Origin of the sequence: Streptomyces typhae, assembly GCF_009755605.1 — a bacterium.
GTDB lineage: Bacteria > Actinomycetota > Actinomycetes > Streptomycetales > Streptomycetaceae > Streptomyces > Streptomyces typhae.
This window is the reverse complement of the sequence record NZ_WPNZ01000017.1, coordinates 1-112,453: the sequence shown is the minus strand read 5'-3', so window position 1 is coordinate 112,453 and position 112,453 is coordinate 1. Positions and strand designations below refer to the sequence as shown.

Annotated in this window: 101 protein-coding genes, 2 tRNA genes and 3 pseudogenes (1 of these 106 cut by a window edge); 59 read left to right on the top strand and 47 right to left on the bottom strand. The window is 73.6% G+C overall.

What is annotated here, in order from left to right; genetic code table 11:
- Positions 1–245, bottom strand: partial view of a class I SAM-dependent methyltransferase gene (locus GPA10_RS28070; protein ID WP_343041400.1) — the 5' end (the start) only. The gene continues 610 nt to the left of window position 1, outside the view; only the first 245 of its 855 coding nucleotides appear in the window; it begins with the start codon at positions 243–245; its stop codon lies off the left edge, out of view.
- Between the two features lie 62 nt (positions 246–307).
- Entirely contained in the window at positions 308–1,654 is a 1,347-nt protein-coding gene (locus tag GPA10_RS28065; protein WP_157167924.1) for an arginine deiminase, read from the bottom strand.
- A gap of 791 nt (positions 1,655–2,445) precedes the next feature.
- Here GPA10_RS28065 and GPA10_RS28060 point away from each other — a divergent pair.
- From GPA10_RS28060 to GPA10_RS28020, 9 genes and pseudogenes are all read left to right on the top strand, one after another.
- A complete protein-coding gene (locus tag GPA10_RS28060) occupies positions 2,446–3,537 on the top strand; it encodes an acyl-CoA dehydrogenase family protein (RefSeq protein WP_157167923.1) in 1,092 nt (363 codons plus the stop codon).
- A gap of 1 nt (position 3,538) precedes the next feature.
- Positions 3,539–6,526 (top strand): amino acid adenylation domain-containing protein, encoded by a 2,988-nt coding sequence (locus tag GPA10_RS28055; protein ID WP_157167922.1) that lies wholly within the window; start codon positions 3,539–3,541, stop codon positions 6,524–6,526.
- Complete coding sequence (locus GPA10_RS28050) at positions 6,523–7,380, top strand: thioesterase II family protein (protein ID WP_343041399.1); 858 nt, start codon at positions 6,523–6,525, stop codon at positions 7,378–7,380. Before GPA10_RS28055 ends, GPA10_RS28050 begins: the two co-directional genes overlap by 4 nt.
- Positions 7,377–9,425 carry a primary-amine oxidase gene (locus tag GPA10_RS28045; RefSeq protein WP_157167921.1) on the top strand — a complete coding sequence of 683 codons (2,049 nt, stop codon included), beginning with the start codon at positions 7,377–7,379 and terminating at the stop codon, positions 9,423–9,425. The genes GPA10_RS28050 and GPA10_RS28045 overlap by 4 nt, the downstream gene beginning before the upstream one ends.
- A 28-nt stretch (positions 9,426–9,453) precedes the next feature.
- Positions 9,454–10,368 (top strand): ectoine hydroxylase, encoded by a 915-nt coding sequence (gene thpD / locus GPA10_RS28040; RefSeq protein WP_157167920.1) that lies wholly within the window; start codon positions 9,454–9,456, stop codon positions 10,366–10,368.
- Positions 10,369–10,436: 68 nt separating this feature from the next.
- Complete coding sequence (locus GPA10_RS28035) at positions 10,437–11,855, top strand: aminobutyraldehyde dehydrogenase (protein ID WP_157167986.1); 1,419 nt, start codon at positions 10,437–10,439, stop codon at positions 11,853–11,855.
- A 42-nt stretch (positions 11,856–11,897) separates the two neighbouring features.
- A complete protein-coding gene (locus GPA10_RS28030) occupies positions 11,898–12,662 on the top strand; it encodes a class I SAM-dependent methyltransferase (protein WP_157167919.1) in 765 nt (254 codons plus the stop codon).
- 153 nt (positions 12,663–12,815) lie between these two features.
- On the top strand, positions 12,816–13,670 hold the full coding sequence (locus GPA10_RS28025) for a GRP family sugar transporter (protein ID WP_157167985.1): 855 nt from the start codon (positions 12,816–12,818) through the stop codon (positions 13,668–13,670).
- A 91-nt stretch (positions 13,671–13,761) separates the two neighbouring features.
- Positions 13,762–14,423 (top strand): annotated as a pseudogene (locus GPA10_RS28020) (GAF and ANTAR domain-containing protein).
- 83 nt (positions 14,424–14,506) lie between these two features.
- Here the strand turns inward: GPA10_RS28020 and GPA10_RS28015 are convergent.
- Positions 14,507–15,163 carry a CatB-related O-acetyltransferase gene (locus tag GPA10_RS28015; protein WP_157167918.1) on the bottom strand — a complete coding sequence of 219 codons (657 nt, stop codon included), beginning with the start codon at positions 15,161–15,163 and terminating at the stop codon, positions 14,507–14,509.
- A gap of 199 nt (positions 15,164–15,362) precedes the next feature.
- Between GPA10_RS28015 and GPA10_RS28010 the strand changes: the two genes are divergently transcribed.
- The 6 genes and pseudogenes from GPA10_RS28010 to GPA10_RS27985 all read left to right on the top strand — a co-directional run.
- Positions 15,363–16,043: a TetR/AcrR family transcriptional regulator gene (locus tag GPA10_RS28010; RefSeq protein WP_157167917.1), complete on the top strand. Its 681-nt coding sequence runs from the start codon at positions 15,363–15,365 to the stop codon at positions 16,041–16,043.
- A 49-nt stretch (positions 16,044–16,092) separates the two neighbouring features.
- Complete coding sequence (locus tag GPA10_RS28005) at positions 16,093–16,782, top strand: HEAT repeat domain-containing protein (protein ID WP_157167984.1); 690 nt, start codon at positions 16,093–16,095, stop codon at positions 16,780–16,782.
- Between the two features lie 3 nt (positions 16,783–16,785).
- Positions 16,786–17,805 (top strand): MerR family transcriptional regulator, encoded by a 1,020-nt coding sequence (locus tag GPA10_RS28000; protein WP_343041398.1) that lies wholly within the window; start codon positions 16,786–16,788, stop codon positions 17,803–17,805.
- 227 nt (positions 17,806–18,032) lie between these two features.
- Complete coding sequence (locus GPA10_RS27995) at positions 18,033–19,334, top strand: TolB-like translocation protein (RefSeq protein ID WP_157167916.1); 1,302 nt, start codon at positions 18,033–18,035, stop codon at positions 19,332–19,334.
- A gap of 178 nt (positions 19,335–19,512) precedes the next feature.
- A pseudogene (locus GPA10_RS27990) lies at positions 19,513–19,752 on the top strand (hypothetical protein); the annotation flags it as partial.
- 211 nt (positions 19,753–19,963) lie between these two features.
- Positions 19,964–20,644: pseudogene (locus GPA10_RS27985) on the top strand (YihY/virulence factor BrkB family protein); the annotation flags it as partial.
- 133 nt (positions 20,645–20,777) lie between these two features.
- On the opposite strand, the gene GPA10_RS43475 reads toward GPA10_RS27985, so the two are convergent.
- Complete coding sequence (locus GPA10_RS43475; protein ID WP_157167914.1) at positions 20,778–21,128, bottom strand: ANTAR domain-containing protein; 351 nt, start codon at positions 21,126–21,128, stop codon at positions 20,778–20,780.
- A gap of 315 nt (positions 21,129–21,443) precedes the next feature.
- Between GPA10_RS43475 and GPA10_RS42795 the strand changes: the two genes are divergently transcribed.
- Together GPA10_RS42795 and GPA10_RS27970 are read left to right on the top strand one after the other, a co-directional pair.
- Positions 21,444–22,031: an ANTAR domain-containing protein gene (locus tag GPA10_RS42795; protein ID WP_246259881.1), complete on the top strand. Its 588-nt coding sequence runs from the start codon at positions 21,444–21,446 to the stop codon at positions 22,029–22,031.
- Between the two features lie 158 nt (positions 22,032–22,189).
- Positions 22,190–22,417 carry a DUF5133 domain-containing protein gene (locus tag GPA10_RS27970; protein ID WP_058846651.1) on the top strand — a complete coding sequence of 76 codons (228 nt, stop codon included), beginning with the start codon at positions 22,190–22,192 and terminating at the stop codon, positions 22,415–22,417.
- Between the two features lie 299 nt (positions 22,418–22,716).
- Here the strand turns inward: GPA10_RS27970 and GPA10_RS27965 are convergent, their stop codons facing one another.
- Positions 22,717–23,013 (bottom strand): hypothetical protein, encoded by a 297-nt coding sequence (locus tag GPA10_RS27965; protein WP_157167913.1) that lies wholly within the window; start codon positions 23,011–23,013, stop codon positions 22,717–22,719.
- 549 nt (positions 23,014–23,562) lie between these two features.
- Between GPA10_RS27965 and GPA10_RS27960 the strand changes: the two genes are divergently transcribed.
- Positions 23,563–24,867: a PucR family transcriptional regulator gene (locus GPA10_RS27960; RefSeq protein ID WP_157167912.1), complete on the top strand. Its 1,305-nt coding sequence runs from the start codon at positions 23,563–23,565 to the stop codon at positions 24,865–24,867.
- On the opposite strand, the gene GPA10_RS27955 is transcribed toward GPA10_RS27960, so the two are convergent.
- A complete protein-coding gene (locus tag GPA10_RS27955; protein ID WP_157167911.1) occupies positions 24,811–25,935 on the bottom strand; it encodes a helix-turn-helix domain-containing protein in 1,125 nt (374 codons plus the stop codon). The two genes, GPA10_RS27960 and GPA10_RS27955, sit on opposite strands and share 57 nt — an antisense overlap.
- Before the next feature lie 495 nt (positions 25,936–26,430).
- On the opposite strand from GPA10_RS27955, the gene GPA10_RS27950 reads away from it, so the two are divergent.
- From GPA10_RS27950 to GPA10_RS27925, 6 genes are all read left to right on the top strand, one after another.
- On the top strand, positions 26,431–27,651 hold the full coding sequence (locus GPA10_RS27950) for a lamin tail domain-containing protein (RefSeq protein WP_157167910.1): 1,221 nt from the start codon (positions 26,431–26,433) through the stop codon (positions 27,649–27,651).
- A 110-nt stretch (positions 27,652–27,761) separates the two neighbouring features.
- Entirely contained in the window at positions 27,762–29,435 is a 1,674-nt protein-coding gene (locus GPA10_RS27945; protein WP_157167909.1) for a glycosyltransferase family 39 protein, read from the top strand.
- A 213-nt stretch (positions 29,436–29,648) separates the two neighbouring features.
- Positions 29,649–30,929 (top strand): glycosyltransferase family 2 protein, encoded by a 1,281-nt coding sequence (locus tag GPA10_RS27940; protein ID WP_343041397.1) that lies wholly within the window; start codon positions 29,649–29,651, stop codon positions 30,927–30,929.
- Complete coding sequence (locus GPA10_RS27935; RefSeq protein ID WP_343041396.1) at positions 30,926–32,149, top strand: polyprenol monophosphomannose synthase; 1,224 nt, start codon at positions 30,926–30,928, stop codon at positions 32,147–32,149. The genes GPA10_RS27940 and GPA10_RS27935 overlap by 4 nt, the downstream gene beginning before the upstream one ends.
- A gap of 129 nt (positions 32,150–32,278) precedes the next feature.
- Entirely contained in the window at positions 32,279–32,683 is a 405-nt protein-coding gene (locus tag GPA10_RS27930; RefSeq protein WP_241844855.1) for a hypothetical protein, read from the top strand.
- 129 nt (positions 32,684–32,812) lie between these two features.
- Positions 32,813–33,262 (top strand): ATP-binding protein, encoded by a 450-nt coding sequence (locus GPA10_RS27925; protein ID WP_343041395.1) that lies wholly within the window; start codon positions 32,813–32,815, stop codon positions 33,260–33,262.
- 15 nt (positions 33,263–33,277) lie between these two features.
- Here the strand turns inward: GPA10_RS27925 and GPA10_RS27920 are convergent, their stop codons facing one another.
- Both GPA10_RS27920 and GPA10_RS27915 read right to left on the bottom strand, forming a co-directional pair.
- Positions 33,278–33,712, bottom strand: coding sequence for a DUF2267 domain-containing protein (locus GPA10_RS27920; protein ID WP_157167907.1), 435 nt, complete (start codon positions 33,710–33,712; stop codon positions 33,278–33,280).
- Positions 33,713–33,807: 95 nt separating this feature from the next.
- Positions 33,808–34,239 (bottom strand): Hsp20/alpha crystallin family protein, encoded by a 432-nt coding sequence (locus GPA10_RS27915; RefSeq protein ID WP_157167906.1) that lies wholly within the window; start codon positions 34,237–34,239, stop codon positions 33,808–33,810.
- 137 nt (positions 34,240–34,376) lie between these two features.
- Between GPA10_RS27915 and GPA10_RS27910 the strand changes: the two genes are divergently transcribed.
- Entirely contained in the window at positions 34,377–35,057 is a 681-nt protein-coding gene (locus tag GPA10_RS27910) for a type III effector protein (protein WP_157167905.1), read from the top strand.
- A gap of 27 nt (positions 35,058–35,084) precedes the next feature.
- Here GPA10_RS27910 and GPA10_RS27905 read toward each other — a convergent pair whose 3' ends face one another.
- The gene (locus GPA10_RS27905; RefSeq protein ID WP_157167904.1) at positions 35,085–36,242 is read right to left on the bottom strand and encodes an endonuclease/exonuclease/phosphatase family protein; all 1,158 of its coding nucleotides are present in this window, start codon (positions 36,240–36,242) and stop codon (positions 35,085–35,087) included.
- On the bottom strand, positions 36,239–36,952 hold the full coding sequence (locus tag GPA10_RS27900) for a D-alanyl-D-alanine carboxypeptidase family protein (RefSeq protein ID WP_157167903.1): 714 nt from the start codon (positions 36,950–36,952) through the stop codon (positions 36,239–36,241). Before GPA10_RS27900 ends, GPA10_RS27905 begins: the two co-directional genes overlap by 4 nt.
- An 87-nt stretch (positions 36,953–37,039) precedes the next feature.
- On the opposite strand from GPA10_RS27900, the gene GPA10_RS27895 reads away from it, so the two are divergent.
- Positions 37,040–37,735, top strand: a complete 696-nt coding sequence (locus GPA10_RS27895) for a response regulator transcription factor (RefSeq protein ID WP_058846640.1) — start codon at positions 37,040–37,042, stop codon at positions 37,733–37,735.
- Positions 37,736–37,804: 69 nt separating this feature from the next.
- Here GPA10_RS27895 and GPA10_RS27890 read toward each other — a convergent pair whose 3' ends face one another.
- On the bottom strand, positions 37,805–38,614 hold the full coding sequence (locus GPA10_RS27890) for a TSUP family transporter (RefSeq protein ID WP_343041394.1): 810 nt from the start codon (positions 38,612–38,614) through the stop codon (positions 37,805–37,807).
- Between the two features lie 208 nt (positions 38,615–38,822).
- On the opposite strand from GPA10_RS27890, the gene GPA10_RS27885 reads away from it, so the two are divergent.
- Both GPA10_RS27885 and GPA10_RS27880 read left to right on the top strand, forming a co-directional pair.
- Positions 38,823–39,662: an oxidoreductase gene (locus tag GPA10_RS27885; protein WP_157167901.1), complete on the top strand. Its 840-nt coding sequence runs from the start codon at positions 38,823–38,825 to the stop codon at positions 39,660–39,662.
- Between the two features lie 191 nt (positions 39,663–39,853).
- Positions 39,854–40,609 (top strand): SDR family NAD(P)-dependent oxidoreductase, encoded by a 756-nt coding sequence (locus tag GPA10_RS27880; RefSeq protein WP_246259879.1) that lies wholly within the window; start codon positions 39,854–39,856, stop codon positions 40,607–40,609.
- 9 nt (positions 40,610–40,618) lie between these two features.
- Here GPA10_RS27880 and GPA10_RS27875 read toward each other — a convergent pair whose 3' ends face one another.
- The 4 genes from GPA10_RS27875 to GPA10_RS27860 all read right to left on the bottom strand — a co-directional run bounded on the left by GPA10_RS27875 (position 40,619) and on the right by GPA10_RS27860 (position 44,436).
- Positions 40,619–41,551, bottom strand: coding sequence for a LysR family transcriptional regulator (locus tag GPA10_RS27875; RefSeq protein WP_157167899.1), 933 nt, complete (start codon positions 41,549–41,551; stop codon positions 40,619–40,621).
- A gap of 89 nt (positions 41,552–41,640) precedes the next feature.
- The gene (locus tag GPA10_RS27870) at positions 41,641–42,225 is read right to left on the bottom strand and encodes a hypothetical protein (protein WP_157167898.1); all 585 of its coding nucleotides are present in this window, start codon (positions 42,223–42,225) and stop codon (positions 41,641–41,643) included.
- Between the two features lie 553 nt (positions 42,226–42,778).
- On the bottom strand, positions 42,779–43,609 hold the full coding sequence (locus GPA10_RS27865) for an endonuclease I family protein (RefSeq protein WP_157167897.1): 831 nt from the start codon (positions 43,607–43,609) through the stop codon (positions 42,779–42,781).
- 311 nt (positions 43,610–43,920) lie between these two features.
- Positions 43,921–44,436 (bottom strand): lytic polysaccharide monooxygenase auxiliary activity family 9 protein, encoded by a 516-nt coding sequence (locus GPA10_RS27860; protein ID WP_058846633.1) that lies wholly within the window; start codon positions 44,434–44,436, stop codon positions 43,921–43,923.
- 241 nt (positions 44,437–44,677) lie between these two features.
- On the opposite strand from GPA10_RS27860, the gene GPA10_RS27855 reads away from it, so the two are divergent.
- Together GPA10_RS27855 and GPA10_RS27850 are read left to right on the top strand one after the other, a co-directional pair.
- On the top strand, positions 44,678–44,971 hold the full coding sequence (locus tag GPA10_RS27855; RefSeq protein ID WP_157167896.1) for an ArsR/SmtB family transcription factor: 294 nt from the start codon (positions 44,678–44,680) through the stop codon (positions 44,969–44,971).
- Positions 44,968–45,354 carry a VOC family protein gene (locus GPA10_RS27850; RefSeq protein ID WP_058846631.1) on the top strand — a complete coding sequence of 129 codons (387 nt, stop codon included), beginning with the start codon at positions 44,968–44,970 and terminating at the stop codon, positions 45,352–45,354. The genes GPA10_RS27855 and GPA10_RS27850 overlap by 4 nt, the downstream gene beginning before the upstream one ends.
- 89 nt (positions 45,355–45,443) lie before the next feature.
- Here GPA10_RS27850 and GPA10_RS27845 read toward each other — a convergent pair whose 3' ends face one another.
- From GPA10_RS27845 to GPA10_RS27835, 3 genes are all read right to left on the bottom strand, one after another.
- Positions 45,444–46,376 (bottom strand): helix-turn-helix domain-containing protein, encoded by a 933-nt coding sequence (locus tag GPA10_RS27845; protein WP_157167895.1) that lies wholly within the window; start codon positions 46,374–46,376, stop codon positions 45,444–45,446.
- A 7-nt stretch (positions 46,377–46,383) separates the two neighbouring features.
- On the bottom strand, positions 46,384–46,692 hold the full coding sequence (locus GPA10_RS27840) for a hypothetical protein (protein ID WP_157167894.1): 309 nt from the start codon (positions 46,690–46,692) through the stop codon (positions 46,384–46,386).
- A 956-nt stretch (positions 46,693–47,648) separates the two neighbouring features.
- On the bottom strand, positions 47,649–48,503 hold the full coding sequence (locus GPA10_RS27835; RefSeq protein ID WP_157167893.1) for a GNAT family N-acetyltransferase: 855 nt from the start codon (positions 48,501–48,503) through the stop codon (positions 47,649–47,651).
- A gap of 426 nt (positions 48,504–48,929) precedes the next feature.
- On the opposite strand from GPA10_RS27835, the gene GPA10_RS27830 reads away from it, so the two are divergent.
- Positions 48,930–49,784 (top strand): SecDF P1 head subdomain-containing protein, encoded by an 855-nt coding sequence (locus tag GPA10_RS27830; protein WP_343041393.1) that lies wholly within the window; start codon positions 48,930–48,932, stop codon positions 49,782–49,784.
- A gap of 51 nt (positions 49,785–49,835) precedes the next feature.
- On the opposite strand, the gene GPA10_RS27825 is transcribed toward GPA10_RS27830, so the two are convergent.
- From GPA10_RS27825 to GPA10_RS27810, 4 genes are all read right to left on the bottom strand, one after another.
- A complete protein-coding gene (locus GPA10_RS27825; RefSeq protein WP_343041392.1) occupies positions 49,836–50,495 on the bottom strand; it encodes a class I SAM-dependent methyltransferase in 660 nt (219 codons plus the stop codon).
- Positions 50,496–50,645: 150 nt separating this feature from the next.
- Positions 50,646–51,176 (bottom strand): P-loop nucleotide/nucleoside kinase family protein, encoded by a 531-nt coding sequence (locus tag GPA10_RS27820; protein ID WP_343041411.1) that lies wholly within the window; start codon positions 51,174–51,176, stop codon positions 50,646–50,648.
- A 23-nt stretch (positions 51,177–51,199) separates the two neighbouring features.
- Positions 51,200–51,427, bottom strand: coding sequence for a DUF5133 domain-containing protein (locus GPA10_RS27815; RefSeq protein WP_157167892.1), 228 nt, complete (start codon positions 51,425–51,427; stop codon positions 51,200–51,202).
- A 171-nt stretch (positions 51,428–51,598) separates the two neighbouring features.
- Positions 51,599–51,970 (bottom strand): winged helix-turn-helix transcriptional regulator, encoded by a 372-nt coding sequence (locus tag GPA10_RS27810; RefSeq protein ID WP_157167891.1) that lies wholly within the window; start codon positions 51,968–51,970, stop codon positions 51,599–51,601.
- A gap of 146 nt (positions 51,971–52,116) precedes the next feature.
- Here GPA10_RS27810 and GPA10_RS27805 point away from each other — a divergent pair, with 146 nt between their 5' ends.
- Positions 52,117–52,956 carry an SDR family oxidoreductase gene (locus GPA10_RS27805; protein ID WP_157167890.1) on the top strand — a complete coding sequence of 280 codons (840 nt, stop codon included), beginning with the start codon at positions 52,117–52,119 and terminating at the stop codon, positions 52,954–52,956.
- A 62-nt stretch (positions 52,957–53,018) separates the two neighbouring features.
- Here the strand turns inward: GPA10_RS27805 and GPA10_RS27800 are convergent, their stop codons facing one another.
- The 5 genes from GPA10_RS27800 to GPA10_RS27780 form a co-directional block, all read right to left on the bottom strand.
- Entirely contained in the window at positions 53,019–53,285 is a 267-nt protein-coding gene (locus GPA10_RS27800; RefSeq protein WP_157167889.1) for a hypothetical protein, read from the bottom strand.
- 457 nt (positions 53,286–53,742) lie between these two features.
- On the bottom strand, positions 53,743–54,090 hold the full coding sequence (locus GPA10_RS27795; protein WP_157167888.1) for a DoxX family protein: 348 nt from the start codon (positions 54,088–54,090) through the stop codon (positions 53,743–53,745).
- Between the two features lie 193 nt (positions 54,091–54,283).
- Complete coding sequence (locus tag GPA10_RS27790) at positions 54,284–54,733, bottom strand: nuclear transport factor 2 family protein (protein WP_157167887.1); 450 nt, start codon at positions 54,731–54,733, stop codon at positions 54,284–54,286.
- A gap of 387 nt (positions 54,734–55,120) precedes the next feature.
- Positions 55,121–55,405, bottom strand: a complete 285-nt coding sequence (locus tag GPA10_RS27785; protein ID WP_157167886.1) for a hypothetical protein — start codon at positions 55,403–55,405, stop codon at positions 55,121–55,123.
- Between the two features lie 317 nt (positions 55,406–55,722).
- Positions 55,723–56,421, bottom strand: coding sequence for a PepSY domain-containing protein (locus tag GPA10_RS27780; protein WP_157167885.1), 699 nt, complete (start codon positions 56,419–56,421; stop codon positions 55,723–55,725).
- A gap of 209 nt (positions 56,422–56,630) precedes the next feature.
- Here GPA10_RS27780 and GPA10_RS27775 point away from each other — a divergent pair, with 209 nt between their 5' ends.
- Positions 56,631–57,425 carry an SDR family NAD(P)-dependent oxidoreductase gene (locus GPA10_RS27775; protein WP_157167884.1) on the top strand — a complete coding sequence of 265 codons (795 nt, stop codon included), beginning with the start codon at positions 56,631–56,633 and terminating at the stop codon, positions 57,423–57,425.
- Between the two features lie 143 nt (positions 57,426–57,568).
- On the opposite strand, the gene GPA10_RS27770 is transcribed toward GPA10_RS27775, so the two are convergent.
- The gene (locus GPA10_RS27770) at positions 57,569–57,997 is read right to left on the bottom strand and encodes a DUF6299 family protein (RefSeq protein ID WP_058846619.1); all 429 of its coding nucleotides are present in this window, start codon (positions 57,995–57,997) and stop codon (positions 57,569–57,571) included.
- A 155-nt stretch (positions 57,998–58,152) separates the two neighbouring features.
- The gene (locus GPA10_RS27765) at positions 58,153–59,328 is read right to left on the bottom strand and encodes an epoxide hydrolase family protein (protein ID WP_157167883.1); all 1,176 of its coding nucleotides are present in this window, start codon (positions 59,326–59,328) and stop codon (positions 58,153–58,155) included.
- A gap of 168 nt (positions 59,329–59,496) precedes the next feature.
- Between GPA10_RS27765 and GPA10_RS27760 the strand changes: the two genes are divergently transcribed.
- A tRNA-OTHER gene (locus tag GPA10_RS27760) sits at positions 59,497–59,583 on the top strand.
- 181 nt (positions 59,584–59,764) lie between these two features.
- On the opposite strand, the gene GPA10_RS27755 is transcribed toward GPA10_RS27760, so the two are convergent.
- Positions 59,765–60,973 carry a cytochrome P450 family protein gene (locus tag GPA10_RS27755; protein ID WP_058846617.1) on the bottom strand — a complete coding sequence of 403 codons (1,209 nt, stop codon included), beginning with the start codon at positions 60,971–60,973 and terminating at the stop codon, positions 59,765–59,767.
- Between the two features lie 438 nt (positions 60,974–61,411).
- Positions 61,412–62,587 carry a cytochrome P450 gene (locus GPA10_RS27750; RefSeq protein WP_058846760.1) on the bottom strand — a complete coding sequence of 392 codons (1,176 nt, stop codon included), beginning with the start codon at positions 62,585–62,587 and terminating at the stop codon, positions 61,412–61,414.
- Positions 62,588–63,027: 440 nt separating this feature from the next.
- On the opposite strand from GPA10_RS27750, the gene GPA10_RS27745 reads away from it, so the two are divergent.
- Positions 63,028–63,399, top strand: a complete 372-nt coding sequence (locus tag GPA10_RS27745) for a nuclear transport factor 2 family protein (RefSeq protein ID WP_343041391.1) — start codon at positions 63,028–63,030, stop codon at positions 63,397–63,399.
- A gap of 210 nt (positions 63,400–63,609) precedes the next feature.
- Entirely contained in the window at positions 63,610–64,443 is an 834-nt protein-coding gene (locus GPA10_RS27740) for an alpha/beta fold hydrolase (RefSeq protein ID WP_157167882.1), read from the top strand.
- A 121-nt stretch (positions 64,444–64,564) separates the two neighbouring features.
- Here GPA10_RS27740 and GPA10_RS43470 read toward each other — a convergent pair whose 3' ends face one another.
- Both GPA10_RS43470 and GPA10_RS27735 read right to left on the bottom strand, forming a co-directional pair.
- The gene (locus GPA10_RS43470) at positions 64,565–64,699 is read right to left on the bottom strand and encodes a hypothetical protein (protein ID WP_277819643.1); all 135 of its coding nucleotides are present in this window, start codon (positions 64,697–64,699) and stop codon (positions 64,565–64,567) included.
- Between the two features lie 545 nt (positions 64,700–65,244).
- Positions 65,245–65,799 carry a flavin reductase family protein gene (locus GPA10_RS27735; protein ID WP_157167881.1) on the bottom strand — a complete coding sequence of 185 codons (555 nt, stop codon included), beginning with the start codon at positions 65,797–65,799 and terminating at the stop codon, positions 65,245–65,247.
- A gap of 205 nt (positions 65,800–66,004) precedes the next feature.
- Between GPA10_RS27735 and GPA10_RS27730 the strand changes: the two genes are divergently transcribed.
- On the top strand, positions 66,005–66,280 hold the full coding sequence (locus tag GPA10_RS27730; RefSeq protein ID WP_058846614.1) for an acyl carrier protein: 276 nt from the start codon (positions 66,005–66,007) through the stop codon (positions 66,278–66,280).
- A gap of 76 nt (positions 66,281–66,356) precedes the next feature.
- Here the strand turns inward: GPA10_RS27730 and GPA10_RS27725 are convergent, their stop codons facing one another.
- The 4 genes from GPA10_RS27725 to GPA10_RS27710 all read right to left on the bottom strand — a co-directional run bounded on the left by GPA10_RS27725 (position 66,357) and on the right by GPA10_RS27710 (position 70,779).
- Positions 66,357–67,751, bottom strand: a complete 1,395-nt coding sequence (locus tag GPA10_RS27725; protein WP_058846613.1) for an MFS transporter — start codon at positions 67,749–67,751, stop codon at positions 66,357–66,359.
- A 218-nt stretch (positions 67,752–67,969) separates the two neighbouring features.
- Positions 67,970–69,082 carry a fatty acid desaturase family protein gene (locus GPA10_RS27720; protein WP_058846612.1) on the bottom strand — a complete coding sequence of 371 codons (1,113 nt, stop codon included), beginning with the start codon at positions 69,080–69,082 and terminating at the stop codon, positions 67,970–67,972.
- Positions 69,083–69,406: 324 nt separating this feature from the next.
- Positions 69,407–69,634, bottom strand: coding sequence for a hypothetical protein (locus GPA10_RS27715; RefSeq protein ID WP_157167880.1), 228 nt, complete (start codon positions 69,632–69,634; stop codon positions 69,407–69,409).
- Between the two features lie 26 nt (positions 69,635–69,660).
- Entirely contained in the window at positions 69,661–70,779 is a 1,119-nt protein-coding gene (locus GPA10_RS27710; RefSeq protein ID WP_157167879.1) for a DUF2156 domain-containing protein, read from the bottom strand.
- Positions 70,780–71,177: 398 nt separating this feature from the next.
- Between GPA10_RS27710 and GPA10_RS27705 the strand changes: the two genes are divergently transcribed.
- From GPA10_RS27705 to serS, 12 genes are all read left to right on the top strand, one after another.
- Positions 71,178–71,274: transfer RNA gene (locus tag GPA10_RS27705), tRNA-Arg, on the top strand.
- A 41-nt stretch (positions 71,275–71,315) separates the two neighbouring features.
- Entirely contained in the window at positions 71,316–72,389 is a 1,074-nt protein-coding gene (locus GPA10_RS27700; protein WP_157167878.1) for a diacylglycerol/lipid kinase family protein, read from the top strand.
- Positions 72,340–73,809: an MmgE/PrpD family protein gene (locus GPA10_RS27695; protein ID WP_058846609.1), complete on the top strand. Its 1,470-nt coding sequence runs from the start codon at positions 72,340–72,342 to the stop codon at positions 73,807–73,809. Before GPA10_RS27700 ends, GPA10_RS27695 begins: the two co-directional genes overlap by 50 nt.
- Positions 73,810–73,912: 103 nt before the next feature.
- Entirely contained in the window at positions 73,913–75,514 is a 1,602-nt protein-coding gene (locus GPA10_RS27690; RefSeq protein WP_058846608.1) for an aldehyde dehydrogenase family protein, read from the top strand.
- Between the two features lie 137 nt (positions 75,515–75,651).
- Entirely contained in the window at positions 75,652–76,791 is a 1,140-nt protein-coding gene (locus GPA10_RS27685) for an acyl-CoA dehydrogenase family protein (protein WP_058846607.1), read from the top strand.
- A gap of 119 nt (positions 76,792–76,910) precedes the next feature.
- Positions 76,911–78,197 (top strand): aspartate aminotransferase family protein, encoded by a 1,287-nt coding sequence (locus GPA10_RS27680; protein WP_343041390.1) that lies wholly within the window; start codon positions 76,911–76,913, stop codon positions 78,195–78,197.
- Entirely contained in the window at positions 78,197–78,682 is a 486-nt protein-coding gene (locus tag GPA10_RS27675; protein WP_058846605.1) for a type II toxin-antitoxin system RatA family toxin, read from the top strand. Before GPA10_RS27680 ends, GPA10_RS27675 begins: the two co-directional genes overlap by 1 nt.
- A gap of 22 nt (positions 78,683–78,704) precedes the next feature.
- Positions 78,705–79,292, top strand: a complete 588-nt coding sequence (locus tag GPA10_RS27670; RefSeq protein WP_058846604.1) for a hypothetical protein — start codon at positions 78,705–78,707, stop codon at positions 79,290–79,292.
- 104 nt (positions 79,293–79,396) lie between these two features.
- A complete protein-coding gene (locus GPA10_RS27665; protein ID WP_157167877.1) occupies positions 79,397–80,404 on the top strand; it encodes a VlmB-like protein in 1,008 nt (335 codons plus the stop codon).
- Entirely contained in the window at positions 80,401–81,411 is a 1,011-nt protein-coding gene (locus GPA10_RS27660; protein ID WP_343041389.1) for a beta-ketoacyl-ACP synthase III, read from the top strand. The genes GPA10_RS27665 and GPA10_RS27660 overlap by 4 nt, the downstream gene beginning before the upstream one ends.
- Before the next feature lie 17 nt (positions 81,412–81,428).
- Entirely contained in the window at positions 81,429–81,659 is a 231-nt protein-coding gene (locus tag GPA10_RS27655) for an acyl carrier protein (protein WP_058846601.1), read from the top strand.
- A gap of 356 nt (positions 81,660–82,015) precedes the next feature.
- The gene (gene serS, locus GPA10_RS27650) at positions 82,016–83,284 is read left to right on the top strand and encodes a serine--tRNA ligase (RefSeq protein ID WP_058846600.1); all 1,269 of its coding nucleotides are present in this window, start codon (positions 82,016–82,018) and stop codon (positions 83,282–83,284) included.
- A gap of 88 nt (positions 83,285–83,372) precedes the next feature.
- Here the strand turns inward: serS and GPA10_RS27645 are convergent, their stop codons facing one another.
- Positions 83,373–84,170: an AfsR/SARP family transcriptional regulator gene (locus tag GPA10_RS27645; protein ID WP_343041388.1), complete on the bottom strand. Its 798-nt coding sequence runs from the start codon at positions 84,168–84,170 to the stop codon at positions 83,373–83,375.
- A 333-nt stretch (positions 84,171–84,503) separates the two neighbouring features.
- Here GPA10_RS27645 and GPA10_RS27640 point away from each other — a divergent pair, with 333 nt between their 5' ends.
- The 8 genes from GPA10_RS27640 to GPA10_RS27605 all read left to right on the top strand — a co-directional run bounded on the left by GPA10_RS27640 (position 84,504) and on the right by GPA10_RS27605 (position 97,411).
- Positions 84,504–84,875: a nuclear transport factor 2 family protein gene (locus GPA10_RS27640; protein ID WP_343041387.1), complete on the top strand. Its 372-nt coding sequence runs from the start codon at positions 84,504–84,506 to the stop codon at positions 84,873–84,875.
- 117 nt (positions 84,876–84,992) lie between these two features.
- The gene (locus GPA10_RS27635; protein ID WP_157167875.1) at positions 84,993–86,498 is read left to right on the top strand and encodes an MFS transporter; all 1,506 of its coding nucleotides are present in this window, start codon (positions 84,993–84,995) and stop codon (positions 86,496–86,498) included.
- Between the two features lie 249 nt (positions 86,499–86,747).
- Complete coding sequence (locus GPA10_RS27630) at positions 86,748–87,071, top strand: acyl carrier protein (RefSeq protein ID WP_157167874.1); 324 nt, start codon at positions 86,748–86,750, stop codon at positions 87,069–87,071.
- A gap of 31 nt (positions 87,072–87,102) precedes the next feature.
- Positions 87,103–93,114: a type I polyketide synthase gene (locus GPA10_RS27625; protein WP_157167873.1), complete on the top strand. Its 6,012-nt coding sequence runs from the start codon at positions 87,103–87,105 to the stop codon at positions 93,112–93,114.
- 133 nt (positions 93,115–93,247) lie between these two features.
- A complete protein-coding gene (locus GPA10_RS27620) occupies positions 93,248–94,924 on the top strand; it encodes a long-chain-fatty-acid--CoA ligase (RefSeq protein WP_157167872.1) in 1,677 nt (558 codons plus the stop codon).
- A 125-nt stretch (positions 94,925–95,049) separates the two neighbouring features.
- Positions 95,050–96,036: an LLM class flavin-dependent oxidoreductase gene (locus tag GPA10_RS27615; protein ID WP_058846593.1), complete on the top strand. Its 987-nt coding sequence runs from the start codon at positions 95,050–95,052 to the stop codon at positions 96,034–96,036.
- Between the two features lie 14 nt (positions 96,037–96,050).
- Entirely contained in the window at positions 96,051–96,818 is a 768-nt protein-coding gene (locus tag GPA10_RS27610) for a thioesterase II family protein (protein WP_058846758.1), read from the top strand.
- A gap of 161 nt (positions 96,819–96,979) precedes the next feature.
- Complete coding sequence (locus GPA10_RS27605; RefSeq protein WP_241844851.1) at positions 96,980–97,411, top strand: PaaI family thioesterase; 432 nt, start codon at positions 96,980–96,982, stop codon at positions 97,409–97,411.
- A gap of 143 nt (positions 97,412–97,554) precedes the next feature.
- On the opposite strand, the gene GPA10_RS27600 is transcribed toward GPA10_RS27605, so the two are convergent.
- The 3 genes from GPA10_RS27600 to GPA10_RS27590 form a co-directional block, all read right to left on the bottom strand.
- Entirely contained in the window at positions 97,555–98,475 is a 921-nt protein-coding gene (locus GPA10_RS27600; protein WP_241844850.1) for a 4'-phosphopantetheinyl transferase family protein, read from the bottom strand.
- Complete coding sequence (locus GPA10_RS27595) at positions 98,472–98,798, bottom strand: phosphopantetheine-binding protein (protein WP_063803472.1); 327 nt, start codon at positions 98,796–98,798, stop codon at positions 98,472–98,474. Before GPA10_RS27595 ends, GPA10_RS27600 begins: the two co-directional genes overlap by 4 nt.
- Before the next feature lie 81 nt (positions 98,799–98,879).
- A complete protein-coding gene (locus GPA10_RS27590; RefSeq protein ID WP_157167871.1) occupies positions 98,880–100,700 on the bottom strand; it encodes an acyl-CoA dehydrogenase family protein in 1,821 nt (606 codons plus the stop codon).
- Between the two features lie 543 nt (positions 100,701–101,243).
- Here GPA10_RS27590 and GPA10_RS27585 point away from each other — a divergent pair.
- On the top strand, positions 101,244–102,014 hold the full coding sequence (locus GPA10_RS27585) for a thioesterase II family protein (RefSeq protein WP_157167870.1): 771 nt from the start codon (positions 101,244–101,246) through the stop codon (positions 102,012–102,014).
- Between the two features lie 33 nt (positions 102,015–102,047).
- Positions 102,048–103,442 carry an AfsR/SARP family transcriptional regulator gene (locus tag GPA10_RS42790; protein WP_246259876.1) on the top strand — a complete coding sequence of 465 codons (1,395 nt, stop codon included), beginning with the start codon at positions 102,048–102,050 and terminating at the stop codon, positions 103,440–103,442.
- 474 nt (positions 103,443–103,916) lie between these two features.
- Here GPA10_RS42790 and GPA10_RS27575 read toward each other — a convergent pair whose 3' ends face one another.
- The 6 genes from GPA10_RS27575 to GPA10_RS27550 all read right to left on the bottom strand — a co-directional run.
- Complete coding sequence (locus GPA10_RS27575) at positions 103,917–106,373, bottom strand: condensation domain-containing protein (protein WP_157167869.1); 2,457 nt, start codon at positions 106,371–106,373, stop codon at positions 103,917–103,919.
- A 337-nt stretch (positions 106,374–106,710) separates the two neighbouring features.
- The gene (locus tag GPA10_RS27570; protein ID WP_343041385.1) at positions 106,711–107,688 is read right to left on the bottom strand and encodes an aromatase/cyclase; all 978 of its coding nucleotides are present in this window, start codon (positions 107,686–107,688) and stop codon (positions 106,711–106,713) included.
- 397 nt (positions 107,689–108,085) lie between these two features.
- On the bottom strand, positions 108,086–108,907 hold the full coding sequence (locus GPA10_RS27565) for an AfsR/SARP family transcriptional regulator (protein ID WP_058846589.1): 822 nt from the start codon (positions 108,905–108,907) through the stop codon (positions 108,086–108,088).
- A gap of 854 nt (positions 108,908–109,761) precedes the next feature.
- Complete coding sequence (locus GPA10_RS27560; RefSeq protein ID WP_343041384.1) at positions 109,762–110,658, bottom strand: AfsR/SARP family transcriptional regulator; 897 nt, start codon at positions 110,656–110,658, stop codon at positions 109,762–109,764.
- A 363-nt stretch (positions 110,659–111,021) separates the two neighbouring features.
- On the bottom strand, positions 111,022–111,855 hold the full coding sequence (locus GPA10_RS27555; protein ID WP_157167867.1) for a ScbR family autoregulator-binding transcription factor: 834 nt from the start codon (positions 111,853–111,855) through the stop codon (positions 111,022–111,024).
- Positions 111,856–112,271: 416 nt separating this feature from the next.
- Positions 112,272–112,453 (bottom strand): carboxyl transferase domain-containing protein (locus GPA10_RS27550; RefSeq protein ID WP_281364847.1); only part of this gene is annotated, 182 nt, incomplete at its 5' end.

The following is a 112,453-nucleotide window of genomic DNA, read 5'->3' as shown; positions in this document are numbered from 1 at the left end:
GCCATGGGGACGGTGAACCGGCCGGTGCCGCAGCCGATGTCGAGGACCTTCTCACCGGAGCTGATGCTGTCGATCAGGAAGTCGCGTTCGGACCGGGTGAAGAGGTCGTCGCTGGGGCCTGCGCCGGGGATCCGCTCGTCGTACTCCTCGGCGACCTGCCGGTAGACCGACTTGACGGTGTCCTTCTGCTCGTCGGGGCGCGGGTACCCGTTCGAGACGTTCGTGGGCTGCTGGAAAGTCGTCACGTTGCTTCCTTTTCTCTCTGCGGTCTACGAACGGACGGAGTTGCGGGGCGAACCCGTGGCGCTCAGGGGTCGCGGACCAGGGGGCAGGACAGACAGTGCGGGCCCCCTCTGCCGCGTACCAGCTCGGCGCTGGGGATGGTGAGCACGTCGATGCCGGCCTTGCTCAGCCGGTCGTTGGCCAGGGTGTTGCGGTCGTAGGCGATGACCGTTCCCGGGCGCAGGGTCAGGACGTTGGCGGCGTCGCTCCACTGTTCGCGGCGGGTGGTGAACGCGTCGTCACCGGTGTCGATCAGCCGGATGCCGCTCACCCGCAGGGCGGCGGCCAGGGCGGCGAAGGGCTTGTCCAGGGCCGAGGCGCGCACGGTGTTCCTCGTATCCAGCCGCATCGAGAACCACCGGCACTGGTCGCGGTGGACGCTGCTGATGAGGAAGCTCTCGTGGTCGACCATGGTCATGACGGTGTCGAGGTGCATGCAGGAGCGCGCCCGCGGCAGCAGGACGGCGAAGACGTGGTCGGCCGTGCCGCCGGCCAGCAGGACGCGGGCCATGTGCTCGGCGGCTGCGGGAGTGGTGCGTTCCCCGACGCCGATCACCACGCACCCCGCGCCCGGAAGGAGGATGTCCCCTCCTTCCAGACCTTCAAGGCCTTCCAGACCCTCCAGTCCTTCCAGACCTTCCGGTGCGTCGGGCTCCTGGAGGGCGCGTGCCCCCGCGGCCTGCGCCGCGGCGGCCAGGAGGCGGCCCTCGGTGCGGCGGACCCCGGTCGCCATGGGGTGGGCGCTGTACCGGTCGCGTATCCAGCTGCTGCTGTCGCGTACGAACATGGAGTTCACCAGCGGGGGCAGCACGAACCAGTCGGGCGGGCGGGCCAGGGCGCCGAGGGCGTCATCGGTGCCGCCGGGCCGGTGGGCGGACAGTTCGCGCAGGGTGAGTCCGGCCAGGAGGAGCTCGGCCCGCTGTGCGGGGGCCGCGTCGAGGAGGAGGGCCCGGGTGAGCGCGGCGACGGCGTGGCCCAGGCGCTGTGCCGGGGCCGCGCCCCGCAGGACCCGCCGGCAGGCGGCCTCCGGTTCCAGGGCCGCGGTCAGCACGGACGACAGTTCCACCACGTCGACGCCGTTGGCCCGCAGCAGGGCGGTGAAGCGGTCGTGTTCGTACTGGGCCAGCTCCGGCCAGGGGATCTCGTCGAAGAGGTAGTCGGTGTGGGTGCCGGGCAGCAGGCGCCGCAGTTCGCCTCCCGGGCGGTGGACGAGCACTCTGCGCAGCGTGCCCACCTCGCTGTCGACCCGGGTGCCGTGGAACGCGTGGCGGCCGGCGGCCGGGCGTGGCAGGCCGGTGTCCGCGGGTGCCTCTTCGCCCGGGAGCGCCGGGAGAGCGGGCGGGGAGAGGCTGGGTGTCGTCGAGCGCTTCATGGCCGCCTTCAGCGTCGGGGGTGCCGGTGGGGGGACGTCGCGCCGTTCCCGCGTATCACCGCTTCCGGGGAATGCGGTGACGGATTCGCACCATGCCGGGGACGGCGTCGAAGGGGAGAAACCGACGCCGGTCGCACACCGGGCAGGGCAGGCAGAAGAAAAGAACGGCAGGGCGGGCACGTACAGCCGTTTCGGCTGCCGGTCGGCCGGCCGTTCAGTCGAGAACCAACGTAGGAAGCGGTATATGTAGCTGTCAAGGGTCAACTGGCGTGCCGGGCCCCGGATAGGCGGCTCCATATGTGCGGTGACCTGCTGCCTTGTGAATGGGGCAGAGAAGTCGAAGCCGTTCCCCGTCCTCCGGCGGGCAGGTGGGCGAAAATTGACTCGTTTCAAATCGGCATACGGGGAAGTACGTCTGACGGGGCATCAGTAAATGCAACTTGGCCTGGTAGTACGGGACTTGACATTCGCGTGCGGCACCCCCCCACACTGGGAACAGCCGTCGTCCCGTGCCCCTCGCGCCGGCCGATGAGTGCGCCCGACCGCACGCGTGGAGCAGTACGCGGGACGGCACGCGTATGAGCCGCCCGGTCGACGAGCCGCGGCCCGTGGCCGCCGGACCCGCCGGACGCCCGGCACCGCCCGACGAACTTTCGGCAGCACCCGACGAGTTTCCCGGAACCATCCGACGAGCTTTTCCGAACAATGACGGAGTTTCTGTGCTTGCCGCCTCAGCCATCGATGATCCCGAATTACGCAGCGGAATAAGGAACCTGCTCCGGAAGCCGGAATTGCGGGCAGAACTCGAACGGGTCTGGGCGACGCCGCCCGATGCGGACTGCCCGCATCCCGAGCGCGTTTACAGAGAACTCGGGGAGCGCGGCTGGCTCGCCCCGCACTGGCCGCGCCGGTACGGAGGGCTCGCGGCGAGCGCCTATGCCACCGCGGTGACGGCCGAGGAACTCGCGCTGCACGGCGTTCCGGACAGTGTGCGCGTGAACACGATCGACAACGCCGGCGCCACGCTCCTGGCGGCCGGCAGCGAGGAGCAGCGGCAGCGGTTCTGTCCGGGCATGGCCGCGGGCGAGATCGTGTTCTCCGTGCTGTACACCGAGCCGCACGCGGGCAGCGATCTGGGCAGCATGGCGACGACGGCCGAGCCGGCCGGCGACGGCTGGCGCCTTGCGGGCACCAAGACGTGGAACGCCCGCACCGCCCAGGCCCACTTCGGTGTCTGCGCGGCCCGGGTGCGCGGCCACGGCGACAACGCCTATGCCGCCACCGGCCTGTTCGTCGTTCCTCTGGACCACCCGGGGGTACGGGTGGAGCCGATCGCCACGGTCAACCCCGAGCGGTTCTTCACCGTCCGCCTCGATGACGTCGTGCTGCCCGCCGACGCGCTGGTGGGCGCGCCCGGCCAGGGCTGGTCGCTGCTGTCCGAGGCGCTGGGGATGGAGCGGACCGGTGTGTGTTTCGCGGGCCGGGCCAGGCGCTGGTTCGACCAGCTGGTCGCGGCCCTGCACGCGCGCGGACAGCTGGAGGAGGCCGAACGCGTCCACCGTCTGGGGGCGTTGGACGCCGAGATCCGCTCCTGCCGGCTCCTTGCCTGGCGGGCCGTGCAGGGGCTGGCCGAGGGGCGTCTGAACGGCGCGGCGGCAGCGGCGGCCAAGTGGTGGACCAGTGAGCTGGCCCAGCGCGTGGCCTGGCTCGCCTTCGACCTGCTCGGGCCCGCGGTCCACAGCGACCGGCACTTTCCCGATCTCGTCCTGGCGGCCCGGGAGGCACCCGGGCTGACCCTGGCCGCCGGGACCTCGGAGATCCAGCTGACCACCCTGGCCACCGACCTGCTGGACGGTGGCGACCCGTGGGAGGAACCGACCTGACATGCCGCACGCAACCGGATGGCAGCGCCACCTCGTCCGCGACTTCACCCACAGCATGGCCGCCGCGGGTCTCGCCCCCTCCCCCGCCGGCGCCCACGACGCACTGACCCGCGGCGGATGGCACGCCGCCTGCCTGCCCGCGGACGCCGGCGGGCTCGGCCTGACCTGGTACGAGGCCGCGATGCTCGCCGAGCGGGCGGGCCGCGTCCTGGCCCCCACCCAGGCCCTGGACACGCTCCTCGCCCTGCCCGCCCTGACGGCGGCCGCGCCCCGTGCGGCCGCCGCCGTCCTCGCGGGCACCCGCACCCCGGGGCTGGTCACCCCGGCGCAACTGCGGGCCTCGCGGGTCCCCTCCGGCGAGGCGGCGGCCTACCGCTTCACCGCGGGGCCGCCCGGCCTCGTCCTGCTCCCGGCCCCCGACGCCCCCGCGGAGGTCGCCTGCGTGGAGGTGGCCGCGGGCGACGGCGTGCGGGTCGCCACCCCCGGGGACGAGCTGTGGCAGATGCGCGCCGGCCGGCCCGGACGCCGCAGCCCGGAGGTCTTCCGCACCCCGGCCGGCGCGCTGTGGGCCGCCACCGCCCTGCTGCGCAACGCCCATCTGGCCGGGGTGTGCCTGGCCGCGGTGGAGACGGCCGTCGACCGCTTGCGCTCCCGCCGCCAGTTCGGCCGGCCCCTGGCGGCGCAGCAGGCGCTGGTCCACCCCCTGGCCGCGCACCGGGCCCGCCTGGAGGCCCTGCGTCTGGAGAACGACGCCCAGCTGCTCAAGCTCGACGAATGCGCCGGCCAGCCCACCTTGGGCCGGGCCAGGCACTACGCCGACGTCGAGGCCGACGCGGCCACGGTCGGTGGTGTGCTGTGGTCCCTGCTGCGGGAGTGCGTCCGCCACGCCGTGCACGTCCACGGGGCATCGGGGCTGCAGGACGGGCAGCCGGTCGCCCTCGCGCACCGTCTCGTCCTCACCGAGACCGCCCGCCTTGGCCCCGACGCCCGGCAGCCCGCCTGGAACACCGGCGCCCCGACGGCCAAGGAACCCGCCCTGCTGCGGGGCATCGGCCGCCTGCGCACCCCCTCCCCCCGCCACCTGGCACAGCGGCGCGAGCCCGCCCTCGTACGCGAGGCCCGTACCGACGCCCCGACCGGCCCGTGTGCGCACGAGATGTTCGCGCGGGCGGCGGCGCGCCACCCCGAGGCGGTCGCGGTGCGCACCGCGACCCAGGAGCTCACCTACCGGCAGCTGAACGCCGACGCCGACCGGCTCGCCGACGCCCTGGGCGGGCGCGGCATCGGCCGCGACGACGTGGTGGGCCTGCACATGGGGCACGGTGCCGACACCGTCACCGCGATCCTCGGCGTGCTGAAGGCCGGAGCCGCCTACCTGCCCCTGGATCCCGGATATCCGGCCGAGCGCCTCGCCTTCGTGATCCAGGACAGCAGGGCCGCCGCGGTCCTCACCGACGACAGGCAGGCCGCTTCGGTCCTCACCGGCAGCGGACAGGGCGCCGCGGACCGCACCGGCAGCGGACAGGCGGGCGCGGCCCCGGCCGGTACCGTACCGGTCTGGACGGCGGCGGAACTGCTCTCCCGCGCCGCCGAGCGCCCCCTGCCCGCCAGGGTGCCGGGGGCCCGCCCGGACTCGCTGGCCTATCTGATCTACACCTCGGGCTCCACCGGCACCCCCAAGGGCGTCGAAGTGGAACACCGCGGGCTCGCCAACCGGCTGCGCTGGGACGCCGCCGCCTTCCCGCTGGGGCCGGGGGACGCGGTGCTGCAGCACACCTCCCTCAGTTTCGACATCTCGGTGTGGGAGGTCTTCGCGCCCCTGATGTCGGGAGCCACCCTCGTCGTGGCGGCTCCCGGCGCCTCCGGCGACCCGCGGCGGCTGCTGCGGGACATGCGCCGCGACCAGGTCAGCGTCCTGGCCTGCGTGCCGTCTCTGCTCGACCTGCTGGTGGCGGAGCGGGAGCCGGGCCTGGCCGACGTCGGCGGCCTGCGGTACGTCTTCTGCGGCGGGGAGACCCTCTCCCCCGAGCTGTGCCGCCGCTTCCACGCCCTTGGCCTGTCCGCGCAGTTGCACAACTTCTACGGCCCCAGCGAGTGCACCATCGACGTGACGTCCTGGCACTGCCGGCCGCAGCAGGACGACGCTCCCGTCCCGATCGGCCGCCCGCTGGACAACGTCACCGTCCACGTCTTCGACGAGACGGGCGCCCTCGTCCCGCCCGGCTACCCCGGCGAACTGTACGTGGGCGGCGCCGGGGTGGCCCGGGGCTACCGCAACCGGCCCGGCCTCACGGCCGAACGCTTCGTCGCGGACCCCTTCTCCGGCCGGCCGGACGCGCGCCTGTACCGCACGGGCGACCTGGTCCGGATGGGCCGGGACGGGGTGGTGCACTTCCTGGGCCGCTCCGACGGCCAGGTCAAGGTCAGCGGCCACCGCATCGAGCTGGACGAGATCAGGTGCACCCTGGAACGGCACCCCGGGGTGCGCACGGCGGTGGTCCAGGTCCGCCAGGAGCGGATCGAGGCACACGTCGTCCCCGTCGGGCCCCCGGAGGCCGCGCCCGGCATCGAGGAACTGGTGGACCACGCCAGGCTCTCCCTGCCCGCCTACATGGTCCCCGCCGCTCTCGCCACCGTCGCCACGCTGCCGGTGACCCGCAACGGGAAGATCGACCACCGTGCGCTGCCGCCGCTACGGACACCGCGCCCCGCCCCGGCAGGAGACGCGGACGCCGCCGGTGCGGGGAACGCGGAGGAGCAGGCCCTTGCGGCCCTCGCCGCGCGCGTCCTGGGCCTGGACACGCTGGGGCCGGGCGACGACTTCTTCGCCGCCGGAGGAAGTTCCCTGCACGCGGCCCGCTTCGTGTCCCGCGTGCGCAGCGAGCGGGGTCTGGACGTACGCCTGGAGCAGTTCCTGGCCGCGCCCACCGTCAGGGAACTCGCGCGGGCCGCATCCCCCCGGGCCGGGCGCGGGGAGGAGAGCGCGTGAGCGCCGGCACCGGCCGCGACGGCCCGAACCCCTGGGTGGTGCGCTCGGGCGCGGCCCGCGACAGCTGCCGTATCCGCCTGGTGTGCTTCCCGCACGCCGGTGCGGGCGCATCCGTCTACCGGCCCTGGATCACGGCGCTGGCCCCGGAGGTGGAGGTCCTGCCCCTGGTGCTGCCGGGCCGCGACAGCCGCTGGCGGGAACCCGCGCACACCGGCATGAGCGGCCTGGCCCGCGCCGCCGCCGAAGGGCTCGCGGCCTTCTTCCGTGCCGAGGAGCGGCAGGTGCCGTACGCGTTCTTCGGGCACAGCCTGGGCGCCGTCGTGGCATACGAGACGGCCCGCGCCCTCGGCCGGCCGGGACCCGGCCCGCAGCTGCTGGTGGTGTCGGCCAGTGCGCCTCCCGCCCGCGCGGCCGCCTCGAGCCGCGGCTGTCACACCCTGCCCGACGAGGAGTTCCTGGCCGAGGTGGACCGTCTGGGCGGCCTTTCGCCCGGCGTCCTCGGTGAGGCGGAACTCGTACGGCTGCTGCTGCCGGTGCTGCGGGCGGACTTCACCCTCGCCGAGACCTACGCCCCCGCGCCCGGCCCGCCGCTGTCCTGCCCCGTGGCCGTGTACGCGGGCCGGGACGACACCGGCGTGCGCGAAGCGCACCTGGCGCAGTGGCAGGAGGTCACCGAGGTGCGCCCGGTCGTCCACCGCACGTTCCCCGGCGGCCACTTCTACCTCGACGGCGCCCGCCCCGACCTGGTCCGCGCCCTGCGGCAGGACCTGGGGGCGGCCGCGGAACCGGTCAGAGCCGGTGGCACCGCCCCGCGCCCCGTACCGCACCCCGCCGGGCCCAAGGAGTTCTCATGACCGTGACGACCCGCCCCGCCGCCACCGTTCCCCACCCCCTGGCCCCGCTGGCTCCCGAGGAGATCCGGGAAGCGGTGCGGGTGGTCAGGGACCAGCAGGGCCTCACCCCCGACACCCGGTTCGTGATGATCTCCCTGCGGGAACCGGACAAACAGCGCCTGCTGTCCTACGACGGCACCGAGCCGCTCCCCCGCGACGTGGCCATGGTGCTGCGCGACCGTGGGCGGCGCCGCACCTACGAAGCCGTCGTGTCCCTGGACACCGGGCAGGTCACCGACTGGCGGCACCTGCCCGGGGTGCAGACGGCCATCACCGAGGAGGAGTTCGCCCAGTGCGAGGCCGCCGTGCGCGCCGATCCGCGCTGGCAGCAGGCGATGCGGCGCCGCGGTGTCGAGGACTTCTCCCTGGCCATGGTGGACGCCTGGCCGCCGGGCCACACCGGGGAACTCGACGACGCCTGCGGCCGGCGTCTGGCCTGCCCGCTGACCTTCGTGCGCGCCCACCCCGGCGACAACGGCTACGCCCGCCCGGTGGAGAACCTCGTGGCCCTGGTGGACCTGGACTCCATGGAGGTCCTCGAGGTGACCGACCGGGGCACGGTGCCGCTGCCTCCGCTGGCGGGCAACTACGACCCGGACGTACGCAGCCCGGACGGCAACTGGCCCGCCGTCGTGGAGGAACGCCGCGACCTGCGGCCCATCGACATCACCCAGCCCGAGGGCCCGAGCTTCACGGTGGACGGCTACGCGGTGCGGTGGCAGAAGTGGGAGTTCCGCATCGGCTTCACCGTCCGCGAGGGCCTGGTCCTGCACCAGATCGGCTACCGCGACCAGGGGCGGCTCCGGCCGATCCTGCACCGCGCCTCCCTGGCGGAGATGTACACCCCCTACGGCGACCCGGGCTTCACCCACTACCGCAAGAACGCCTTCGACGAGGGCGAGTACGGGGCCGGGTTCATGGTCAACGCCCTGGAGCTCGGCTGCGACTGCCTGGGCGAGATCCACTACTTCGACGCCGTCGTCCACGACCAGGACGGCGCACCCGTCACGCTGCCCCACGCCGTGTGCATGCACGAAGAAGACATGAACATCGCCTGGAAGCACACCGACTTCCGCACCGGCAAGGTCGTCACCCGCCGCCGGCGCCGGCTGGTCGTCTCCTCCTTCGCCGTCCTGGGCAACTACCAGTACGGCTACTTCTGGTACCTGTACCTGGACGGCACGATCGAGTTCGAGGTCAAGCTGACCGGCATGATCTCCACCGGCGCCTTCTCCGGCACCTGCCCGCCCTACGGAACCGCCGTCGCCCCGGGCCTGTACGGCCCCCACCACCAGCACTTCTTCTCCATGCGCCTGGACATGGCGCTGGACGGCCCGCACAACTCCGTCTACGAAGTGGACTCCGTGGCCCTGCCGGTGAACGAGGACAACCCGCACGCCAACGCCTGGCAGACCCGGCACCGGCTGCTGCGCTGTGAGCGCCAGGCGCAGCAGCGCACCGCCCACGCCGCCACCGGCCGCTTCTGGAACATCGTCAACCCTGAACGGCGCAACGGCCTGGGGCAGCCCGTGGGCTACCAGCTGGTCCCCCGTTCGGGGCTGCTGCCGATGCAGCCCGAAGGCAGCCAGGCCTGGAAGCGGGCACGCTTCTGCTACGGGCATCTGTGGGTCACCGCCTACGACCGCACACAGATGTACGCGGCCGGGGACTATCCCAACCAGAGCCGCGGCGGCGCGGGGCTGCCCGCCTTCGTGCAGGGCGACCGGCCGCTGGAGAACGCCGACGTGGTCCTGTGGCACACCTTCGGCGAGCACCACGTCGTACGCCCCGAGGACTGGCCCGCCATGCCGGTGGTGAGCACCGGCTTCTCGCTGCGCCCCAACGGGTTCTTCGACGGCAACCCCGCCCTCGACCTGCCCGCGCCGCACGCCTGCACCGGTACCGCCGCGGGCCCCGGCACCGGCACCGCCGCAGGCCGCGACACCGAGACCGGCACCGGCACCGGCACCGGCACGGACGCCTGCCACGGCCCGCACTGCCACTGACCACAGCTTCCGCGAAAGGTCACGTCACATGAACGCCACCCTGACCGACCACTACCCCACCCGCCTGCTCGCCCCCGGCCCGGTCGTGCCCCGTACCCATCCCACGGTGTGGGGCGGAGCGGACGACGGCCCGCTGACGGCGGCGGAGCTGGCCGCCTTCGACGGCTCCGGCTACCACGCGGAGCAGGCCCTGCTCGGCCCCGAGGAGGTCCGCGCCCTGCAGGCGGAGGCCCGGCGCCTGACGGCCGACCCGGCGTTGCGGGGCGACGAGCGCACCGTCGTGGAGGAGAAGTCGCAGGAGGTCCGTTCGGTCTTCGAGGTGCACCGCCTCAGCCCGGCCTTCGCGCGCCTGGCCGCCGACCCGCGGCTGGCGGGCCGGGCCCGCCAGCTCCTGGGCAGCGAGGTGTATGTGCACCAGAGCCGCGTCAACTACAAGCCGGGCTTCGGCGGCGGGCCGTTCTACTGGCACTCCGACTTCGAGACCTGGCACGCCGAGGACGGCATGCCGGCACCGCGCGCCGTGAGCGTGTCCCTGGCCCTGACCGAGAACCACCCCTTCAACGGCAGCCTGATGATCATTCCCGGCTCGCACCGCTCCTTCGTGCCCTGCGTCGGGCGGACCCCGCCCGACCACCACCTCAACTCGCTGCGCACGCACTCGGTGGCCGTGGGCATGCCGGAGCAGGAGGCGGTCACCGCGCTGGCGGAACAGGCGGGCGGCATCGAGCAGTTCACCGGCGGGCCCGGGTCGGCCACGTTCTTCGACTCCAACTGCATGCACGGCTCGAACGGCAACATCACCCCCTACCCGCGCTCCAACGTCTTCCTCGTCTTCAACAGCGTCGACAACACCCTCACGGCTCCCTTCGGCGCGCCCGCGCCCCGCCCCGCGCACATCGCAAGCCGCGACTTCACCCCCGTGGCAAGGGACGCGGAGCGGTGACGGCGAGGGACACGGCGGCCCCGGAAGAGCCGGAGGTACCGGAAGGATCGGAGGAGCCGGAGGAGCCGCTGCGGAACTTCATCGGCGGGCAGTACCGCCACGCCCAGTCGGGAGAGACGCTCGACCTGACCGATCCCGCGACCGGCCGCGGCGCCGGGCGGGCCCCGGTGTCCGGGGACGCCGACGTCGACCTGGCCCTCCGCAGTGCCCAGCGCGCGTTCGAGTCCTGGCGCACGGTCGCGCCGGCGCAGCGGCAGCTGGCGCTGCTGCGGATCGCCGGTGCCCTGGAGGAGCGAGCGCAGGAGTTCGTCCACGCCGAGGCGGTGCACACCGGCAAACCTCCGCACGTCACAGCGGCGGAGGAGATGGGCCCGATGATCGACCAGATCCGCTTCTTCGCGGGCGCCGCGCGGTTGCTTGAGGGCAAGGCGGCGACAGAGTACTTCGCCGGGCACACCTCGTTCGTGCGCCGCGAACCGCTGGGGGTGTGCGCCCAGGTGACCCCGTGGAACTACCCGCTGATGATGGCGGTGTGGAAGTTCGCCCCGGCCGTGGCCGCGGGCAACACCGTCGTGCTGAAACCGTCCGACACCACCCCGCTGACCAGCCTGATGCTGGCCGAACTCGCCGCCGAGTTCCTGCCCGAGGGGGTCCTCAACGTCGTCTGCGGCTCCCGCGGGACCGGACGGCGCCTGGTACGTCATCCGGTGCCGGCGATGGTGTCCGTCACCGGCAGCGTCCGCGCCGGGACCCAGGTGGCGGGCGACGCCGCCGGCGACGTGAAACGGGTGCACCTGGAACTGGGCGGCAAGGCCCCCGTCGTGGTGGCCGCCGACGCCGACATCCCCCTGGCGGCGCGGGGCATCGCGCAGGCCGGACTGTTCAACGCCGGGCAGGACTGCGCCTCGGCCTGCCGCGTCATCGTGGACCGGGCCGTGCACGACGACTTCGTCACCGCCCTCACCGCGGAGGTGGGCAACACCACCACCGGCCCGCCCGGGGACCCGACGGTCTTCTACGGCCCGCTCAACAGCGCCGCCCAACTGCGGCGCGTCCAGGACCATCTGCGCGACCTGCCCGCCCACGCCCGCGTCACCACCGGCGGCCGGGCCCTGCCCGGTGCCGGCTACTTCCACCAGCCCACCGTGGTGACGGGCCTGCGGCAACAGGACCGGGCCGTCCAGGAGGAGATCTTCGGCCCGGTCATCACCGTCCAGGCCTCCGGCGGCGACGAGGAGTCGGTGCGCCTGGCCAACGACGTCCGCTACGGCCTGGCGTCCTCGGTCTGGACCCGCGACCACCGGCGGGCCATGACCATGGCCCGCGGCATCGACGCCGGCTGCGTCTGGATCAACTGCCACATCCCCGTCGCCGCCGAGATGCCCCACGGCGGGTTCAAGCACTCCGGCTACGGCAAGGACCTGTCCGCCTACAGCCTGGAGGACTACACCCGGATCAAGCACGTCATGTCCTTCCTGGGGACGTGACCCCGATGCCCCCCTGTCACCGACCGCTGTCCGAGGAGATCGATGAACCGCACCGAGGGCCACTACGTCCATCTCGCGGATTCCTACGACTACATCTGGTCGGAGTACCCCTGGTCGCAGTACGTGCCGTGGATGAACCGCCAGATCGCCGAGCGGATCGGCCTGCGGCCCGGTGAACGGGCGGCCGACATCGGAGCAGGCACGGGGATCTTCATCAAGGACCTGATGCAGCACCTGTCCCCCGACCAGCCGCTGGCCTGCCTGGACCCCTCACCGGACATGCTCGCCCGCCTCCCCGACGACGCGCGCCTGAAGACGGTCCAGGGCAGCGTCGAAGACCTGATGAGCGGCCGGGCCGTGCTCCCCTACCCGCAGGTGGACGTCCTGCTGAGCAAGGAGGCCATCCACCACGCACAGGACCTGCGGCAGGCGGTGCGGTACCTGGCGGGGCTCCTTGCCCCGGGTGGCCGCTTCCTCGTCGTCACCCTCCCGCCGCTGCTGGACTACCCCGTCTTCCAGGCCGCCTTCGACCTGTTCGCCCGCAACTGGCCGCAGCCCGCCGACATCTGCCGATACATGGCGGCCGCCGGGCTCGAGGCCGAGCTCACCTACGACCAGTTCCCCGTCACCTGCACCCGCGAGCACTACCTGCACATCATGGAGCAGCGCTGGCTCTCGGTCCTGTCCACGCTCGACGAGGAGCAGTTCCGGAAGGGAATGGAGGAACTGGAGCACCTCCACCCCGAGAAGATATTCACCTTCGTCGAACGACGCGCCTTCATCATGGGGCGCCGTCCGGCCGCCTGAAGCGAGGCGAGCCCGACACGCGGCAGCGGTAATACCCGCGGGCACGGCGGGAACACAGACGATCATTGGGTTCCGCTGAGCGACGGACAGCGCGACAGCGCGACCGTGTGACAGCGCGACCGTGTGACGGTGTGACAGGACAGATGGGTGACGATGGGCGTCTTATTCGCGCTGGTGTCCGCACTCTGCTACGGAATCTCGGATTTCGTCGGCGGCCTGCTGTCGCGGCGGGGGAACTTCCTCGTCATCGCCTTCATCGGCCAGGTCGGAGGCCTGCTGCTCGCCGTTGCCGCCGTGTTCTTCATGTCCTCCGCCCCGCTGAACGCCACCGACGCGGCCTGGGGTGCCCTGTCCGGCGTCGGCACCGGAATGGGCATGCTGTTCCTCTTCCGGGGCATGAGCCGCGGCGCGATGAGCGTGGTCATGCCGGTCAGCGCGCTCACCGGGATCGCGCTTCCCGTCATCGCCGGAGTGCTCCTGCTGGGAGACCGGCCCTCGCCGCTCGCCTGGCTCGGGATCGCCGTCTCCCTGCCCGCGCTGTGGCTCGTCGCACGCGGTGACTCCAGCGCGCAGGAGCGGCCCGGCCGCCGTGCCTTTCTGGCACCGGCGTCCGCCGACGCCCTGCTGGCGGGCGGCGGGATCGCCCTGCAGTACCTCGCGCTCGCCCAGGCCGGCGCCACCGCGAGCGTCTGGCCGGTGGCCGCGGGCCGCGTCGCGGCCATCGTGGTCCTGGTCCCGGTCCTGCTGCTGTCCTCGGCCGGTTTCGCCGCCTCGCCCCGCAACGCCGCGGGCGCCGCCCTCACCGGCATGACCGCCGCACTCGCGCTGCTGTTCTACATGCTGGCCCTGCGGCAGCAGATGGTCACCGTGACCGTGGTCCTGTCCTCCTTCTATCCCGCGATCCCCGTCGTGCTCGGCATCGCCGTCCTGCGCGAACGGCTCACGACGCTGCAGGCCTGGGGGGTCGTGGCCGCGGGTGTGGCGGTGGGTCTGCTGGCCTTCAGCTGATCCCGCAGCCCCCGCCCGGCTTTCGGCGGGGCCTGCCTCGCGCGTGAGCAGGGCGGAGGGCAATGTGGACTGGGAGCGGTTCGCGCAGCAGATGGCCGCGATGGCGCGGGATCTTCTGGGGCGTGATTCGGTGGCGGGCACCCTGGAGCGGATCACCGCCTCGGCCACGGAGCTGGTCGAGGGCTGCGAGGCGGCCGGCATCCTCATCCGGCCCGGGGACCGGGTACAGTCCCTGGCCCCCACCCACCAGCTGGTCCTCGACAGCGACCAGTTGCGGGAGCGGGCGGGGGAAGGGCCCTGTTTCGACGCCGCGCACAGTCTGCGCGGCGAGCGCGTCTACCGCATCGCCGGCCTCACCGGCACCCGGCAGCGCCGGCCCTTTCGCCCCCCCGGGCCCGCACCCTGGGGATCGGCAGCATGATGGGGTTCCTGCTGTTCACCGAGGACGAGAACCTCGGCGCGCTCAGTCTCTACTCCCGCGAGCCCGGCGCCTTCACCCCGGCCGGGGAGCTGGCCGGGTTCCTGCTCGCCTCGCACGCGGCCGTCGCCTTCTCCAGCGCCCGCACCCACGCCCAGATGGAACAGGCCGTCGCCACCCGCCACACCATCGGCGAGGCCATGGGCATCCTCATGGGCAGCCGCCACCTCACCGAGGAGCAGGCCTTCGACGTGCTGCGCCGCTACTCCCAGGAGAACAACGTCGAACTCCGCGAGGTGGCCCGGAAGGTGTGCGCGCACGGCAGCCTCGACTGACCGGGCAGCGGCGCCGCCGTCGAGGCGCGAGGCGGCGCCCGGCGGTGCGGCGCGGGTGTCCTGCCGCGCGGACGCGGTGCGTCTCAGGTGTTGCCGTCGAGCTGCGCGGCGGCCTCCTCCAGCTCGGCGACCGAGCCCGACATGATCGTCCGTACGTGCCCGGTGACATGCCGCACGGGCCAGTCCCACCACGCCACGGCCAGGAGCCGGGCGATGTCCGCGGCGTCGTAGCGGGTGCGGATGAGCCGGGCGGGGTTGCCGCCGACGACGCCGTAGTCGGGGACGTCGGCGGTGACCACGGCGCCGGCGGCGACGATCGCGCCGTGGCCGATGCGGACACCGGGCATGACCGTGGCACCGTGGCAGAACCACACGTCGTTGCCGACGACCGTGTCACCCCGGCCGGGCAGGCCGGTGATCAGGTCGAAGTGCTCCGCCCAGGAGCCGCCCATGGTGGGGAACGGGAAGGTGGAAGGGCCGTCCAAGCGGTGGTTGGCGCCGTTCATGATGAACCGGGTGCCCGTCGCCAGCGCGCAGTACTTGCCGATGACGAGCCGCTCGGGGCCGTAGTGGTAGAGGACGTTGCGCGTCTCGAACGCGGTCGCGTCGTCCGGGTCGTCGTAGTAACTGAAGTCACCGGCCTCGATCAGCGGCGACTGCACCAGCGGCTTGAGCAGGACCACGCGCGGGTGCTCCGGCATCGGGTGGAGAACGGTGGGATCAGCGGGAACGGGCGGCATACGGAGGCGGTTCCTCTCCGGTGAGCGGTCGGCGGTGGACGGTGAGCGGTCGGCGGTGAGCGGTCGGCGGTGAGGGGTCGGCGGTGAGGGGGGCGGTCGGATGTGCGGGTGAGCGGTGGATGCCAGCCAAGAGCGACGACCGTCGCGTTAGGATGCTGGCACAGCCCTGCCGCCTTGATCAACCGGATACTGACTGCCGATGACAGACCCACTGGCCTCGCCACCGGACCGCCGCCCGGGTGGCCGCACCGCCCGCGTCCGCGCCCAGGTCCTCGACGCGGTGCGCGCCGAACTCGCCGAACGCGGGCACGAAGGACTCACGATGGAGGGGGTCGCGACGCGGGCCGGGGTGCACCGCGCCACGGTCTACCGGCGCTGGCGCGACGTCGGCGGCCTGCTCGTCGACGTCATCACCGCCGCCGGCGAGATCGACTGGCAGCCGCCGGACACCGGCTCGCTCCCCGGCGATCTGACGGCTCTCAACGAGGAGATCCAGCAATCCCTGGTCGTACAGCCGTCGTTCGCCCTCGCCCTGATGGCCGCCTCGTTCCACTCCGAACAGGCCGCGCGGGCCCAGACGCGGCTGTGGACGGACCGGTACGCCCAGTGCGAGGTCCTCGTCGAGCGCGCCGTCGAGCGCGGTGAGCTCCCCGCACCGCACCCGGACGCCCGTAGCCTGCTCGTCGCCGCCACGGCGCCGATCTACCACCAACTGGTGCTGCTGCGCGCCGGACCGGACCCGCGCCTGCCCCGCCGGGCCGCGCGGGCGGCGGTCCTGGCGGCTGCCGCGGGTGCCTTCCGCGCTCCCCGGCAGGACCGGGAGGAGTCGGACCGGGAGGAGTCGGACCGGGAGGAGTCGGACCGGGAGGGGTCCGCTTGACCTTGACACAGTGACAGCCTCTTCACTGCTCGCCGAGGAGGTGGTCTTGATGGCCATGGCGAAGCAGCAGGTCACCGAGGTGACAAGGGCGCTGGGGGCGCTGGAGGACGACAGTGCGTCGGTGCGTCTGCGGGCCGCGCTGGCGATCGGCACGACGCCGGACCCGCGCTGTGTCGACAAGCTCGTCGAGCGCTGCGCGGTCGAGCCCGCGTTCCTCGTCCGCGACATGCTGACCTGGGCGCTCACCCGCCACCCGGTGTCCGTGACCGTGCCCCGGCTGCTGGGTGAACTGCGTGCCGAGCGGGCGCAGGCACGGAGCCAGGCCCTGCACACGCTGTCCAAGATCGGGGACCGGCAGGCGTGGCCGGCGATCACCCCGGCGCTGTTGTCCGACGCCGACGAGGAGGTGGCGCGCAGCGCCTGGCGGGCCGCGGTCGTGCTCGTACCCGAGGAGGAGAAGGACGGGTTGGCCGCACGGCTGGCGACGCGGCTCGGGCGCGGCGGGCAGCAGACGCAGCTGAGTCTCAGCCGGGCGCTGGTGGCGCTGGGCGAGGCAGGGGTGCCCGCGCTGGCGTCGGCGGCCACGGACGCCGAGCCGCGCGTGGGCGCGCACGCGATGGCCACCCTGCGGCTGCTGCGCGACCCGGACGCCGGGTTCGAGTCCGCGATCGAGGAGGCCAAACGCGTCGTGGCTCTCGGGGGGTCCGGCCCGCAGGGACCCGGCCGGGAGGGACACTGAGGCGTGTTGATCGGTGAGGTGGCGCGACGGTCCGGGGTCAGTGCCCGCATGCTGCGGCACTACGAGTCGCTGGGCCTGGTGCGGCCTTCGGGCCGTACCGGCTCGGGGTACCGGGAGTACTCCGGCAAGGACATCCGGCGCGTCTTCCACATCGAGAGCCTGCGGTCGCTGGGGCTTTCGCTGCGGGAGATCGGGCGCGCGCTCGACGATCCCGGCTTCGTGCCCGCGGCGCTCGTCGAGGACCTCGTCCGCCGGACGCGGGAGCGCGTCGCGGCCGAGACCGAACTGCTCACGCGGCTGCGCCGGATCGATGCCGCGGGGCCCGCCGGCTGGGAGGACGTCCTCAGGGTCGTCGCGCTCCTGCGGGCGCTCGGCTCCAAGAGCGCCGACGCCCGCCAGCGCGCGGCGCTCTCCTCGGCCGGGGACGCGGCCGTGTCCGGGGTGCCGGTGGAGGCCCTGGTGGAGGCGGTGCTGAGCGAGAGGGACCCGGTCGTCGCCGGTGCCCTGCACTGGGCGCTGGCGCGCTCGGGCGACGGGGACGTCGCGGCCCTGCTGGCCGAGGGGTTGGGCTCACCGGTGGCCGCGGTGCGCAAGCGGGCCGTGCGGTCCCTGGCCGAGCTGCCCGGCACCACGGCGGTGGCGCAGTTGCGGGAGGCGCTCACCGGCCCCGACCCCGTGGTGCGCGGGTACGCGGCGCTGGCTCTGGCCGCCCATGGAGTGGCCGAAGTGGTGCCCACGCTCATCGACATGATCGTGGAGGGGAGGAACGACACCGACGCGGCCGACGCCCTGAGCGTGCTGGCCGCCGGCGACGGTGCGGCGGCCGACCGGATCGCGGCCGGGATCGGCGACCGCCTCGCCGACGCGGGCACCGGGGCGCCCGCGCGCGGCCGCCTGACCCAGGCGCTGGCGGCCGTCCCGGGGGCGAGGGCGTCCCGCGCGCTGGTGGAGTTGTCGCGGGACCAGGACCGGGCCGTGGCGGTGACTGCGGTGTACCTTCTGCGGCTGCGTGAGCGACGGTGACGGCCCCGGAATCCGGCCCCGCCGCGCTCGTGAGGCCTGGCGCGAGGACCGGTGCGGCGCGCGCAGGACCGGACCGCGCCGAAAGCCGTCTGCGCGCGCATTGACCCCCTTGGGGCTCCGCGCTTTCATCGCGTGAGCCCCGCGCGCAGGCAGTGCCGGGGCACAACTGGGCACGGGGGCGGCAGGGGTGACGGTGGCCGTCCTCGGCCGGAGGGGAAGAGGATCCGATGAGACCTTCGTTACGCAGGGCCATTGGGGCCGCCCTGGCGGCCGCCCTGACCTGTCTGGCCCATCCCGCGGGCGCGGCGGTGAGCGAGGGCGGTGCACTCCCGCGCACCGAGCGGGCCAGTGAGAACCGGGCCGCCGCCCCGCGCACCGAGCGGATCGGTGAGAACCGGGCCGCCCCGCACACCGAGCGGATCAGCGTGGCGCCCGACGGCACCGGCGGCAACCGCCACTCGGTGGATCCGACCGTCAGCGCGGACGGACGCGTCGTCGCCTTCATGTCGTCGGCGACCAATCTGGTGCCCGGCACGGACGTGCCCACCAGCGTCTTCTACCGTACGGCGCCGGGGGCGGCCCTCAAGCGCGTGGTGGTGCCGGGTGAGTCGACCATGGTGCCCAGGGTGTCGGACTCGGGCAGCCACCTGACGTTCACCTCGTACTCGGCAGCGACCCAGAAGTACTCCGTCCACGTGATGGACCTGCGTACCGGACGCGTCGACCCCGTGGCGCCCGCGTTGGGGGACGGCTACCGCGCGGACTACGGCGCCGCCCCGCTCAGCGCGGACGGACGCCACCTCGCCTTCGTGGCCAGGACCGCTCCCGGCACGGACGGGGCGTCGCGCTGCCGGATCGTCCTCCTGGACCGCCGGAAGCAGCAGCTGTGGCGGGCGGGCCCGTCCACGGACCGCGAATGCCAGGACATCTCCCTCAGCGCCGACGGCCGCAAGGTGGCCTACCGGGTCGGCTACACCGGGCCGTCCGACGACGACCAGGCCGACATCTGGGTGTACGACCGGGTGACCGGGCAGAGGACGCAGGCCGATGCCACCCACGACGGGGCGCCCGCCGACCACTCGGCGATCGCTCCGGTGCTCAGCGCCGACGGCTCCCGGGTCGGCTTCGACTCGGTGGCCACGAACCTGGTCCCGGGCACCGACCCGAACGGCAGCACCAGCACGTCCTGGAACGCCTTCGTCCGCGACCTGCGCACCGGCGCCCTGCAACGGTACGACGGCCGCTCCCCCACCGACCTCACTGTGGTGTCGGACCTGTCGGCGGACGGCTCGAAGCTGCTCCTCAACACCGCCGACACGAACGGCAGGACACTGGGCCTGGTCCTGCGCGATCCGCGCACCGGCCACGAGGAACTGCTCTCACCGGGACAGGACGGCCGGCCCGTCACCGTGGGCCGGGCGGCGCTGAGCACCGACGAGTCGGCGGCCGTCTTCGACTCCTACCACCCCCAACTGGTCCCCGACGACACCAACCTGACCGGGGACGTCTTCGTCCGCACCCTGCGCTGAGGCCACCGCCCCTGCCCCCAGGCCGAAACGGGGGCACCCGTGCCCGCCGGTCGCGGCGGCACCGGATTGCGGCGGCACCGCCGGGGCACTGGTACGCAGCGACTTCCCTGCCGGGACACCACGGACGCATCGGGAGCACGGGATGGGCACGGCGACGGCGGTTCCCGAGACGCGGGACATGCAGGGCGAGGAACTCTCCGGCGACGAGGCGTTCGTGGCGCTGCGGCACTACGGCGGCTGGAGGCTGCTGCGCGACGCCTTCGTGCGGTTCCGCTACGCCGACGGGTTCAGCCACTCCCGGGCGCTCGCGCTGCAGACGGTCCTGGCGGTCGTGCCGCTGGTGATCGTGTTCGTGGGCCTGTCGAGCGTGCTGCACACCCAGGACGTCGGCAGGTTCGCCGAGGTCGTGGTCCACCGCATGGCACAGGGCCTTGGGGCCTGTCGTCAAACTCCCTTCGTCGCCCGGAGGGCGGCCACGTGGCGTCAGGTGCGTGCTCTCGGCGTGCCGGGCCCAGACCCTCGTACTGGACGTACTTGGGTCTGGGCCGGTGCGGCGAGAGGGGGCACCTCCCTGCTCGAGCGCAGCCGAGAGCTTGGGGGAGCGTGCATGGCGTCACGTGGCAGGAGGGAGTTTGACGACAGGCCCTAGCGCCGACGTCGTCGACGAGGCGCTGACGCGCAGCCGTCGCGACGCGGGCGGTGGCACCCAGGTCGCGCTCTGGTTCGCGCTCGTGTTCTCCCTGGTCAACATCACCACGGCGATGTGCCAGATCGAGCGCGGCGCCAACCGGATCTACGGCAACGAACGCGACCGGCCCTTCCACCGCAAGTACCTGCGCGGCCTGGTCATGGCGGCCACGGCGGGGCTGCCGCTGGGCCTGGGCGTCGTGGTGATGGTGGCGGGCGGCGACCTGGCGGCCGCGGCGGTGACGGTCTTCGGTGTCGGGCACGGCGTGAGCACCGTGTTCGCCGTGGTGCGCTGGCCGCTGGGGTTCGTGCTGGCGCTCGTCTCGGCGAGCGTCGTCTTCCGGCGCTCCCCGCGGCGGCGCCAGCCCGGCTACACGTGGCTGGCGTTCGGCGCCGCGGTCTACCTCCTGCTGTGGACCGCCCTGACCGGCCTGCTGAGTCTGTATCTCTCCCTCAGCGGCTCCTTCGACACCGTCTACGGCCCCCTCAGCGCCTTCATGTCCTTGCTGCTGTGGGCCTATCTGACCTCGATCGCCCTGTTCCTGGGCCTGGCCTTCGCGGCCCAGCTGGAGGCGGCCCGAGCACTGGCACCCGGGCCCGTCGAGGCCGATCCGGGGGTGTGACGCGGCGCGCGGCCCCCGCCGCCGCGGCGGGCCCCGGTGTCCTCCGGGGGGGCCTGGCCGTGGACGGCTTCACCCTCCCCCCAGGCGGGCCGCGACGTCGCGCATGCGCTGCATGCGGGCCGGGACCGAGCGGTCATCGCGCCGCCCCGCCCCCGCACGCGGGGTCGGGGGCGTGCCCTTGGGTGTCTGCTCCGGGCCGGGCCCGGAGGCCGGTGGGCAGCTGCCCGTTGCCGCCCCAGGCCACGACCCGTTCCGCGAGGTCGCGGAGTTCGATGCCCAGGCGCCGGGATGTCTCCCTCAGCTCCTCCCAGCCCTGCTCCGGCGTGAGGCGGCCCGCCGCCACCAGGACACCGACGGCCTGGTCCAGGATCGCGTTGGTCTCCAAGGCCCGCCGCAGACGGGCGATCTCCGCCTCCAGGCGGGCGGCTTCCCGCTGCGGCTCTGCGGCGGGCTCTTGCGGGCACGGGGCTGGCGGCGCGCACAAACGATCACTCCGGGTCGGGGTCTGGGAACCGGACATACAGGCATCTTCTACGTGAAAGCTACGCCCTGTTTCCGCCCGCGCCCGGCACCGCGCTCGCCCCGTGTGCCGCACCGTGTGTGCCGTGCCGCGTGTACCGCACCGCGTATGCCGTGCCGTGTGTGCCGTGCCGCTCCGGAGTGCCCGTGCGGGGAGCGCAGTCCGGGATCGGGGCGCCCACCCTTCTCCGAGCGCCCGCGCCCCGCCCGGCAGTCCTGCCCCGCAGGTGCGCGTGTCCGCTTCCCGGATGGCGGTCGCGGTTGCGGGCAGACATGGTCCATGGCGACTCAGGCGCAGTGGAACGGTCTGATGGTGCAGATGCACGTCACGCACGAGCGGGCCCGCCAACTGCTCGAAGCCGCCCACACGGTGACCGTGGAGAGCCGGCGGCTGGTGCAGGAGAGCCGGGGCCTCAGCCGCCGGCGGGCCGCGCTGCGCCGTTCCGGGCGGCAGCGGCCGACGGCGCCGACACCGCCGGCGCCCGCACCTCAGCCGGGCACGCCGGCCGACGGGACGGCCCCGATGGCCGCACTGCTGCGGGAGAACGCCCACCTGAAGGAGGCGAAGGCCGGGTGGGCGGTGGTGGACCAGGCCCGCGGCGTCCTGATGGCGGTGGCCGGCTGCGGGACCGAGGAGGCCTGGCAGATCCTGCTCAGCACTTCGCAGCACGCCAACGTCAAACTGCGCCGTGTCGCGGAGATGGTCGTGGCGAGCACCCACGGCGCGGACGTCGAGGAGCCGGCGGCCTCCCATCTGCGGGCCGCGCTGGCCGCAGCCACCGCCGGCGCCGGCCGCAGCCACCGCCGGCGGCCGGGGGCCGCCGCGGCGACGCGGCGGGCAGCGAGGGACGGCGCCGTGCCGCCCTGAGCACGGGACACGGCACGCACTGCGGCAGCAGACAGGCGCACAACAGGGCCCCGGCCGCCGGCGGCCGGGGCGAAGAAGCCGGGCATGCCCGGCCCGGCCCGGGGCACAAGGGCCGTGGCACCACCCCTGCGAACAACGGTGACAAGGGAGACTCCCCGATGCTGATGGCACACCCGGCCGTGCTGAAGAACCTCGTCGAGCAGTACGAGACGCTGCGCACCCTGCACGCCGAGCACGGCACCGCCCGAGCCCGCCAGCGCATGGACGACGTCGCCTACACCCTGTGCGTGTCCACCGGCACCCGCGACATCGACGCCGCCCTGATCGCCGCCCGCCACCGGCTCCCGGGCGCCCGCCCCGAGGACGACTCCCTCCTGGCAGCCTGACCGCCCGGCCGACCGCCCGGCCACCGACCGCCCGGGGACCGTCGATCTGGACACGAACCTTCCCCTTTGGGGGAGTTGCGGGACTTGTCAGATTGGTGCGGTCCAGGAGGGGTCGATGAGGCCTGCAAGGACTTAGCCTGAGGTGGTCGGCCGCCTCGCCCCCCTTGGCGTCCGGCGGGCTCCCGCGCCCCACCCCCCGGCGCGGGAGCCGTCAGGGCGCGCACAGCAGGACGGCGGCCGGTCCGCGAGGCGGTGGGGCGCCTTCGGACCCGCGCCCCACCGCGCCCCCTCGCGCGGCGTCAGCTGCTGACGGGCCTACCGCTGATGGCGATGAAGGAGAACGGGCGGTCGGAGAGCTCTCCGTAGTAGTCGCCGGTCTCGACGACGGCCCGCCCCGGAGTGGCGCTGCGCACGTGAGCGTTGTCGACCCGGTTGTGGTCGCCGGTGATGGTGACGACCACGGTCGGCTTGCCGGCGAAGGCGTTGTCGAACAGCAGCGTGTAGGTCCCGGTCCCGGACTTCACCGCCCTGAACCCCTTGCTGCCCTCCTCCTCGCTGCCCTCGGCCGTGACGTATCCGTGTACGACGTCTGCCATGTGAGAAGTCCTCTCTGGTCGTGCGGCGGTCGTACCGCGCGGCGCCGCCGCGGCACACACAGGTGGACCACCGAGGACGGGACCACGACAGGGAAGTGTGTGCGCCTGATGCAGGCGAGTGCGCGGCTCCTTCTGCCCCCGGACGCCCGATGGGCGCATGTCCGCCGGACAGTAGGCAACTGTGCCGCTTGTTATGGGAATTACCGCTTATAAGCGGCATGCCCGCTACCAGTGCCATGACGCACTTATGCGCCACTCTCACACCTTTGAGTGATTGCCACGAGACGCGGCGGCCACCGCGGGCGCCGTCACTCACCCACCGCCGTCCGTCCGCACACGCACGCCGTCCGTCCGCACACCCACCGCCGTTCGTCCGCAAATAGGAGCGAACACAACGCACATGGCCGATTGCCCGGCGCGGCCGGTGAACCTCATGATCGGTACGTAGAAGATCAAGCGGGGTGCTTCGGGTACCGGTCGGGCCCGGCGGCATTGCGCGCAGGCTCTCTTCATGCTCCGCATCGTTCACCGAGACGTCCGGGAGTGCCCATGTCTTTCTCCGCCTGCTCCCACACCCCTTCACCGGCCTGCCGGCAGGTACCCGTGGCGTGTGCGGCGGCCGGTCTGCGCGAGCGGGTCCTGCCCCTGGCGCGGCAACTGCTCGCCGAGCGCGCGCGGTCGGGGCGGGTGCGTCTGGACGCCCACCTGCTCGGCGAGGATCTCGCCCTGTGGCTCGGCGCACTGAGCTGCCCGGCGGCGCCCCGGGACCCCCAGGACCCCCAGGATCTTCTGGACCCCCGGGATCTTCAGGGCCTCCAGGACCTCCGGGGCCTTCGGGCCGGTTTCCGCGCGCGGCACCGCGTGTATGCCGAACACGCGCTGTCCTCGGCGGACTTCCTCGTCTTACACCACGACTGCGCCGGTTTCCTCGGCCGGTGCCTGAGCGAGCGGCTCGCGGTGATGGTGCCGTGCGCGAGCGTCCAGGCCCGGCAGAACGCGGTCAGCACGGCGCTGGCGCTGCCGCTGCACACGGCCGTCCTCTGTGTCACCGAGGGGTGCGCGCGCCCGCAGGACCGGCCGGAGGCGGTGCGGGCCCCCGTGGCACCGCCGCGCTGGTGTCTGGTCGCCCTCTCGCCTCCGGGCGGCGGCGCGGTGCTGGCCGAGCGCTTCCGCTGCGCCAACCGCGGCGCCCGGATCCTCGTCGGTGAAGCGCGGCTCACGGTGATGAGCGTCGAGCGTCCCGTCGTACCGGCGGGGGCGCAGCCGTACGGTCTCGCGCCGGTGGCCGGGCGGGACATCGCTCCGGCCGTCCACCGGGCGGCGGCCGCCGCCCGGTTGGCGCGCTTCTACGGCCTGGAGCATCTCGACGCCCGGCACCTGCCCCCGGTCCTGTCGGGCACCGGGGCCGGGGGCGCTCCCACTGCGGCGGCCGGCACGGCCGAAGGCCGCACGGCGGCGGCAGCGGCGCTCGCGGCCGCAGGTCACGCCGCGGCCGACGAGCGGGCGGCGGCCGACGGCGGTCCTGCGGCGCGGAGCCGCACGGCTGCGGCGGACTGCCTGGAGCCGCTGCGCGACACCCGCCGCTACGGGCATCTGCTGGAGACCCTGCGCGCGTACCTGGTGCACAACCTGAGTGCCGCCTCCGCCGCCCGCAGCCTGTTCATCCACCGGCACACCTTCACCTACCGGCTGCGTCAGATCGAGGACCTCACCGGCCTGGACCTCGCCCATCCCTTCCACCGGCTGCGCGCCGAACTCTCCCTGCTCGCCCGGGAGCTGGCCGAGCCCGCCGGCCCGTCAGGCGGTGTGGCGGCGCGGGAGGGCCCGTACGGCGTCGGCACGGCACAGGAGTAGGGCGAGTTCGGCCTGCAGGCGGTCCAGAGGGCGGTCCAGGTCCAGGCTGGTGAGGAGCTGGATGGAGCGCAGCCGGTAGGTGAGAGTGTGCCGGTGGATGAACAGGCTGCGGGCGGCCGCGGTGACGCACAGGTTGTGCGCGAGGTAGGCGGCCAGGGTGTCCAGGAGGTAGCGGTGGCGGTCGCTGGTGTGCAGCGGCCCCAGGCACGCGGTGGCGAAGGCGTCGCGGTCCTTGGCCGTCAGGTCCAGTGCGGCGATGAGGGGCAGTACGTGTTCGGCGGTCAGGGAGCGCCGGTAGTGGCGGGCGATCACCGCGGCGAGCGCGGCGCGGCGGGCGGCGCCCGCGGTGTTGCCGTTCTCGACGGGCACCAGGGCGTAGGGGGCGAGGACTTCGGGGGCGGCCGGCGGGTGGTGGGTGAAGGCGGTCAGGTGGGTGCCCGCCGTGACGATGGAGGCGTGCGGGTTGTCGGCCCGGAAGCGCCGCTGGGCCTCCTTGACGCTGCTGCCGGGGCGGATGGCGGCCAGGCACCAGCGGGGCGCCGGCGCGGCCGCGGCGGGAAAGAGCAGGGCGGGGGCGGGTGGTGTGCGCTGCGGCCGGGGTCCGGTCTCCTGCCGGCCCAGTTCGTGCACGACCGCCGTGCTGGCCGCGCGCAGCGCGTCCAGGGTGGTGGCGGTCAGGCCCGTGTCGGGCGCGGTCCGGTCCCGGGTCTGCGACCAGCAGCCCGCCACGGCGCGGTTGAGCACATCGACGCACACGTGGTGCAGGGTGAGGCTGTCCTCCATGGAAAGCCCGGCCACGGCGTGCACGGCCGCCCGTGCCCGGAACGCCGCGCTCAGCAGGGGCGCGGGCACCTCCCGGGCGAACACGGCCAGCCACAGCGCCACATCGTCCGCGACGGTCGTCACGGTCACCTCGCCGGTGGTGTGGCGGGCCATCTCCTCCCGGGCCTGCTGGACGAGTCTTTCGGCGTGGTGCCGGCGCAGGTCCCTGGCGGTCTGGGACAGCACCGGGACGGGCGCGGCGGGCCGGTTGTGAGAGAGGGGGTTTGCGTCGGCAGGACGGTGCACGGTCACTCCTAGTGGGGGGATCTGCTCGCGCGGGCAATTGCCGATCTTCGCCAGCATGAAATCGCTTGGCGGTGCGAAGCAACCGACCAAGTGCACAAAGTTCCCGGTGCTGTGCGCCCGTATTTGTGCAGGGTGTTCAAAAATAGGCCACGTGAGTATGCCGGGCCGTCGGCGGGCGAGTGGCTCCCGCCCCTCGGGGCAGGATTACTGACTTTCGGGCCCGCGCGGCCTTCCGGTCATATTTCCCTACGTTTTCCTGCGCGTTTCCCTGTTTCCCCGCGTGCCGGCCGAACGCCCCCTCATGTGCACTGCAACGCCTGGCCTCCTGCCATTTCAGCACGGTGTACAAGCACCTCCGCCACGCCGCACAAACACCGCCCCGATTCCTTTTGCGCAGCGGCGGCTCCGGAAAGCCAGCGGTTGTCGTACGCAGAAATGCCCGGCATCGGGCAGACCCGGTTCGCGCCGGGCAGCGCATCACGGAGGCGGTTCACCATGAGCACGATTCAGACGTCGGGAACCTGGACGGCGGTCCACCCCGCTCCCGCCGGTGTCACCGGCCTGGACACCAGCCACGTCCAGTGGGGAAAGGGCGAGAAGAAGAGCGGCTACAGGTTCGAGGGGGGCAGCACCGAGGCGAAGCTGGACGGCACCGAGTTCGTCCTGGGCACCTTCACCCACGACAACTTCCCCATCGACTCGGGCGACACCCGGGAGTTCGACGTCGGCCTCAAGGTGCAGGTCGTCTTCGAGGGCGGTGTCAAGAGCGACCTCAGCTTCACGTTCCACCACAACGAGACGGACAACAGCGGTCCGCACCCCAACGACATCGTGTCCCTGCCGGAGTTCATCTCGCCGCAGACGGTGACCGTCAACGGTGAGAAGTACAAGGTCGTCCTCAGCGGCTTCAAGCAGGGCGGGCGCGTCGTCAGGCAGTTCGACAGCAAGGAATCCAGCTCCAACAGCGCCGCCGTCGTCGCCCTGTTCACCAAGCCCGGCAAGCCGGACGTGGCGATCACGCACGTGGAGGCCAAGGGCAAGGTGTCCGGCAGCCAGTCCGACGAGTACGTGGAGATCCTCAACCGGGGCACCGAAGCCGCCGACCTGTCGGGCTGGGTGCTGCACGCCGAGAGCACGCGCAAGGACTTCACCTTTCCCGAGGGCACGGTGCTCAAGCCGGGCGAGCGGTACCGGGTCTACACCGACGAGCGGCACCCGGACTCCGGCGGCTTCTCCTTCGGCAGCGGCCGGCCGGTCTGGCACGACAGCGGTGACCTCGCCACGCTCAAGAATCAGGACGGCAAGGAGGTCTCCCGCTTCCCCTACGGACACCGGTTCACGCCCGAGCCGACCCAGGCCAAGTCCCCCGGCCAGGCACACCCCCATGTGCACCTGCAGAACCTCGGTGACGAGCCGCTGGGCACATACAGGGTCACCGTGCGCCTGCCGCAGGACGGCCCGCTGCGGTTCGAGGACCAGAGCGCCGTGTCCGTGTACGACAACAAGCTGAACAAGGAGGTCAAGTTCCCCGGCACGGTGTCGGAGAACCACCGCGTCCTGACCGCCGAGGTCGACCTCGACCTCCCCGGCGGCGGCGCGGGCGCCCCCCTGTGGACACAGGTCGCCGTGGACGCCGGCGCCACCAAGGGCCCGTACACGGTGCACTGGGACTTCCAGGGCCTCGGTGCGGCGGACGTGACCGTCACCGTGACGTGAGCCGCCGCGTGGGCCGGGAGCCGCGCGGCTCCCGGCCCGCGTGCCCCCGTACCGCCACGCATCTCCGCACAAGCACGTATCCCCGCACCACCACGTAGAGGGGCTTTTCCGTGTCTTCTGCTCCGGTCCGGCCGTCGCTGCGAGCGCGTGTCGCGCACTGGCGCGTCCGGTACGCGCTGCTGCCGTTCCTGGCCACGGGCACGGCGGTCGTGCTGCGGGCCTGGAACCTCGACGGCTTCCCCTACCCCAACGGGGACGAGGGCACCTACATCGCCCAGGCGTGGGCGGTGCGCACCGGCCGGGGCCTGTCGCACTACACCTACTGGTACGACCACGCCCCCTTCGGCTGGATGCAACTGGCCGCCCTGCAACAGCTGTTGCCCTCCGACGCCGTTCCCGGGGAGCTGTATCTGCAGCAGGCGCGGTGGCTGATGCTGCCGGTCGCGGCCGCCACCAACGCCCTGCTGTACCCGCTGGCGCGGCGCCTTGGCCTGTCCCGGGCCACCGCGGTGGCCGCCATGGTGCTGCACGCCCTCTCGCCGCTGGCCATCGAGCTGGAGCGGCAGGTCTTCCTGGACCCGTTCGCCACCGCGTGGACCCTGCTGGCCCTGGTTCTGGTCCTGTCCCCGCGCCGGCACCTGGCCCTGTACGCGCTGGCGGGCTGCTGCTTCGCCCTGGCGGTGCTCTCCAAGGAGACCAGCCTGCCGGTGCTGCCCGCCGTGCTGTGGGCGCTGTGGACGCACAGCCGGCGCGGCAGCAGGCCCTTCGCCCTGGCCGCCTTCGTCTCCGGGTTCCTGCTGGTCCTGCTGTGGCCCCTGTACGCCGTCCTCAACAGCGAACTGCTGCCCGGCACCTGCCATGTCTCCCTGGTCGACACCCTGCTGTGGCAGCTGCACGACCGCCCCACCTCCGGGTCGGCCTTCGCGCCCGGCACCGCCGCGCACGCCCTGGCCGACCGGTGGGTGCACCGCGACGGCCCGCTGCTGGCCGGCGGCACTCTCGGCGCCCTCGCGGCCCTGGCCGACCGCAGACTGCGCCCCCTGGGGCTCGCCGTCGCGGTTCTGACGGCCTTCGCCCTGCGCCCCGGCGGCTACCTGCCCTGGATGTACGTCACCCAGCTGCTGCCCTTCCACGCCCTGGCGCTGGCCGCCCTGTGCGCCCGTGTGCTGCGTCCCGGCCGCCGCGGGCACACCCTCCTGCCGCGCGCCGTGCGGCCGGTGGCGGCCGTCCTGCTGCTGGCCGCCCTGAGCGCCCTGTGCGCCCCGCGCTGGTACACCCTGCAACGGGAGGTGCAGGGCGCCGACTACACCCGCAGCTACGAACAGGCGGCCCGCTGGCTGAAGACGGCACAGCTGAAGGACCGGCACCGGCTGCGGCTGCTCACCGACGAGATCCTGTGGCTGGAGGCGGTCGGCAGCGGCTTCACGCCCGGGGCCGGGGCGATCTGGTCGTACAAGCTCGACAAGGACGCCTCCGTCGCCTCCTCCCTGCCCCGCGGCTGGCGCGACGTCGACTACGTCCTGTCCACCATCCAGGTCCGCGCCTCCGCGACGGAGAAGGAGATGCGGGGACTGCGCAGGCTCTTGAAGCACGCCGAGCCCGTCGCGTACTTCAACGAGATCAAACTGCTGCGGATCACCGACGCGGTACGGCGCGACCGCACCATCCCCGACCCGCCGCTGCTGCCCGACGTGGCCCGCTGCCTGGAGCACTCCACCGACATCTGGCCCTACGACGGCCCCGGCGGAAAGCACGCGCCGCCGCCCGCGGACAGCGGCCTGTGACAGGGCTGCCGCAGCCTCGATGCCCCCGATGCCCCCGAAGCCGCTGATGCCGCCACGACGACTCACACGACGGCTCAACCGCCGCACCGCCGCACCGCCGCACCGAAAGGACAGGGCAGGACACATGCGAACCCTCGTACCCGCAGAGACGGAAACAGCCCCCCGGCCGGTACCGGACCGGGCGGCGCGGCCCGCGCCGACGAGGCTGCCCCCGTGGTGATCACCTGCCTGCTGGCCGTCACCGTGCTGCACACCGTCAACGCCACCCTCACCCTGCGCTGGATGCTCCACGCCTGGGCCACCCCGCACCGCCCCGAGGCCGCCTCCTTCCCCGCCCCGGACGGCGAGCCGGCACTGGCCTTCTCCCTGCTGCTGCCCGCACGGCACGAGGAACAGGTCCTGCGGCACACGGTGCAGAGCCTGCTCGCCGCCGACCACCCCGACTTCGAGATCGTCGTGATCACCGGTGACGACGATCCCGGCACCACGGCCCTGGCCCGCCGCCTGGCGGCCGAACGCCCCGACCGGGTACGGCAGGTCACCGACGACAGCGCCCGCAAGAACAAGCCGCGGGCGCTGAACACCGCCCTGCCCGTGTGCCGGGGCGAGATCATCGGCGTGTTCGACGCCGAGGACCTCGTCCACCCGCAGCTGCTGCGGCACGTCGACTCCGCCTTCCGCCTCCAGGGCGCCGACGTCGTCCAGGGCGGGGTGCAGCTGATGAACCACGCCGACAGCTGGTACGCGCTGCGCAACTGCCTGGAGTACTTCTTCTGGTTCCGCAGCCGCCTGCACGTCCACGCCCGCCAGGGCTTCGTGCCCCTGGGCGGCAACACCGTCTTCGTCCGCGCGGCGCTGCTGCGCGAGGCGGGCGGCTGGGACGGCGACTGCCTGGCCGAGGACTGCGAACTGGGCGTGCGCCTGGCGAGCCGGGACGCGAAGGTCGTCGTCGGCTACCACCCGGTGCTGGTCACCCGGGAGGAGACACCGGGAACCCTGCGGGCCCTGCTGCGCCAGCGCACCCGGTGGAACCAGGGCTTCCTGCAGGTCCTGCGCAAGGGCGAGTGGCGCCGCCTGCCCACCGCCCGCCGCCGCCTGCTGGCCCGCTACCTGCTGGCCACCCCCTTCCTCCAGGCCGCCACCGGCCTGTGCATGCCGGTGGTGTTCGCCATCGCCCTGCTGGACGGCGTCCACCTGGGCGCGGCGCTGGCGGCCTGGGCACCGCTGTTCCTGCTCGTGGCCACCGCCCTGTTCGAGTCGGCGGCCCTGCACGACTTCGGGCGCGCGTACGGCCTCGCGGTGGGGCCCGCGCACCATCTGCGGCTGTGGTGGAGCCTGCCGCTGTACTCCCTGGTCCTTTCGGGCGCCGCCGTCCGGGCGGGCTGGCGCGAGTACCGCCGGCACACCGACTGGGAACTGACCGCCCACACCGGCGCCCACCTGCCCGCGCCCCGCCCGCAGGAGCGCTCACGCGGCACGGAGGAGCAGTCGTGACCGTCTCCGCCGCGCCGCCCCGGGCCCGGCCCGCGGCCCTCACGGTGATCGTCCCCACCCGCAACGAGGCCCACAACATCGCCCCGCTCCTGGACCGTCTCGACGCCGCCGTCCCGCCGGGCCTCGCCGCCGAGGTGCTGTTCGTCGACGACTCCTGCGACAACACCCCCGAGGTGATCGAGGAGATGACCGCGCGCTGCCGCCTGCGGGTCACCGTGCACCACCGGCCGCGGCCGGAGGGCGGTCTGGGCGGAGCCGTCCACGAGGGCATCCGCCGCACCGCGGCGCCGTGGATCGTCGTCATGGACGCCGACCTTCAGCACCCGCCCGAACTCGCCCACCGTCTGGCCCTGCACGGCCAGGAAAGCGGCGCCGACCTCGTCGTCGCCAGCCGCTACGCCCGCGGAGGCAGCCGGGCCGGCCTGGCCGGCGGCTACCGCGCCGCCGTCTCGCGCTCCTCCACCGCGCTGACCAAGGCCCTCTTCCCGCGCGCCCTGCGCGGCATCTCCGATCCCATGAGCGGCTTCTTCGCGGTGCGCCGCGACATGCTGACCCGCCGCCCCGGCTCCGGGGCGGTCCTGCGCCCCCTCGGCTACAAGATCCTGCTGGAACTGGCCGTGCGCAGGCCGCCGCGCACCGTCGCCGAACTGCCCTACACCTTCGCCGAACGCCACGCGGGCCGCTCCAAGTCCAGCCTGCGCGAAGGGACACGGTTCCTGCGCCACCTGCTCGTGCTGCGCACCACCAGCATCCCGCGCCCGCCGCGCCTGCCGCGCCTGCCGTTCCTGCCGTTCCTGCGTTTCGCAGGGCGCCCGCGGGCGCTGCGCGCCGCCGGGCTCCCGGCCAGGGTGACCGCCCTGGGGCTGATCGGCCTGTCCGGGTTCCTGCCCAACCTGGCTCTGCTCGCCCTGCTCACCGCGGTGACGCCGCTGCACCACCTGGCCGCCGAAACCCTGGCGACCCAGGCCGCGGTCCTGTGGAACTTCCTGCTCGCCGAGACCCTGCTGCCCCCGCCGGAGCCGTCACGGCGCCGCCGCTCCGGGAGATTGGCGGTCTTCGCCGCTTTGAGCAACGCGGACCTGGCGGCACGGCTGCCGCTGACCGCGCTGCTGATCGCGGGCACCGGCTGGCACCCGGTCCCCGCCACCGCCGTCCTGCTGGTGCTCTTCGTGGCGACCCGCCTGCTCCTGCTGGAACGACTGCTCTACCGGCGCACCTGAAGGGAGCGGCGGCCCGCGGGGGCACGGGGCCGTCCGTGCGGCCGATGCGGTGCGGTTGCCTCCGGGCGGCGGGGGTAACCGCCACCCATGGTTGAGACACCCGCATGGGTACCGGACTCATTCGCACGTGTGGTCCAGCGGCGTACGAAGCCCCGGCACGCCCGGTCGAACCGCCGTAGGGGACGGCTGCACCGCCGGGTCCTCGCCTACCGCGATGTACGGATCGTCCACTCCCTCGCGCCCGCCGCCCGGGGACGGAGTCTGCTGCTGGTGTACTCCCGCCGTGTGGTGGGCCGGCTCACCTACGACGTGTGCGAGCAGTGCGCGAGCGGTGTCATCACCGAGGTCGACGTCACCGCACCGCTGAAGGACAGCGGCCTCGGCACCCGCGCCGTCTCCCATCTGCGCGCCTGCTACCCCGGCATCACCTGGCACAGCTGCCTGACCCAGCGCATGTCCCGCAGCCTGGCCCACCGCATGCGCCTGCCGCGCGCCGGCACCGTGCCGCCGTGCTCCCACGCCGCGGCCGGCTGAACCCGGCTGTCGGCAGTTCCGCCGTCCGGGCGGTCCCGGGGGCGGGGCACGGGTAGGCTTCATCCCCGGGCTGAGAAGCCCGTGGGACAGGGCTGCTGGAAACATAGGGCGGACGGTATGCGGCCGGCAGTGGCGGTTGACGAGGGGAAGCCGGTGGCCGGCGAGTTCATCTCGGTGTCCGCGGCGTTCGAGGGCAACGAGGGCATCGGGGCGGCCCGGGACCTGGGCCGGGAGTTCGTGGCGGACCTGCGGTCCGTGCACGGGATGCCCGTGTCCGGCCAGGTGATGGACACCGTACAGCTGGTGGTCAGCGAACTGGTGACCAACGTCCGCAAGTACGCCCCCGGGCCCTGCCTGCTGACCTTGGAGGTCCAGGACGGCGCCATCGAGGTGAGCGTGTGGGACAGCAGCACCGCCCTGCCCGTGACCGTGCCCCCGGACCCGCACCGGATCGGGCGGCACGGCCTGGAGATCGTGATGGCTGTGTCCCAAAGCTTCGTGGTGCGCCGCGAACCGGTGGGCAAGAAGATCACCGCAGCGATCACGCTGGCCGAGGCCGAGGCCGCCGACGAGGAATGACCGACCGTGGGGCCGCTATGCGGCCTGAAGGAGTTCCGCGCGGCCGAACAGCAGCGCGTACCCGCCGGGCAGTGCGGAAAGGATCCGGTCCAGCAGCCGGGGGCCGGCCAGGCGGCCGACGACGCACAGGACGGCTCCGGTGTCCCAGCGGGCGGTGGCGGGGGTGCCGCCGGTGCGGGCGGCCAGGTCCTTGACGAAGCCCCAGCCGGTGAGTTGGCGGGTGTCGGGGATCTGGCCGGTGAACAGGCGGGCGGCCTCGGCGGGGAGGCGGGCGGCGAGGTCGACGCGCTCGTCGCCGGTGAGCTGGCGGCCCAGCGCCTCCAGCACCGCGCGGGTGACGTCCTCGGCCCGTTCGCGGGTGGGGTACGCGCCTTCGTACCGGATCTTCTCCAGCATCTGGTGAAACGTCGTGCCGGTGGGGTCGGAAGCCGGTTCACGCAGCGGAAGCATGGGAAACGTGGTGCCTTTCTCGCCTGCGGGGGCGGTATCGGCGGCAGCGGGCCGGCCGGACAGGTGGGCCGGCCCGCCGCCGGGGTCCGGGATGGTCAGCCGATCTGCTTGGGGTCGCGTTCCGCACCGATGGCGATCTTGCGGGGCTTGGCGCGCTCGGCGATCGGGATGCGCAGCGTCAGCACCCCCGCTTCATAGGCGGCCGTGATGCGCTCGGTGTCCAGGGTGTCGGCCAGCACCAGCTGGCGGGAGAAGACGCCCAGGGGCCGTTCGGAGAGCTCCATCTGCACGTCCTCGGACTTCACCACCGGGCGGCGCTCGGCCCTGACGGTGAGCATGTTCCGCTCGACATCGATGTCGATGGCGTCCCTGGCGACACCGGGCAGGTCGAGGGCGATCACGTACTCCTCGCCCTCCCGGTAGGCGTCCATCGGCATGGCCGAGGGCCGGGACCAGGTACCGGCGACCCCGGTCAGCTGCTGGGCGAGCCGGTCGAGTTCGCGGAACGGGTCGGTGCGCATCAACATCGCGAAAACACCTCCACAGGTCTGGCAGGAACTGCCAATGCGCTTCGTCTGCCACCGTTGTAGCATGTCATCCAAACGATGACAACTGGAATGTCGTCCTGACGATGACACCTGATACCTGTGAGAGAGGGGTCCTCATGCCCGCACCCCCGCCCCCGCCCGCGCCTCCGTCCGGCACTCCCCTCCCCTCCCCCGGCCCGGCCTCGTTCCTGGCCGCCGCCGCGGCGCTGCACACGATCGGCGAAGCCGTCCGCACCGCGCAGAACGCCCAGGCCCCGGCCCCCGCCGGGGGCGAGCAGGCCAGTTCCGAGGACGCCCTGGCCGCGCTGCTGATGCTGCGCGAACTGCGCGAGCAACTCGCCGGGTGGGAGCCCGGGCTGATCGAGACGGCGCGCGCGGCGGGCTCCAGCTGGGCCGACCTCGCCCGCCCTCTCGGGGTCGCCAGCCGGCAGGCCGCCGAGCGGCGCTATCTGCGCGTACGCCCCGGAGCCCCCGGCACCACGGGGGAACAACGCGTCCAGGACACCCGCGACCGCCGCGCCGACGACCGCACTCTCACCGCCTGGGCCCAGGCCAACGCCGCCGACCTGCGGCAACTCGCCGGCCAGATCACGGCCCTCACCGACCTCCCCGCCCGGGCCCGCGCCCCGCAGAGGCGGCTCGCCCAGGCCCTCGCCGACGACAGCGCCGCCGGCCTGCTCACCCCTCTGGCCGACGCCCGCACCCACCTCACGGACCACCACCCCGACCTCGCGGCCCGCGTCGAAGCCATGACGCACACCACCGACCGCCTCCGCCGGACAGGGACACAGGGGTGAGCACGTCATCCCGGCCGTGCCCGGGGTTCACCAGCTGATGCCCGCCGCCACCGGCAAGTGGTCGCTGCCGGTGGCCGGCAGCGACCACGCGCTGCGCGGCTCCACCCCGCGGACCAGGATCTGGTCGATCCGTGCCACCGGGAACCTCGCCGGCCAGGTGAAGCCGAAGCCGTTGCCGGCCGCGTCGTGGGCCGAGCGCAGCCGGGAGGTGAGGCCGGTGAGCGCGCGGTCGTTCGTGGTGCCGTTCAGGTCGCCGAGCAGCACCATCCGCTCGCTGGGTTCGGCGGCGACGGCCTCGGCGAGTGCCTGCGCGTTGCGGTTGCGGGAGCCCGTTTCGAAACCCGAGCGAGGGTTGACCCGTACGGATCCCAGGTGGGCCACGTACACCGCCAGCGGGCCGTGGCCGGTGGCCACCGTGGTGCGCAGGGCCCGAACGTAGGTGCTCGTGGTCCCGGCCGGTTTGCTGTCCGCCAGCGGGCCGTAGTCCATCTTGGTGTCGACCGGGCGGGTGCCCGACAGCGGCAGCTTGCTCCACAGCCCGACCGTGCCCTGCACCGTGTGGTGCGGGTACGCCTTCGCCAGCGCCTTCTCGTACGCTCCCCGGGCCTGCGGAGTGATCTCCTCCAGTGCCAGCACGTCCGCGCCGGAGGCGGCCAGGGCGCGTGCGGTTCCGGCCGGGTCGGGGTTGTCGGCGCCGACGTTGTGGCTCACCACCGTGATGTCGCTGCCCGAGCGGGACTTGTCGACGAGCAGCCCGCCGAAGAGGCTGAGCCACACCGTGGCCGGCAGCACCAGCGCGACAGCCGCGGCAGCCGAGCGGCGCCACAACGCCCCTGCCAGCAGGACCGGAACGAGCAGGCCGAGCCATGGCAGGAAGGTCTCCAGCAGGCTGCCGATGTCCCCGACGCTGTTGGGGACCCGCGCGTGCAGGAGCAGGAGCAGGCCGAGCAGCAGGGCGGCTGCCGTGAGGAGCGGGCCGCGCTTCCAGGCCGGGCCCGGACAAAAGCCGAAGAAGGCCTTTCCTGCCCCTGCACCTGTCCCTGTCCCTTCGGTTTCTGGTGTACGGGTGTCCACGGCCGGGCCGGTCTCGCCGGTACCGCCGGTGCCGCCGGTCTCCACGTACGCCGTACCCGCACCCGCACCCGTAGCCGTGGCCGTAGCCGTCTGTGTATCCGTCTGTGTCATCGTGCGTCCTCGCTCGCTGCTGTTCGCTGCTGCCGCATCCGCGGGTCCTCAGTGGGGTCGGCGTACATCCGCGGGCAGCCCCGGGCGGCCGCGTCGGCGCGCAGTTCGTAGTGCCAGGGTTCGTTGCGGTAGATCTGGCACAGCCCGTACGCGGTGCCGTGTCCGGACAGCCAGGCCGTCGCGGTCGAGCGGCCGATGTCGACGGCCTCTCCCGACACGTGCGGGGACGTGGTCGCGGTGGCCACCCAGCGGGCGGCCTCCTCCGGGGAGCCGTACGCGGAGACCGCCTCGCGCAGCAGCTGGTCCTGGTACCGGGGGGAACGCCAGCCGCTGTTGACGTAGAACGTGACGCCGTCGTCCGCGGCGGCCCGCGCCGCCCGGCGCAGGGCCTTGAGCAGGGCCGGTTCGAGGCGGGCCACGGCCGGGACCGTGTCGTCGAAGACCGTCACGTCGTGCGGGATGGCGCCGTCGGCCTCGCCGGCCGCCGCGCCCCGGTGTTCCTCCCCAAAAGGGTCCGGGGGTGTGGCGGTCGGCGCGGCCAGAAAGGCCGAGGCGGTCGGGGGCGAGGCGGAGGACGCGGTGGAGGAGGCCGTCGGCCGGTGGCCGAGGAGTGCGGCGGTCACCGCCACGGCCAGTGCTGCCAGGCCGCCGGCCATCAGCCGGCGGACCCGGCGGGCCGTGTCGCCTGCTGGAGGCGGGGTTCTGGACATGCTCCTCAGTCAAAGCGGTGCGGCGTTGCCGGCCCGTATGCGGTTTTCCATACGCCGACGACATGGCCGGGTGCCTAGCCTTGGCGCATGCGTGTCTTGGTCGTCGAGGACGAGCCCTATATGGCAGAAGCCATCCGTGATGGTCTGCGCCTGGAAGCGATCGCAGCCGACATCGCCGGGGACGGCGACGCCGCGCTGGAGCTGCTGGCGGTGAACGCCTACGACATCGCCGTCCTGGACCGCGACATCCCCGGCCCCTCCGGCGACGAGGTCGCCACCCGCATCGTCGCCTCCGGCAGCGGCATGCCGATCCTGATGCTCACCGCCGCCGACCGGCTCGACGACAAGGCCTCCGGGTTCGGGCTCGGCGCCGACGACTACCTCACCAAGCCCTTCGAGATGCAGGAACTCGTGCTGCGGCTCAGGGCGCTGGACCGCCGGCGGGCGCACTCCCGGCCTCCCGTCAGGGAGATCGCCGGGCTGCGGATCGACCCGTTCCGGCGCGAGGTCTACCGCGACGGCCGCTATGTCGCGCTGACCAGGAAACAGTTCGCGGTGCTCGATGTCCTCGTCGCCGCCGAAGGCGGTGTCGTCAGCGCCGAGGAACTCCTGGAGCGGGCCTGGGACCAGAACGCCGACCCGTTCACCAACGCCGTCCGCATCACGGTCTCCGCGCTGCGCAAACGCCTCGGCGAACCGTGGATCATCGCCACCGTGCCGGGCGTCGGCTACCGCATCGACGCCCAGCCGGGCATCCCCTCGGAGGCCGGGCGCGGCAGGTGAGAGGAGCCGGGGCGATCGCCGCGCCCGGGTGCCCGGGGCACTCGGAGCCCGGTGCGGGCAGGTCCCGGTTCAGGTGAGCGCCTGCGCGGCGTAGAGCGCTCCGACGCCGGTGGCCAGGGCGCCGAGCAGGAGGCGCGCGAACGTCTCCGGCAGACGGGGCTGAAGGCGGGCGCCGAGGTTGCCGCCGAGCAGGCCGCCCAGGCCGCAGGCCAGGCCGAGCAGCCAGTGCGGTGCGATGTACTCGCCGCCGGTGAGGGCCAGCAGCCCGTAGGTGCCGGCGCCCGCCACCGAGGTGAGGAAGGTCGAGGCGAGGGCGGCCGGGGCGACCTGGGCGACGGGCATGCCGCGCCCGACCAGGAGCGGGCCCAGGATGGAGCCGCCCCCGATGCCGTAGACACCGCCGACGGTCCCCACGGCCAGGGCCAGCGCGGTGATGGTCCTCGGCGACGGCGCGGGCGGCGGCTTCGGTGGGGTCGTGCCCTTCGGTGGGGTCGTGCCCGCGGGGCGAAGAGTGCGGACACACAGCCAACTGCCCAGCGGCAGCAGCAGTACGGCCACCAGGAGCCGGAAGACGGCGGGCCCCGGCACGGCGAAGACCCGGACGGCCGCGCCGAGGACGACCCCCGGCAGGGTGCCCGCGATCAGCAGCCGGGTCAGCGGGCCGTGGAGGACGCCGTGCCGGCGGTAGCGCAGCAGGGCCCCGGGCCCCGCCACGACGTTGAACAGCAGATTCGTCGGCGTGACGGCCGGGCTGGGAACACCCAGGACGCTCAGCTGCACGGGCAGCAGGAACACCGCGCCCGACACCCCCACCGGTGCGGTGACGGCCGCGATCAGCACGCCCGCGGCGAAGCCCAGCAGCCCCGTTGACCAGTCCACCGGACCCCCGCTCGATGTGTGGGCCTCAGTATCGGCCCCGGAGAGGGCCATAGGAATCCCCTATGGCAGGTGCTGAATTTTCGTCTTTGCCTCTCGTTCCTTTGCGGATCTACGGTGAAACCACCGCTCGGCGAAATGCAAATCCCCTCGTACGCAAGGGATTTCCGCAGAGCGAACGCCCCCTGATGAGATCGAGAGGACCAGTGTCATGACTACGAGCCGGAATGCAACGGAAACGGAAACAGGAACAGAAACGGGAAGGGGAACAGAAACGGGAGCGGGAGCGGGAAAAGGCACGGGAGCAGGGGAACTCGCGGGGAAGCGGGCCCTGGTCACGGGGGGTACTCGCGGGATCGGGGCGGCCGTCGTGCGGCAGCTCCTGGACGCGGGCGCGAAGGTGCTCACCACCGCCAGGTCGGCGGCAACCGCGGTGCCGGTGCCCGAGGGTGCCGCCTTCGTGCAGGCCGACGTGCGGACCCGGGCCGGAGCGCAGGCGCTGGCCGAGGCCGCGCAACAGGTCCTCGGCGGGGTGGACGTCCTGGTCCACAACGCGGGCGGGGCGCAGCCGCACCAGGGTGCGCTGGCCATCCCCGACGAGGAGTGGCAGAGCGCCCTGGACCTGAACTTCCTGGCGTCGGTGCGCCTGGACGCGCTGCTGGTGCCGGGGATGCGGGAGCGGCGCGCGGGGGCGATCGTGCACGTCTCCTCGGCCGCGGTGCCCACCGTGGCGCCGCCGTTCCTGCACTACACCACGGCGAAGGCGGCGCTGGAGAACTACAGCCGGGGCCTTGCCGCGGAGCTGGCCCCGTACGGGATCCGGGTCAACACCGTGTCCCCCGGCAGGACCGCGACCCCCGGCGGCGAGGCCACGCGTGAGCAGTGGGCGCGTCTGGACTCCGGGCCCGGCCAGGACACCACCGCTCCCCCGCTGGGGCGCGACGGGCGGCCCGAGGACATCGCCGACGCGGTGCTGTTCCTCATTTCCGGGCGGGCGAGCTGGCTGACCGGCAGCAGCCTCGTCGTGGACGGCGGTGAATTCCCCCGATGAACCGGCCGGAGAACGACCCGAAGAACCATCCGATGAACCACTCGGCGAATCACTCGACGGGTCACTCGGCGAGTCACTCGGCAAGTCACTCGATGGGTCACGCGGTGAATCGCTCGGCGGGTCACGCGGCGGGCCACTCGACGGGGAACTCGGTGGATCACCCGAGTCACGCCGGTCATCCGGGAACGGAATTGCGGGGAAAGGCCGCGCTGGTCACCGGCGGCACGTCCGGTATCGGTCTGGCGGCCGCCCGGCTGCTGGCCCGTGCGGGCGCCGATGTCGTCATCACCGGGCGCGACACCGGGCGCGGCGAGAGCGCGGTGCGGACCGTGCGGGCTCTGCGGGAGGGCGGCGGTGCGGTCCGGTTCCTCGCGGCCGACCTGGCCGACCTGGACTCGGTCGCCGAACTGGGCGCGCGGAGCGGCCCGGTGGACATCCTGGTCAACAACGCGGGCGCCTTCCCCACCTCCCTCACCGTCGAGCAGAGCGTGACCGGCTTCCAGCGGGTCTTCGACACCAACGTGCGCGGCGCCTACTTCCTGGTCGCCGCCCTCGTACCGCACATGCTGGAGAAGGGCGGCGGCAGCATCGTCAACGTCACCTCGCTGTCGGCGTTCCGGGGCTTTCCCGGCGCCTCGGCCTACAGCGCCTCCAAGGCCGCGCTGACCTCCCTGACCCAGACCTGGGCGGCGGAGTTCGCCGAGGGGGGCGTGCGGGTCAACAGCGTCGCTCCCGGCCCGACCCGCACCGAAGGTGTGCTGGCCGCGTGGGGGGAGGACGGCAACGAGGGCGTGGCCAGGGGGCTGGGGCTGCAGCGGACGGCGCGGGCGCAGGAGATCGCCGAGGCGATCTGCTTCCTCGCCTCGCCGCGTGCCAGTTACGTCACCGGCACCACACTCCACGTCGATGCCGGGGGTGCCGTCCTCTCCGGCGGCGCCGGCCGATAGCGGAGCCCCTCAGGACGCCACGGAGAGGGCGGGAGCGGAGGTGGCGGGAGCGGAGGTGGCGGCGGGGGCGGCCTCGGACCAGGTCTGCCGGCCCAGGAGGTGGAGCAGGGCCGCTTCCGCGGGGCCGGTGTCGGGCCGGAGCACGGCGATGACGGGCTGGGAGACGGCGGGGAACACGGGGCGGACGAGGTGCTCGTGGCCCGCGGGCACCGCGGAGGACGTCACAAGGGTCGCCCCCAGGCCGTGGGCGGCCCAGCGCACAGCCGTCGCCGTCTGGGACACGCGGGCGGCCGTGGCCGGGGCCGGGTCGCTGTCGCCGAGCGCCTCCAGCAGGACGCCGTCCAGGGCGCTGTCGCGGTCGAAGCGCACCCAGGGCTCGCCCGCCAGCGCGCTCAGCTCGACCCGGTCGGCGGCGAGCTGGGGGTGGCCGGGGGCGAGGACGACGACGAACTCCTCCTCGCCCAGGCGGTGGGCGTCGGCGGGGGTGCGCTCGCACGCCGCCATCAGGGCCAGGCCCACCTCGCCGCGGCGGCACAGCCGCTCCAGCTCGGCGGAGCTCGGCTCCTCGAAGACGGTGACCTCCAGGCGCGGGTAGCGGCGGCGCAGCGTCGCCAGGGCCTCCGGCAGCTGCCGGGTGCCGAAGCCCATCTGGACGGCGACCGCGATCTCGCCCACCAGGTCCTCGGCGCCTGCCCGTGCCGTCGCCCTGGCCCGGCGGGCGGCGCTGACCGCGGCCTGCGCCTCGCGCAGGAACGCGCGGCCGACCGTGGTGGGCACCAGGCCGGTGGGCGTGCGGGTGAACAGGCTCACGCCCAGTTCGCGTTCCAGGCCGCGGATCTGCTGGGACACCGAGGGCTGGGCGACGCGCAGCCGCTCCGCCGCCGCGGTCACCGAGCCCTCCTCGGCGACGGCCAGGGCGTACTCGAACTGGCGCAGGCTCATCGGCTCCGGTTCCCTTCTCCTGCGGGGGGCCGCAGGGGGGCGTCCCGCTCGTCGACCTCGTCAGCCTAGCCCGGCACGGCAGCTCGCCCTCAGTACTGCCGCTGCTCCCGCTGCTCCCGCACCCACTTCGAAGGACTGGCCCAGCGGTAGACGGGCCGGTCCGTGCCGCCGCTGGTGCGGAACGGCTTGCCCTGGTCGTCGATGCGCAGCACGCCGTGCCGGGCGCCGCTGGACCACTTCAGTTCCAGGTACCAGCGCACGTCGTGCGACCGCGTGCTGGCGCGGACGCGGAAGACCTCGGGGTCGCTCTCGTCGACCTTGTACGGGAAGTCGCCCCGGCCCGACTCGGGCCGGGTGCGCGGCGCGGACTCGTCGAGGTCGACGGCGAAGGACTTGGTGTTCCCGTTGCCGCCGCAGCCGCTGCCCATCCGGAAGTTGTTCCAGGCCAGCGGCGCGCCGGTGCTCTGTACGCGGACGTTCATGCCTTGCAGGACGACGGTGTCCCTGCCGGTGCCCGGCGAGGCGGCGCTCCGGCGCTGCTCGCCGCCGTCTCTCTCGCTGCCGTCGCCGTCACCGCCGTTGCTGTTCATGGCGAGCCCGATGGAGCCGATGACCAGGACGGCGGTGCCGGCGACGGTGGCCGCCAGGGCGCGGGCCCGCCGTCGGCGGGGCAAGGACGGGGGCGGCGAGGCGGCCGGCGGTCCCAGGCCCGTCCGCCGTGTCTCAACCTCAGGTTTAGGGTGAGGTCGAGGCTTCGGTTCGTGCGGCTCGCGTGGCGCGCGCTGCGGCCCGGACTCGGAGTCGGACTCGGAGTTGGACTCGGAGTTGGACTCGGGCCCGGCCCTGGGTCCGGGGGCGGGCTCCGGTTCGGCCTCCGGTTCAGGCCTGGATCGGTTTTGGGACCGGGGCCGGGAGTTGAGCTCGGGGTGCGGGTGCGGGGTCGGTTGCGGGGTGCGGGAAGCGGCGGGCTTCCCCCTTCCGGTCTCCACCGGCACCTGCCGGCTGTGTGCTCCAGGGCCGAGACGCTCACAGGATCATGCGCGGTTCCGGTTGCCGCTCCGCCGCCGGTGCCTGCGCCTGCGCGGGCCCGGCCCCGCGCACCTCCGCCGCGTCGGCGGCGCTGCCGCACACCACCTCGCCGGCGCATCATTCCGTGCCCGGGGCCGGAGGGTTCGGGGCGTGCGGCCGGGAGTCCGGGGCGTGGGGCTCACCGAGGGCGGACCGGTCTCACTTCCAGATCTCACCGGCCCATTCGGGGTGGTCTATGAAGGGGTTGCGGTTCTTCTGTATGGCGTGGACGCGGTCGTTGCGGGTCTTCTCCAGGATGTCGGGCGGGTCGGCGTCGTTCCACTGCTTGAGGACGGACAGGCGGCCCATCGCCGGTGCGGAGCCGTTGCCGGCCTTGTCGTTGGGCTCCAGGTCGGGGAAGCCGTCGGTGCCGTCGTAGCGGAGAGCCATGTAGAGGATCATCCGGGCGACATCGCCCTTGACGGCGTCCCGCGGCTCGAAGGAGTCGCCGTCCGCCCGGCTGCCCGGAGCCTGGTCGACGGGCTCGCCGCCGTTGTCGAAGTCGAGGTTGCCGCGGGCGGAGTTGACCGAGGCGTCCTCGGGCCGCAGGTGGTGGATGTCGGTGCCGGGCCCGGTCGCCGTCCCGAAGCCGCCGTGCGACTTCGCCCAGACGTGCTCCCGGTTCCAGTCGTCCGCGCCGCCGCCGTGCGCGCTCTTGGCCTGCGAGCGGCCGGAGTAGACCAGCAGTACGTTGCCGGGGTTGCCGGGGTCCTCGTCGGTGGTCTGCAGCGCGTCCCACACCTCGTCGTAGGACAGCTTCGTCTGCTTGCTGACGATCGTGTGCAGGGCCGACTTCAGCTCCGGCCCGGTCTTGCCCAGCGCGCCCTCGTAGTAGGCGTCATCCAGTGCGCCGGTACCGGACGCGGACTCGTGCGGGGTGTCCGGGGAGGAGCCGGTGGCGAAGGCCGCCGCCGGTACGGCGACCGCGGTGGCCGCGATCACGGCCAGGGCCGGGCGCCGCCAGCGGCGGCGGAGACGATGAGCGGACATGACGTGGGGGGGGTGTCCTCTCCGGGAAGGGGACGCTGCCCGCAACCGGCCACGAAACCGGTCAAGGCGCGTCCCGGTGCGGTCAGTTCGCGACATGGTCGAGCCATGGAGCGTGCCACGATGCGCATGCCCGTAAGTGGATGCCCCGCGACCATTGCGTACCGACCGCGTGAAGAGCCCGTACGCGGGGCGAACAGGACGGCCGGTCCCCCGCGGGAGGCGGAGGTCCGGCCGGGCCGCCGTCAGCGGGCCGTGCGCGCAGGGCCCGGTTGCCGAGGCAGCGGCGGAGGCAGCGGCGGTCGCCGCCCGCCTCAGCCCCTGATGTTGACGTCGATGCAGGCGTAGAACGCGTTGGAGGTGTCGTAGACGTTCCACACCGCGAGCACCTTGTGGCGGCCGGTGATGCCCTTGAAGTCGACGTTGTGACTCACGGATGCGCCCGGCGTGGCACCGTTGTCGTTGATCTCCTTGATCTTGGCGCCGTCGACGAAGTACTGCCAGGTGCTGGTGCGGTGACGCGCCGTCAGGCGCCAGGTGAACTGCTGGGAGGAGCCGACGTCGGCGACCTTCCAGCCCTTGCTGTCGTTGTCCAGGTCGGCGAAGCGGGCGTTGCCGCCGCTGCAGCTCCGAAGGCCCTTGGGGCCCTCGACGCTCTGCGGCTCCCACTTGATCTCGCCGCAGGCGACCGTGCCCGCCGCGCACTGTGCCTGACGGCTCGGCGGGGCGTTCACATAGCCGTGCGCACCGGCCGGGGCGACGGAGGCGAGTACGAGGAGAGGGGCACACGCCGCTCCCAAGCCTGCGGCCAGCTTCCGCTTGGTGTTCATCACTGCTCCCTGAGAGGTGGGGGGACGAGCGACGGGACGGCTCGGCGCCCAGGCCGACCCATTGGCCTAGACCATACCGATTGACGGGGACCCGTCAAGAGCGCCTTGCGGCATCACGGCTTTACGGGACCACCGCTTCGCGGGACCACGGCTTTACGGCGTCGCGGCGGGGAAGCCCGCCCCGCGGCCGGATCCTGTACCTTGCTTGATAGGAAAGCCGTGACTTACCTATGGTGGCGGTATGGAAGAGGACCTCTTCAAGGCGCTGGCCGACCCCACCCGCCGCCGCATACTCGACGAGCTGGTGGAGCGGGACGGGCAGACCCTGTTCGAGATCTGCGCACGGCTGGTGACCAAGCACCGCCTGGGCCTGACCCGTCAGGCCATCGGCCAGCACCTGGCCGTCCTGGAGACCGCGGGCCTGGTCCGCTCGCGGCGCCAGGGCCGCTACAAGTTCCACGACCTGGACACCGCACCCCTGGAGCACATCGTGACGCGGTGGCTCAGGCCCGACACACCGGAGAGCACCCCATGAGAATCCACCTCACCAGCGTCTTCGTCGACGACCAGAACAAGGCCCTCGCCTTCTACACCGACAAGCTGGGCTTCGTGAAGAAGCACCAGGTCTTCTTCGGCGAGGACCAGTGGCTGACCGTGGTCTCCCCGGAGGACCCCGAGGGCACCGAACTGCTCCTGGAGCCCTCCGGCCACCCCGCGGTACAGCCCTACAAGACGGCGCTGGTCGCCGACGGCATCCCGGCCGCCTCCTTCGCCGTGGACGACGTGCGGGCGGAGTTCGAGCGGCTGCGCGGCCTGGGCGTGGTCTTCACCCAGGAGCCGCTGGAGATGGACTCGGCCACCACCGCGGTGCTCGACGACACCTGCGGCAACCTGATCCAGATCATGCACGTCAAGTAGACCGGCGCAGCCGGTGAGCGGGGCGGCGGCATGCGTGCGTCCGGGCGGGCGCCCCCCTCCCGCCCGGACACACCTGTGCCGCCCCGGGCTCAGGCCGCGATCCCGGCACCACCTCCCGCCGCCGGACCCAGCGGACCGATCCGGCGCCGCCCGCCGATCACGTCACGTTCCCCGGCCGCCCGGGACGCCCGGGACACCTCGGGCGCCGCCCGGGGTGCCGCGGGGGCCGCGGACTTCCCGGGCGCGTGCCGCCCGGCGAGAAGCCACTGGGAGAACAACCGCACGCCGGACCGGAGATCGGGCCCGGCCCCGGCCCCGGACGGAAACGGGAACTGGGACGGGAACCGGGACGGGGACGGGGACGGCGCCTCCGCGGCCCTGGCTGCACTGGCGGCCCTGTCCGCACCCGCGGCCCCGTCCGCACCGGCGGCCGCCCGCGCAGGGCGCACCCCCGCCCCCACGCCGCGCACCTTGACCCAGGCCTCGAACCAGGGGACCAGCGCGGGGCCGGTGATCTCGCACGCCTCCAGGAACGCGATGTAGGTGCGCACGTCCCTGGGCAGCGCGTGGGCGGTGATGATGGCGTGTGCCGTGCTGCCCGGCAGGTCGGGGCCGGCCTGCCGGGCCATCTGCCGTACCGGCGGGCGCCCGGCCCGCCGGTAGGCGTCGCGCAGCGCGCCGGAGAGGTCGGCGAGGTCACGGACGAACTGGGGCTTGGGGACCAGGGTGGAGCGCCGTGCGTCGCGGGCGGCGGCCGCGGCCGCGGCCTCGGCCCGCTCGTAGCGGGCGCGGGCTTCCTCCGGTGAGCCGTGGCAGGCGTGCGCGTAGGCGCGCACCGTCTCCCACCGCGGGACCCTGGCCCCGCCGCGGGCGGCCCGCTTGAGGGAGGCCGGGGAGAACCAGGCCTCCTTGGCGAGTTCGTCGTAGGTCAGACCGGCCGCGGCGCGCAGGCCGCGCAGGTAGCGGGCCAGGTCGCCGACTTCCGGCACGGTGCGGTCGACCGGTGTCTCGGGGCGGGCCACGGCCGCCTCAGCTCCCGGCTCCGTTGTTGAGGGCGGCGTTCAGCAGCCGCCTCACCAGCCGTCCGGCGCCGCCGCGTCGGCCTCCTTCGGTATGCGTGTACGTGTGCGCGCCGGCGGTCAGGACGACGGCGACGCCGACACCGCCCGCGGCGCTCAGCAGGAACGTGACGTCGCGCGCGGACATGCCGGCGAACAGGCTCAGCGTGACGGCCGCGGCGAGGAAGGCCACAAGGACCAGGGCCTGCGGCATGCCGAAGCGGGCCGCCCGTGCGGTGGCGTGGACAGGTACTTCGCCGGTGTCGTGCATGTCGTGCATGGAGAACACCCCCGGAAGTGGCCGGGCGGCGGCCTGCTCGGCCGCCGCCGGGCTGCTGCTGACTCACCGAACCGGTGGGCTGCGAGGTGTTGGCGCACCTCGGGCGCGGCCCGTGGTCCGAACGGGCAGCTTCCGCACGGTGTTTGGCGGTCACCTCGGGCGCGGCGCTGTCCGTGGTGGTCAAGGGTCGCAGCCCTTCAGGGCTGCGCGAACCGCAGGAGGTAGTTGGTTCGGCTTTCGTCCAGGCGGCCCTGGTGCGGTTGCGGGCCGGGTCCCGCCCGTGCTTGTCGCGGTGCGGGGCGCCGCCCCGGACCCGGCGTGCCGGACATGACCGGCTTGCGGCGATCGGGGGGCATGCGCGGCGGGGCGGCGGTTCTGCGTACACGGGTGGGTCCGACTTGTGTCCCGGTTCCGGCTCTGGCAATCGGGCCGTCCGCCTCTGAGACTTACCTCATCGCCGCACGGGACCATCCGGATCCGTGCGGGGTCCCCTGAGACTGCTGACTCGACCGGCTGAGGGGAACAACTGTCGACCAGGCTTGGCGGCAGGTCGGCACATCGGGGAGAGGCGGCGACGGCCATCCGCATTCAATGGCATGGACATGACGGCACTTCTCCCGTGTGGGGCCTGGCCGCGGCACGGCTGGCGAGCGTGGCAGCTCTCAGCTCACCGCAGGTCATGTCCGACTCACCTTGATGGGGTTGCTGCCGCACGGAACGGGAAGTACCGCCTCCGCGAGGGGGCGCCGCGCACCCCGGCGGGGCCCGGTCCGCGGCAGTCCGCGAAGTCCCAGACGGTCCGTCTGGGACTTCGTCGCGCCCCCGGTCCCGCGGCGGGCGTGTCTGTGTCTGTGTCTGCGGGATGTGCCCTGCCGCGCCGCATGCGGGTGAGCCGCGTCGGCCTCCGGCGGGACGGGGCGAGCGGCGTCGGCCTCCGGCGGGGCGGGGCCGCGGGGTCACCGTCCGGTGATGCGGGCCGAGGTGCACAGGTCCTCGTCGCGGTAGCCGAGCCGGTCGTAGAGCCGCTGCGCGGGCGCGTTGCCGGCGAGCTGCCACAGTGTGCACAGGCCGTGTTCGCGTACCGCGTACCTGGTCAGCCAGGCGGTGAGGGCCGCGCCCAGGCCCTGCCCGCGCTGGGAGGTGTCGGTGGCGACGGACGCCATCAGCGGTGCGCCGCTGTCGCGCAGGCGGCTCAGCGCGCCGCAGGCCACCAGGTGCCCGCGCGTGTCGCGTATCCCCGCCCAGAGGCTGACGTCGGCGCAGCCGGGGCCCGTGGAGTGGGCCGGGCTGTGGGCGCCGAGGAAGGCGAGGAGTTCCTCGTGGTGCTCGGCGCCCAGCGGGGCCACCCGTTGCTCGCCGGGCATGGCGGGCGGCTCCTCCAGTGTCCAGCGGAAGACCCACTCCACCACGTCGGTGAGCCCGAGGTGCTCCCCCACGTGCGCCTCGACGCCCCGGGGGCCGGTGAACTCCCGTACGGTGCCGCGCAGTTCCTCCTCGGCGCGCAGCACCAGGGCCGCGGCGGCGGCCGCGTCGCCGACGCTCCACAGGTGCCCGCGCCCGGCGTCCAGCCAGGCCACGGCACCGTCACCGGACCAGCCGGGACTGCCGGACACTCCGGCGGGACTGCCGGACACTCCGGCGGGACTACCGGACACTCCGGCGGGACTGCCGGGCGCTCCGGCGGGACTGCCGGCGGGGTCGTCCTGGCGGCGCCGGGCGGCGCCGAAACGCAGCAGGGCCGCGCCGGACCGGTGTTCCAGGCCCTGGTCGAACAGGTCGGCGGTCCGGGGGACAAGAGTCGTTGCCTGCATCGCTCTCAGCAAAGGAAGGAGGTACGGGGGACGTCGGGGGTGCTCGGGCGAGCGGCCCGACCAGGGCATGCCCGAGACCACGGCCGAAGCCGTGACGTCGAGGTCGGGGGCCCCGGCGGGGTCCGCGCACACGCGCCCGCCCGACCGGGACGGCCACTGTGGCACACGGGCCCCAGGGCGGGGCAAATCGGCGCTTTACGTGGCCTTGACCGCGGGGCCGGCACGGCGTCGGCCACGGGCGGACGGTGCCCGCGCGCGCGGCCGGACTCCCGCCGCGGGCCGTGTTCTTGACGGGCGCTCAGCTCATGGCGAGGGGGGACGGGCTGCCGCTTCTTCCTGCGGGCGGGCACCGGGCCGCCGTATCGTTCAGTCCCCGCAGACACTTCAGGCCCCCGCGGCCCCTCAGGACCAGGAACGGACATCACAGTGATCTTCAGGCTCGGGACCGGCAGGGCGGCAGGAGCGGGGCGGGCCCGTCGGGTGCGGGGTGCCGTGGCGGCGGGCACCGCGCTGCTCGCGCTGACGGCGTGCGGCGGCTCCTCCGGCAACGACGGCAGGAGCGGCGACGGGAGCGGCGGCAGCGCCTCGAAGGCCGCGGGCGGCGCCACGGCGGGGTCCTCCGCGGACCGCACCAGCCTGACGTTCAGGCCCGCCGCCGGGCAGAGCGCGGCGGGCCTGAAGAGCACCGCGGACCTGATGCGGCACCGGGCCACCGCGATGGGCCTGCGCGATGCCCGCGTCGACGTCGCGGGCGGCGCCATCACGGTGAGCGCGCCGGGGGCGTCCAGGGAGAAGCTCACGGGCCTGGGCGAACAGGCCCGGCTCGACTTCCGCCCGGTGCGCACCCAGGCCCCGGCCACCGCCAAGGCCCAGTGCTCCGCGGCCGAGGGCCCCTCGGCGAAACCGCTGACCGCGTGCGCCACGAACGGCGCCGATGTCCGCTACACCCTGGGCCCGGTCGCCGTACCGGGCACCGATGTGTCCACGGCACGGTCGCACCTGTCCAAGTACGGCACGGGCTGGGTCGTGGACATCACCTTCACCGCCGCCGGCACCCGCCGCTTCGCCGACCTGACCGCCGAACTCGTCACCCAGGCACCGCCCGCCAACCAGCTGGCCATGGTCCTGGACGGCACGGTGATCTCCGCCCCTTCCGTCAGCCAGAAACTCACCGACGGCCGGGTCCAGATCTCGGGCGACTTCACCCGCGCGGCGGCCGAGGAACTGGCCGCGCAGCTGTCCGCCGGGGCACTGCCGATGCGGCTGCGGGTGTCCGGCTGAGGCTGCCGCCGTCCACGTCCCGCCGGGGCGGCGGTCGTGCGGGGCGGCCGGTCATGCGGGGCGGCGGCGGGCCAGGAGGATGCCGCCGAGACTGCTTTCGGGGGAGGTGAGGGTCTGGGCCGTCTCGGTGGTGAAGCCGGCCTCGTCGAGCCAGGCGGTCATGCGGCTGGGCGGGCGGCGGTGGACGTGGACGCGCATCGGGTGGCCATATCCCCAGGTCCTGAGCCGGCAGGCGTTGCCGACGTGGAAGGCGAGCAGCAGCGGGGCGCCGGGCCGCAGCACGCGGTGGAAGTGGGAGAGGACCGTGCCGATCTCCTCGTCGGGTACGTGGATGAGCGAGTACCAGGCGAGGAGACCGGCCATCGAGGTGTCGGCGAGGCCGAGGTCGGTCATGGTGCCGAGGTCGAAGCGCAGGTCCGGATGGTCGCGGCGGGCCACTTCGATCATTCCCGGCGACAGGTCGATGCCGAGGACGTCCACGCCGAGGCCGTGCAGGTACGCCGTGATCCGCCCCGGCCCGCATCCCACGTCCGCGACCGGTCCCCCGCCGCGGGCGCGCACCCGGTCGGCGAACCCTTCGAGGGCCGCGCGCTCCCGGGGTGTCTCGTCCAGGAGGTGCCGCAGCTGGTCGGCGTAGGCGGCGGCGACGGTGTCGTAGGAGGTGCGGGTGTCTTCCAGCCAGGTGCCGGCGGCGTTCGGTTCGATGTCCACGGGCGCAGGCTACGCAACCCCGCGGGGACGGCGGCCCCTTGGGCACGGTCCAGGACTTGGGCACGGTCCAGGAGCGGAGTGCGGGCAGTGTGCGGGCGGCGGGCTCGGCGGGGGCGGGCGCGTGGGCAGGGGGGGGCGGGCAGGGGGAGGTCAGCCGTCGATGTCCAGGGCGTCGGTGAGTTCCGCGACGGTGTCCCTGGCGGACTTGCCCGCGGTGTCCACGACGATGTGGTCGCGGTCCCACGGCTCGTAGTCGCGTTCGACGATGTCCTGCCAGGTCGGCAGGGTCAGACCGGGAACGTCCACGGTGCGTGACGTCGCCCTGCGCTCGTGCTCCACCGGGTCCGAGCAGATGAGTTCGACCTCGACGAACCGCGCCCCGGCCCGCTTCGCCACCGCCTCCCAGGCGTCCCGGGTCACCTTCATCGGGTTCACGCACTCGGCGAAGACGCACAGCCCCTGCCCGAGCAGATCCCCGGCCGTGGCGTAGGCGACCTCGTAGCCCAGTCCCCAGTCGACGGCGTGGCGCAGCGCGGCCGTGTCCGCGCCGTACGCGGAGAAGCGGGAGAGGGACTGCTCGATCGTGTCGATCCGCAGGTAGCTCGCGCCGAGTCGCCGTGCGACGGTTCGCGCCGCGGTCGACTTCCCCGTGGCCGGAAGCCCGCCGACCACGACCAGCACGGGCTCGGCCCGGTACGCCGCAATCACCTGGACAGGAGGGAGCCGTGCGCGGTGCGGGTCCGGGACAGCTGGTGGCGGGCGACGAGCAGGGCGGTGTCGACCTCCCGGGTGCCGGTGGCCTCGCACAGCCGGTAGGCGGCGTCGTTCATCCGCCGCCGCGCCGCTTCGGTGGCTTTGTCGGCGTGCAGTGCGCGCAGTGTCTCGTACCGCTCGACCAAGTCCTTCAGCACGGCCTGGTGTGCCCTGAGCATCGCCGGTTCTCCCTCGTATCCGCTCCTCGCAGGGGTGTGCACCACCCGTGTGCCCCGGGCCCCGGCCCGCATGCCTGCCTGGCGGGCCACCGGTCTGTCAGGTGCGTCACCGGCCCGGTGGGAGCAACGGGCCGCGCTGGGCCCGCCTGCCGGGGCGGCTGCCGCGGGGCGCTATCGCGGGGTGCGGGGCGGCAGCCGCCGCGTGATCCGGTCGAACAGGTCCGTCAGCGGCTCACCGACGTCCTGGCCGAACTCGGTGAGCCCGTAGGTGACCTGGGGCGGGGTCGTCGGCTCGACCTCGCGCCAGACCAGGCCGTCCTGGACCAGGGCGCGCAGCGTCTGGGCGAGCATCTTCTCGCTGATGCCCTGGATGCTGTCGCGCAGTTCGTAGAAGCGCAGGTCGTTGCTCCGCAGGGAGATCAGCACCCAGATGCCCCACCTGCTGGTGACGTGGTCGACCATGTCCCGCGCGGGGCAGTCGGTGTGAAACACCTCATACCGCGGGCCCGGTGCGGCCGGTGTCAGCTGCGTGCCTTCCTCCATGTCGGGAGCTTACCTCTGGGTATGTTCTTACGGAAAGTAAGCCCGGCTCCTAGCGTCATCTCCCGCAGTGCACAACGGACCAGACGTGCACAACCGATCGGACGTGCACGACGGACCAGCGGTGCACACCGGATGAGGAGCTGAACATGATCGTGGTGACCGGGGCCACCGGGAATGTGGGCCGGCCTTTGACACAGGCCCTGGCCGGGGCGGGCGAGCAGGTGACGGCGGTGTCGCGGCATGCGGCGGCGGTGCCGGACGGGGTGCGGCACAAGGCGGCCGACCTGGCCGAACCGGACAGCCTGGCGCCCGTGTTGGAGGGGGCGAAGGCGCTGTTCCTGCTGCTTTCGGGCGACCTGCACGCGCCCGGCGCCCGGCCGGCCGGCCTCGTCGACCTGGCCGTGGCGTGCGGGGTCCGGCGGGTCGTGCTGCTGTCGTCGCAGGGGGTGTCGACCAGGCCGCTGGGGCCGACGCGGGTGGCGATGCGCGCGCTGGAGGACGCGTTGCGCGCCTCCGGCCTGGACTGGGCGGTGCTGCGGCCGGGCGGCTTCGCCTCCAACGCCCTGGGCTGGGCGGAGTCCGTGCGCACCCGGGGGGCGGTCGCCGCGCCGTTCGGGGATGTCGGGGTGCCGGTCGTCGACCCGGCCGACATCGCCGAGGTCGCGGCGGCCTGCCTGCTGCGGGACCGGCACAGCGGCGGGGTGTACGAGCTGACCGGGCCGCAGGCGATCACCCCGCGCGGGCAGGCGCAGACGATCGCCGCCGCGCTCGGCACGCCCGTGCGGTTCGACGAACTCACCCGCGCCGAGGCCAAGGCCACGATGACCCGCTTCGTACCGGCCGAACTCGCCGACGACACCCTGGACATCATCTCCGCCCCCACCCCGGCCGAACTGCGGATCAGCCCGGACGTCGCACGTGTCCTGGGCCGCGCCCCGCGCTCGTTCGGAGACTGGGTGGACCGCAACCTCGCCGCTTTCCGCTGAGCGGGCCGCCCCCCCGTCACCGCTGTCCCGGCGGCTGCTGCCGGGAGCGGCCATGGCTCAGGTCATCCGCCGCCGGCGCCCGCCTCGCGCTCTTCAGTGACCGCGGCGGCCGTCACCGCGACGAAGTTGTCGGTCCAGCAGTCGGACTCCTCCGTCGCCACCTCGGCACCGCATCCGGCGCAGACGAGGTTGGGGCCGTCGCGGCCGTCGAGCCCGCAGCAACCGCTGACACGCAGCGGGTCGGGGTGCCGCGCCGTCCCGGGAACGTCGTCCGGGTGCAGGATCAGCAGGCTGCCGTCGAGGTGGGCCTTGAAGGTTCCCCGAGCCATCAAAGGCGGAGCGCCTCCGTAGCCCGGCGGCCCCTCGGAACGCGCTGGTTCCCCCGGCACCACGTCGCCGGTCACCGGCTGCCGGCAGTTGGCACAGCGAAAGACGGTCATGAGGGCATTCTCCCGGACCTCCGAGTCCCCGGAGCCCGGGTTTTCGGGGCTCCGGGGACTCGGGGCTCCGCCGCCGGGCGGGCGGTGGGCGGTGTGCGGTGTGCGGTGTGCGAAGTAGGTGATCAAGTTCCGCTCCACGGGCCCGCGGTGGCCCTTGCGGTCACCGCGGGTCTCCAGGGGAGGGGCCCGTCCCACCAGGGAGGGAACATGTCCAACGTCTCCAGGCGGTCGCTGCTGCGGTTGGCCGCGCATCATCTTCTACGGGACTCCGCCCAAGGCCCCGCTGAACTGACCCGCGGCCGCGCCGAACGCCCGCTGCCCGCCCCGGCGTTGCGTGCCGGGGCGCTCAGGCGGCGAGCCCCAGCACCAGCGCCCCGGCCACCGGCGCCGCGTACACCAGGGGGAAGGGGACATGGGCGTACCAGCGCGCCCGGACCACGGCGACCACGGCCCCGGCGAAGTACAGCACCAGGCCGATCGCGGCCGCCACACCCACCACCGGCACGAACAGCCCGGCCACCAGGCCGAGCGCGCCCGCCGCCTTGGCCGCGCCCAGCCAGGGCAGCCACGTCGTCGGGATGCCGTAGTCGGACATGGGCCGCACCACCCAGGCGGCGCGCAGGAACACCGAGACGGCGGAGAAGCCCGTCATGGCGGCGGCGACAAGGGTGACGACGAGGTGAGCGGTGGACATCACAGGGCTCCTCAGCGATACGGACACCGGCGCGGAAAGCCCCGCGCCGGCCGGGCCGTCGGGCCCGTCACCGCTATGACGGGCCCCGCCGCGCAGGTGTGACCGGATACGGGCGGCGACTTTCACCCGGCATACCGGCCACCGGGCACCCCGGCCGGGGCGGTCGCCGGGACCGGGCCGTGGCGGGGCTGCGTCAGCGGGTTTGCGGGGCGAAGGCGCGGGCGACGGCGAGGCTGTCCTCGTACACGTGGTGACGGGTGATCAGGCCGTCCTCGACGGTCAGGTGCAGGGCGAAGCGGGCGCAGTAGGCGCGCCCGGTCGGCCGGGCCGTCTGGCGGATCTCGCCGAGCACGACCGCGTCGTTGCCGTCGATGAGGATGCGCTCGACCTCGGTCGCCGCCTGCTGGGGGATGTGGTGCTCGGCCAGTTCGCGGTAGTGGGCGGCCGCGTCCTCGCGGGTGGAGCGGTGCCGGATCCAGGGGGTGGCCGCGGAGTGGTGCTCGGACTGCGGCCAGTCCAGTTTCCAGTCGCCCTGCGCGTACAGCTCGCTGATGTGCTCGGGGTCGCCCGCGCTGATCCTGCGCAGCAGTTCCTCGACCACGGTGCGTGTGCGGGCGGCCGCGGTTTCCGGCTCGGCGGACATCTGCCCATCTCCCCCTCGGTGGACCCGCGTCCCCTCGACGCGGGAAGAACGCCGATCCTGCCCGGCGCGGCGGGGCGGGGCGATTACCCGCGAGGTAAGGCGCGGCCCCGGGCCGGGCTCCCCGGCCGCCGGGCGCGGAGGCGCGCCGTCCTCAGGCGGCGGTGGCGTCCGCGAGCTGGAGCAGGGGCACGGAGGTGGCCGCCGCGACCTGGTCGGCGACGGGGCATCGCGCACACACCGCGCACACTCACCGCGCGCATCCCCGCCGCCGAGACGTCACCATAAGCCAGGCGCCGCTCAACTGCCACGCCTATAAGGCCTACTTGGAGGGCTTGGGGTCCTGGGTGCGTGCCCTGGGCGCGTGTCCCGGGCGTGTGTCCCGGGGCGTCAGTTGCCGAAGGGGGCGCCTTGTTTGCCTTCGATCCTGACCTGGTACGTCTCCTCCTCGCCGTCGGTGTCGATGAGGTGGACCAGCGTCCAGAAGTCCCCCTCGCGGCCGTCGCCGAGGCGCAGTGTCCCCTCCCCCGCCAGGAAGATCGCGTACGCGGTCGCGTCGTCCCGGGCGGTGAGGGTGGCGTTCCACGCCCGGTCGCCCTCGGGCGGGGTCAGGTCTGCCGCCGCCTGGTACTCGACGTCGTCGGCGATCACGGTGATGGTCTCGTCGGTGCTCATGTCGTCGTGGTTCGCTTTCAGGTCAGGGGGCAGGGCAGGCGGCCGGTGCCCGCGGGGCGCCCACGGCCTGCGGGGCCCGGCGGGGATGCCCACGCTTGGGTCGCTCCCCCTGCGCCGCCGCTTGCCGCGCGCGCCGGACCGTCCTGCCGGAATCCTTTTGTCGAGGATGTTCGGGAGAGATCACACGCCTGCCGCCGGGCCGTCACAGTCCTGCCACGGCACCACGGCACCACGGCGGCGCGGCACCGCCCGGCGGCGCGCGCCTGCCGCCGCTTTGGCCGTCGTGCACGCCGCTCGCCCCGGATGCCGGGGGCCGTTCAGTCGCGGTCGACGTGCTCCCTGACGATCTTGCGGCTGGCGGCGTCCACGTCGTAGGTCGTCTTGTTCCAGTCCTTGGCCGTCACGACGTCGACGGACCACACCAGCGCGCCCGCCTTGTCGGAGTCGTCGAGTTCCACGGACGTGACGGTGCCCTTGGTCTTGCCGGTGGCGGTCTGCGCGGCCTGCTGGGCGCTCACCTCGGCCTTGCCGAGCCAGCCGGCGAGCTCGCGCTTGTCGTCGGCGTCCTCGTCGGACTTGGCGCGCGCCCGGTCCGCCTTGCCGGAGACCGCGTCGACCCTGACGGTGTGGGCGGCGCCGTCGGCCGTGGCCACCTCGGTCTCCCACACGGGCTTGTCCGGTGTGCCCTTGAGCTCGGCCGAGACCGGCTCGGACTTGGCCACCGTCGCCACCGCGGCGTCCAGGGCCTTGTCGTAGCCGACCTTGGCCTTGGGTACGAGGTCCTTGCGCTCGGCCTGGTCCTCGGTGAGGGTGCCGCCGCTCGCCGTCGCCGAGGCCGAGGCCGGAGCCTTGGAGGTGCCGGCCGCGCCGGTCTTCGCACCGTCGTCGCCGTCGTCGCTGCCGCAGCCCGTGAGCAGGGCCGCCGCCGCGACGGCGGCGGCACACACCGCACCGGCGCCCCGCGCGGCGGGCAGCCGCGAGGGCCCGGGAGCGAAACCATTCCTTTTAGTGATCATATGGGCACGTTAAGGGAGATATCGGCGCGGCGCATGGACAGAAGGGCGGCGCGGACGGCACGGGCGCGGCGGCGGGCAGTCCGCGTGCCGCGTCCCGGGGCGTCCTGCGGGCCGGTGATGATGGGTGCGTACACATACCGCGCACCACTCCTCATCCCTCATCCCTCACTCCTCATCCCTCACTCCTCGTCCCGAGAAGAGGCGAAGGCATGCACATCGACCTCACAGGCCGGACCGCTCTGGTCACCGGCTCCACGCAGGGCATCGGGGCCGCGATCGCGGCGGGGCTCGCCCGGTCCGGTGCCCGGGTCGCCGTCAACGGGCGTGACCGGCAGCGGGTCGACGAGGCCGTCCAGCGGCTGCGCGGCGAGGTGCCCGGCGGTGACTTCGTGCCCGTGGCCGCCGACGTCGCCGCCGACGACGGCCCCGACCTGGTCCGGCAGGCGCTGCCGGAGGCGGACATCCTCATCAACAACCTCGGCATCTTCGGCGCGAAGGACCCGCTGGAGATCACCGACGCGGAGTGGCGGCGCTACTTCGAGGTGAACGTCCTGGCCGCGGTCCGGCTCACCCGCACCTACCTGCCGCGGATGGCCGAGCGGGGCTGGGGCCGCATCCAGTACATCGCCAGCGACTCGGCCGTCGTGGTGCCCGCCGAGATGATCCACTACGGCGTGTCCAAGACGGCGCTGCTGGCCGTCGGCCGCGGCTTCGCCAAACAGGCGGCGGGCACCGGGGTCACCGTGAACTCCGTCATCGCCGGTCCCACCCACACCGGGGGCGTGGAGGACTTCGTCTACGAGCTCGTCGACCGGGACCTGCCCTGGGACCAGGCACAGCGGCTCTTCATGAAGGAGCACCGGCCCCAGTCCCTGCTGCAGCGCCTCATCGAGCCGGAGGAGATCGCCAACATGGTGGTCTACCTCAGCTCCGACCTGGCGTCGGCCACGACGGGGGGCGCGTTGCGGGTGGACGGGGGGTATGTGGACGCGATCCTTCCCTGACCGGCGCCCGGAGACCCCGGAGCCCCCCGGAAGCCCGCGGAGACCCGCGGAAGCCCGCGGAGGTCCGCGGAGGCCCTGGGCGACGGTGGGGACGCCGGGGGGCCGGGGCAGGCGGCCGGACTCCCGGTGCGGTGGGCGGCCGTTCAGCCCTTGCCGGTGAGGGTGACGTTCTGGCGCTGGACGGCGTGGAAGTGGGGCAGCGGCAGGCCGCCGGTGGAGCGCAGTTCCATGAGGGTGACCTCCACGCCCGCCGCGCCGGGGGTGACGGCGCCCGGCGTGAGCGTGCCGGAGCTCTGCCAGCGGTGCTCGGCGCCGTCGCACACCGCGCGGCCGCCGTTCAGGGACCGCTTGACGCGGGGGTCGCGCTGGCTGACCGCGGCGGTGACGAACACCGGGCCCACGGCGTCGGCGCACCGGTAGGTGCCGGACAGGGTGACGGTGTGGTCCTTGGAGACCGTGCCGGCGGGGTCGACGGTGACCCTCTCGCCGGCACCGGCGGCGGCCGGGCCGGCCGCGGCACACAGCACGGCCGCCGTGCAGAGCACGGCACCGAGGACGGGGCGTACGGGCATGGAATGCCTCCCAGTTCGTGACGGGTGGGGGCGTCCACTGATACGGCAGGGCGCCGCGGCCGGGCGCGACCGTCACTCCATCTGCGGCGCGTCATCCCGCCGCATGGGCCGGTGCCGTGCTCGCGCTGCCGGGGCGGCCCCCGGGCGGGGCGCCCTCAGCCGGCCGCCGCCGTGCGGTAGGGGCGGAAGAAGGCGCGCAGTTCACGCGCGTACAGTTCGGGTTCCTCGAAGGCGGCGAAGTGGCCGCCGTGTTCGGGTTCGCTCAGGTGGACGAGGTTGGTCGTGCGCTCCAGCCAGGCCCGGGGCGGGCGGACGACGTCGCCGCGGAAGAGGGCGAATCCGGAGGGGACCTCGACGCGGCGGGTGAGCTGCTCGGGGGCGATGGCGGCGTTCGCGCGGTACATGCGCATCGAGGAGCCGATGGTCCCGGTGAGCCAGTAGATCATCACGTTGGTGAGGATCTCGTCCTTGGTGTAGCTGCGTTCGATGTCGCCGCCGCAGTCGCTCCAGGACCGCATCTTCTCCACGATCCATGCCGCCAGGCCCGCGGGCGAGTCGGTCAGGCCTGCGGCGGCGGTCTGCGGCTTGGTGCGGTGCACGGCGGCGTAGGCGCCCTCCTGCGCGCTCCAGGCGGTGACCTCCTCGAACCAGGCGCGTTCGGCGGGCGACAGTTCGGCGCGGTCGCCGGCGAAGTGGGGCAGGCCGCCGTCGGTGCGGTGGACGGCCACCACCCGCTCGGGGTGGTCGAGGGCGAGGTAGCGGCTGACGTGGCTGCCGATGTCCCCGCCGGCCGCGCCGAACGTGTCATAGCCCAGGGCGGTCATGAGCCGGGCCCACAGGCCGGCGACGGCGATGGAGTCGGGGGCCGGGCCCGCGGGGCGGTCGGAGTAGCCGTAGCCCGGCGCGTCGGGCACGACCACGTCGAAGGCGTCGGCGGGGTCCGCGCCGTGCGCGCCGGGGTCGGTGAGCAGGGGGACGGCCTTGGAGTAGCGCCAGAAGGAGTCGGGCCAGCCGTGGCTGAGGACCAGCGGCAGCACGGGCCCGGCGGGGGCGGCGGCGCGGGCGTGCACGAAGTGGATGCCCAGGCCGCCCAGGTGCGTGCGGAAGCGGGGCAGGCGGGCCAGGGCCGCCTCCTGGGCGCGCCAGTCGAAGCCGTCCGCCCAGTAGGCGAGCAGTTCCTTGAGGTAGGCGGTGTCGGTGCCCATCGTCCAGCCCGCGTCCTCGGGCACGTCCGGCCAGCGGGTCGCGCGCAGCCGCGCGCGCAGGTCCTCCAGCTCCGCGGGCGTGGCCCGCGGGGCGAACGGCTCCAGGTGAGGCTGTGCGTCCGGCATGGCGGCATGCTAACGCGAGCCGCACCGCCGTCCGCCCCGCCCCGTGCACGGGGCGGGGCTGCACCGCCGGGGCAGGTCGGGGGATGTCAGGGCGGCGTCAGCGCCGGGTCAGGGGCCCGGTGCAGACTCATACCTGTGACCGGGAGACACCAACTCTTCCGGGAACAAGGAGAGGTGCCCGGAGTGGCTTATCGGGGACCGAGGTTCGCTTCAGTCGGGTGCAAGCCCACGCAGGTTCGAATCCTGCCCTCTCCGCCGCCCGGCCCGCCCCGCCACGCCCCGGTGGAGCGGGCCACACGCATGCACCCGCCAGCCGGCAGGGACAGCGCACCCGTACGCCGGCACTCACCGTCTTCGCGCCCGAGGACGACCCGTCCTGCCCGGAGCTGCCGCCGGCCTGAGGGGCCGGGCCCCCTGGCGGGGGCCCGGCGGCGGCTCACCAGCGTACGGGCAGGCTGCGTACGCCTCTGATGAGCATGCCGGGCAGCCACTCCAGGTCGGCCAGGTCCGCGTCGGCGGTGATGCCGGGGCAGCGGGTGAGCAGGGAGCGCAGGGCGATGCGGCCCTCCAGGCGGGCCAGCGGGGCGCCCAGGCAGTAGTGCAGGCCGTGGCCGAAGGCGATGTGGCCGCGGGTGTCGCGGCGGATGTCGAACCGGTCCGGGAAGGCGAAGTGCGCCCCGTCGCGGCCCGCGTCGCTCACCACGATGCGCACCGTGGCCCCGGCCGGGATCAGCACGCCGCCCATCTCGATGTCGGTCAGGGCCAGGCGTTCGAGGGTGCTCTCCACCGGGCCCTCGTAGCGCAGCATCTCCTCCACCGCCCCCTCCGCCAGGCTCAGGTCGGCGCGCAGCAGGTCCAGTTGACCGGGGTGGGCGAACAGGGCGCGCAGGCCGTTGCCGATCTGGTTGACCACCGTCTCGTGGCCGGCGATGAGCAGCAGGCTGCACATGCCGATCAGCTCGTCCGGCGCCAGGCGGTCGCCGTCCTCGTCGACGGCGTGGATCAGGGCGCTGAGCAGGTCCTGGCCGGGGGCGGCGCGCTTGTCCCCGACCAGGCGGGGCAGGTAGGCGGCCTGTTCGGCGTAGGCGGCGCTCTGGGCCGCGGGGCCGGCGGGGGCGAGGATCTCGTTGGACCAGCGGCGGAAGGCGGCGCGGTCCAGCTCGGGTACGCCGAGCAGTTCGCAGATGACGGTGATGGCCAGCGGGAAGGCGAAGGCGGACAGGAACTCGGCGCTGCGGGCACCGTTCGCGGTCATCTCGTCCAGGAGGGTGTCGGCGATCTGCTGCACGCGCGGGGCCAGGGCCTGGATGCGGCGCGGGGTGAACTCCCGCGACACCAGGCGGCGCAGGCGGGTGTGGTCGGGCGGGTCGGCCATCGACATGTGGGCCAGGCTCGGATCGTCCGGGGCGGCGTTGATGATCTGGCCCAGGCGGCCCTGGCCGCGCCAGTCCCGGCTGAGCCGGGCGTCGGTGTAGGCGGCGCGGCAGGCCTGAAGGCCCAGGACGAGGTAGACCTCGGGCCCGTCGGGGGTGCGCACGCGGTGGACGGGGCCCTTGGCGCGCAGGGCGGCGTAGACGGGATGGGGGTCGCGGACGAAGTCGGGGCTGAGCTCCAACAGGTCGATGGTGGTGCCGCCGGCGCACATGCGTGTGGGGTCCCTTTCGCCTGGGTGCGGACCGGCCTCGTACCACTCGTACCCGGCCGGGTGGGGTGTGTCGGTGGGGCTGCCTCTCTCGGCGCTTCACGGTGCTCGGCGCTTGACGGTGCTCGGCTCTCGGCGCTTTACGGCGCACGGCACTCGGCGGTGCGCGGCTCTCGGCGTGCGCGGCTCTCGGCTCCCGGCGGTACGCGAGGGTCCGCGGTTCTTGGCCCTGCGCGGTGCGCGGTGCGCGGTGCGCGGTGATCCGGCGGGCCCGGCCGCACCGCGCTGCGGGCATGCGTGTGGCGCGGCACCGATGAGTCCGCCGCCGCACACGGCGGAGGGTATCGGTGCCGCGCCACGCGCGGCCCCGGGGCCGGGCGGCGGGCGCCCGCGCGCCCCCTGACCGGGCGCGCGGGCGTCCGCCGGCTGCGGCTGCTGCGGCTACCAGGTGACCAGAAGCTTCTCGACGCCGTACACCAGGCTCTCCTGACGGAAGTTCAGGTCGTCGAAGTCGCCCGCGAGGCGCAGGTTCGGGTAGCGGTCGAAGAGGGCGGGGATGGCGATCTCGACCTCGCGGCGGGCCAGGGAGGCGCCGGCGCACAGGTGGGTGCCGAAGCCGAAGGCGACGTGCCGGTTCTCGCCGCGGTCCAGGTCGAAGCGCTCGGGGTCGGGGAAGGCGTTGCCGTCGTGGTTGGCGGAGGGGATGGCGAGGACCGCCAGGTCGCCGACGGACATCCTGGTGCCGGAGAACTCCATGTCCTGGTCCACCACGCGCAGGATGTTGTCCTGGGAGACCGACCAGAAGCGCAGCGACTCCTCGACGAAGGCGGTGATGCGCTCGGGCTCCGCGGCCAGCTTCAGCCGGACGTCGGGGTTGGTCATCAGGGTGAGGGAGCTGAGTGTGATCTGGCTGGTGGTGGTCTCGAAGCCGGAGACGAGGATGAAGCGGACCATCGGCAGGAGGTCCTTGCGGTCCAGCTCGCCGGTGAGCACCCGCTCGTGGAGCAGACGGCTGATCAGGTCGTCCTTGGGGTCGTGCTCCTTCTCCTCGATGAGCTTGTTGAGGTAGTCGTTCATGTCGTTGAAGGCGGCCCAGGACTTGCTGGGGTCGTCCAGGCTCAGGCAGTCGCGGCTCTGCTGGGCGAAGAGACGATAGTCCTGCGGCGGCACCCCGAGCAGCTGGGCGATCACCTGGGTGGGCAGGGCGAGGCAGAACTCGGAGTACAGGTCCAGGGGGCGCGGCAGCGTCTCCAGGCGGTCCAGGAGCTGCTCGACCAGGGCCTCGATCCGCGGCCGCCACTCCTTGATGCGCTTGGCGGTGAACTCCGTCATCATCATGTGCCGCAGCCGGCCGTGCTCGGGCTCGTCCTTGCGCCAGAAGGAGTTCAGGTCGTGGCCGGGCGGCAGTTCGGTGCGCTTGCGGTTCATCTTGTCGTCGTCGGAGCTGAACCGCGGGTCGTTCATGGCCTGGCGGACGTCGGCGTAGCTGGTGAGCAGCCAGGCCCAGCCGCCGTCGGGCATGTCCACCTTGACCGGGCCCTGCTCGCGCAGCTCGGCGTACTGGGCGGGCGGGGCCATGGGGCACTGGCGGGCCATCGGATAGGCGGGGTTCGCCATGATCACACGTCCTCGATACGTAGCAGGTCCTGGGGTGAGCCGACCCTACGAAGCGCCTCTGACGCACGGCTGACTTGTGACTCAGGGATGGCATGGGCGCCCGCGCCCCCCGCCCCGGACCGGGGGCCCGGCGGGTTCGGGGAGCGTGATGCGGCGGCCCGGGAGGGGAGCTTGATGTGCCGTCGAGTGCCTCTTGAGTCACCTCTGTCACATTGAGTCGTGGTGTGCCGTCCGGGGCCCGGCTGGTGCGAGGCGAGTGCGGACGCGGACGGCTCCCCCCTTTCCGTCAGCCCCTCTTTCCGTCAGCCCCTCGTCCCTTCGCGTCAGCCCCTCTTCCCGTCAGCCCCTTTCCGGCATCCCTCTTTCCGTCATCGGCACCGGCCCGGACGCAGTGACCCGAGCGCGGCGGCCGGAACCATCGAAGCGACCAAGGAGTACGCGTGAGTGACCTGACCGAACTGGCCGGCCGGTACATCTCCATCTGGAACGAGCCGGACGAGACCGAGCGAGCCGCGGCGATCGCCGACCTGTACACCACCGACGCCACCTACACCGACCCGCTCGCCGACGTGAGCGGCCACGACGGCATCGCCGCCGTCATCACCGGCGCCCGCCAGCAGTTCACCGGCTTCGAATTCAAGATCCTCGGCGACGTCGACGCCAACCACCACATCGCCCGCTTCCAGTGGGAACTCGTCCCCGCCGCCGGCGGCGAGAACATCGTCATCGGCTTCGACGTCATCGCCACCGACGGCGCCGGAAAGCTCAAGACCGTCTCCGGCTTCCTCGACAAGGTCCCCGCCGGCGCCTGACGCTCCTCTCCGCCCGCGGGTGCCACACCCGGCGGGCGGGCTCCACCGGGCGGATCCCCGCACCTGGGGGTCTGCCCGCTGGTGTACCCGGCGCCGTGCGGGCTGCCGCCCGCCGGTGCCCCGGCACACCGCCGCGGCCGGCGCGCCGCTCCCCCGGCGCGCCGGCCCGCTCCCTCCTGCCCGCTCCTCATCCACCTCTGGTAGGTCACCATGCCCTTTGTCACGGCCAAGGACGGCACCCGGCTCCACTACGAGGACTGGGGTGAGGGCAGGCCCGTGGTCCTGCTCTGTTCGGCCACCATGAACGCGCGCATGTGGGAGTTCCAGGCCCCCTATCTGGCCGGGCGGGGGCTGCGCTGCGTCCTGCCCGACCGGCGCGGCTTCGGCCGCTCGGAGCGGCCCTGGAACGGCTACGACTACGACACCCTGGCCGACGACCTGGCCGCCCTCCTGGAGCAGTTGGAGCTGACGGAGGCCACCCTGGTCGGCTATGCGATCGGCGGCGGCGAGGCGGTGCGCTATCTGGCCCGGCACGGCTCGGCGCGCGTGGCCCGCCTGGCCCTGGTGTGCGCCACCACGCCCTTCCTGCTGCGCGGCCCCGACAACCCCGAGGGCCTTGACGAGTCCGTCCTCGAGCAGGTGCTCGGTGCGATGAGCACCGACCGCGCCGGGTGCGCGGCGCAGATCGCCGGGCCCTTCTTCGGCGGCCCCGACGCCACCGTGGACTCCCTCGAGCTCTCGCCGGAGCTGGTGAACTGGCTCATCCAGCTGGCCCTGGACGGCTCCCCGCGCGCCTCGATGGAGATCACCCGCACCCTGTTCACCGAGGATCTGCGCGCCGATGTGCGCGGCGTGGACGTGCCGACGCTGATCGTCCACGGCGACAACGACCTCAGCGCGCCCCTGGAGTTGTGCGCCCGCCGCACCGCGGACCTGATCCCGCACAGCAGCCTGGAGGTGTACGAGGGGGCCGCGCACGGCCTGTTCGCCACCCACCGGGAGCGGCTCAACGCCCGGCTCCTTCAGTTCGCCCGCGGCCGCTGAGCCCCCGCAGCGCACCTGCCGCACCGGTACGACGCCGCGCCCGCACTCCCGTTGCTCGGGGGGTGCGGGCGCGGCGTCGTGTCCGGGCGGGGCCTGCGGCGGCGGTGGCTGCACGGCGGGGTCAGTCGATGCCGCGGACGATGTGCGGCTCGGCCGCCACGGCTGCCTCGTCGTCGGCTCCGGCGAGCCGCAGCGGCGGGGCCGTGGGCGGGATGTGGTGGAACACCCTGCTGTACTCCTGCGTGTCGTCGTGCACCGGGTCCTCCCGTCACCGAGGTCCGCCGGGAGCGGGCCCAAGGGGTTCGATCGGACCACCGTGCCCGAGCGGGCTCCAGATCCGGTCGAGACCGCCTTGAGGACGGCTGGGGAAACCGCCCGGGTGGCCGGTGGCGGGGCGTGCGGTGGGGAAGACTGGGCGGCACGCACACCGCCCTCCCCCAGTGGTAGAAGGGGGAGGGCGGGCGTGCGGGCGGGCCGCCCCTGTGGTGCCAGGAGCGGCCGGGCCCGATGAAGGCGGATGCCTGCCGTAGCGAGGATGTGCTGGAGGGGTGGTGCCAAGGGGACCGGGAGGGGCTCCCCGCGCCGACCGGATCGCGGTGGGGCGCGGGGAAGCCATTCCGAGACGGGCGGCCTGCGCGTGACGGGGGTCGGATCACCGGTGTTTCCGGCTTCCGTCCCGTCGCGTGGTGTTCCCGCCTGTCTCTGTCCCGTGCACGGTGGGTGATTCCTACTGTGCTGGCGGCGACCGGAGTCTTGATGGACTGCGGCTGGAGTGCGGGCCGTGCGCGGGCCCGTGCGGGCTCAGCCGGTGTGGTCGGAGGGGACCGGGGTGTGGAAGCCGCGCTGGTACCACAGCAGCGGCGGGGCGGTGGCGCTGTTGGTGCGGATCTCCAGCGGGGTGCCGAGCAGCAGGTCGTGGTCGCCCGCGCGGATCGTGTCCACGGCGCGGCAGCGCAGCAGCACCTTGGCGCCGGGCAGATACGGCAGGCCCGCCTGTCCGGGCCCCTGCGGTCCGGTGCCGTCCTGCCAGGCGGCGAAGTCGCCGTCGGCGAAGCGGTCCACGCCGCGGGCGGCGAAGCGCTGGGCGAGGTTGCGGTGGCGGGCGTCCAGGACGTTGATGACGAACTCGCGGGCCTGGGACATCGGGGTGTGGCAGCTGGAGGTCAGGGCGATGCCGACCATGACCAGGGGCGGTGAGAGGGAGACCGAGGAGACCGAGCTGGCGGTGAAGCCCCAGCGCCGGCCGGTGTCGTCGACGGTGGTGACCACGGAGACGGGGGCGGCAAGCAGCGCCATCGCGTCCTTGAACGCCTGGGCGTCGGCCACGGCGGGTGTCTGCTCCTGAACAGGGCTCATTTTCTGCGGTGCTCCTTCGTCGTGAGGGACCGGCGGGCTCGGCAAGGGCGGGCACTGGAGACGATGGCAAGGGCGGCTCAAGAGGTGCTCGAGAACGCCGAGAGCAGGCCCTGCACGGGGCGGCGGGTCGAGTGGGTGTCGAGTCGCGGGCGTCAGGATGGACGGTGTAGGCACAGTGCCGACCGGAACACGTAAGGAGCTGCACATGGCGGTCAAGGAGCCGGTCATGTCCGAGGGCGAGATCCTCGGCTGGCTCGCGGAAAGGCTGGGCACCCACGTGTCCGTGCCGGTAGCGCAGATCAGTCCCGACGTCCCGTACGCCGAGTACGGTCTTGACTCCGTCGCGGCCCTGGGCCTGTTCGGCGACATCGAGGAGAAGTTCGGGCTCGTCCTGGACCCGATCGTGGCCCTGGAGCACGAGACGCTGACGCAGATGGCCGCGTACGTGGCCGTGGAGCAGCCCGAGGCTGTCCACGGCTGAGCGTGTCACAGGCGGCGGGCGGGGCCGGACTGTTCAGTCCGGCCCCGCCCGCCGTCCGTGTGCCCGCGCGGGGGTGTCAGTCGCGGTCCACGGAGACGCCGGTGGTGCGGCCGCCCAGGATGAGGACGGCGGCCACCAGGGCGGCCATGGCGGCGGCGATGACACTGAACATGGTGCCGGGGCCGTGGTCCTCGAGGACGGGCAGGAGCACGAACGGCAGGGCCGCGGCGGAGAGTTTGGACAGGGAGTAGGCAAGTCCGGTGGCCGCGGCGCGGATCTCGGTGGGGTACTGCTCGGCCAGGTAGACGTGGCTGACGGTGGAGAAGACGTTGCTGACCAGGGTGTAGACGATGCCGAAGAACACGATGAGCGCGGCCGATCCGGCGTAGGCGAAGCCGAGGCCGGAGAGGGCCATGACGGCGGCCGACAGGGCGACGAGCTGTTTGCGTTCCATGCGGTCCATCACCGGCACCGACAGCAGGGAGCCCAGCGGGTAGCCCAGGAAGGACACGGCGGTGAAGCCCAGGCCGGTGACCACGTCGTAGCCCTTGGCGGCCAGGATCTGCGGGGCCAGGGCGCCGAAGCCGTAGTAGCCCACCACCGACAGGGTGGTGAACATCCACAGCATGGCGGTGCGGCGGCGGAAGCGGGCCTGGAAGACGACGCCGATGCCGGCGGGGCGGGCTGGCGGGGCGGCCTCGCGGGCCGGGGCCGGGTGGGCGGCGACGGTGTCCGGCCGGGGGCGGCCGGCCGCGGGCAGGGGGGCCTCCATGCGGGCCACGATCTCCTCCGCCTCCTGGTGGCGGCCGCGGGCGGCCAGCCAGCGCGGGGACTCGATGAGGTTGCGGCGCAGCACCCACACCACCGCCGAGCCGAGCGCGCCCAGCACGAACAGCCAGCGCCAGCCGTCGATGCCCAGCGGGGACAGCGGCACCAGCCACAGGGCGGCGAACCCGACCGCCGGCACCCCGCAGAAGGCCAGGGTGTAGGCCCAGGCGGTGTAGCGGCCGCGCTGTTTGGCGGGCAGCACGTCGGCGAGGTAGCAGTCCGACAGGGACTGTTCGGCGCCGATCCCCACGCCGGCGAAGAAGCGGGTGACGATCAGGAACACGGCGTTCGGGGAGAACGCGCCGAGCAGGGAGAAGCCCGAGTACAGGGCCAGGTTGATGAGGAAGGCGCGGCGCCTGCCGTAGCGGTCGGCGACCCGGCCAAGGAGCAGGGAGCCGAAGAACTGGCCGATGAAGGCGGAGGCCAGGACGAGTTTGAGGGTGGTGCCGTTGAAGGCGAAGTCCTCCTGCAGCACCGTGGAGATGGTGCCGGAGAGGTTGTTCTCGAAGGTGTCGAAGAGCAGGCCCACGCCGACGACGGCGGTGAGCCGGCGGTGCGTGGAGGTGACCGGCATCCGGTCGAGGCGGTCACCGATGGAGGGCGCCGCCGCGGCTGTGGCCTGCGGCGCCGTCTGAACGGCCATGGTGCTGGACTCTCCTTGTGGGCGGGGACGGCGGGGCGAGGGGCGGTGGGGGGTGGCGGAGAGCGGGGGGTTGGATGAACGGGAAGGGGGCTCTGCGTGCGCCTCCGCCCCGGCAAGGGGGGTGCCGGGGCGGAGGCCTGGGGCGCCGGCTCCCCCTCTTTTTTTCCTTCCGCACAGAAGGGCAGGGGGGCGGGCGGTCGTGGCGGCGGGGGCGGGTTTCAGGCCGCGGTGTCGAGTCCCTTGCCGGTACGGGTGGGCTCGCTGACGTCGTGCAGGAACGTGGCGACCTGGCGGTAGGACTCCCAGAAGCCGACCTCGAGGTAGGGGATGTTCCGCTCGGCGCAGTAGTCGCGGGTCAGCTCGCGGGCCCGGCCCAGGTTGCGCTTGGGCATCGCGGGGAACAGGTGGTGCTCGATCTGGTAGTTCAGGCCGCCGTAGAGGAAGTCGATCCACCAGTTGGGGCGGATGTTGCGGGAGGTCAGGACCTGCCGCTCCAGCCAGTCCAGGGACTCCTTCTCCCCGTCGCGGACCTCCATGCCCTTGTGGTTGGGGGCGAACATCAGGCCGAAGTAGACGCCCAGGGCGGCGTGCTGCACCAGGATGAACGCGATCGCCTGGAGCGGGGTGAGGAAGTAGAAGACGGCCCCGAGGTAGATCGCGGCGCGCAGCACGACCAGGCCGATCTCCATCAGCCGGTGCTTGGCGCCGGGCTTGGCGAGCTCCTTGACGGTGGTCTTCTCCATCTTGTAGCCCTCAAGGACCAGCAGGACGAAGAACAGCACCCGCTGGTGGCGGACGATGAAGCGCTGGACCCGGGTGCGGGCGGCGTACTGCTTGATGTCGAAGATCGCGGTACGGCGGCCGATGTCGGGGTCGAGACTGATGTGGTTGGGGTGGGAGTGGTGGCGGTTGTGGTGGTTGACCCACCAGGCGTAGCTGACGCCGCTGAAGAAGTTGGCGTGGAAGTAGGCCACGAAGGTGCCCACCCGCTTGTCGCGGAACATCGCCTTGTGGCCGACCTCGTGCCACATGTAGGCGCTCTGCACGCCGCACATGCCCAGCCACACCGCCACCGGCATCTGCCACCAGGAGGCGCCGATGAGGAAGAACGCGGTCAGTCCTGCGCCGATGAGGGCCAGGTTCAGGGCCAGGCGGCGGTAGTCGTAGCGGGTGTCGAGGTCAAGGAGACCTTCGGCCTTCACGCGCTTGAGGAGCTCGGCGAAGGTGGCGGAGGCGCCCTTGCTGCTCACCTCTCCCGTTGCGACCGCGAGTCCGGGATCGAGCGTGCGTACCGAGCCTGGTTTGGTCTCTTGGATGTTCGCAGACTGCATTGAGGGATCTCCTTGAGCAGGCGTATCGCGGCTTAAGGCACCGGATGAGAGCACACGTCAGCGTCGGTCAGGCGCCTGATGCGGCACTGATGGGGACGTGGACCGGCGCTGGAGTCCGCGTGGGGTCCCCCTGGTGCGGCCGCCGGGGCGCCGGCGCGGCGCGGGGGCGCTGCGGGGGCGGGCACCGGTGTGCGCAAGGGGGTTCGGGCCGGTGCGCGGGGGTCGCGGGCCCCGGCCCGCCGCGGGGGCGGGCCGGGGCCGGGCGGGGGGCGGCTGCGGTGCGCGTGTGCCGCGCCTCGAGCGGGCCTCCCCCCGCACTCGGGCTCACGCGGCGGCGGCCCGGCCCGCCAGGCGGGCGTCCAGGGCGCGCAGCACCGTGTCGGCGGCGCGGGCGGTCTCGGCGTCGTCGGGGGCGCCGATGATGCCCATCAGGGACTGCACCAGCTGCTGTTGCAGTGACTCCGTGGAATCGGGTGCGGGCGCCGCCTGCGGCCCGGACTCTGGGGCGGCCTCGGGGACGGTCTCGGGGGCGGGCGTGGTGTGGTCGGTCATGGTGGTTGCTGCTCCTTGAGGGGGCGTCAGAAGGCGTTGCAGGCGCGGAAGATGTGCGCGAAGGCCGCAAGGGACGCGGTGTCCCCCTGGAAGGCGACGTACTCGGGGATCGGGGCCTGGGGCGCCCACTTGTCCTTGTAGGCCAGCTGGGTCTGGGCGGGGTACAGGGCCTCGCCCTGGTCCCACAGGAAGTGCATCAGCCACTGGAAGGCCGGGCTGTGGCCGGGCAGTTCGTTTTCCTGGTCCAGGCCGGTGAAGGGGGTGAAGCCGAAGTGCAGCCAGGGGCAGCCCTCGGCGCGCAGGACCTCGATGACGTGGGAGTTGATGGCCTCCATCAGTCCCGGCGAGGACTCGGGGATGCGGCGGCTGAGGTCGTGCATCCAGCCCGCCCGCTCCCCGTACACCGGGGAGTAGGAGATGTAGCCCACCGGGCGGGAGCCGATGGTGCCCACGAACAGGCGCCGGTGCGCCTGGCCGGGGCCGCCGATCTCGCCGACGAGGAACTCCAGCGGGCGGGCCGCCTCGCCCTTGGAGCGCAGCCAGTTCGCGTCGATCTCCCTGATCGCCTCGGCGTGGTCCTGGGCCGGTACCTCGCTGACCTCGAGGCCGTTGCGGAAGGCGCGGGAGATCTTGTTGCGCATGCGCATGAACCGGCCGCCCTGCAGGGTGAAGCCGGGCAGGTGCACGACCCAGGAGGCGCCGAACTGGTTGACGGTGAAGCCCTGCCGGGCGTAGATCTCGGCGTCCGCGCGCTGCAGCTGGGCGCCCACCACGCCAAGGCCCCGGGAGCGGGCGTGGTCCAGGAAGCGCTCCAGGAGCGGGAGGTAGTCGCCCTGGGCGGCGAAGGGGCCGCCGAGCTGGACCAGGTACTGCCCGGCCTGGCGGTAGGCGATGACGCCGTCCAGGCCCGGCGCGGTGAAGGCCAGGGTGCCGCGGCTCATGGCGAGGAAGGCGCTGGGGTTCTCGGACCGGGTGTGGGTGCGGATGGCGTGCAGGACGGTGTCCGGGCCGGCCGCCGGGTTCGGGCCGGCCGCCGGGTTCGGGGCGGCCGCGGGGTTCGGGCCGGCCGCGGGGCCGGGTGCGGATGCGGGTGCGGGTGCCGGGGATGTGGTGGTCGGGGTGATCGGGGTGGCTGTCGGGGGCATGGGGCCCTCTTCCTTTGGGGAGCGGCTCGTCCGCCCGGGGCGGCGGCGCGCGGCGCGGTGCGCCACGGCGCGGCACGGTGCGGTGCGGTCTGGTGCGGCACCGTGCGGTGTGGCGTCGTGCGCTGTGGTGCGGTGTGGCGTGGTGCGTCCTGCCGCGGGTGCCGCGCGGGCCGGTGCGCCGCGTCGTGGCGCGGCGCCGGGCGGAAAGAGCCGGGAGTGTTCAACTCGGGTAGGGATCCTTTGCAGTAGAGCACTGCCGATATGGCCGCTGGAAGGGCCGCAGGTGCGGGCCGAGGGGGATTTCAGTGGGCCGTCAGCGGCATATCAGGAGCGGACGCAGACTGGTTGTCGAAAACCGGGACGGAAACGGCGGCGCCTTTTCCTTGTCCCCGGTGCCAGGAGAGGTGCCCGGAGTGGCTTATCGGGGACCGGAGCCCGTTGCGGTCGGGTTCCATCGGGCGCAAGCCCACGCAGGTTCGAATCCTGCCCTCTCCGCTCGTGGTCCCGGCCAGGTAAGTCAGTCTGGAGAATGCCTCATGCCCCTCGCGGCGTCCCCGGCCCCCCGGCGGGCCCTGGTCGTGGTCAACCCCACGGCCGGCACCGCCCGCCCGCAGCTGCTCGCCGAGGTCGTCGAGCGCTGCCGCGCCCGTCTGGACTCGGTGACGGTGCACCGCACGACGCACCGGGGCTCGGCCACCGAAGCCGTCCGGGCCGCTCACACCCCCGGCGGCGGCCCGGCACCCGATCTGGTCGTCGCCGTCGGCGGGGACGGCACCGTACGCGAGGTGGTGCAGGGCCTGCTGGCCGTGCACCGCCGGCACTCCCCCGCCCCCGCCGACGCCCCGGGCGGCGCCTCCGGACCGGGCGGCGCCTCCGTGCCGGGGCCGGGGGCGCTGGCCGTGGTGCCCGCGGGCACCGGCAACTCCGACTACCGCATGCTGTGGGCCGACGCCCCCTGGGCCGCCTCCCTGGAGGCGGTCCTGACCGGCGACGGCAGCCGGGCGCGGCGGCGCCGCATCGATGTGGGCCTGCTGGCGGAGACCGGTGAACTGGTGCTGCTCGGCGCCTGTTCCGGGCTGATCGCCGAGGGCCTGATCACCGCCCGGGCCATCACGGTGCCCGGCCGCGAGCGCTATGCCCGCGCGCTGCCGGAGGCGGCCGCCGCGTTCACGCCCTATCCGGGGCGGGTCACGGTGGACGGCAGCGTGCTGCACGAGGGCGCCACCGTCCTTGCCAACGTGGGCGGCGGGCGCTACCGCGGCGGCCAGTATCTGATCCTGCCCCACTCCGAGCTGGACGACGGTCTGCTGGACGTGTGCGTCGTGGGCGCCGAGGTGGCCGCGGCCGACGTGCCGCACCTGGCGCGTGCGGGCCTGCTGCACGAGCGGCCGGGCGTGGTGCACGGCCGCGGCAGGCGCATCGTCGTGGAGCGCCTGGACGGGCGCCCGCTCCGCTTCGAGCACGACGGTGAACTGCAGCGGCTGTCCTTCACCAGCATGACGGTGCAGGTGCTGCCCGGCGTTCTTCCGGTGTGGGGCGCAGCGACGAAGGAAGTGACGCGTGTCCATACTCAAGGAGCTGTGCCGCTGGGCGGCCTGGCTGCGTCCTGAGGACATTCCCGGGCCGGTGCGGGCGCTGGCGAGCAGCCAGCTGCTGTCGCAGCTCGCCTCGATCAGGGCGGGGATGGCGCATCCGCTGGGCCGGCGCCTGATCGAGGGGTTCGGGCCGCCGCTGCAGGCCGACCCGCGGACCTCGGCGTGTGTGCTGTCGGGTCTGGGGTCCTGGCTGAACCTGGACGACACCGCCTATGCGGGGCATCTGTCGAACTCCACCGTGTCGGTGCCGCTGGCCTACGCCTACGCGCGGCGCCTGGACGGTCCCGCGCTGCTGACGGCCGTGATCGCCGCCAACGAGTGCGCGGCCCGGATCACGGCCGCCGCGACGCTGGGGCCGCTGCGCGGCCACAGCGCGGTGCACACCCATCTGGCCGGGGCGGTCAGCGGTCGCCTGCACTGCGAGGGCGCCGACGACGCGGTGTGGCGCAGCGCGGTGGGGCTGGCCTTCGCCATGCCCAACTGGCCGTTGATGCGGGCCTTCCTGGCCAGTGACGCGCGGTTGTTCAACACCTTCACGCCGGTGCGCACCGCGATGGACTCCTGTGACGCGGCGCGTGCGGGCCTGCACGGGGCCCCCGACATCCTGGAGCATCCCGACGGGTTCCTGGACCGGTTCGCCAGTGTGCCGCTGCCCGACGCGATCAACGCCTCCCTGGGGGAGCGCTGGCACACCGAGACGCTGTCGTTCAAGATGCACCCCGGCGGTCCGGGCGTGGACGCGGCCGTGGACTGCGCGGCGGCCCTGCACCGCGAGCTGGGCGCGTTCGGGCCCGAGGACGTCGAGGACATCGTCGTGGAGGCGTCGCTGTACACGCTGTTCGCGGGCAAGAAGGCGGCCTCCTACGTGGTGGGGCCCGGCTCGCCGCTGGGCGCGCTGGTCCTGCACACCCCTTATCCGGTGGCCACCGCCCTGCTGACCGGCGGGCTCACGGTCAACGACTTCGCCGCCCCGCTGCTCAACGACCGTGCCCGCTGGAGTGTCGCCGAGCGGGTGCGTCTGGTGCATGACCCGGAGCTGACCAAGGCGCTGTTCGCCTCCGACGCCCCGTTCGGGGAGGCGGTGCGCCAGGCCGGGAAGGCCGCGGGGCCCTGGCTGCGGGCCTTCGGCGGCGAGGAGGTCGCCGAGCTGGCCCGGGAGGCGGCCGCGCAGCCGGTCAGGCCGTCCTTCGCGGCGGCCGCCAAGGCCACCGGCGCCCGGGTCACCGTCACCCTGGCCGACGGGCGCACCGCCACCCGCAAGCGGATGATCCCGCTGGCCGCCGCCGGGCCGCACACCCGCGCCCACCACGCCGAGCTGATGCGGGAGAAGTTCCTGGAGTTCGGCGGCGGTGAGGACGTCGCGGACGCGGCGGTCAAGCTGGACTCGATGGACGCCGACGACCTCCAGGAGTGGATCAGGGCGGCGCTGCGGTAATCCGCGAGGCAGGTATCAGCGCACCGTCAGGCGGCGCTGCCAGCATCGAGTGCCGGTGGGCCATTGAGCGCGGCCAGAATTCAGACGTGGGAAAGGTCCTTTGATGCCTGAAAAGGAACTCCGCAGCTACAAGCTCTATATCGCGGGCAAGGACGTCGAAGGCGACGGCTGGGTGTACACCGTCAGCGCCCGGTCGCTGCTCGAGGACGTATTCACCAGCATCAGCCTCAAGCGGGAACTCGAGCAGAACCCCGACTCCGACGCCGCCGACCACCCCTATGTGGTGGGCCGGTGCGCGATCGCCAGCGACGCTTCGATCGATCTGGCCACGGAGGCCGCGGCGGCTGCCGCGTCCGCCTGGGCCGAGGTGCCGCTCGAGCGCAGGATGCGCCTGGGCACCATGTTCCGGGAGGAGTTGATCCGCCGGGAGGAGGAGTTCCTGGACATCCTCACCTCCGAGGCGCACCCGCTGCGCCTGGCCCGCTGGGAACTGAGCTGCATGAAGCAGATCTACAGCGAGGAAAGCCTGTACTGGTACCGGCAGCGGATGCACACCGAGTTCGAGCACGAGGGCCGGCGTCTGATCGTGCGCCGCCAGCCCGACGGCGTGGTGGCCTTCAACCCGCCGCAGAACGCCCCCGCCCCCAGCGCGGCCCTGTCCGTGCTGGCCCTGATGGCCGGCAACGCGGTCGTCATGCGCGCCCCGCGCTCCATCGCGCTGTCCACGATGTGGCTGATGCGCGATGTGGTGGGCCCGCTGCTCGACGAGATCGGCGCGCCTCCCGGGGTGCTGAACGCGGTGTGCTCCAACCCCAAGCAGACCCTGGACCGGTGGGTGGCCTCGCCGCTGGTCAACGACATCTTCTACATCGGCGGCAGCGAGGAGGGCCTGCGCTTCCAGGAGAAGTGCGTGGCCAACGGCAAGAAGCCGATCCTGGAGCTGGCGGGCAACGACACCATCGTCATCTGGAAGGGCGCGGACCTGACCCGGGCGGCGGAGGCGATCTGCGAGTCCTTCTACGGCTCCGGGCAGATCTGCATGGTGCCCAACTGCGTCCTGGTGCACCCCGACATCGCCGACGAGCTCATCGAGGCGGTCAAGGAGCGCATCAAGCTGGTGCGGCCGGGCTATCCCGAGGACGAGGACGTCCTGCTGTCCCCGGTGCGGCGCAGCGAGAAGTTCTTCGCGCTGCTCCAGCAGTCCCTGGACCGCGGCGGCGAGCTGATCTGCGGCGGCAACCGCACCGAGGTGGACGGCACGGTCTCGGAGACCGGGGTGTTCCTGCAGCCCACCGTGGTCCGCGTCAACGGCCTGCCCGGGGCGCGCACCCACGACATCGTGCGCAGCGAAACGTTCTTCCCGCTGCTGCCGATCGTGGTGCCCGAGCGCGGCGCGGACGACGACGCCCTGCTGAACTGCTTCATCGACTTCGTCAACTCCAACGAGTACGGGCTGCGCAACTCTTTGTGGGTGAAGTCCGCCCGGGTCATCAACGCCTTCGTGCAGCGCGTCGTCAACGGCGGCCTGCTGAAGATCAACGACTCGCACATCGGGTTCCTGCCCTATCTGCCCAGCCACGGCGGCACCGGCCTGACCGGCGGCGTCTACGGCGAGGCCAACTATCCGATCCTGAAGACCTCGCACATCCAGGGCGTGTCCATCGCCCACGACATCAGCCCGCACGAGGCCGTCTTCGGCCCCTGAGACGGGCACCCGTGCCACGCCCGGCTCCTTGCGCGGGCGCGGGCACTCCGCGCCCCCGGCCGCCGGCCGGGGCGCGGCCCCCCCACACATCTGGCGCGGGGCACCGGCTTGGAAGAACCCACAACGGAGGTGTTCCCGTGCGTTCCCTGGATTCGGCCCGCGCGGTCTGCGACCGCTACCACCCGGGGCTGCTCAAGGCGCTCGACGCCATCCCCTTCACCGAGCGGGAGGCCCTGGACAGCCCCGCGCTCGGCCTGTTCCGCAGCCACGGCGGGGTGGGGCTGCTGGTGCCCGCCGAGTTCGGCGGCTTCGGCGCCGACCCGGTGGAGGCGGTCAGGGTCCAGCGCGCGCTGGGCGCCGCGTCGCCGTCGGTGGCGGCGGGCGTGACGATGCACCACTTCACCGTCTCCATGCTCTACGCCCTCGCCCAGGGGCCCGGCCGGCTCGCCCCCGCCCAGCTGCAGCTGCTGCACCGGGCGGTGCCCGACCAGATCCTGATGGCCTCGGGCTGGGCGGAGGGCAGGAGCCAGCAGAACATCTTCACCCCCTCGGTGGCGGCCGAGCCGGTCGCGGGCGGCTACCGCCTCAACGGGGCGAAGAAGCCGTGCAGCCTGGCCCGCTCCATGCAGCTGCTCACCGCCAGCATCGCGGTGCCCGGCCCCGGCGGCAGCCCCGAGCTCGCCCTGGCCCTGGTGCCGGCCGACGCGCCGGGCCTGAGCGTGCACCCCTTCTGGGGCACCGATGTCCTGGCCGCCTCCGAGAGCGAGGAAGTGCGCCTGAGCGACGTGTTCGTCCCCGACGACATGGTCATCCGCACCACCGACGACGACCCGCACCGCGTGGACGACCTGCAGGCCGCCGGCGTCATCTGGTTCGAGATGCTCATCTCCGCCGGCTACACCGGGGCCGCGGCCGCCCTGGCCGAAGTGGTCCTCGGGCGCGAACGCGGCGGCGCCGCCGAGCGCGCCGCCGTCGTCGTCGCCGCCGAGAGCGCCTTCGCCCTCCTGGAGGGCTGCGCCCGCGCGGTGCGCGACGGCGACCTGGACAGCGAACAGGCCATGGCGCAGGTCCTGGTGGCCCGCTACGCCGCCCAGGACGCCCTGGCGCGGGCCAGCGAACTGAGCCTGGAACTGCTCGGCGGGGTGGACTTCATCCGCCACCGCGAGCACTCGATGCTGGCCGCCTCGGTCCGCCCCCTGGTCTTCCACCCGCCCGGCCGTGTCTCCACCGCCGAGGCCCTGGTCGGCTACTTCGCCGGCGGCCCCCTGGCCCTGTGAGGCGCCTGGGGCCCCGGCCCGCCCCTCCCCCGCCCGGGGCCACACCCCCGGGCCGGGCCCGGGCCCCCCGCGCCGTGTGTCCGTGCTTCAGCCCCCGTCCTTTTTTCAGGGAGTTATCCGTGACCGTGACCCAGGACATCAGGGTCGACACCGAGGAAGACATCCTCGGCCTCTACCGGGCCCACCTCAGCAAGGGCCGCGCCACTCTCGCCGAGCTGTTCGGCAGCCACATGGAGGTGTCCTCCGCCGGGAACTGGGTGACCACCAGCGACGGCGAACGCTTCCTGAACGCCGGCGGCTACGGCGTGTTCATCATGGGCGCCCGCCACCCCATCGTGATGGAACACGTGGAGCGGCAGCTGCGCACCCACCCCGCGGCCACCCGCATCCTGCTCGAGCCGACCGTGGCCCGCGCCGCCGAGGCGCTGGTGTCGGTGATGCCGCCGGGCCTGGACCGCGTGCACTTCGCCCTCTCGGGCGCCGAGGCGGTGGAGACCGGCCTGAAGCTGGCCCGCGCGAACGGCTTCAAGCGCACCGTGTCGATGCGCGGCGGCTACCACGGCAAGACGCTGGGCGCCCTGTCGGCCACCGCCAAGGACGTCTACCAAAAGCCGTTCCGGCCGCTGATCCCCGACGTGACGCACCTGCCCTTCGGGGACGCCGACGCCCTGGAGGAGGAGCTGCGCGCCCACCCCGGCGAGGTCTGCGTCATCCTGGAGCCGGTCCAGGGCGAGGGCGGCGTGATCATCCCGCCCAGGGGCTACCTCAAGCGCGTCGAGGAACTGGTGCGCGCCTACGAGGGCTTCCTCATCCTGGACGAGGTGCAGTCCGGCATGGGCCGCCTGGGCGAGTGGTGGGGCGCCGACATCGAGAACGTCGTCCCCGACGTCCTGCTCGCCGGCAAGGCGCTGGGCGGCGGGGTGCTGCCGGTCTCCGCGGCCGTGGCCACCCGCAAGGCCTTCCGCCCCTTCGACAAGGACCCCTACGTCCACACCGCGACGTTCTCCGGCCAGCCCCTGCTGATGGCCGCCGTCCAGGGCGCGGTGCAGGCCATCCAGGAAGAGCGCCTGGTCACCCGCGCCATGGACCTGGGCGCCCGCCTCCTGCCGAAGATCGCCGAGATCGCCCGGCGCAACATCGGCGACCTGGTCGTCGACGTCCGCGGCCGCGGCCTGCTCATCGGCGTGGAGCTGACCGAGGCAGGCCTGGCCGGGGAGCTCCTCATCGAACTGTTCAACCACGGCGTCGTCGCCAACCACTCGATGAACGGCAACTCGGTGGTGCGCTTCACCCCGCCCGCCACCCTCACCGAACTCGACGAGCAGTTCCTCCTCGACTCCTTTGACAAAGCAACCCTCGACCTGGTCGCAGGCTCGGCCCGGATGCCGGAAGGCGGTAGCAACTGATGCGCCACGTGGAACTGGACGCCGTAGTGCCCGGCGAGAGCGCGAAGACGGTCTTCACCGCCCTCGCCCGCTTCGACCGCTTCCCCGAACTGGCCCCGCACGTGCAGGCCACCACCGTGCACGCCGCGCTGCCCGAGACCCGGGGCAGCTCCAGCTGGGAGCTGCACTTCCGCTCCGGCCTGCTGCGCTGGACGGAGACCGACCTCTTCGACACCACCGCGCTGACCATCGGCATCGAGCAGGAGGACGGCGACTTCGACTCCTTCGCCGGCACCTGGTCCTTCACCCAGGACGGCGAGAACGTCGCCGTGCACTTCGAGGCCGACTTCGACTTCGGCATCCCCAGCCTGGAGGGCATCCTCGACCCGATCGCCGAGCGCGTCATCAAGGAGACCGTGGCCTGGGCCGTCACCGGCCTGTTCGAGCGCACCGAACTGCGCACCGAGGTCCAGCTGGGCACCCCCGCCGACGCCGTCGGCGTGTGAGGCAAGAGAGCGAGCGAGCGTCATGGACCAGGCAAACCCCTTCGAGACCCCCAAGACCTTCGCCGTGCACCGCGCCGAGTACCTGGTCGGCTTCGCGGTGTCCACCGTTTTGATCATCGCCCACTTCGGGGAGATCAACTGGTGGGTGTGGATCGGTCTGTTCCTCTACATCGACCTGATCGGCTACATCCCGGGCGCCATCGCCTTCAAACGCAGCGGCGGCCGCCCCATCCCCAAGGCCTACTACGTCCTGTACAACGTGATGCACAGCCTGATCACCCAGGCCGCGGTCGTGGGAGCGTGGTGCTGGGCGTTCGGCCCGGAGTGGGCGCTGCTGGCCATCCCCTGGCATCTGAGCGGGGACCGGGGCCTGTTCGGCAACTTCATGAAGTCCTTCGCCCTGCCGTACGAGCCGGTGCGCCAGAAGGGCTACCTGCGCCTGCTGGACGATCTGCGCCTGGCCCACCCCAAGCCGGTCGGGCACGTCATGGACCCCGAGCCGGTCGGCCACCTGCCGGCCGTGCCCGCCCAGAACCCGGCCCGCCCCGCCGCCGTCCCGGCCGCCGCCGCGGCGGGCGGGGAGCGGCCGGTGTCCACCGCGGCCCGCTGACCCCCTCCTGCCCCGCGCATTCCCTCGTGAAGCCACCCCCGGGACCTCCCGCCCGCCCCTGCGGGCGTGCGGGGGCCCGGGGCCAGAAAGGAGCACCACCCGCCATGACCGGTACACCGCAGCAGCCGCAGCCCGTGGCTGTGGAGGCCGACTTCGACGCCGCTCCGGGCATGCTCGAGGGCGCCATGGAACTGACGATCGGCCCCAAGGAGTGCGACCTCGCCTACTGGATCACCCAGGTCGCCCAGGGCACCCTGCGCGAGCGGGGCGTCACCGGGCACCACGAGAACGCCCTGGTGCCCGACTTCCTCAAGGCGCCGGGCCCGCTGCGCGAGGCCCTGGTCCTGGAGTTCGGGCTGCGGGCCCTGTCGGAGGAGATCGCCACCCGCCTGCTGGCGCCCTACGTCGAGATCGCCCCGTCCATCCTGGAGATGGAGTTCTACTCCACCCAGCTCCTGGACGAGGCCCGCCACGCCCGCGTGTTCCGCAACCACCTGGTGGAGCTGGGCATGCCGGAGGCGACGCTGATGCAGGACATCGAGGAGATGGCGGTGGAGTTCCGCCGCGAAGTCCTCCAGCCCGTCATCGACTTCACCCTGGACATCGTGCAGAAGCAGCGCGACTTCTACGGCGGCGTCGCGGTGTTCGCCATCGTCATCGAGGGCGTCCTGGCCCCGGCCGCCGAACTCAGCGAACGCAAGTGGACCCCGCTGTCCCCCGCCACCGGGGAGATCAGCCGGGGCACCTCCATCGACGAGATGCGCCACCTGACCGTCGCCAACACCATCCTGCGCGACTACGTCCGCGACAACCCCGCCTACCGGCCGCGCCTCCTTGAGATCCTGCGCTCCGGCGTCGACCTGTGGGACAGCATCGACGACCGCAAGTTCGTCATGCACCGCGAGGAACTGTTCCAAAAGGGCATGCACGAACACGCCGGCCTCATCGCCGACTACGAGATCTGGCCCGGCACCCGCCTTTTGGACACCACCGCCGACCAGCGCTACGCCATGGCCGAGCAGTGGACCGACAAGATGGCCGCGGCCCGCCTGGCCGACATGGGCCTGCCCACCGAGGTGATGGTCTCCACCACCGCCAAGGCACCGGCGTGAAGCGCGCCGTCATCGCCGGCGCGGGCGCCTGGCTCCCGCCGAAACTGGTGACCAACGCCGACCTCACCGCGCGCCTGGACACCAGCGACGAATGGATCCGCACCCGCACCGGCATGTCGGTGCGCCACGTCGTCGAACCCGGCACCGCCACCTGCGACCTGGCCGTCGAAGCGGGCCGGCGCGCCCTGGACGCCGCCGGCCGCGACGCCGACATCGTCATCCTGGCCACCACCACCCCCGACCGGCAGGTCCCGCCCACCGCCCCGGAGATCGCCACCCGCCTGGGCCTTGGCACCGTCCCCGCCTTCGACCTGTCCGCCGCCTGCGCCGGGTTCCTGTACGGCCTGTCCACGGCCTCCGGGCTGATCGCCACCGGCGCCGCCCGCAGCGTCCTGCTCATCGGCGCGGACGCCTTCACCACCATGGTCGACCCCGACGACCGCGCCACCGCCGTCCTGTTCGGGGACGCCGCGGGCGCCCTGCTGCTGCGCGCGGGCCAGGACGGCGAACCCGGCGCCGTGGGCACCCCCGTCCTGGGCAGCGACGGCAGCCTCGCCGACCTCATCCAGGTTCCCGCGGGCGGCTCCCGCACCCGTGTGAACGGGCCCCTCACCGACCTGGCCGACCCCAAGGACCTGTACTTCCAGATGAACGGCCGCGAGACGTTCCGGCACGCGGTCACCCGCATGAGCCAGTCCTCGCGCGCCGCCGTCACCGCCGCCGGCTGGGAGCTGGCCGAGGTGGACCGGCTCTGCGCCCACCAGGCCAACGCCCGCATCCTCACGGCCGTCGCCGACGAACTCGGCTTCGAGCCCGCCCGGCAGCTGTCCAACGTCGCCGACGTCGGCAACACCGCCGCCGCCTCCCTGCCCACCCTTTTGGCCATGGCCGCCGCCGACGGCACCCTCAAGACCGGCCACCGGGTGCTCCTGACCGCCTTCGGCGGCGGACTGTCCTGGGGCGCGGCCACCCTCACCTGGCCCGACACCGACGTCCTCGTGGACTAGAAAGGACTTGACCCCTCATGTTCGAGACCCTCAAGGAAATCCTCGTCGACAAACTCAAGGTCGACCCCTCCCGCATCACCCCCGACGCCACCCGCGAGGAAGCCGAACTCGACTCCCTGGCCGTCGTGGAGCTGTCCATGCTCCTGGACAAGGAGTACGGCGTCGTCATCAGCGACGACGAACTCATGGAAGCCGAGAACATCGGCGAGATGGCCCGCATGATGACCGAACGCCGCGCCACCGTCTGACCCCCGCACCACCCCAAGCGCACCACCCCAAGCGCACCACCCCAAGGGCACCAACCGCACCACCTCTGCGGCACCACCCCCGTGCGGCACCGCCCCCCTCACCCGTACAGCGCCATCCGCGTACGGCACCGCCCGCCGCACCCCGTACAGCCCCATCCGTACAGCCCCACCCGTACAGCCCCATCCGTACAGCGCCACCCGCACGGCGTGTGCCTCATGCTGCCCTGCGCAGCCGCCCGGCCGCCCCCCATGGCCGGGCGGCGCGCGCACGGCAGGCACCGCCGCCCGCGAGCGACCCGCACCGACCCGCACCGACCCAGGCAGTCCATCAACCGGCACGCGTCCAAGGAGAGTTCATGCACGACGCACGGGAGCTGATCGAGGCGGGCGAGGTGGCCGTGCGGCACCTGGCACGGCGGCGCTTCGCCCTGGACACCACCGCCCTGGCCGCCGCCCACAAGCGCCGGGCCGCGGCCCTGGGTGCCGTGGCCGACCTGCGCGCCGAGCTGAAGAAGGCCGCCCGCGGCGGGCCCCCCACCCCGCAGGCCCGCGAGGCCACCCGGCAGCTGCGCGAACGCGTGCAGCAGGCCCAGAACAGCGCCCGCGACGCCGAGGCCGAGCTGAGCGAACTGCTCCTGGCCATCCCCAACCTTCCCCTGCCCGAGGTGCCCGACGGGCACAGCGACGCCGAGGCCGTCGAGATCCGCCGCGGCGGCCCGCCCCCGGGCCCCGCCGACGAGGCCGCCCACCACGCCGACGTCGGCGAGCAGCTGGCCGTCCTGGACACCGCCCGCGCCGCCCGCCTGTCCGGCGCCCGCTTCACCGCCGCCCGCGGCGCCGGCGCCCGCCTGGAACGCGCCCTGGCCGCGTTCTTCCTGGACCTGCACACCGGCGAACACGGCTACACCGAGCACTCGGTGCCCTACCTCGTCAACCGGCAGACCATGACCGGCACCGGCCAGCTGCCCAAGTTCGAGGACGACCTGTTCGCCACCCGCGTCGGGGAGCGCGAGCTGTTCCTGGTGCCCACCGCCGAGGTGCCCCTGACCAACCTGGTGGCCGGCGAGGTGCTGAGCGCCGGTGACCTGCCGCTGGCGATGACCGCCCGCACCCCCTGCTTCCGCGCCGAGGCCGGCTCCTACGGTCGCGACACCCGCGGCATCCTGCGCCTGCACCAGTTCGAGAAGGTGGAACTCGTGCGCGTCTGCGCGGCCGAGGACGCCCCCAAGCAGCTGGAGCTGATGGTCGCCCACGCCGAGGAGTGCCTCACCCGCCTGGAGCTGGCCCACCGCACCGTGCTGCTGCCCGCCGGCGACCTGGGCTTCAGTGCCCGCATGACCTACGACATCGAGGTGTGGCTGCCGGGCAGCGGCGCCTGGCGGGAGATCTCCTCCGTCTCCGACTGCGGCACCTTCCAGGCCCGCCGCGCGGGCATCAAGGTCCGCACCCCTGAGGGCGGCAAAGCCTTCGCGGCCACCCTCAACGGCTCCGCCCTGCCCATCGGACGCACCCTGGCCGCCCTGTTGGAACAGGGCCGCCGCAGCGACGGCTCCGTCCTGCTGCCCAAGGCCCTGCACCCCTACACCGGCTTCGCCCGCATCCACCCCGGCGGCACCACCAGCTGACCCCGTGCCCCGCCCCCCTGCCCGCACGCCGGTGCCCCCTGCCCGGGGCGCGGGCAGGGGGCGGCACGGGCGGTACGGGCGGCGCCGGTCAGGGGGCGCGCACCAGCTCCGGCGCCGGAGCCGGAGCCGGGGGCTGCACCGGCAGCACCGGCGCCTGGTTGAGGATGTCGAGGAAACGTTCCCGCAGCTGCGGCGAGGGCTCCATGCCCAGCTCGGCGACCATCCGGCCGCGCGCGGCGTGGTAGGTCTCGATCGCCTCGGCCTGCCGCCCGCACCGGTACAGGGCCAGCATCAGGATCTCGGTGATCCGCTCACGCCAGGGATGCACCACGCTCAGCCGCTTCAACTCCCCTATCGCCGAGGGCACTTCGCACTCGAAGTCCAGCCACAGCTTGTCCTCGGTGGCCATCAGGTGCTCCTCGCCCAGCTGCACCGCCACCGACTGGCACAGCGGCCCCTTGGCCGCGTCCTGCAGCGGGGCGCCCCGCCACAGCTGCAGGCACTGTCCCAGCAGGGCCGCCGCCCGCCCGGCGTCCTGCTCCATCACCGCGCGGGCCTGGGCGGCGCGGCGCCTGAAGACGTTCATGTCGAGGTCCTCGCCGGGGAACTCCAGCGCGTAGCCGGTGGAGCGGGCGAGCAGCGCCACCTGGCCGGGACCCCACTCGTGCAGGGTGCGGCGCAGCCGGGAGACATGGGCCTGCAGCGCGTTCTCCACCGTCAGTGGCGGGTCGTCCCCCCACAGTTCGGTGTAGAGGTCCTCGGCGGGCACCATGCGGCCGCCGTTGACCAGCAGCACCGCCAGCAGGGCCCGCTGCTGGGCGCCGCGCACACTGTGGAACTGCCCGCCGACCTCGACTCCGACCGAGCCGAGCACCTTGAACTTCACTGCCCTCTCCTCCCTGCCAAACGCCCCTCGGGGGTGCTGGCCGCAGGTGGCCGGCGGGGCGGTACGGAGTGTGGTGTGCGTGTTGAACGTTGCACCAGGACCTTGAGCCCGGCTCGAAACCGGCCGAGCGCCCGGACCCGGCCGGTATCCGCCGCCCCGCCGGGCCCCGCGGGGCGGGCGCGGCGGGGCCCGGGGGCCTTGAGCGGGCCTCAAGTGAACGTCAAGTCGCCTCTGTCACTGTGGACTTGGGAGCCGCCCCGGGGGCGCGTGCGCGTCCGCGGCCCCGTTCCCAGGCAAACCTGTTGAAGCGATTGAAGCGATCAAGGAGTACGCGTGAGTGACCTGACCGAACTGGCCGGCCGGTACATCTCCATCTGGAACGAGCCGGACGAGGCCAAGCGAGCCGCGGCGATCGCCGACCTGTACACCACCGACGCCACCTACACCGACCCGCTCGCCGACGTGAGCGGCCACGACGGCATCGCCGCCGTCATCACCGGCGCCCGCCAGCAGTTCACCGGCTTCGAATTCAAGATCCTCGGCGACGTCGACGCCAACCACCACATCGCCCGCTTCCAGTGGGAACTCGTCCCCGCCGCCGGCGGCGAGAACATCGTCATCGGCTTCGACGTCATCGCCACCGACGGCGCCGGAAAGCTCAAGACCGTCTCCGGCTTCCTCGACAAGGTCCCCGCCGGCGCCTGACGCTCTTCTGCCCGTCTTTTTCGGACCGTGTGCCGGGCGGCACCTCCGCATCCAGGTGCGGGGCTGCCGCCCGCTCCCGTCCCCGCAGCACATCAGCTGACTTCAAGGAGCACCACGATGAGTACGGACACAGGGGCGCGCGCCGCCGGAACCGAAGAGGCGGTGACGTTACCGGCTGCCGCGCCCGCCACGGTCGCGGCCGCACCCGGCTGGGGTGCCCTGGCCATCGTGATGGTGGGCACCTTCATCACCGTCCTCGACTATTTCATCATCAATGTCGCCGTGCCCGCGATCCAGTCGGATCTGACCGCGTCCTCGGCCCAGTCCCAGCTGGTGATCATCGGGTACGGGGTCGCCTTCACCGCCGGCATGATCACCGGCGGGCGGCTCGGTGATCTCTACGGCCGGCGGCGCATGTTCAGTCTGGGCATGCTCGGCTTCACCGTCGCCTCCGCGCTGTGCGCGGTGGCGCAGGGCCCGGACGCGCTGGTGGCCTTCCGGGTGCTTCAGGGTGCCGCGGCCGCGCTCATGGTGCCGCAGGTCCTGGGCATCCTCGGTGTGGTCTACACCGGGGCCGCGCGGGCGCGGGCGTTCGTCGTCTACGGTCTGGTGATCGGCCTGGCCGGGGTGTTCGGGCAGGTCATCGGCGGGGCGCTGATCTCGGCGGACGTGGCCGGGCTGACCTGGCGGGCGATCTTCCTGATCAACCTGCCCGTCGGTGTCGTCGCGCTGGTGCTCACCCCGCGTCTGATCCCGGAGTCCCGTGCCGCCCGGGGCGGGCGCCTGGACCTGGTGGGGGCCCTGCTCTCGGCGGCCGCGCTGGCGGCGATCGTGCTGTCCCTGGTCGAGGGCCAGGAGCGGGACTGGCCGCTGTGGACGTGGCTGCTGCTGGTGGCGGCGGTGCCGCTCAGTGCGGCGTTCGTGCTGCACCAGCGCGCCCGCCAGCACCGCAGCCCGCTGGTGGACTTCGCCCTGTTCAAGGGCCGCACCTTCCCCGTCGGGCTCGTCGCGATGCTGCTGTACTTCCTGGCGATGGGCTCGTTCTTCTTCCTGCTCGCGCTGTATCTGCAGCAGGGCCGGGGCCTGTCGCCCGCCGAGTCGGGTCTGGTCTTTCTGACCCTGGGCGCGGGCTATCTGGGCTCCTCGATGCTCTCCACCCGGCTGGCGGCCCGCCTGGGCGACGGCCTGATCACCGCCGGTCCGCTGACACTGGCCGTGGGCTATGTGCTGACCGGGCTGACCGCCTCCTGGATCGACACCGACAAGTCCATCGGCTGGATCATCGCGCCGCTGATCCTGTCGGGCATCGGGATGGGCATGACCACCGGGCCGCTGACCGGTTCCCTGCTGGCGGGCACCGACCCCGAGCACGCCGCGGCCGCCTCGGGCACCGCCAACACCGTGCAGGAGGGCGGCGTCGCCATCGGTGTGGCCGTGGTCGGCGCGGTCTTCTTCCCCGCGCTCGGGGACGCCCCGGTGCCCGGCGACTACCCGCACGCCTTCGACGTCGGTCTGATCCCGCTGGTGGCGTTCTGCCTGGCCTCCTCGGTGATGGTGCGGTTCATGCGGCCGCGCGCCGAACGCAGGGCGGCCCGCGCCGCGAAGACCCCCGCACCGCAGTGACCGCCGGGTGCCGGGCCCCCGCCCGGCACCCGATGCGCTGCGCGCACCGCCAGGCCGAGCCGACGCACCCCGCGGCTCGGCCTTTTGCCGTCCCGCCCCCGCACCGGCCGGGGGGCGGGGGGGCAGATGCGGCGCCATTGCCGGGCGAGCGCCCGGTCAGTGGCGTGTCAGGCGCCGGTGGTTGGCTTGGCGCTCAATTCACCGGCGCGGCCCGTGCGCGCCCGGACCTTTCACGGATCGGCCACCGCCATGTCTGACACCCACATATCCCTGGAGCAGCTGCGTGAGCTGCCCGCCCACGAACTCAAGGAAGAGATCGAGATCCTCGTGGTGGAGCTGTTCAAGGACGCTCTGCTGATGGAGGACGACGAGGACCTCCCGCTGGCCGTCAGCTACTTCGACCTCGGCCTGACCTCGCTGCGCCTGACCGCGCTCAAGCAGAGCCTGGAAGAGCTCCTGGAGCTGACCATCAACACCAACGTGCTGTTCAACGAGCCCACCGTCGAGCAGCTCGTGTACTACCTCACCGACCTGATGGCCGGCTCCCCCGCCACTTTCCAGCCCGCACCGTAGCCGCCACCGGTTAGAAGGAGCCCTAGCGGACATGTCTTTCGACCACCGCCCCGCCACCGCCGAACCCGTGCCCGCTGGTGAGCCCATCGCGATCATCGGTGTGGGCCTGCGCTTCCCCGGCGGCAGCACCAGCCTGGACGAGTTCGAGGCGTTCTTGCGTGCCGGCGCCTCCGGCATCTCCCCGCTGCCCGGCGACCGCTTCGACGTCGACGCCTTCACCCCCAGCGGCCCCGACGACAAGGGCAAGATCAAGGCCTCGGGCGGCGGCTATCTGGACCGCATCGACCTGTTCGACGCCGGCTTCTTCAACATCTCGCCCAAAGAGGCCCAGTACATCGACCCCCAGCAGCGGATGATCCTGGAGACCGCCTGGCAGGCGCTGGAACACGCCAACATCGACCCCACCCCGCTGCGCCGCTCCAGCGGCTCGGTCTATGTCGGCGCCAGCTCCGTGGACTACGCCCTGGAACTGGACCAGCTGCCCTACGAGGACCTCGACGGGCACCTGGCCTCCGGCATCACCCTCTTCCCGCTGGCCGGGCGCCTGTCGTACTTCCTGGGCTGGCGCGGCCCCTCCATCAGCGTCGACACCGCCTGCTCGTCCTCCCTGGCCGCCCTGCACATGGCCGTGACCGCGCTGCGCCGCGGCGAGAGCGACATCGCCCTGGGCGGCGGCGTCAACGCCCTGCACCACCCGCGCATCCCGGTGATGTTCTCCAACGCCCAGATGCTCGCCCCCGACGGGCAGTGCAAGACCTTCGACGAGAGCGCCGACGGCTACGCGCGCGCCGAGGGCTGCAGCGTCGTCGTCCTCAAACGGCTGTCCGACGCGCGCCGCGACGGCGACCGCGTCCTTGCCCTCATCCGCGGCACCGCGGTCGGCCAGGACGGCGACAGCGCCGGCCTGACCGTGCCCAACGGGCCCGCCCAGGAACGCGTCCTGCGCCTGGCCCTGGCCGACGCCGGCCTCGAGCCCGGCGACATCAGCTACGTCGAGGCGCACGGCACCGGCACCCCGCTGGGCGACCCCATCGAACTGGGCGCCATCAGCAACGTGTTCACCGAGGGCCACAGCCACGACGACCCGCTCCTGGTCGGCTCGGTCAAGACCAACCTGGGCCACATGGAACCCGCCTCCGGACTGGCCGGCGTCATCAAGGTCCTGGCCCAGCTGCGCTCGGCGACGATCTACCCGCACCTGAACTTCACCACCCCCTCGGGGCGCATCCCCTGGGAGGTGTATCCGGTCCGGGTGCCCACCGCCGTGGAGCCCTGGCGGGCCCCGGTGCGCCGGGCCGCGGTCAACAGCTTCGGCTTCGCCGGCACCATCGGCGCGGTCGTCCTGGAACAGGCCCCCGACCCCGACCCCACCGGTACGGGTACGGGGGCGGGGGCGCGGGCGGCGAGCACGCAGCCGCAGGACACCCAGCCGCAGGACGGGGGTGAGCGGGCGCAGCCGGCGGCGGCGATGTTCACGCTGTCCGCCAAGAGCAGTGCCGCCCTGCGCGAACAGGCCGCCCGCTACCGCGAGTTCCTCACCGAGCGGCCCGGCGCCGACATCGCCCGGCTGTGCTACACCGCCAACACCGGCCGCGCCCACTTCACCCACCGCGTCGCCGCCCCCGTCACCGACCGCGAGAGCCTGCTGAAGGTCCTGGAGCGGGTGAGCCACCCCGACCACGCGGTGGAGCCCTCCGGCATCCGCAAGATCGCGTTCATGTTCACCGGCCAGGGCTCGCAGTACCCGGGCATGGGCGCCACCGCCTACCGCCAGTTCCCCCTGTTCCGGCGGGTCGTGGACGAGTGCGACGCCCTGTTCGCCCCCCACCTGCAGCGCTCGGTGCGCGACCTGCTCCTGGGAAGGGGCGAACGGCTGGAGGACATCGAGCAGACCCGCTACACCCAGCCCGCGCTGTTCACCCTGGAGTACGCCCTGGCCCGGCTGTGGCTGTCCTGGGGCGTCAAGCCCACCGTGCTGATCGGGCACAGCATCGGCGAGGTCGTGGCCGCCACCGTGGCCGGCCTGTTCACGCTGCCCGACGCGGTGACCCTGGTCGCCGCCCGCTCCCGCCTGATGCAGTCGGTGCGCACGTCCGGCGGCATGGCCGCCGTCAGCGCCCCCGCCGAGCAGATCCAGCCGCTGCTGGAGGGGCGGCCGCTGCTGGCCCTGGCCGCCGTCAACGGCCCCGAGCAGTGCGTGATCTCCGGCGCCGACGCCGAACTCGCCGAGGTCAGCGCCCTGCTGGCCGAGCAGGGTGTACGGGTCAACGACCTCACCGTCAGCCACGCCTTCCACTCCCCGCTGATGGCCGAGGTCTTCGAGGAGTTCCGCACCGCGCTCGCCTCGATCACCTTCGGCGAGCCGACGATCTCCCTGATCTCCAACGTGACGGGCAAGGTGGCCCGCTCCCGCGAGCTGCGCTCGGCCGAGTACTGGGTGCGCCACATCGGCGAGCCGGTGCACTTCATGGCCGGCATGCGGGCCCTGGCCCGCCGCGGCAAGCACGCCCTCATCGAGATCGGCCCCTCGGCGATGCTGACCGCCCTGGCCAAGCCCTGCGTCAAGGCCGAGGACCACCTGTGGCTGACCAGCCTGCGCCGCCGCGACACCGGCGAAGGCACCGGCACCACCCTGCGCGCCCTGGCCGACCTGTACGGGGCCGGGCTGAGCGTGGACTGGCACGGCTACCACGACGGGCGCACCCTGCCCGCCCAGGACCTGCCCACCTACGCCTTCCAGCGCAAGCGGTACTGGCTGCCCACCCCCACCACCCGGGGCAGCCGCACCGGCGGCGGCCCCCTCACCCACCCCCTGCTCGGCGAACCCGCCGCCCAGCCGCAGCCCGACGCCCAGGCGCAGCCCGACGCCCAGACTCAGGCCGGCGGGCAGACGCAGGCCGACGCGCAGGCGGACGCGCAGGCCGGCGGGCAGGTCGCCGAGTTCCGGGCCGAGTTCGTCCCCGCCGAGCTCGGTGAACTCGCCGCGCACCATCGCCAGGGCGAGCCGGTGCTGCCCGGGGCCGCCCTGGTGGACCTGCTCTTCGCCGCCCAGGACGCGGTCGCCGGACACACCCGCGGCGCCCTCACCGGCCTGGAACTGCCCCAGGCCCTGGCCCTGCGCGAGGACGGCGTGGTGCGGCTGACCACCCGCCTGCGGCGCACCGGCCCCGGCCGCCTCCTGGCCGAGGTGCGGGCCGGCGCCGAGGGCCAGGACCAGCTGCTGGCCCGCGCCCGCATCGAGCCCGCCCTGCACGAACCCGTTCCGCAGGCTCCCGCCGCCGCGGGGCGGGTCGTGGAGCGGGTGGAGGGCGCGGACCTGGCCGCCGACCTGCGGGCGGTGGGCCGCACCGACAGCGCCGGCGCCGCCCGCGTGCTGCACGCCACCCGCCACGAGGGCGACCTGGTCACCGGCGAGGTGCGCGGGCGCAGCGCCGGGGCGGTGGAGCAGCTGCCCGGTGAGCTCCTGGAGGCCGTCCTGCAGGCGCTGGTCGCCTTCCAGGACGCGGGCCCGCTGCCCGCCCTGCACGGCGCGCGGAGCATCCGGCTGTTCAAGAAGCCCCGCGGCCGCACCCTGCACTTCACCGCCGCCCTGCACCCCGCCGAGGACGAACTGCGGGCGGACGTCACGCTGTTCGAGGACGGCGAGGCGGTCGCCGACGTGCGCGGCGCCCGCCTGGCCCGGCCCGCCGCCGCGCAGGAGGGGCCGCACTTCACCCACCGCGTCCAGTGGCTGCGCCACAGCCTTGCGCCCGCCCCCGCCGCGGGCGACGCCACCGCCGCGCGGCATGTGCTGGTGTGCGCCACCACCGCCGCGGCCCGCGACACCCTGGCCGCCCACCTGGCCGCCGGCCAGGAGGAGACCGGCCTGCGGCTCACACCCGCCGCCACACCGGCCGACGTGCGCAGCGCCCTGGAACACAGCGGCGCCGAGGCGGCCGTCCACGACGTGGCGTGGTTCTGGCAGCCCCAGCAGGAACAGGGGCAGGAGGGCATGTCGCTGGCGCGGCTGCGCGCCGAGTGCGCCCGCAACCTCAGCGAGCTGCTGGAGCTGGTGGCCGCCCTCGGCGCGGCGGGCGGGCAGCAGCCGCCCAGGCTGTGGCTGATCACCGAGCGCGCCCAGTGGCTGCCCGCCGACCTGGCGGACGGCGGCGAACAGCTCGCCGCCGCCACCGTGTGGGGCTTCGGCAGCGTCCTGCTGGGCGAGTACCCGCAGCTGAGGACCACCCTGATCGACCTGCCCGCCGGCGGGGACGCCGCCGCGCTGCTCGCCGAGTGGCGCAGCCCGCAGCCCGGCGAGCACCAGGTCGCCTACCGCGGCGGGCAGCGCCATGTGCGCCGGGTCCTGCCCGGCGACACCACCCCCGCCGCCCCGGGCCCGGTGACGGTCGTGGCGCCCGCCTTCGGCGACCTGGAACACACCGCCCTGGCAGCGGCCGTCCCCGCGGCGTCCGCTCCCGCCGGCGGCGAGGTGCGCGTCCGGGTGGACGCCGCCGCCCTGACCGCGAAGGACGTGCCCGCCGTGGCCGCCGTGCCCGCCCCCTCCCCCGAGGGGCCCGCCGGGCAGGAACCGGCGGTCACCGCCAGCGCGTACGCGGGCACCGTCACCGCCACCGCCGAGGCCGGGAACTGGCCCGTCGGCACCAGGGTGACGGTACGTCATCCCGGGCCGCTGGCCTCCACGGTGACCGTGCCGCACACCGCCCTGGCCCCGGCCCCCGAAGGCCTCAGCCCGGCACAGGCCGCCGCCCACGCCGCCCGCACCCTGGACGACGCCTCCCGTGACGCCTCCCCTGTCGCCGCCGGGGTTCCCCAGGCAGCGGTGTACGGGCTGGACGAGGTCGGCGAGGCGCTGCGGGTGCTGTCGGGCGCCCCCGCGCCGGGCGGTGCTCCGGTGGTCGTGGCCTTCCCGCCGCAGCCGGCCGAGGACCTCGGGGCGCGGGCGCCGGGCGGGTTCACCGTGCGGAAGGACCGCACGTACGTGGTCACCGGCGGGCTCGGCGGTCTGGGTCTTGCCACCGCCCGCAAGCTGGCCGACCTGGGCGCCCGGCACCTGGTCCTGGTCAGCCGCAGCGGCCGGCCCGCCCAGGAGGCCGCACAGCTGCTCACCGAGCTGACCGCGCTCGGCGCGGACGTGCAGCTGGTGCGCGCCGACCTGGGCCGGCAGGAGGACGTGGCCGCCCTGGTGGAGCGGCTGCGGGCGCAGCAGCAGCCGGTGGCCGGGATCGTGCACGCGGCCGGCGCCATGGGCAACTCCCTGATATCCGCCCTGACCTGGGAGATCATCGAGGAGCAGCTGGCGCCCAAGGTGTACGGCGGCTGGCTGCTGCACGAGGCCGCCGCCTCCTTCCCGGAGCTGGACTTCTTCACCCTGTACTCCTCGGTGGCCTCGGTCACCGCGGTGCGCGGCGGTGCGGGGCAGGCCCATTACGCGGCCGCGTTCGCCTTCCTGGACTCCCTGGCGCACTGGCGCTCGCGCCAGGGGCTGCCCGCGGTGTCGGTGAACTGGGGCTCGTGGGGGCGGGTTGGCATGTCGGCCCGGATGGAGGCCGCCCACATCGCCGAGATCGAACGCAGCGGTGTGCGGCTGTTCTCGCCCGCCTGGGGCCTGCGCGCCCTGCACCGGCTGTGGCGCCAGGGCGCGGCGCAGCGGATCGTGAACGTGTACGACTGGCCGCAGTTCGCCAGCCGGCTGCCGGCCGCCAACGCCCTGTACGCGCGGGTCCTGCCGCACACCGCGCAGGACGGCGGCGGCGGTGACCTGGCCGATCTGCTTGCCCGGCCCGCGCCCGAGCAGCTGAAGCTGATCAGCCGGGTGGTGGCCGAGAAGGTCGCGGCCGTCCTGCACTTCGAGTCCGCCGACGAGGTGGAGCCGGGCGCGGACTTCGTCGGCCTGGGCCTGGACTCGGTGATGGGCATGGAGGTCAAGGGCAGCCTGCAGAGCCACTTCGGGGTGGGCCTGCCGGCCGCGCTGACCTTCGACTACCCCTCCGTACGCAAGATCGCCGAGTTTCTCCAGTCCCAGCTGTCAGGAGCCACCGGATGACCCCCTGCCCGGCCACAGGGGCCACAGGGGCCGCCCGGGTTTCCGCGGCCACCCCGGCCTTCCCGGCCACCCCGGCTTCCGCGGTCTTCGCGGCCTTCGCGGCGCCCGTTCACATCACCACCAGGGGGCAGACATGAACCATCCCGCGCACTGGACCCTGTCCCATGTGTCCGCGCGGCACGCCCGGACCCGGCCCGGCCGTCCGGCCGTGATCTGCGAGGAGCGGCGCACCACCTACGCCGAGCTGCACCGTGCCGGCAACCAGGTGGCGCACGCGCTGCGCGCGGCCGGCGTCGGCGTGGGCAGCCGGGTGGCCTATCTGGGCCGCGAGTGCGAGCACTACTACCTGACGATCCTGGCCTGCGCCAAGGCGGGCGCGGTGATCGTGCCGGTCAACTGGCGGCTCACCCCGGCCGAGGTGGAGCACATCCTGACGGACGCGGGCGCCGAACTCCTCTTCGTCGACGAGGAGTTCCGTGCCACCGCCGACGAAGTCCTGGGCGGCGAGGGCCTGCGGAGCCTGCGGGCGGTGGTGCGCCTGGACGGCACCGGCGCCGACGGGCGCCCGGACCGGGGCGCGGGCCTGCGGGCCTGGTGCGCGCAGGCACCCGACACCGATCTGGCGCCGCCCACCGGCCCCGACGACGCGGTGCTGCAGATCTACACCAGCGGCACCACCGGCCTGCCCAAGGGCGTGGTGCTGGCCCACCGCACGTTCTTCACGCTGCCGCAGGCGACCCTGGACACCGGCGCCGACCCGGACGAGGGCATCGACTGGCGGCAGGACGACGTCAGTCTGATCTCGCTGCCGGGCTTCGGGATCGCGGGCATCGGCTGGTTCCTGCACGGCTTCTGCGCGGGCGCCACCAATGTGGTGATGCCGATGTACTCGGCGCAGGAAGCGGTGCGTCTGATCGAGCGGGAGAAGGTGACCATCACCTTCGTGGCCCCGGCCATGCTGCAGATGATGCTGGACGAACGCGGGGTGTCGGCGCGGACGTTCGCCTCCATGCGGAAGATCGCCTACGGGGCGGCGCCGATCTCGGAGGGGCTGCTGCACCGCAGCCTGCAGATCTTCGGCTGCCAGCTGGCGCAGATCTACGCCAGCACCGAGGCGGGCAGTGTCGCGGTGTGCCTGCCGCCCTCCGCGCACCGGGTGGGCAGCGTCCTGCTGCGGGCCGCGGGCCGGGCCTGCCCCGGCAACGAGATCAAGGTGATCGACCGGGACGGGCAGATCCTGGCGCCGGGCGAGATCGGCCAGGTGTGCATCCGCACGCCCGCGCACATGCTCGGCTACCACAACCGGCCCCAGGCCACCGCCGAGACGCTGGTGGAGGGCTGGCTGCACATGGGCGACGCCGGCTATCTCGACGAGGACGGCTATCTGTTCCTGTGCGACCGCATCAACGACACGATCATCGTGGCCGGGCAGAACATCTATCCGGCCGAGGTGGAAAAGCAGCTCAGCGAGCACCCCGCGGTGGCCGATGCCGCCGTGGTCGGGGTGCCCGACGCGCGCTGGGGCGAGGCGGTGCACGCCGCCGTGGTGCTGCGGCCGGGCAGCCGGGCCAGCCCCCGCCAGCTGCTGCTGTTCCTGCGCGGCCGGATCGCCGACTACAAGATCCCCGTCGCCTACCACCTGCTGGAGGCCCTGCCCCGCAACCCGTCGGGCAAGATCCTGCGCCGGGCGGTGCGCGAGCAGCTGCGCGAGCGCGGCTCCGCACCCGCCGGGGCCGCGCACACCCCCGCCACCACAGCCACAGCCGCAGCCGCAGCCGCGTCGGCGCCGGCGTCGGCGGGCCGGTCCTGACCCGGTCCGCCGGCCCCGCCCCGGCCGGCTGTGCGACTTCCTGCCTGCGTCCTTTCCGTACGCGCCTCTCTTGATCCTGTGTCTTTTCGCTTTCGCTGTCTTTTCGCTTTCGATCGGAGTCCGACATGGGCACCTCCGCCGGCCCGCTGCGCATCGGCGTCCTGCTGCCGACCCGGGAACAGGCCATCAACGACACCTTCGCGGCCGCGCCGCTGCTCGACTTCGCCCGGCAGGCCGAGGACCTCGGCTTCGACTCGCTGTGGGCGGGCGACTCCCTGACCGCCCGCCCGCGCCTGGACCCGCTGATCGTACTGTCGGCCGCGGGCGCGGTCACCAGCCGGGTCACCCTGGGCACCGCGGCCCTGACCCCGGCCCTGCGCCACCCCCTGATCGGCGCGAACATGATCTCCAGCCTGGACCATGTGTGCGCCTCCCGGCTCACCCTGGGCCTGGGTTCGGGGTTCCCGATGCCGGAGACCGAGGAGGAGTTCGCCGCCGTCGGCGCCTCCTTCGCCGGCCGCGCGGGGCGCCTGGACGACATCGTCGCCCTGTGGCGCCGCGCCTGGAGTGCCTCCGCGCCCGGCGCGGACAGCACGTACGAGGGCCGCTACTGGCAGGCCAAGGACCTCGACCGGCTGCCGCGCCCGCACCGCACCGGCGGGCCGCCGCTGTGGCTGGCGGGCAGCGACACCCCCCGCGTCCTGGAGCGGGTGGCCCGCCACTACGACGGCTGGCTGCCGTTCCTGCCCGACCCCGACGCCTACGGGCGCGCCTGGCAGCGCATCAGCGAGCTGTCCGCCGGGGCCGGCCGCCCGGCCGGCGCCGTCACCCCGGCCCTGTACGCGACGATCACCGTCGACGACGACGCGGCGGCGGCCCGGGCGGAGCTGGAGCACTACATCAGCCACTACTACGGGGCCTCGCTGGAGCAGATGGCCCGGTTCCAGGCCTACGCCTGGGGCAGCGCCGAGGACTGCGCGGCGGCGCTGGAGGCCTATGTGCGCTCCGGCGCCCGCCATCTGGTGATCCGTATCGGGTCGCTGGACCCCCAGCCGCAGCTGAAGCAGATCGCCGACGTGCTGCTGCCCCGACTCAAGGAGAGCGCGAAGTGAGCGACTTCACCGACATGTCCACCGCCGGGCACTGGTTCCACCCGGTGGAATCCGACCCCGACGCCGGGATCCGGCTGTTCCTGCTGCCGCACGCGGGCAGCGGCGCCATCATCTACCGCGACTGGGGCCGGCTGCTGCCCTCCGACGTGGCCGCGCAGGCGGTGACCCTGCCCGGCCGGCACAACCGGCACGAGGAGGAGACCTACGAGGACTTCGAGCCGCTCCTGGACGGCCTGTACGAGGCGGTCCTGGACGAGATCGACGACCGGCCGTTCGCGTTCTTCGGGCACTGCCTGGGCGCCCAGCTGGCCTACCGGCTGACCGTGCGCCTGGAACGCGAGGGCGAGCGCGGCCCGCTGGTCCTGGGCACCTCGGGCTGGTCCCCGATCGGGTTCTACCAGCCCACCGAGGAGGAGAGCCGCCTGCCGGACGCCCAGATGCTGGAGTGGATCAAACGCCTGGGCTCCTTCCCCGCCGAGGTCTACGACAACCCCGAGATGCTGGCCCTGGTCATTCCCGCGCTCCGCGCCGACCTGCGGGTCTCGGCGCAGTACGTGGACGACGGCGCCGGGGTGTCCTGCCCGCTGGCCTCCTACGGCGGCAGCACCGACCCGCTGCAGCAGGCCCCGGACGCGATGTCGCACTGGGCGCGGCGCAGCCCGCGCTACCTGGGCCACAGCGAGTTCCCCGGCGGCCACTTCTACATCGACAACCACGCCCTGGCCGTGACCACGGACTTCGCCCGCCATCTGCACCGCTTCCAGGAACTGCTGGTGCACTGAGAAAGACGCCGTGCGGGCCCGTGGACCGCCTCGAGCCCGCCCCCCGGGGTGCCGTACGCGCGCCTCTTCGGGGGCGGGCTCGACGAGGCAGGCCGCGGAACCAGCAGGGGCCAGCAGGACCGGCAGGGGTCGGCGGGATCCACAGACGGGAGAGAGGGCTGATGGGCATGCAGGGGCACCAGGAGGCCGCGCCGCAGGAGTTGCTGGCGCTGATGCCGTTCGCGGCGCTGGTGGGCATCCGGGCCGAGCGGGCCGGCAGGCAGGAGGTCGTCACGCGGCTGCCGTGGGCGAAGGAGCGGTGCACGGCCGCCGGGGTGCTGCACGGCGGCGCCCTGGTCACGCTCGCCGACTGCGCGGCGGGCATCTGCGCCTACCTGAATCTGCCCGCCGGGGCCACCACGTCCACGATCGAGCTGAAGACGCACTACTTCGCCGCGGTGCGCGGCGGGGACGTGGTGGCCGTGGCCCGTCCGCTGCATCTGGGCGGCTCCTTCGCCGTGATCCAGACGGACCTGTTCAACGAGACCGGCACCGGGGTGCGGCGGCGGGTGGGGCAGACCACCCAGACCCAGGCCGTCCTGCGCGGCCACTGACCGCGCCCCCGGCACCGCCGCGCTGCTGCCGTGCCGGGGGCGGCACAGGCAGGAGGGCCGGCCCGCGGTGGACGCGGGCCGGCCTTCGTGCGCGGCGCCCCGGGCCGAAAGCGCACCGGCCCGGGGGCGCGGCGCAAGGGGGGTCATCCGGTGGTGCGGCGGTGGTTCTCGGCCCGGCGGGCCTCGCGCAGCAGGGCGTCGACCATGCCCTCGTCGAGCATCGTCTGCGCGGCGATGTCGGCGGTGTCCCCGAACCCGAAGTCGAACAGGGCGACGCTGACGGTGTAGTCGCCGGCCACCGTCCAGGTACGGAAACTCCACTCGTCGCCGGCGCCCGGGGTGCCGTCGGGCCGCAGCACCTGCATGCGCCGGGCGCCCGGGGCGAACCCGAACTCGGTGAAGCGGAACCGCAGCCCCTGCCCGATCGCCTTGCTGTAGGCCTCTTTGAGGGTCCACAGCCGCACCAGGGTGGAGTTGCGGCGCCGCTGCTCGATGCGGGAGATCAGCTCGGTCTCGTGCGGGGTGCAGATCTGCCGCTCCACGGCCGAGCCCTCCAGGCGGCGGCTCTCCAGCTCGGCGTCCACGCCGATCCAGCCGCGCCGGGTGACCCCGACGACCAGCAGGTCGGCGGTGTGGCTGAGGCTGATGTCGACCTGGTCGCAGCCGCGCAGATAGGGGCGCCCGCCGGGCTTGTAGGCCAGGTCGATGTCGGCCGGGCGGGCCTCCAGGACCGCGCCCGCGGCGTACTTCAGCAGCAGCCGCGAGGCCAGGAACCGGGCGCGCACGTCCTGGTTGGTCATGCCCCGGTAGCGTTCGAAGTCCCGCCCCAGAAGCGGGGCGAGCGCGGAGTCGGCCTCGGCGTCCGCGGCGCTGTCCTGCTCCTGCGGCCGGCTCTCGGGCAGCCAGTCCCCCAGGCGCGCGTACAGCACCACGCTGGCGTGCTCGGCCAGTTCCCGCCGTACGGTGTCCCAGGGCCCGGCCGGGGTGACCAGGACGGGCTCGGACAGGACGGCGAGCGCGGAGGGCGCGGGCAGCACCGCCGCGGCGGCCACGGCCGTGCTCACGCCGCGGCCTTCTGGCCGATGCCGCCTGCGGCACACCACGGCCCGCCCGCGGCCCCGGTGTCGTCGAGGTCGTCTTCCCCGGTGGCGGCGCGCAGCAGGTCGGTGAGGGTGCCCACGTCGGCCATGTGGCTGACGATGTCGGGCAGCAGCAGGTCGCCGAGCTGGGGGCGGCGCTCCTGCAGCAGGTGCATGAGCTGCATCAGCATCAGCGAGTCCAGGCCCAGGTCCTCGTACAGGCGGCTGCGTTCGTTCACGGGGGCGCGGCCGGTCTCCAGGGCGGTGACGACGTCGTCGGCGACCCGGTCCAGCAGTAGTTCACTCACGTGGTCCTCCTCGGTCCAACAGGATGGTGCGGGGCGGCGCGGCGCGGCGGCGCACGGGGGTGTGCCGGGGCGCGGGGGGGGTCAGCCGGCGGCGGCCAGCGGGCTGTCGTACAGGTCGAAGCTGGAGGGCTGGTGGTGGCGGCGCAGGAGCTCGGCGAAGACCTGGGCCTCGGGGGCGGGTGCTCCGGCGGGCAGGGGGCCGATGCCGAGCCGGGTGCAGATCCGCAGCAGGGCGCTGACCAGCCAGCCCGAGCGGGCCAGGAAGACGTCGGGGCCGCCCTGCTGGTGGCGCCACACGCCCAGGCAGGCGGCGGCGGCCAGGAGCAGGGTGTAGCGGTCGGCCAGGGCGTAGGTCTGGGGGTTGGCCAGGCAGTGCCGGCTCAAGGGGGCCAGGGTGGTGCAGGCGGCGCGCAGGCGGCGCAGTTCGGCGGTCAGCAGCCGTACCAGGGGCTGCAGGACGGCTGTGAACTCCAGGTCCGGGTGCTCCTCCAGGAAGCCGGCCGCGGCCAGGAGTTCGGCGCACAGCACGTCGCTGTCGGGCGAGGTCTCCAGGCGGGAGAAGGCCAGGGCGGGCTGGTCCTGGCGCAGGGCGAACAGCGAGGGGTCGCCGGTGTCGCCGGCGCCGGCCGGCTGCCAGCAGCGGCGGGCCAGGGCGGGCAGCTGGGGGCTGATGGTGGACAGCGCGGCGGCCGCCCCGGCGTGGCCCAGGCTGGTGACCGGCAGGTCGCGGACGTGTTTTTGGAAGATGCCGAACTCGCCGTCGCGCACGTAGATGCTGGAGCCCAGCAGCACCGACAGTTCGTGCACGGCGTCGTTGAGGAGGATCGGCAGCAGGTACTTGGTGGCGGCCGCGTACACGCCGGTGATGCCCCGGTGGTGGCCGGCGGCGCGCATGGCGGCCAGGCTGAGGCTGTCGCAGATCAGCAGGTCGGTGAAGGCTCCGGCCAGGGTGCGGCGGGCCTGCGGGTTGCGCGGCAGGGGCCGGCCGCCCACGCCGCGCTGCTCGGCGAAGCGCAGGGCGGTGCGCAGCGCGGTGTCGCCGCCGGCCAGCACCATGGCGGGCAGGACGGAGCGGGTGAAGGCGAAGGACTTCAGGGCCAGTTCGACGCCGCCGCCCACCGCGCCGAGCAGGCCGTCGGCGGGCACGGGGCAGTCGTCGAAGGCCAGGCCGGTCATGCGGCAGCCGCGCATGCCCACCATGGGGTAGGGGGCGAGGTCCTTGACGCGGCCGGCGGGCAGCCGGCCGCGGTCCAGGAGCAGGGTGGAGTGGGCCTGGCTGCCCGGTTCGTCGGAGCTGCGGCAGACCACGACCAGGCCCTGGGCCCGGTCGGCGTTGATGATCACGCGTTTGGTGCCGTTGAGGACCAGGCCCTTGCCGCCCTGGGTGAGGCGGAACTCGTCGCGCAGGAAGGCGTTGCCGTGGGCGAGTTCCCGGTAGGAGACGGCCAGCCGGCCCCCGCCCAGGAGCAGGTCGGCCGCCCAGCGCTGCTGCTCGGCGCTGCCGCCGGCCCATACCGAGGCGCCGGCCAGGAGGGAGAAGACGCCGTAGCCCACGCCCAGGGACTGGTCGCGGCGGAAGACCGGCCGCAGGATGCGGGCCAGGGTGTCGGCGCGCACCAGGCGCCCGCCCAGTGCGGCGGGCACGAACTCGGCGTTCAGCCGGAAGTCGTCCAGCAGGTCCTCGGCCGCGGCCTGGAGGCGGCCCTTAGCGTCGGCGGCCAGGATGGGCCCGTGTCCCAGCGGGTTGGCCGTGTCCCACGGGTCGCCGAAGCGCGCCTCCAGATCGGCGGTACGTTTCTGCACCGCGGCTTCCGAGGCCAGCAGCGCCACCTGGGCGGCGGACGCCGGACCGTCTGTGTGTGCTGGTACGGCTTGCAGGGCGAACGTCGTCCCCGATGCCATCGCTGCGCCACCTTCCGCCGGGCCGGGCCGTCCGGCACGGGCCCCCCTTTTGCTCCGAGCCTCACCAAGAGGGCTGGAGAACCGCTCGACCCTCACCGGGGCCCGGCCACAGCCCCCAGCTCCCCGCCCCGCCACCGCCCCGCGCCCCGCAGGCCGGCACCCCTTCGCACCCCGCCCCCCTTTGCGTTTGCAGCAGCGACATCACGGGGGTGGGTGTTTCCCCTTTTCCGCCGCGTTTCCGCCGCGGCGGCGGGGTATTCCGCCGCATCGCCGCACCGGGCCCGGAGGTTTTCCCGGCAGCGGCTCCGGGGGTTTTCCGGCAGCGGCTCCGGGGGTTTTTGCGGGCGGGGGGTCCGGGTGTTTTTTCCGGCGGGCCGGGGGCGGGGCCGGAAAGGGGCTCGAGGACGGCCACACGGCAGGCGGAGCCGCGAGGGCGGGGCGCTTTGCGGTGAGGGTGTTTCGTCTATCGTCCGAAAGTGACAAGTGTGTGTGCGGCACGGGTTGTTGAGCAGCCGGGCGCCGCCGGCCGGGCCGAGGAGAGCGATGCCGAGCAGCACGAGTCCCACCCCCCTCGCGGTGCGCCTGTTCGTGCTGCACCACGCGGGCGGCTCGCACCTGACGTTCCGGCACTGGCCGCGGCTGCTGCCCGGCACCTGGCAGGTGCGCCTGCTGGACGCGCCCGGCCACGGGCGGCTGCTGGACATGGAGCCGGCCGCCGACGCCGGCCGCCTGGCCGACTTCCTGCTGGAGCGCCTGGAGCCCGAACTCCACGACCCGGCGCCCTTCGCGTTCTTCGGCCACAGCATGGGCGCGGTGCTCGCCTACGAGATGACCCGCCGCCTGGCCGTACGCGGCCGGGCGCTGCCGGTGTGGCTGGGGCTGTCCGCGCGCGGCGCGCCGCCCGGGGCCGGCCGCGGCCCGCGCGCCCGGCACACGCTGGACGACGCCGCACTGCAAGCACACCTCAGGCGTCTGGGCGGCACCCCGGCGGAGGTCTTGGACTCCCCCGCGATGTGGGCCCGCTTCGCCCCGCTGATCCGCACCGACCTGCGCCTGGTCGACTCCTACACCCTCACCCCCGGCACGCCCCGGCTGCCGGTCGCCTGCTGCGTCTACGGCGGCCGCGCCGATGGAACCGTGCCCCGTGAACGGCTGGCCGCCTGGCAGGACCTCACCCACCGCTTCGGGGGCGTGCGCCTGTTCGACGGCGGCCACTTCTACTTCCTTGACGACCCCGCCCCGCTGCTCGCGCAGATCACCGGGGACCTGAGCGCGGCCCTGGCCGCCACCCGCACGGCGGCGGCACCCAACTGACCGGCCCGCGGCCGGTGTGAGGGGGAAGAACAGATGCAGTTCCGCATTCTGGGCCCGGTGGAGATCCACGACGGCCGTACCGGCCGGCGGATCCTGCCCGCCGGTGCCAAACAGCGGGCCCTGCTCGGCGCCCTGGTGGCCATGGCCGGCCACCACGTGTCGGTCGCCCGCCTCATCGACGAACTGTGGGGCGAACACCCCCCGGCCGGCGCCGCCAACGCCCTGCAGGCCCACGTCGCCCGCCTGCGCCGCCTGCTGCCCGCCCCCGGCACCGTCCCCGGCGTCCCCGCGTCCGCTGCCGCGACGGCTCCTGTGGCAGCACACGGGCGGGGGCGCGGGCGGGGGCGGGCCGCCGCAGCGCACACCGGGACCGCAGCCCGCACACCAGCCGCGGCGGCAGCCCGCACAGCGGCCGGGGCCGGGGCGGCGGCCGGTGCGGGGGCGGCAGGCGCGGCGGCAGAGGGCAGCGGGGCGGAGGCCGGGCAAGGGGCCGGGCAAGGGGCCGGGCACGGGGCGGGTGCGGGCATCTGGACCTGCCCGCCCGGCTACGTCCTGCGCCTGGGCACGGCCGACACCGACGCCGCCCACTTCCACCAGCTCACCGCCCAGGGCCGCCGGATCGCCGCGCACGAACCCGCCCGCGCCGCCGAACTCCTGCGCCGGGCCCTGAGCCTGTGGCGCGGCCCCGCCCTGGAGGGCAGCATCGGCGGCGACATCTGCGCCGCCGAGGCCACCCGCCTGGAAGAACACCGCCTGGCCGCCCTGGAACTGCTGCACGACGCCTGTCTGCGCGCCGGACGCCACGGCGAGATCATCGGCGAACTCGAGGAACTCACCGGCGATCACCCCATGCGGGAACGCTTCTACGACCAGCTGATGCTCGCCCTGTACCGGTGCGGACGCCAGGCGGAGGCCCTGCGCGTCTACGACCGGGCCCGCAAACGCCTGGTCAACGAACTGGGCGTGGAGCCAGGACCGGTACTGCGCGAGCGCATGGAAGCCATCCTGCGCCACGACGCCGCCCTGACCGCCCCCGCCCTCACCGCCTCCCCGACCGCCGCCCTGACCGCCGCCCCCTCCGCCCCCTCTGCCGCCGCCGTCGTCTCCGGCGCCGTCCTCCAGGCCCGCGCTCTCGCTCCCGCCCCGTCCCCGCTCTGCGCGCGCGGCGCGGTGGCCGGCGGGGACGGCCTGAGCCTGAGCCTGAACACGGTCACCGGCACCGGCACCGGCACCGGCACGGGTGCGGGTATGGGTGCGGGTGCGGGTGAGACGGTGCTGAGCCTGGGCAGTGAGATCGCCCGGCTGCACCACCGCATCGAGAGCCTGCGGGTCCAGCAGCGCCAACTGCTGCGCCGTTTCGAGGCCCTGACGGCCGCCACCGGCCACCCCGCCCCCGTCCCCGCTCCCGCTCCTGCTCCCGCGTCCTAGGCCGCTCAAGGGGCGGCCGGTGGCCCGGCCGGGCGCTGGACCTGCGGGCGGCCGTGGCGGCGGGCTGCCGTGCGGCCGTGGCGGTGGTCCTGGCGGCCGGGACAGGAAGCGGACGCGCTGTGCGCGCCGCTGAAAGGGGCCGCCTGCCCGTGACCGCCCGCCCCGCCGACCCGCCGCAGGCGGGAAGCCGGGTACGGAAGGCACGGGGCGGGAAGCACGGGGCGGGAAGCCGGGTGCAGGAAGCACGGGGGCGGGAAGCACAAGGGCGGGTGCGGCGGTCTTGCCGGGGACGGGGTACGACCCGGGAAGACCGCCGCGGTCCGGGGTCCGGCGGACCTGGGGCGGTCCGGCGGTGGGCAGGCACGGGGGAGGCCTGCCGGCCCGGCCTCTCCACCCTGGCGGCCGCCGCCGGAGCGGCGCTGGAGGATCGCCGGAGCCCGCCCGCCCGTTCCCGGGCGGATGGGCGGCGGCTGGTCAGGGGGTGCGGCGGGCCTTGGCGGCGGCGACGGCGTGGGCGAGGTCGCGGACGGCGGCCTCGCAGGCCCCGTCGGGGTCGTCGCCGTCGCCGTCGTCGCCGCCGGAGCCCAGGACGACCAGGGGGGCGCGGCCGCTGTGGGCGGCCAGGTAGCGGGCCAGTTCCCAGGCCAGGGCGCCGGCGCCGGAGAAGGCGCCCAGGATCAGGGGGGTGCCGGCCTCCAGGTGGGGGGTGAGCAGGGGCAGGCAGTGCGGTACGCGGGCCGCGTCGGGGTGCAGGGCCATCAGGGCCTCGGGGCCGGGGTAGTGGCGGGCCAGGGCGTCCTGGCAGGAGGCGGGGGTGCCGGGTGAGGAGACCAGGCACAGGGTGCCGGCGCCGTCCTGGCGCGGTGGGCGCAGGCGGGCCAGGCCGGGGGCCGCGGCCGGCGGCGGGTCGTACAGCAGCGGCGCGTCGGTGTGCGCGGTGGTGCCCAGGCCGGCCAGGGCCTGGGCGACGGTGGTGTGTTCGCCGGCGATCAGGGGCAGCTGGCGCAGCAGGCGGGCGCTGCGGGCCAGCAGGGCGGCGGCGGTGTCGTCGGGCAGCCGGCTGCGGTCGTGGACGGCGGTCAGCACCAGGCAGCCGGTGCTGTCGCGGTGGGCGAGGATCCCGATGGGGTGGGCGCTGTGCTCGCCGGCCGGTTCGGGCTCCTCGACGTGGATGCGGCGGGCGGCCAGGGCCAGGGTGACCTCTTCCGCCGGGCGGTGGGTGTGGGCGAAGGACAGCAGGGTCTGCGGGGGCGGGGCGCCGGTCCACTCCCGGATGTCGCCGGTGGTGACCCACTCGTAGGCGCTCAGGTCCAGGACCTGGTCGCGGGCCTGCTGCAGCAGGCCGGCCACGGGGGCGGCGGGGTCGACGTGCAGGGTCATCGGCAGCGGGCCCTGCAGGGGGCCCGGCAGGCGGGTGATGCCCTCCATGGGGATGCCGCGTCCGGAGACGGTGACGTGGAAGCGGACCGGGGCCGCTGCCCCGGGGGCGGCGGCCAGGTGCAGCAGCATCGCCCACACCGCCTGCAGCGCGTTGCTCTCGGATGTGCCGAAGCGGGCCGCCCAGGTGGTCAGGCGGGCGGCCTCGGCGCGGGTGAGGCGGGCCCGGGTGCGGCCGGTGCCGCTGTGCCCGGTCACCGCGCCCGGCCGGGCCCGGGGCAGCAGGCAGGCAACCGGTTCCTGACGGGTCCACAGGTCGCGGGCCGCGCGGGCGTCCTGCTGGTTCAGCCAGCGCCGGTAGTCGCGCAGGTCCGGGCGGCGCTCGGCGCCCGGCAGGGTGCCGGTGGCCAGGTAGGCGCGGTAGAACTCCTGCACCAGCACCCGCACGCTCCAGTTGTCCAGCAGGGCGCGGTGGTAGGTGAGCAGCACGAAGGTGGGGGCCTGGTCCTGCGGCAACCGGCCGGGGGCCGGGGCCGTGTCGGGCGGGGCGCCGTCCAGCAGGGCCGCGCGCAGCATGGCGGGCCGGGCCGGGTCGAAGCCGCGGCGGCGTTCCTGTTCCATCAGGGCGTGGCGGGTCAGGCGGCCGTGCGGGTGGCGGGTCACGGTGATGCGGGCGTGGGCGTGCAGGGCCACCCGGGGTGCGGGGTCGAAGACGAACGCGGCCCGCAGCACCGTCTCGCGGTCGGTGACCGACTGCCAGGCGGCCTTGAACCGGGCGGTGTCCAGCGGCCCGTGCCAGCGCCAGCACAGCTGTGCCACCTGGTGGTCGGGGTGGGCGGCGATGTCGGCGAGCAGTTCCTGCTGCAGCCCGGTGGCCTCCATCAGCTGCGGCAGCCGCGGCCATGCCCGCCCCGCTCCCCCACCGCCGCCGCTGCCACCGCCGCTACCACTGCCACCGCCACCGCTGCCGCCGCTGCCGCCGCGGCTGTCGCGGCGGCTGTCGTTGGCGCGGTCGTGAGGGCCGCTGTGTCCGGCGGTGCCGGTGCTGTCGGGGGCGGTGGGCTCAAAGCCGAGGCCGAAGCCGAGGCCGGGGTCGGGGTCGGGCTCAGGGCCGGGGCCGAAGCCGGGCTCAAGGCCGGGGCCGAAATCGGGGTCGGGCTCAAGGCCGGGGCCGGAGCCGGGGTCGGCGTTGGGGTCGGGGCCGAGGTCGGGGTCGGAGCTGAGCTGGGGTTCGGGGCCCGGTGCGGGGGCGGGGGCGGGTGCGGGGTGGGGGTCGGTGGTGTGGGGGGCGGCGGTCAGCAGGTCGGCGAGGATCCCCAGCGGGTACAGGCCGGTCAGCTCCAGGGTGTGGTGGGCCGGGCCGTGCCGCAGGATGTGCGGCCGCTCCTCCCGCAACGCCGGCTGCTCCGCGGCGACATGCGCCAGCGCCGCCTCCAGCAGCGCGGGATCCAGCGGGCCGCGCAGCTCCAGCGTGGAGGGGGTGTCGAGCAGAATGGCGCCGGCATCGAGCACGGCGGTCAGCGGCGCGTGCGCCGCGGTGCGTCCGTCGGTCATCGGCTCAGCGGGGCCGGCGTGTCACCACGGGTGCCGCGGCTGCGCGACGGCACCGGCCCCGTCCTCCTCTCCTGCGAGCGCAGAGATCGAGTATGGGTCCCCCGCCCCACACCACACTGACGTGCCGCTGACATGAGCGTCAGCGGCACAAGCGGCCCACCCCCGACCGCCCACCCGACACCCCCCGCCTGCCCGCCCGCAAGCCCACGGAACATATTCAGCTCTCCAACACCCTTGCCCGCCCGGCCAGTTGACGGTGCGCGTGCGTGCGCATGCGTTCCGTACGTGTGCAGGCGCGGGTGCGTACGGGTACGGGTCGGGCGGGTGCGGGCGGGGGTCAGCGGGCGGGGGTAAGGTGGCGCACCGCGGTCTCGGCGTGTTCGCGGGCCAGTTCCATCAGGGTGCCGCTCTCCCGGGCCAGGCGGGCGCGCACCTGGCGGCGGGCCCGGTTCAGGGCCGTGGCCGCGTCCGTGCCGGGCGCCGTGCGGGCCAGGGTGTCCTCGCACAGCACGACGTGGTGCTGGGCGATGACGGTGACCCCGCTCTCGTCGGGGTCGATGAGCCATTCGCCGCAGTGCGCGGCCACCGGGCCGCGCGGGTCGGGTTCCTTGAACACGATGCGGCCCGCGTGCGGGAAGCACACCCGCACCGACGTCACCTGCTCCTCGCCGCCGTCCTCGCCCCGCACCCCCATGGTGATCTTCTGGATGCCGGCCTGGGTCTCGTCCAGGTCCACGCCGGTGACGTAGGGGACCTGCTGGCTCCAGTCGGCCGCCTCGTACAGGAAGCCGTAGAGGAGTTCGGCGGGCCCGTGCACGCGCAGCCTCTCCTCGAAGGAGAGCACCAGCTGGTCCAGGCGGGACCAGCGGCGGGCGATGTCCTGCAGGCTGCTCAGGTCGGCGCGGGCGTTGGCGCGGGTGGCGCGCTCCAGCCAGGCCAGGTCCTCGGGCCGGTCGCCGGCGGCGCTGAAGGCGTGGTCGATGGCCAGCCGGCAGCGTTCGGCGCCCAGTTCGGTCACCGACCAGGTGCCGCCCATGGAGGCGGCCGGTTCCATCAGCTGTTCCTGCCGGTAGGTGACGGTGCGCCGGGCGGGGTCCTGCACCCGGCTGGAGGTCCAGGACTTGACCTGTCCGTCGGCGACCACCCACATCCGCAGGCGTTCTCGTACTCCGTCGTAGTCCAGGCGTTCCACATGGACGTTCGCGGGAAAGTACAGCGGCCACTGCACGGCGTCCGCGATCAGCCCGTAGACGACTCCCGCGGGAGCGGCCACCTCGACCGCGTGCGACACCCGGTGAACACGCTCGCCCGACACCGGCACCACCTTCTCTCGGAAAAAGGGAGGGCGCCGCGGCGACTGCGGTGGTGCGGGCCCACGGCCGGCAGGCCACCCGGGGACGGCAGCGGTCATCGGCAGCCCTTGGTCATTCACTCAGCAGTTGGTCAACTGTCCCTCGAGGGGCTCGAGCCGCGCCGGAGTCCGGCTCGAGCCCGCCCGCACCCCGCCCACGGGCGGGGGCAGCGGCGGCACGGGACAGAACCGGAAAAAGAGAGAAGCAGAGAAGCGCAGAAGCACAGAAGCGCCGAAGCAGAGAAGCGCCGAAGCGGAGAAGCAGCAGCAGCACAAGAAACGCAGGGAGCGCAGAAGCAGCAGGAAGCGCAGAAGGGGCAGAAGCGGAGAAGGGGCAGGGCAGGGTTGCGGGGGGGTCCTTTCAGGCGGCGTAGAGGTCGAAGGTGGAGCCGCGGCGGGGGCCGGCGACGACGTCCAGCTGCGGGTCGACGGCCAGCATGGCCTGGTGCAGGCGCTGCATCTGCGGGGAGGGCTCCACGCCCAGCTCGTCGATGAGGCGGGCGCGCAGGCGGCGGTAGATGTCCAGGGCCGAGGCCTGCCGGCCCGAGCGGTACAGCGCCACCATGGCCTGGGAGTGCAGGCCCTCGTGCTGGGGGTAGCGGGCGGTCAGCTCGGTGAGCTCGGCGATGAGTTCGGAGTGCCGGCCAAGGCGCAGGTCGGCGTCGATGCGGCGCTCCAGGGTGCCCAGACGGCTCTCCTCCAGGCGCATCACCTCGATCTCCAGGATCGGGCCGGTGCGCACGTCCACCAGGGTGGGCCCGCGCCACAGCGCAAGGGCCTGGCGGAAGTGCTCGGCCGAGGCGCCGTCGTCACCGGCCTCGAACGCGCCGCGGCCGCGGGTGACCAGATGCTCGTACTGGTGCACGTCCACGCTGTCGGGGGCGATCTGCATCAGGTAGCCGCCGTGCCGGGTGGCGAGGACGTCCTTGGCGGTGCCGGGGGCGTCGGGGCCCATCGCGGTGCCCAGGCGGCGGCGCAGCTGCAGGATGTAGGTCTGCAGGGTGGTCAGCGCGCTCTGCGGCGGCTCCATGCCCCAGATCTCCTCCATCAGGATCGGGACGGGCACCAGCCGCCCCGGGGAAAGGGCGAGCAGGGACAGGATCTGCCGCGGTTTCGCCGCCGTCGGGACGATCGATCCCCCGTTGACACTGGCACTCAGCGGACCCAGGACCTGAATCTTCACGGGATTGTCCTTTCGTACTTCGTCGAGTTCCTCTCAGTGGCTGATGCCATCACCGCGAGCACATTAGCCGGAGCCGTCACAGCCCTTTACGCTTCTCAAGCCGTCCTTGAGACAGGATGAGAAACACCTGTTTCCCCAAATGTTCTATTCTGCAAAGAAGTTGAGGGGGCGGCGGGTGACACCGATCACCGGCCGCCCCTGCCGGCGCCCGCCCCGGTGGGTGGCAACCCGGTGGCGGGCGGGCCTGCCGCGGGACACACCCCCCCCCCTTTGCGGGTACGGAGGCTGCGTCGTTCACCCACGCCCTGCACGGCCGCGCCCTGCCTCCCGCCTCCCGCCTCCCGCGTCCTGCGTCCTACGTCCTGCCTCCTGTGCAGGGGGCGTCTCGCGCATGGCGTGTTGTGCGTGTCGTGCGGGGCGCGTGTCGTGCGGGGCGTCTTGCCGGGTCCGGCACGCCGCGCCGTACGGAGCCCGCGTACCGGGCCCGCCTGCCGGGCCCCGGGTGCGGGACCGGGTGCGGGTTCCAGGAGGTCCGGTCCGGGGGCGCTCTGGGGTGGCCAGAGGAGCTGCCGCCGAAAAGGTGTTCCGGGCCGCTGCCGCGCGGGCGCCGGGCCGGGGCGCTGCGGCGGTGTCGGCGACCGTGCAGCGGCGCGGCCGCGTGACCGCGGCAGCTGTGGGGCTATGGGGCTGTGTTGGGCTGTGGAGCTGTGGGGCTGTGGGGCTGTGGGGCTGTACTGCGGTGTTGCGGGGCGGCCCGCGGGGCCGTGGGCCCGTGGCGCGCTGCCGTGCCGTGCGGTGCCGTGCGGTGGGGCGTGGCGCCGGTGGGGCGGTGGGGGTCTGGTGGGCTGCGGCTGTCAGCTGACGGGGGTGAGGCGGGGGCGGGCGGTTTCGGCCGCGGTGGCGGTGGCGGTCTCGGGTCCGGCCAGCAGGATCGAGCGCTGCAGGCGGCGCAGTGCCACCGACGGTTCCAGGCCCAGCTCGCGCACCAGGGTGGCGCGCAGCCGCTGGTAGACGTCCAGGGCCTCGCCGCGGCGCCCCGAGCGGTGCAGCGCCAGCATGAACTGGGCGTGCAGGTTCTCGTGTGTGCGGTGGCGGTTGACCAGGACGGTGAGCTCGGCCAGCAGTTCCCGGTGCCGCCCCAGGCGCAGGTCGGCCTCGATCCGCTGGTCCAGGGCGCACAGGCGGCTCTCGTGCAGCCGCCGGATCTCCACCTTCAGCTGGGACCCGGCCGGCACGTCGGCCAGCGCGTCCCCGCTCCACAGCGCCAGCGCCTGCCGCAGCTGCCGGGCGGCGCCCGCGTAGTCCGAGCCGTCCATCGCCCGGTAGCCCATGCCCGCGAGCCGCTCGAACTCCCGGGCGTCGTTGGCCCCCTGGCCCCCGGCCAGGAGATAGCCGCCCGGCGTCGTCACCAGCACGTCCTTCGCCGACTGCCGCCCCTGCCCGCCGCCGTCCGGGACACCCGCACCGGCACCCGGACCGCCGCCGGGGCCGGTGCCGGCGGCGGGGCCGTCGGGGGTGCGCAGGGCGGCGGCGATGAGCTCGCGCAGCTGCAGCACATAGGTCTGCAGCGTGGTGCGGGCGCTGCGCGGCGGGGTGGTGCCCCACAGCTCCTCCATCAGCGCGGAGACGGGAACCACACGGTCGGCATGCAGCGCCAGCAGCGCCAGCACCTGACGGGGCTTGGGGGCGCTGGGCGTGATGGAGACGCCGCGCTCCTGTATCGCCAGTGCGCCCAGTACGTTGATGTCCACAGCGTTTCCCCTGTCCCGTGGATGCTGCCGCGTGGGGGCCGTCCCCCTGCCCGGGGGGTGGTCCCCCTACCCAACGATTCAAAAACAGTCCATGCGGTTTGTCAATATGAAACCGCATGGATGGTTTCTGTGTGGGGGCCGGAACGGTCCCTCCGCCGCCCCGCCCGCCGCGTGCCGACGCCCGGCCCGTGCGGGGCGTATGCGCAGGTCACGGGCGTGTGCATCGGGCGTCCCGGGTGCGGGGGGGCGCGGCCGGGGCGGGGCGCGGCGGGATGCTCGGGGGGCGGGCGGGGCGGGGAGGCGGGTGCGCACGGGTGTGCGGGCGCCGCGTGACGGCGCCCGCAGGGCTTCGTAACAGTCCGGTCAGTCGGTTTTATGGGGGTGCGGGCACAGGGACACGGCTGCGGGCTCTGCCGCGCTCAGGGCCGGGCCCGTGCTCCTCCCGGCCGGGCCCGTGCTCCCGGCGGGGCCTGGGCTTGCGGTGGGGCCTGGGCTTGCGGTGGGGCCGGGGGCGGTGCTGGAGGCGGGGGCCGGGGTGCTGGTGCTGGTTTCGGCGGGCGGTGCGGGGGTGTTGGGGGCGGGGGTGGTGCCGTAGGGGACGAGGGCGGGCAGGGTGTCCTGGGGGGCCAGGCGCGGGAGCATGAGTTCCCAGTAGTGGCGCAGGGTGGAGCGGGCGACCCACTGGGGGTTGGTGCTGCCCAGGACCTCGAAGCCGACGGTGGCGGCCAGGACGGCGGAGCAGGCTTCCTCGGGGCGGACGCCGTCGGCGAGTTCGCCCTTGGCGGCGGCGGCGTGCAGGAGCTGTTCGACCCAGTGCTGCCACTGGCCGCGCAGGTCCAGGGCCTCGCTGCGGCGCGGGGTGGTGCCGGCCAGTTCGAAGCCGGCCCGTACCACGACGTCGGCCTCCAGGCTGTGCATCAGCGCGTGGGTGGCGTCCACCAGGCGCTGCAGCAGGCTGACGTCGCTGGCCTCGGCCTGGCGGGTGATGCGGCTGATGGCCCCGGCGGCGGTCTCCTCCACCGCGCGGGCCAGGACCTGTTTGCTCTCGAAGTGGAAGTGCAGCGCGCCGCTGCTCACCCCGGCCCGGCTGCTGATGGTGCTGAGCGAGGCCGCGACGAAGCCTTCTTCGGCGAACGTCTGGGCCGCCGCCCGCATCAGCAACTGTCGTGTGCGCGCGGCTCGCGCTTGCTGCACCATGGTGGTTCTCCCGATCGTGGGGGGGGTGCACCGCGGTGGCGTGCACGCCACCGCCTGGATGCCCTGAACTGCTCCACTCCCCCGTGGACACTGCGGCTCTTGAACTGTTCACAACTGCGCAACCGCACAACTGCTCTGCACGACTGCGGGACTGCGGGACTGCGGTGGTGCGGGACTGCGGTGGTGCGGGTCTTCGGCTGGGCGGGGTCGGGTCCGAAGGGGTGCCCGGGATGGGGGGCGGTCCTCGAACTGCGTTGATTCTGACTGCTGTTGGGGCGTGTGATGTCTGGCGGGGCGGATGCGGCGGTGGCGTCTGCCGTGGTTGCGGCTGCGGCTGCGGCCCCTGCCGGGGCCGGCAGGGGCCGCAGACCCGGCGCGGTCCGGTGCGGGCCGGCGGGTCCGGGGACGGGGCGGGGTTACTGCGGGGGGTTGCCGTGTTTGCGTGCGGGCAGGTCGGCGTGCTTGCTGCGGAGCATGGCCAGCGAGTTCACGAGGACTTCGCGGGTGGCGGCGGGGTCGATGACGTCGTCGACCAGGCCGCGTTCGGCGGCGTAGTAGGGGTGCATCAGCTCGGACTTGTACTCCTTGACCATGCGGG

What these genes read in the sequence shown, in the direction of transcription:
- GPA10_RS28065 (WP_157167924.1), bottom strand. Translation starts at nt 1,654, where the DNA reads ATGAAGCGCTCGACGACACCCAGCCTCTCCCCGCCCGCTCTCCCGGCG.
- GPA10_RS28055 (WP_157167922.1), top strand. Translation starts at nt 3,539, where the DNA reads ATGCCGCACGCAACCGGATGGCAGCGCCACCTCGTCCGCGACTTCACC.
- GPA10_RS28045 (WP_157167921.1), top strand. Translation starts at nt 7,377, where the DNA reads ATGACCGTGACGACCCGCCCCGCCGCCACCGTTCCCCACCCCCTGGCC.
- thpD (WP_157167920.1), top strand. Translation starts at nt 9,454, where the DNA reads ATGAACGCCACCCTGACCGACCACTACCCCACCCGCCTGCTCGCCCCC.
- GPA10_RS28030 (WP_157167919.1), top strand. Translation starts at nt 11,898, where the DNA reads ATGAACCGCACCGAGGGCCACTACGTCCATCTCGCGGATTCCTACGAC.
- GPA10_RS28025 (WP_157167985.1), top strand. Translation starts at nt 12,816, where the DNA reads ATGGGCGTCTTATTCGCGCTGGTGTCCGCACTCTGCTACGGAATCTCG.
- GPA10_RS28015 (WP_157167918.1), bottom strand. Translation starts at nt 15,163, where the DNA reads ATGCCGCCCGTTCCCGCTGATCCCACCGTTCTCCACCCGATGCCGGAG.
- GPA10_RS28010 (WP_157167917.1), top strand. Translation starts at nt 15,363, where the DNA reads ATGACAGACCCACTGGCCTCGCCACCGGACCGCCGCCCGGGTGGCCGC.
- GPA10_RS28005 (WP_157167984.1), top strand. Translation starts at nt 16,093, where the DNA reads ATGGCCATGGCGAAGCAGCAGGTCACCGAGGTGACAAGGGCGCTGGGG.
- GPA10_RS27995 (WP_157167916.1), top strand. Translation starts at nt 18,033, where the DNA reads ATGAGACCTTCGTTACGCAGGGCCATTGGGGCCGCCCTGGCGGCCGCC.
- GPA10_RS42795 (WP_246259881.1), top strand. Translation starts at nt 21,444, where the DNA reads ATGGCGACTCAGGCGCAGTGGAACGGTCTGATGGTGCAGATGCACGTC.
- GPA10_RS27970 (WP_058846651.1), top strand. Translation starts at nt 22,190, where the DNA reads ATGCTGATGGCACACCCGGCCGTGCTGAAGAACCTCGTCGAGCAGTAC.
- GPA10_RS27965 (WP_157167913.1), bottom strand. Translation starts at nt 23,013, where the DNA reads ATGGCAGACGTCGTACACGGATACGTCACGGCCGAGGGCAGCGAGGAG.
- GPA10_RS27960 (WP_157167912.1), top strand. Translation starts at nt 23,563, where the DNA reads ATGTCTTTCTCCGCCTGCTCCCACACCCCTTCACCGGCCTGCCGGCAG.
- GPA10_RS27950 (WP_157167910.1), top strand. Translation starts at nt 26,431, where the DNA reads ATGAGCACGATTCAGACGTCGGGAACCTGGACGGCGGTCCACCCCGCT.
- GPA10_RS27920 (WP_157167907.1), bottom strand. Translation starts at nt 33,712, where the DNA reads ATGCTTCCGCTGCGTGAACCGGCTTCCGACCCCACCGGCACGACGTTT.
- GPA10_RS27915 (WP_157167906.1), bottom strand. Translation starts at nt 34,239, where the DNA reads ATGTTGATGCGCACCGACCCGTTCCGCGAACTCGACCGGCTCGCCCAG.
- GPA10_RS27910 (WP_157167905.1), top strand. Translation starts at nt 34,377, where the DNA reads ATGCCCGCACCCCCGCCCCCGCCCGCGCCTCCGTCCGGCACTCCCCTC.
- GPA10_RS27905 (WP_157167904.1), bottom strand. Translation starts at nt 36,242, where the DNA reads ATGACACAGACGGATACACAGACGGCTACGGCCACGGCTACGGGTGCG.
- GPA10_RS27900 (WP_157167903.1), bottom strand. Translation starts at nt 36,952, where the DNA reads ATGTCCAGAACCCCGCCTCCAGCAGGCGACACGGCCCGCCGGGTCCGC.
- GPA10_RS27895 (WP_058846640.1), top strand. Translation starts at nt 37,040, where the DNA reads ATGCGTGTCTTGGTCGTCGAGGACGAGCCCTATATGGCAGAAGCCATC.
- GPA10_RS27885 (WP_157167901.1), top strand. Translation starts at nt 38,823, where the DNA reads ATGACTACGAGCCGGAATGCAACGGAAACGGAAACAGGAACAGAAACG.
- GPA10_RS27875 (WP_157167899.1), bottom strand. Translation starts at nt 41,551, where the DNA reads ATGAGCCTGCGCCAGTTCGAGTACGCCCTGGCCGTCGCCGAGGAGGGC.
- GPA10_RS27865 (WP_157167897.1), bottom strand. Translation starts at nt 43,609, where the DNA reads ATGTCCGCTCATCGTCTCCGCCGCCGCTGGCGGCGCCCGGCCCTGGCC.
- GPA10_RS27860 (WP_058846633.1), bottom strand. Translation starts at nt 44,436, where the DNA reads ATGAACACCAAGCGGAAGCTGGCCGCAGGCTTGGGAGCGGCGTGTGCC.
- GPA10_RS27855 (WP_157167896.1), top strand. Translation starts at nt 44,678, where the DNA reads ATGGAAGAGGACCTCTTCAAGGCGCTGGCCGACCCCACCCGCCGCCGC.
- GPA10_RS27850 (WP_058846631.1), top strand. Translation starts at nt 44,968, where the DNA reads ATGAGAATCCACCTCACCAGCGTCTTCGTCGACGACCAGAACAAGGCC.
- GPA10_RS27840 (WP_157167894.1), bottom strand. Translation starts at nt 46,692, where the DNA reads ATGCACGACATGCACGACACCGGCGAAGTACCTGTCCACGCCACCGCA.
- GPA10_RS27835 (WP_157167893.1), bottom strand. Translation starts at nt 48,503, where the DNA reads ATGCAGGCAACGACTCTTGTCCCCCGGACCGCCGACCTGTTCGACCAG.
- GPA10_RS27815 (WP_157167892.1), bottom strand. Translation starts at nt 51,427, where the DNA reads ATGCTCAGGGCACACCAGGCCGTGCTGAAGGACTTGGTCGAGCGGTAC.
- GPA10_RS27810 (WP_157167891.1), bottom strand. Translation starts at nt 51,970, where the DNA reads ATGGAGGAAGGCACGCAGCTGACACCGGCCGCACCGGGCCCGCGGTAT.
- GPA10_RS27805 (WP_157167890.1), top strand. Translation starts at nt 52,117, where the DNA reads ATGATCGTGGTGACCGGGGCCACCGGGAATGTGGGCCGGCCTTTGACA.
- GPA10_RS27800 (WP_157167889.1), bottom strand. Translation starts at nt 53,285, where the DNA reads ATGGCTCGGGGAACCTTCAAGGCCCACCTCGACGGCAGCCTGCTGATC.
- GPA10_RS27795 (WP_157167888.1), bottom strand. Translation starts at nt 54,090, where the DNA reads ATGTCCACCGCTCACCTCGTCGTCACCCTTGTCGCCGCCGCCATGACG.
- GPA10_RS27790 (WP_157167887.1), bottom strand. Translation starts at nt 54,733, where the DNA reads ATGTCCGCCGAGCCGGAAACCGCGGCCGCCCGCACACGCACCGTGGTC.
- GPA10_RS27785 (WP_157167886.1), bottom strand. Translation starts at nt 55,405, where the DNA reads ATGAGCACCGACGAGACCATCACCGTGATCGCCGACGACGTCGAGTAC.
- GPA10_RS27780 (WP_157167885.1), bottom strand. Translation starts at nt 56,421, where the DNA reads ATGATCACTAAAAGGAATGGTTTCGCTCCCGGGCCCTCGCGGCTGCCC.
- GPA10_RS27775 (WP_157167884.1), top strand. Translation starts at nt 56,631, where the DNA reads ATGCACATCGACCTCACAGGCCGGACCGCTCTGGTCACCGGCTCCACG.
- GPA10_RS27770 (WP_058846619.1), bottom strand. Translation starts at nt 57,997, where the DNA reads ATGCCCGTACGCCCCGTCCTCGGTGCCGTGCTCTGCACGGCGGCCGTG.
- GPA10_RS27765 (WP_157167883.1), bottom strand. Translation starts at nt 59,328, where the DNA reads ATGCCGGACGCACAGCCTCACCTGGAGCCGTTCGCCCCGCGGGCCACG.
- GPA10_RS27755 (WP_058846617.1), bottom strand. Translation starts at nt 60,973, where the DNA reads ATGTGCGCCGGCGGCACCACCATCGACCTGTTGGAGCTCAGCCCCGAC.
- GPA10_RS27750 (WP_058846760.1), bottom strand. Translation starts at nt 62,587, where the DNA reads ATGGCGAACCCCGCCTATCCGATGGCCCGCCAGTGCCCCATGGCCCCG.
- GPA10_RS27740 (WP_157167882.1), top strand. Translation starts at nt 63,610, where the DNA reads ATGCCCTTTGTCACGGCCAAGGACGGCACCCGGCTCCACTACGAGGAC.
- GPA10_RS27735 (WP_157167881.1), bottom strand. Translation starts at nt 65,799, where the DNA reads ATGAGCCCTGTTCAGGAGCAGACACCCGCCGTGGCCGACGCCCAGGCG.
- GPA10_RS27730 (WP_058846614.1), top strand. Translation starts at nt 66,005, where the DNA reads ATGGCGGTCAAGGAGCCGGTCATGTCCGAGGGCGAGATCCTCGGCTGG.
- GPA10_RS27725 (WP_058846613.1), bottom strand. Translation starts at nt 67,751, where the DNA reads ATGGCCGTTCAGACGGCGCCGCAGGCCACAGCCGCGGCGGCGCCCTCC.
- GPA10_RS27720 (WP_058846612.1), bottom strand. Translation starts at nt 69,082, where the DNA reads ATGCAGTCTGCGAACATCCAAGAGACCAAACCAGGCTCGGTACGCACG.
- GPA10_RS27715 (WP_157167880.1), bottom strand. Translation starts at nt 69,634, where the DNA reads ATGACCGACCACACCACGCCCGCCCCCGAGACCGTCCCCGAGGCCGCC.
- GPA10_RS27710 (WP_157167879.1), bottom strand. Translation starts at nt 70,779, where the DNA reads ATGCCCCCGACAGCCACCCCGATCACCCCGACCACCACATCCCCGGCA.
- GPA10_RS27700 (WP_157167878.1), top strand. Translation starts at nt 71,316, where the DNA reads ATGCCCCTCGCGGCGTCCCCGGCCCCCCGGCGGGCCCTGGTCGTGGTC.
- GPA10_RS27690 (WP_058846608.1), top strand. Translation starts at nt 73,913, where the DNA reads ATGCCTGAAAAGGAACTCCGCAGCTACAAGCTCTATATCGCGGGCAAG.
- GPA10_RS27675 (WP_058846605.1), top strand. Translation starts at nt 78,197, where the DNA reads ATGCGCCACGTGGAACTGGACGCCGTAGTGCCCGGCGAGAGCGCGAAG.
- GPA10_RS27670 (WP_058846604.1), top strand. Translation starts at nt 78,705, where the DNA reads ATGGACCAGGCAAACCCCTTCGAGACCCCCAAGACCTTCGCCGTGCAC.
- GPA10_RS27665 (WP_157167877.1), top strand. Translation starts at nt 79,397, where the DNA reads ATGACCGGTACACCGCAGCAGCCGCAGCCCGTGGCTGTGGAGGCCGAC.
- GPA10_RS27655 (WP_058846601.1), top strand. Translation starts at nt 81,429, where the DNA reads ATGTTCGAGACCCTCAAGGAAATCCTCGTCGACAAACTCAAGGTCGAC.
- serS (WP_058846600.1), top strand. Translation starts at nt 82,016, where the DNA reads ATGCACGACGCACGGGAGCTGATCGAGGCGGGCGAGGTGGCCGTGCGG.
- GPA10_RS27635 (WP_157167875.1), top strand. Translation starts at nt 84,993, where the DNA reads ATGAGTACGGACACAGGGGCGCGCGCCGCCGGAACCGAAGAGGCGGTG.
- GPA10_RS27630 (WP_157167874.1), top strand. Translation starts at nt 86,748, where the DNA reads ATGTCTGACACCCACATATCCCTGGAGCAGCTGCGTGAGCTGCCCGCC.
- GPA10_RS27625 (WP_157167873.1), top strand. Translation starts at nt 87,103, where the DNA reads ATGTCTTTCGACCACCGCCCCGCCACCGCCGAACCCGTGCCCGCTGGT.
- GPA10_RS27620 (WP_157167872.1), top strand. Translation starts at nt 93,248, where the DNA reads ATGAACCATCCCGCGCACTGGACCCTGTCCCATGTGTCCGCGCGGCAC.
- GPA10_RS27615 (WP_058846593.1), top strand. Translation starts at nt 95,050, where the DNA reads ATGGGCACCTCCGCCGGCCCGCTGCGCATCGGCGTCCTGCTGCCGACC.
- GPA10_RS27610 (WP_058846758.1), top strand. Translation starts at nt 96,051, where the DNA reads ATGTCCACCGCCGGGCACTGGTTCCACCCGGTGGAATCCGACCCCGAC.
- GPA10_RS27605 (WP_241844851.1), top strand. Translation starts at nt 96,980, where the DNA reads ATGGGCATGCAGGGGCACCAGGAGGCCGCGCCGCAGGAGTTGCTGGCG.
- GPA10_RS27590 (WP_157167871.1), bottom strand. Translation starts at nt 100,700, where the DNA reads ATGGCATCGGGGACGACGTTCGCCCTGCAAGCCGTACCAGCACACACA.
- GPA10_RS27585 (WP_157167870.1), top strand. Translation starts at nt 101,244, where the DNA reads ATGCCGAGCAGCACGAGTCCCACCCCCCTCGCGGTGCGCCTGTTCGTG.
- GPA10_RS42790 (WP_246259876.1), top strand. Translation starts at nt 102,048, where the DNA reads ATGCAGTTCCGCATTCTGGGCCCGGTGGAGATCCACGACGGCCGTACC.
- GPA10_RS27575 (WP_157167869.1), bottom strand. Translation starts at nt 106,373, where the DNA reads ATGACCGACGGACGCACCGCGGCGCACGCGCCGCTGACCGCCGTGCTC.
- GPA10_RS27555 (WP_157167867.1), bottom strand. Translation starts at nt 111,855, where the DNA reads ATGGTGCAGCAAGCGCGAGCCGCGCGCACACGACAGTTGCTGATGCGG.